The following is a 111,141-nucleotide window of genomic DNA, read 5'->3' as shown; positions in this document are numbered from 1 at the left end:
CATCGCGCGCACATTCCCGGGCCAGCTTCTCATACTCGCGCAGGACCGTGGGCAGCTTGAGCTGCTTGAGGTGATGCGCCAGCAGAACCTGCGGCGTGCCCGCCGTCGTACCGGGCGGCATCTTGTCGTCCGCCGCCCGGCTCATGCCGCCAGCTCCGGCAGGAGAGCGGCGTAGTCGGCGGCGCGCGTCGTCTTCACCTCCATCCTGGGCAGGTGCGGATAGGCGGTTAGATCGAGCCGGGCAGGCCGACGCTCGATGCGCGCAAGCGCGATCTGCTTGATCGCATCGAAGCCGATCGCACCGATATGGATCGCCTCGTTCACCGCGAAGGTGACCACCTCCATCGGGAGCGCTTCCAGAAGGCGCAGCACCTGGATGAACTCGCGCTTGCCCTTGTTGCCCATCCGCGCCTCCAGAAGATGGCGCAGATGCTGGAACACCTCGGGCAGATCCCAGCCCTGAAGTGCGGCGGCCTGGTCAAGGGCTCCAGGCTTGCTCTCGATCAGCGCCAGGTAATGCAGTGGGTTCGCCACGAACATGGCTTCGCCATAGCAGCGCGGATGGCGGGCGATCTCCTCGCCGCCGCACAAGATGACGACCTGATCGACGAAGCCCTTCACCACCACGTCCTGGAAGCCGTAGCGGGTCGGAACCGAGTAGTCGTTGGTCCGGTAGCGCACCAGCGCGGTCGAGGAGACGCGCGCAGCCCTGGTTTCACACGGCTCGAACGTCCCGACCGGCACAGGACACATTGCCGCGAGATCGGCCACGAGCCGTTCGCCGATCGTCTGGCTGTGCCGCCCAGCCCGCTCTTCCTGCCGGGCGCGGCAGCGGCGTTCCAGTTCGGCATTGAAGGCATCGTAGCTCGCCGCGTGCGGGATCGGCACCATGAAGTGCGTTCGGGCGTGCTTCACCAGCCCTTCGACTTTCCCCTTGTCGTTGCCCTTGCCGGGGCGACCGAAGCGATCCGTGAACAGGTAATGGCTGACCAGACCGGTAAACGCACGGGTGCGCTCGCGCTTACCGTCGCCGCAAATCTTCGCGACCGCGATCGTGGTATTATCGTACAGGATCGAGCGCGGCACAGCGCCGAAGAAAGCGAACGCCGACACGTGCCCGTCGAGAAACGCCTCGGTCGTCTCCGCCGGATAGGCCTTCACGAAGCAGGCGTCCGATTGTGGCAGGTCCATGCAGAAGAAATGCACCTTCTGCCGGACGCCGCCGATCACGCCCACCGCCTCGCCAAAATCCACCTGCGCGTGGCCCGGTGGATGCGCCAGCGGTACGAACGTCTCGCGGCCGCGCGCCCGGCATTGCCGGACATAATCCTTCACCACCGTGTAGCCGCCACCGTAGCCATGCTCGTCGCGCAGGCGCTCGAAAATCCGCTTGGCCGTGTGCCGCTGCTTCATCGGCGCCGTCCGGTCTTCCGCCAGGATCCGGTCGATCACCGGCAACAACGATCCCAGCTTCGGCTTCGCCACGGGCTTCGTGCGCGTGTAGCCCGGCGGCAGCGAAAACCGGCACATCTTCGAAATCGTTTCACGGCTCAGGCCGAACACTTTCGCCGCTTCCCGTTGGCTGTTCCCTTCCACGAACACAAAACGACGAACCGCTGCGTAGACCTCCACGGCAAACATCCCTGGCCGCTCCAAAAGGAGCAACCTTATCCAATGGCCGGCTTTTACACCGCCGCGCTCAGCAAATCACCGGCGCTCCAGTGGCCTGGTTTGTCACCGCCCTGCACACAGGATGAAACGGATCAGATCGGCGCTCGATTTCTTATCGCGGGTGTGGGCCGCGGCACTCCAGCGCCCAAGCGCGAGCCAACAGGCGCCTACTTTGGGATCGAGGACGCGCGTGTTGCGGGGACGCAGGCGAACTTTGTCATCCTTCAGGGCCGCGACCGGGTTGCGAGCGATCAAGGGTGAGCCATCGGTACGCCGGTGCTCGCGTCCCGAATAGTCGATCAGCGCAGTACGTACGGATGGAAGGTTTTGTTGGCCTGACCCGGAGCGCCCTTCTTCCCGCGAAGCCCTCTGATCAGAGGCCGCGATAGGGTGCTCTGCACATCTCTTCGGTGATCGAAACAATGGGCCTACTCCTGATTCATAAGCACAAAGCAGCCCGGAAAAACCCACTGAAACACCCACAAATCCTCTAGAGGCAAAGAACCCAAGAAATCTTCGATTCCATATGCTTACGTATACGTGCTTAAACTTGGATAACCTAATTAAGGCGGTCCTTGAAAACCGCCGTGGATGCAAGCTCACCGTGGGTTCGAATCCCACCCCTTCCGCCAGCCTGTCAGCGCCGCAGCAGGCGGACATAGTTCTCCACCGATCGCGCCAGGGCCGTGGCGACATCCTCCCTGCCCTCGACCACACAGAGCAGCCCGGTACCCTCGATCAACGAGAGACAGTGATCCGCGATGGTCTGGGACTCGAGCGATTCGACGAGGATTCCCTGCCCCAGGTCGAACGCCGCCGCGGCAGCGATGCGCCGACGCGCATCGGCAATCTGCCCGCGAAGCTGATCCTTCACCTTAGGCAGAATGGAGAAGACGAAACGATAATAGGCTGCGCGATCGGGCACGACGGCGGAGATGGCATCCAGGAGGCAGACATAGCCGGCGCACAGGTCAGCCAGGACTGCGTCCAGTCCCTCGCTCTCGCTTGTCGCCGCGACCTCGTCCGCGCCGAAGAAGCGCAGGAAGAAATGCTCGATCGCCGCGTCGTGCAGCGCGTCCTTGTCCTTGAAATGGTGGTAGACGGCGCCCTTGGACAGCCCGGTAACGGCGACCAGATCGGCCATGCTCGCGCCCTCATAGCCGCGCTCGATGAACAGCCGGAAAGCGCTTTCGACGATGGCTGCGCGCGTATCCTTCATTCCGGCTCTCCAAAGGGCAGGACCATGCAATGGGCACGGACGCCGCCAAGGTCCAGCGACGCCGTCTTACGGAAGCCCAAGTGTTCGTAGAGACGGACATTGGCTTCATTCTCGGTATCGAGCGCAATCCCGATCGCACGAGGGTCGCCGCGGGTCCGTGCGATCGCATCCTCGACCAGGCGGCGCCCCAATCCCTGCCCCTGCGCCTGTGGCCGTACGCCGACCATGACCAGATAGCCGTGGGGGCCCCTCGGTGCGGCGGCGCGGGTGCGCCTGGTGTAGCTGTTCAGGAAGGCGCTCCCATCGACCGGAAGAGCGAGCGCCACAGGCAGGAAGCGAAGCGCGGACGCGAATGCGCCGAACATCGAGACGAGCGGAGAAGCAGGCGGATCGAGGAGCGCGCCGGCTGTCAGCCGCCCGTCGACGAACACGCCGCGCGGGGTTCCCCGCATCAGGCGGTTCATGTCGAACATGAAGGACAGGAACGACGTGACCCGGCGTTCCCAGCTCCCCTCCCTGCGCAAACCAAACGCCTTGATAAACAGCGGATCCGCCTCGAACGCCTGCGCCATGACCGCGATGAAATCGTCGCGGTCGCCGGCGTGAAGGTCCCGGATCCGGATTGCGTCAGCCATGGCGGTAATGGTCGACCGCGAAGCTGAAGAGCACCTTGAGCATGAACAGCGCGCAAACGGCGCCCATGAAGGGCGACAGGCCAGGCCATAGCGCGATCCCGGTGAGACCGGCCGACAAGAGCAATCCTCCGGCGAAGGTCTGCGACGGTTTGCCGGCGAGCAGGTTGATCAGGATCGCTGAGGCGATGGTGTAGCCCCAGACCGCAATCGATGCGGCGACATCCAGGTTCAGCAGCGCTGCAACGGCGACGATATGGACGTGGATGGCGATGAAGATCCAGCGATTGCGAGGACGCTCAGCGTAGAAATCGTTCGTTCCGCGCGTGAAGTTTGCGACGCAGCCCGCGGCGATGTCGAGCACCAGCAAGAGCGCCAGCAGCCCGCGCCACAGCGCCACGGAACCGAAAGTCTCAGGCGATGTAGTGGCGAGCGCGGTGGGCACCGCAACCCCGAACCCGAGGATCGCGATCAACTGGCCGAGCTGCTGCGCCTTACCGAACAGATCTTGCAGATGCCGATGCATATGAACCGAGCTCAACCCCACCTCCCGAATCAAACCGAACGGTCGGTTTGTTCGTAGAAGCGGCCCGCCCCCTGTCAATCCGAGAAGTGCCTCACAAAGAAAAACGCCCCGGCCACATGATGTGGCCAGGGCGCTCTTGGCAGCGAACCCCGGTCGCGGTTCAGCCGCGGCCGATGAGACGCTTGGCGATCGTGTCCGCCACCTCGCTCGCCGGCGCGCCGGTGCGGGCGCTCTCGTCCCAAACCTCGTTGAGGCGATCGGGGATCTTCGCGATCCGCGCCTCGACCTCGGCGCGGTTGCCCTTCCCGAGATACTCCAGGCCGACATTGATGATGCCGCCGGCATTGATCACATAGTCAGGCGCATAGAGGATGCCACGCGCATGAATGCGATCGCCGTCGCCGCGGGTCGCGAGCTGGTTGTTGGCGCCGCCCGCCACGACCTTGCAGTCGAGCGCGGCGATCGACTCTTCGGTCAGGATCGCGCCAAGCGCGTTGGGGCTGACGATATCGGCCGAGACGCGCAGGATCGCGTCGGCCGCGACGGCGTCGGCGCCCAGTTCCTTCGCCAGCGCAGCCGCCTTGTCGGCATTGACGTCGGCGAGCGTCAGCTTGGCGCCATCAGCGGCGAGTCGGCGGGCAAGGCCGCCGCCGACGCTGCCCACGCCCTGCACCGCAACGTGCACGCCGGCCATCGAATCGACGCCGAGCGCACGCTTCGCCGCAGCCTTGACCCCGAGATAGATGCCAAGCGCGGTGAACGGGCCGGGATCGCCGCCCGCTTCCCCGCCCTCGACCGGCAAGCCCGAGACATGGCGCGTGCGGGTCGCGATGACCTTCATCCGCTCTTCGGACATGCCGACATCCTCGGCGGTGACGTAACGGCCGCCGAGCGACTCGACGGCGTCGCCGAATGCCAGCAGCTGCGCTTCGCTGATCGTCGCCCCACGCTCGGGCGCCAGAACGACCCCCTTGCCCCCGCCGAGCGGAAGACCGGCCATCGCATTCTTGAACGACATGCCGCGCGACAGACGGAGCGCGTCGGTGACGGCGGCACCGCTGTCGGCATAGTGCCAGAAGCGCACGCCGCCCGCTGCCGGGCCGAGCTTGGTCGAGTGGATCGCGATCACCGCCTTGAGCCCGCTCTGCGGATCGCAGATCAGATGCACGCCCTCGTGCTCGTCAAAATCGGGAAGGTCCCAAACCGCGCTCATACGCCTCTCCAATGACGCTAACAAAATTTCCGGAGCGCGTAATATTGTTCTACGCAAGGGAGCGCCAGCCCCAAATTGAGGGTGCGGTATAACCTGGAGAGAAATGGGGCGATCGACGGGACTTGAACCCGCAACCCCCGGCATCACAAGCCGGTGCTCTAACCAATTGAACTACGATCGCCGTGGAGCGGCGCGCTTAGCGGCACCTTGGGCCAACCGTCAAGCCAATCCCCGCTTATTGGCTGCGGAATCGAGAATATGCGGGTGGTTTCCGCCCGCGGCCGGGCCTCCGGCGCTTGCTCGGGTGATGCGAATCGCCTCGTCGGCGGTGATCGTGCCCTCCCGCGCGAGCGTACGCGCCGATGCCGCAAGCGTCGGGGCGGAGAGGAAAGCCTGCCGACTGAGCAAGGCGCTGTCGGCGCCTTTGGCGAGCAGGCCGTGGATCTGGCCATCGACCGTCACCGCTTCGTACACCAGCGCAGCGCCGGAATAGCCGGTCCCGTCGCAACTGCCGCACCCCGCCGCGCGATAGATCACGGTACCGGGATCGATGCCGAGCAGCGCCGATTCGGACGGCCGCGCCTGAACCGGCAGGCGGCAATCCGGGCAAAGCCGGGGTGCCGCATGCACGGCAACCGCGGCCCGGAGCGCAGCGCCGAGCAGATGGCGCTCGATCTTCAGCGCACGAATCCGATCGATCGCCGCCACCGCACCGATGCCGTCCATCGCGATGACGATTCGCTGTCCTGCACGCGCCAGGTCGAAGGCCAGTGCCGCGGCGGTCCGATCGAGCGGGCCATCGATCAGGATCGAGTCGCAGTCCATTCGCGCGGCGGCTTCGAGCGATTCCCGCCCGCCCGGGATCCATGGAGCGTAGCTCGCCGGTTCGGCCAGCGCCTCAGCAAGCGTCCGGCGGCTCGCGGACGGACCGACCACAACCACGACCCCGCCGGGCAGCGCGAGCGCCGCGTGGAGCCGCTTGCGCATTGCGCCGGGGATTCCAGCAGCACCAAGCGAGTCGGACACAACCGCGTGCGAATCGATCCGGATGACGATCCGGTCGTCCATATGCGTGGCGCCGGGGTGCGCCTGCGCGCGATCGAGCCAGGGAGGCGGCGCGGTAAACCGGCGAAGCGGCGCGAGCGCCCGCCCTTGCCGCACCATCGCCGCCACCGAGCCACCGTCCAGAAGCAGGTGCAATGCGGTCGCGCCACCACGGGCGGCCGCGCCAATCAGATCTTCGAGTGCGGGAACCGCTGTCATGTGTCGCAGCTATGGCGTTCAGATGACAAATCCACTGCGTTTTAATGACAGTTTGGAGACTATATCTGCCGCTGGCAGGGCGCCCGCCCTTCTGGCATCTAGCCGGCATGATCGCATCCTCAGGCTATCCCATCGAACCGGTTATCGAGCGGCTTTCGGCGCAGCCGGGCATCCAGAAAGTGCCGAGCCCCAAGCTGACGCTGTTCGTGCGCAAGAACTTCCTCGAGCCCGAATTGTGCGCACGGCTGATCGCACTGATCGACACGAACCGGCGCCCATCGACCGTCTCCGACTATAATGGCGACGCGGCGTTCCGGACGAGCGAGACCTGCGACCTGTCAGCCGATCTTGCCGAGACGGAGGAGGTGAATCGGCTGGTCACCGCATTCACCGGGCTCGATCCCGCGCATGGCGAGCCGCTGCAGGGGCAGCGCTACGAGGTTGGCCAGGAGTTCAAGGCGCATACCGACTATTTCGAACCGACCGGTGTCGACTTCGAGAAATTCTGCTCGGTCGCGGGGCAACGCACCTGGACCGTGATGATCTACCTCAACGACGTCGAGGCGGGCGGCGCGACGCGGTTCAAGGCAATCGACAAGATCATCCAGCCCGAGACCGGCAAGCTGCTCGCGTGGAGCAACCTGCGCCCCGACGGCACCCCCAACCCCACCACGCTGCACCATGCGATGAAGGTTCGCGCGGGTCTGAAGTACGTCATCACCAAATGGTTTCGCGAACGCCCCTGGGGATAGGATGGCCCCGGGGCATGAAAAAGCCCCGGCCGCATAGGGGAGCGGCCGGGGCTTTCCCCCTTTTGTCCTGACCGGCGGGGTAGCCGGTCAGAATCTCGCATCAGAACTTCGCGCTGGCACCGATGCTGAAGACGCGGCCCAGACGATAGCGGTTGATGTAAACCAGACCGTTGTCGCCGAAATCCTGATATTCGTTGTACTTGGTGCCGGTGAGGTTGCGGCCCTCGAACTTAACCTCGAACTCGCCGCCCATCACCTTGAAGCCCTGGCGCGCGACCACATCGAGGCGGAAGCCCGGCTTTTCGATGATGTCGGGCAGCAGGTTCGGGCCGCGATTGGTCACACGCTCGCTCGCATAGTTGAGCAGCAGGGTCAGCTGCGAGAGCGATTCGGTATCCTCGATCCCGAACTGGAAGTTGACGAGGTGGTCCGACTGGCCGGTCAATGGCGCGCCGTCGCGGAAGATCAGGTTGGCGGGCAGCATCCTCGCGACGCCGCTACCGCTTTGAATCGGGCTCGGCACCAGCGTGTCGTCCGCCTTAATCTCGGACTGGGTATAGGTGTAGTTGAGCGACAGCATCAGACGGCGGGTCGCAAAGAAACCCTCGCCCAATGTGTCGAGTGGAATGTACTTCACCGCCTCGAACTCGGCGCCATAGAGCTTCGCCGAAGGCGCATAGGAGAAGCCGGTCTGGAGCGGCGATTCGTTGGTCGGGAAGAATGCGACCTGTTCGGTCGGGTTCTTGATGTCCTTGTAGAAGCCCGCGACCGTGATCCGCTGCCCCTTGGGCATGAACCACTCGTAGCGCGCTTCGAAATTCTTGAGTTCGGAGTCACGCAGCTGCGGGTTGCCGAAGAACAGGCGGTCGGATTCGAAATCGCGATAGACCTGCGGCGCCAGCTCGCGGAACTGCGGGCGGGCGATCGTCTTCGACCCGTGCAGGCGGAGCTGCATGTCGGGCGCGAAGTTCCACGTTACCGTCGCCGCAGGCAGCCAATAGCTGTTCGCCAGCGTCGTACCCGCGAACTGCGCCGAACTTGTGGTCACCTTCTCCTCGGCGTCCTCGTAGCGGACGCCGACCGTGGCGCGCAGGCCATCGGCGATCTCGCCTTCGGCTTGTAGATAACCGGCATGGATACGCAGGTTGGCCTGATAGGCTGCAGCGCCTTCGGCGCCGGAGAGGTTCACCAACCGGATGCAGCCATCGCCTGCCGGATTGGCGCAGGCGCCCATGATCGAGTCGTAGGACAGGAGTAGATCGGGACGCAGATAGCTCCACGGCGTGTCGATGCCGCCGCCGAGATACGTGCGGTAACGGAAGTCGTAGCGGAACGATTCGCGCTGCGTGTCGCTGTAGAAATAGCCTGCCGAGACGGTGATCGGGCGCGCCGTGGGAAGCTTGTAGGCGATGTCGGCCTGGCCGCTCCACAGATCCTCGCTCAATTCGCTGAATGCGATCGTCGCGCCTTCGCCAAGACGGTTGAGGCTGTTGACCCAGGCGCCCTGCCCACCTGCTGCGGTCTTGTCGAAGCGGTAGCTGAAATAGCGCTCATATGGCGCGTTGCGCTCGGTGTTGGCGTAGCTGCCGCGCAGGTCGATCTTGAAATCGTCGAACTTGAACTCGCCCGCGATCTGCGTGTTGATCAGCTGGCGTTCGAACCAGTTGGTGTTTTGCTGAAGCACCAGATCGCCGCTGCTGTTCGGATAGACCGTAGCAGCGCTCATCCGCGCCTGCTTCAGCGTGTCGTGGATATAGACGTTGGTCCAGCGCAGCTTGTGCTCGCCGAACTCGGCGCCGAAGCCGAGCAGACCGTTCACCACCGCGCGGTTGTCGGTCAAGACGCTGCGGAAATCGCTGCGCAGTGCGCCATTGGTGTCGGTCGTGTCCTGCTGAATGGCGTCACGCGTGCGGAAGGTGTTGCTGACGCTTGCAGAAGCGATCACGCCGAGGCGGACCGAACCGACATCGACCGAATGGCCGAAATTCACATCGCCGTTCCAGTTCGGCGGGATGTGATAATTGGCCTCGACCAGGGTGGTCTGGGCGTTGGTGAGCGAAGCGGTCTGTGCCGATGTGAAGACCGGCGTGGTGAGCCCGCCGGAGCGGATGAAGTCGGGGACGTCGCGCTCGCCAGTGTCGTAGCCCAGCGTATCGAGGCGGCCGCCGTCATAGACATAACCCAGCTCGCTGGTGCTGACGGTGTCGAACGCAACCGATCCGCCGAACTGGATGAAGCTCTCCTCGGGCACGGCGCGAGTGGTGAGGTTGATCACGCCGCCGCCGAATTCGCCCGGATAGTTCACCGAATAGGTCTTCTGGACCAGCGCCGATCCGACGATCGTCGTCGGGAAGATGTCGAGCGGAACGGTGCGCTTGAGAGGCTCCGGCGAAGGCAGCGGCGAGCCGTTGAGCATCGACGAGGAATAGCGATCGCCCAGGCCGCGGACGAAGACGAAGCCGTTGCCGACGACGCTGAGGCCAGTGACTCGGGTCAGCGCGCCGGCGATGTCGCCTTCACCCGTGCGGGCGATGTCCTCGGCCGACAGGACCGACACCACCTGCGGCGTCGCGCGAATGACGTTGGGGATGTTGCGGCCTGTGACGACGATTTCCTGGCCGGCATCGGCATCGAAGCCCGGAGCCGAGACATCAACGGTCTCTTCCGCCTGGGGTTCGGCCTGAGCCTCCGGCTGGGTCTGCGCGGGAGCTGCGGGCGGGGTAGTGGCGTCCTGTGCCAGCGCCGCCGGCGACACCAGCTGGGTCGAGACGAGGAGCAGGGTTCCAAATGCGAGACGCTTGGTCATGGTCGCGGGATCCGAAGTCTTGAGGTCTGTCTTGTTGGACTTGTGCCGGGACAGCGGTTGAACCGCCGCCCCGGCACGTGTCCGTCGAGTGCTTGGGGCGCGGATCAGGCGCCGTTGCAGGCGAAGTAGACCGAGTTGAACTTCGGCGGGCCTTCCTCCTGCAGTGCGGGATCTGCCGGACGGATCGTCGTCTTGCCGCCCGCGGTGGTGGCACCAGCCATGATGTTGAGGCAGGGCCCAACCGCCTTCACGATGCCGTTGACGAAGGTGAAGTCGGCACCGCCGCGCAGGCGGATCGCCGCCGGCGTCGCGCTCGCCGTGTGGATGAAGGTGAAGTTGGCGATCCGGCCGAACTGGCGGGGCAGCGCGTCCTCGTTGTCGTTCGAGTCGATTTCCATTGAGAAGGCGTCGTTGGTCGCACCGCTTGCCTTCTGAACGACGATCGCGAACTGGATGAAGCCGCGCCAGCCCATGTCGGTGTCGAGACCATCGTCATCCGCGCCGGTGATCGCGAGATACTTCATGTTGGTGGTGCCGCCGAAGACCTCGATGCCGTCGTCCGAGCTGTTGTGAACCTGGACATGGTCGATCACGGTGCCCGAACCGGTGCCGCCGAGCGTCAAGCCCTGAAGCTCGTTGTTCGGTGTGATTTCCGTGCCCGAGTAACGGATCTGAACATATTGGACGGTGCCGCTGCTGTCGGCATGAACGTTGCCGCCATAGAGCGCGTTGCCTGTGCCTTCAACGGTCGCTTCGCAGGTTGCGCTGGTCCCGTCGGCATTGTTCGAACCGCTGGAGCAGTTGGAAATCGGCGCACGTCCGGCGAGGATGATGCCGCCCCATTGGCCCTGGCTGGCTTCCGACATGATTGCCGGATTCAGGTTCTGGCCCGAAGTGAAGATGATCGGCGAGCTGGCCGTGCCGATTGCATTGAGCTTCGACCCCCGATTGACAACCAGGAAGTCGTTGGCAGTATCGACATTATCCGAAACGAAGAGCGCACCGGCGCCAATGTTCAGGGTTGCCGCGGCACCGCCGGGCGCCGAGCCCGAAATGCCGACATCAACGCCAACGTCCACGCGGCTGCGGATCTGGTAGGCGACGCCGTCGATCCGGTTGAGCGTGACGGTGCCCGAGATGAGCGTCGGCAGACGGCACAGGCGATAGTTATTGGCGGTGCCGGCATCGGTCGTGCCTGCTGGGCACGCGCTCGCGGCGGGCGCGGCGGCCGAGCGCGACAGCGAGGACAGGCAGGTGCTGGCCGCAGGAGCTGGCGACGCGCCGAAATTGGCGGTTGTCGAGTTGCAGGTCCAGTTCTGGAACGCCGTGTCGCCCGCACCGCCGAGCGCGCCGATGAAGCTGGTGTTCACGAAGAACGAGTTGAGCGTCGAGGCATTGAACGGTGTCACGCTCGACGCCGCATTCTGCGCAACCAAACCGTTCAGCGGATTGGCGCCGTTGACGACGTTGTTGTTATTGTTGGTACCCGCGTTGAAGATCGCGAGCTGCTCGTCACGGGTGACGGTGACGCCGTTCCGTGCGGTTTCAACGAACGATGCGAGGGGCGACGGGGTCGGCGTCGGCGGGGTCGGCGTCGGCGGGGTCGGCGTCGGGGTGCCGCCGCCCGGCGGAACGACGATCGTGCCCGGGCCAGGCGAGGCAACGCTCGACGCGCCATCACAAGCGGCCAAGGTGGCGCCCGCGACGCTCGTCATCAGGATGAGGCTCAAACGCTTGAAGTCGGCCATGAAATTCTCCGTTCCGGGGATCCCGGTTCTTGTCAGATTCGGGCGTGCGCCCCGGATCGACTCGGAACATCCCCCTGCCGACCACGCCGGTCGCGCTAGGGGGCCCGCATGACGCGCGGATGGGATTTCAGAGAAACTTCGGAGACTCTGGTGTTACGCTTTGATGACGTTTGTTTCAGGTATGTGAAACTGCGCTCTGCAGGGATATCGATGACGGTCCGGAGCGGCGGACAAGAAAAAACCCGCCAGGCTGGGCCCGGCGGGTCTTTGGGGTGGTGGGCGCGGCAAGGATTGAACTTGCGACCCCTGCGGTGTGAACACAGTGCTCTACCACTGAGCTACGCGCCCGATACCCTGTTTGCTCCTGGCTTTATCAGGGCAGCCCCGGCGAACCGGAGCGCCCCGCCGAACTGGTGATCCGAGCGGGGAGCGGTGCCTCTAGGGTGACGAAGCAGGCTTGTCCAGCCCCGTCCGCCCCGAAATCAGCAACCGAAGATCAGTTGACCGCGTCCTTCAGGCCCTTGCCGGCCTTGAACTTGGGCTGCGACGAAGCCTTGATCGGCATCGGCTCGCCGGTGCGCGGGTTACGGCCGGTCGACGCCTTGCGCTTCGAAACCGAAAACGTGCCGAAGCCGACGAGACGAACTTCATCGCCCTTCTTGAGTGCGGTGGTGACCGCGTCGAAGACCGCTTCCACGGCCTTGCTCGCATCGCCCTTGCTGAGCCCCGCGGTGTCAGCGACCGTCGCGATCAGTTCCTGCTTGTTCATGCCCTTAGAACCCCTGCTCTTCTGTGGCTATGTGATGAGAAGACTCAACGGCGCCGGAACGCCGGTGGGGCAGAAAACAGGCTCCCGCCCCCGCTGTAAAGCGGAAAGCGCGCCAAAGCGCCGAAACGACGCGAGAATCTGCCCTTACGCGATCTCAACCTAGTGCCGAAGCGGCTCGCTACCCGAAGTGGAGACCGGCGGTTGCGCGGCCAGCTCATCCGCTTCGGTCCAGTCTATCGCGGCCAGCGGCTCGGTCAGCGCGAGCTTGAGCACCGCATCGACATGGCTCACCGGAACGATCGTCAGACCCTCGCGGATGTTTGCGGGGATCTCGGCGAGGTCCTTCTCATTCTCCTGCGGGATCAGCACGGTGGTGATGCCCCCGCGAAGCGCTGCCAGCAGCTTCTCCTTCAGGCCGCCGATCGGCAACACGCGGCCGCGCAGCGTAACCTCGCCGGTCATCGCGACATCCTTGCGCACCGGCACGCCAGTGAGGGTCGAGACGATCGCGGTGACGATGCCGATGCCGGCCGACGGGCCATCCTTCGGCACCGCGCCTTCGGGCAGATGGATATGGATATCCTTGCGCGCGAAGATGCTCGGCTTGATGCCATAGGCCGGGCTGCGCGCCTTGATGAAGCTGAACGCGGCCTCGACCGATTCCTTCATCACGTCGCCGAGCTTGCCGGTGGTCTTGATCGCGCCCTTGCCGGGCACCGTCACGCTTTCGATCGTCAGCAGCTCGCCGCCCACCTCGGTCCAGGCAAGGCCAGTGACGGCACCGATCTGGTTCTCGTCCTCGCCCAGGCCGTGGCGGTACTTCTGCACGCCGGCGAACTCGGAGAGATTGTCGGGCGTGATCGTCACGCTCTCCGCCTTGCCCTCCAGAATCTTGCGCAGCGCCTTGCGGGCGAGCTTGGCGATCTCACGCTCCAGGGTACGGACGCCCGCCTCGCGCGTGTATTTCTGGATCAGCGCGCGCAGCCCCTCGTCGGTGAGGGTGAACTCGCCTTCCTTGAGGCCATGCGCCTCGATCTGCTTTTCGATCAGGTGACGCCTGGCAATCTCGACCTTCTCGTCCTCGGTATAGCCTTCGAGCCGGATGATCTCCATTCGATCGAGCAAAGGCTGCGGCAAATTCAAGGAGTTGGCGGTCGTAACGAACATCACGTCCGAAAGATCGACGTCAATTTCCAGATAGTGGTCGTTGAATTTGCTGTTCTGTTCGGGGTCGAGCACCTCGAGCAGCGCCGAGGCGGGGTCGCCGCGGAAATCCTGGCCGAGCTTGTCGATCTCGTCGAGCAGGAACAACGGGTTGCTGGTGCCGGCCTTTTTCAGGTTCGACACGACCTTGCCCGGCAGCGAGCCGATATAGGTGCGGCGGTGGCCGCGGATCTCGGCCTCGTCTCGTACGCCGCCCAGCGACTGGCGGATGAACTCGCGCCCGGTCGCCTTGGCGATCGACTTGCCGAGCGAGGTCTTGCCGACGCCGGGAGGACCGACGAGGCACAGGATCGGGCCCTTCAATTTGTTGGTGCGCGCCTGCACCGCGAGATACTCGACGATGCGGTCCTTGACCTTTTCAAGGCCATAGTGGTCCGCGTCGAGCACCGCTTCGGCCTCGACCAGATCCTTCTTGAGCTTCGACTTCTTGCCCCAGGGCAGGCCGAGCAGCACGTCGAGATAGTTGCGCACGACGGTCGCCTCGGCGCTCATCGGCGCCATGGTCTTGAGCTTCTTGAGCTCGCCCTGCGCCTTGGCGCGCGCTTCCTTGCTGAGCTTGAGCGTGGCGATCTTCTGGGTCAGTTCGGCGATCTCGTCGCCTTCGCCTTCCTCGCCTTCGTTACCCAGCTCGCGCTGGATCGCCTTCAGCTGCTCGTTGAGGTAATATTCGCGCTGGGTCTTCTCCATCTGGCGCTTCACGCGCGAACGGATCTTCTTCTCGACCTGGAGCACGCCGAGCTCGCCCTCCATGAAGGCGAACACCATTTCGAGCCGCTTCTGCGGGTCGGTCTCGACCAGCAGCGACTGCTTGTCCGCGACCTTGACCGCAATATTCCCGGCGATCGCGTCGGCGAGGCGCGAAGCCTCTTCGATCTCGCCGAGCTGGACCGCGGTTTCGGCGGGCAGCTTGCGGTTGAGCTTGGCGTAATTCTCGAACTGATCGACCGCCGAGCGCATCAGCGCCTGGATCTCGTTCCCTTCGACGGTCTTCTCATCGACCGGCGAAACGGTCGCGGTGAGGAAACCGCCGGTCTCCTCCATCCCCTCGAGCTTGCCGCGCTCCTTGCCCGCCACCAGCACGCGTACCGTGCCATCGGGCAGCTTGAGCAGCTGCATGACCTCCGCCGAGACGCCGATCTCGTAGAGGTCGTCGCGGCCGGGATCGTCATTGGCAGGGTCGAGCTGGGCGACGAGGAAGATTTCCTTGTCGTCGTTCATCGCCGCTTCGAGCGCGGCGACCGACTTGTCGCGGCCGACGAACAACGGCACGATCATGTGCGGAAACACGACGATGTCGCGAAGCGGAAGGACGGGATAGGTGGACTTCATGTGTACTCCAGGGTCCGCCGCACGGAGCGGATTCGAAGGACTATATGGGGTGCGGGGGCGTGGCATCAATCAGCTGTTGACTGCCGGACTGATTCTCCTGTGTTCCCCGGCACTTGCCCAGAAGGGCGAACCGCCGATCACGCCGGTGACGATGCGTTCGGGCGGCGAGATCGAGCCGGAGCGTGCGGCACTCAAGATAGAACATGTCGAACTCGATGTTCGGATCGACCCCGAACGGCGATTCCTTTCCGGGCTCGCGCAACTGACACTCTCGACACGCATCGCACAGACCCGCCTGCTGATCGACCTCGACAAGAATTTCGAAGTTTCAGAGATCATTATAGACGGTGCAGCCCTGAAGACCGGAAGCTGGCGCAACCCCGACGGGCGGCTGGTGATCGATCTGCCAAGGCCGGTCGCGGCGGGCGGCAGGATCGTCGCCAGGATCCGCTATGCCGGGCGCCCGCACGAAGCGGTCAACGCACCCTGGGACGACGGCATCGTCTGGTCGAGCTGGCAGGGCAAGCCGTGGATCGCAACCACCGCGCAAGGCTATGGCTGCGACCTGTTCTGGCCGTGTCTCGACTTCCCGGCCGGCGAAGTACCGGAGATCCGCCTCAGGATCACCGCTCCCTCCGGCACAAAGGCGATCGCCAACGGCAAGCTGGAGTCCGTCTCACCTCCAGTCCGCGGCGTGGGAGAGTGGCGGTGGGTCGCGAAGAACATCAACCCCTATCTCGTCGCGATCAACATCGGCCCCTATGGCGAGATCAAGGGGGCGTACGACAGCAAGTTCGGCAACAAGGTGCCGCTGCATCTGTGGCACCTGACCGGCAAGGAGCGCCAGGCGCGGGGCCTGTTCGCCGAATTCGCGCCGACGCTCGATTTCTTCGAGAGCGTGATCGGCCCCTTCCCCTTCGCCGACGAGAAGCTGGGCGTGGTCGAGACGCCGCACATGGGCATGGAGCACCAGACGGCCAACGCCTATGGCAACGACTATAAGAAGGACGAGACCGGGTTCGACTGGCTGTTCCAGCACGAGCTGGCGCACGAATGGTTCGGCAACCAGATGACCGCGGCCAATTGGGACGATTTCTGGCTGCACGAAGGCTATGGCCAGTACATGCAGCCGCTCTACGGCCAGTGGCGCGAGGGCGAGGCCCGCTATGCCGCGATGATGGCGCACCAGCGCAAGTTCGTCCTCAACGGCAAGCCGCTGGTGTCGGGCAAGGTCCGTACATCGGACGACGTCTATCAGGCCGAACGGGGCGGCCCCGGCCAGGACATCTACTACAAGGGCGCGTGGGTGCTGCACACGCTGCGCTACCTGATCGGCGACAAGCCGTTCTTCGACGCAACCCGTCGGCTGGTTTATGGCCGGCCCGACCCGAAGCCGGGCAATTTCAAGCCGCGCTTCACCTCGACGCCCGAGTTCGAGCAGCTGATGAACGCAGCGGGCGGGCGCGACCTTACCTGGTTCTTCGACATCTATCTGCGCGAGGCAGCGCTGCCCGAGCTGATCGAGACGCGCACCGGCGACACGCTCAATTTGCAGTGGAAGACGCCGCGTACGGCCCCCTTCCCGCTCCCGGTCGAGATCGCGGTGAATGGCGAGACGCGCAAGCTGGCGATGGCGGGCGGCAGCGAGACGATCCGTGTGCCCGCGAGCGCGCATGTGGTGATCGACCCGATGGCCCGCATCCTGCGGCGGAGCGCGGCGATCGAGGCGATGCAGCGGAGATGATGATGCGCGCTGCATTCCTGACCGCCGCGTTGCTGGTAGCCGTGCCCGCCGCCGCCCGACCGGCGCGGATCGACCTTTCGGCGATGTCGGCGGAGATCGAGGCGGGCAAGTATCGCAAGATCGAAGCCATCCGGGTGATCCGGGATGGACGCACCGTCTTCGAGGGCGACTATCGCGGCAACACGCCCGAAAGCCGGATCGATGCACGATCGAGCGGCAAGTCGATCACTGCACTGGCGATCGGCATGGCGATCGACGACGGCAAGCTGGCGAGCGTCGATCTGCCGGTCTTCGAATTCTTCAAGGATCGCGAGCCCTTTGCCCATGACGGTCCGGCAAAGCGCGCGATCACGATCCGCGACCTGCTGACCATGTCCTCGGCGCTCGACTGCGACGACTGGACCGATGCGAGCCCGGGCAATGAGGAGCGGATGTACGCGACGCGCGACTGGACCCGCTTCGCGCTCGATATCCCGATCGCCGGGAACTACGCGCGGGGAGCCAATGGGCTCGGCCGCTATTCCTATTGCACCGCCGGGGCCTTTCTGCTCGGCCGCATCGTCGAGCGCGTCACGGGCGAGCGGTTCGACGCCCATGTCCAGCGGCGGCTGTTCGATCCGCTGGGCATCACCGGCGCGCAATGGAAAACCTCCCCAAATGGCGAAGTCCAGAGCGGCGGCCAGCTGAGCCTGCGCGCTCGGGACTTCGCGGCGATCGGGCAGCTGGTCCTGGATGGCGGCATGGCGAGCGGCAAGCAGGTCGTTTCCCGCGCCTGGCTGCGCGAGATGCTGACCGTACGCGCCAAGGCGACGCCGTTCGACGGCTATGGCTATCTATGGTGGGTTCGCGACTATCGCACGCCGGACAATTCCCGCCCCTGGCCGGGTTTCTACATGTCGGGGAATGGCGGCAACAAGGCGGTGCTGTTCCCCGATCTCAAGGCCGTCGTCGTGATCCTGAGCACCAACTACAACCAGCGCGACATGCACCAGCTCAGCACGGCGCTGATCGAGCGGCATATCCTGCCCGCGCTGGTGACGCCGTAGCCAAGGGAGCGGCGCGCGGCGCATCCGCCGGCGTGCCGTCGCGAACCTCAATGGGCGTCGGTCTTTCCATGGAATAGCTTCCCGATGACGAAGGCGATGACGGTGCCGACCGCCAGACCGACGATGCCCGACCCCGTCGCGGTGACGATCCAGGTGATGACGCCACTGTGCGAGATCGCCTCGGCGACGTGGTGGATCGCCTCTTCCGGCGCGTGCCAGCCGAGCTGTGCCGCGCCATGGACGAGGATGCCGCCGCCGACCCAGATCATCGCTGCGGTGCCGATGATCGACAGCGCACGCATCACCACGGGCATGCCCTTGACCAGCCCGCGCCCGATCGCCTGGGCGAGCTGAGCGGGGCGGCGAGCGAGATGGAGACCGAAATCGTCCATCTTCACGATCAGGCCGACCACGCCATAGACCAGCACGGTAATACCGATGCCGACAAGGGCGAGCACCACGCCGCGTTCCCACAAGGGCTTGGCCGCGACGTCGTTGAGCGCGATCGCCATGATCTCCGCAGAGAGGATGAGGTCGGTGCGGATCGCGCCGGAGACCTTGGCAGCCTCAAGATGTGCGGGATCGCCGATCGCTTCCTCATCGGCGCCGTGCCCGCCGCCGCCAAAGGCCTCGATCACCTTCTCGGCGCCCTCGAAGCACAGAAAGGCGCCGCCGATCATCAGCAGCGGCGTGATCGCCCAGGGTACGAGCCAGCTGAGCAGCAGCGCGCCGGGAAGCAGCAGCAACAGCTTGTTGCGCAGCGAGCCCATCGCGATCTTCCAGATGATCGGCAATTCGCGGTCGGGCGTCAGGCCGGTGACGTAGCGGGGGGTGACAGCGGCGTCATCGACCACCACCCCCATCGCCTTGCTGCCTGCCTTCCCCGCCGCGGCGCCGACATCGTCGAGCGAAGCGGCGGCGAGCTTGGTGATGGCGGCGACATCATCGAGAAGCGCGGCAAGACCTGACGGCATGAAATCCCCTGTGGCTGAACCCCTCCGCCGCGGCGGAACGCCTTCTCTATGCCGTCTCCGGGCGATTCCGCCAGCGTTTCCGCGGGGCGGGTTCGGCCGTCACGATGCGAAGCCCGCAGATATGCGGGAAATGAAGGTGCATGGATTGGTTCTATATTGATATTGCAATTGTTATATTGGATCATCGACCTCGATTGGGAGGGGTCGATATGCGTTATCTGATCGCGGCATCGCTGGCGGTGCTGGCGGCGTCCGGGGCCGCTGCGCAAGGACAGACCGCAGCGGCTCCGGTCGTTCTGAACGAACCCAGCGCCAATTGGAGCGTCTACGGCTCCGGGCAGACGCACAAGGGGCGCAAGGACGATCAGGTGCAGGGCGGCGGGGCGATGCGCGTGACGATCCCGGCCAAACCGGCCAATCCCTGGGACGTGGGAGCCTCCGCCCCGATCAAGGGCGCGATCGGGCGGGGCGACAGGCTGGTACTGGCATTCTGGGCGCGGCTGGCCGATGGCGGCAGCGACAGGCGCACCCGGATCGCAGGCACGATCCAGCAGGCCTCGGCACCCTATGCGCCGGTGCTTACCGGATCGGTCGAGCTGACCCGCGAGTGGAAGCTGGTGCATATCGAAGGCGTTGCGGCAGGCGACCACGCAGCCGGAAGCGCGAACATCGCGCTTACGCTGGGCGGCGCTGCCCACACGATCGATCTGGGACCGGTGTTCGTCCTCAAGAACAACTGATCAGGCGGCGCGCGACACCGACTTGCTCGGCGCCTCGGCGGGCGCGCCGAGCAGGAAGCCCTGAACCTCGTCGCATCCTTCGCTTTCGAGCATCTTCAGCTGCGCGGCGGATTCGACCCCTTCGGCGAGGACCGGGACGTTGAGGCTCTGCCCCAGCGCCAGCACCGCGCGGATGATCGCCCGCGCCTGCGGGCTTTCGCCCGATCCGAGCACGAACGACTTGTCGATCTTGATCTTGTCGAACGGGAAGGAATGGAGCGTGTCGAGCGAGGAATAGCCCGTGCCGAAGTCGTCCATCGCGATGCTGATGCCCAGCGCCTTGATCCGGCGGAGCACCTGAAGCGCGCGGACCTTGTCGCCGATGATCGCAGTTTCGGTGATCTCGAGCTCGAGGCGCGAGGGCGAGAGGCCGGTCTCAAGCAGGATCTCCGTGATCCGCTCGGCAAGGTCCGGCTGCATGAGCTGGACGGGCGAGAGGTTGACCGCGATCTTGGTGCTGCCGGGCCAGCGACCGGCTTCGGCGCAAGCCTCGCGCAGCACCCATTGGCCGATGCGGAAGATCTCGCCCGTCTCCTCGGCGACGGGGATGAACTCGGTTGGCGATATCCAGCCGCGCGTCGAATGATTCCAGCGCAGCAGCGCCTCATAGCCGCTGAGCTCGCCGTCGCGCAGCGAATGCTGGGGCTGATAGGCCAGCGAGAACTCGTCGCGGTCGATCGCCTGGCGCAGGTCGTTGGCAAGCTGGCGCCGGGCACGCGCGGTCTCGTCCATTCCCGGCTGATAGTAGCAGGTTGCCGAGCCGATCATCGCCTTCGCGCGGTACATGGCGAGATCGGCGTTGTTGAGGATGGTCTCGCGATCGCCGGCATCGGCGGGCCAGGCCGCGACGCCGATGCTGGCGCCGACGAGGAAGCTCGATTCGGCATTCGCGAACGGATCGGCGAAGCAGGCTTCGAGACGGTTCATGAACGCCTCCAGCTCGGCATCGTTCTGGAAGGTCTTGGCCGCGGCGAACTCGTCTCCGCCGAGGCGTGCGACCACCTCACCCTCGCCGAGCGCGGCGCTGAGCCGGGCGGCGAGTGCGGCGAGCAGCATGTCGCCCGCGGCGTGGCCGTGGGTGTCGTTGATCTCCTTGAACCCGTCGAGGTCGATGACGATCACCGCGAGCCGCTGGCCGATGCGCTCCGCGCGCTCCATCTCGAAATCGAGCCAGAGGTTGAAACGCGCGCGGTTGGGCAGGCCGGTGAGGCTGTCGTGCATCGCGAGAAAGGCGATCTTCTCTTCCGAACGGCGGCGTTCGGTGATGTCGTCGAAGGTGCTCACCCAACCGCCATCGGGCAGCGCCCTGCTGGCGATGGAGAGGACAAGGTTGGGGCTGATCTCAGCGATCACGGGTGCGGCCTCGGGACCGGCAAGGCTTGCCCAAAGCTCGTCGTGCATCCGCGCATACCAGTCCTCCTCCAGGGGAATCGCAGCACGGCCGCCAAGCGCGCTGAAGGCGACCTCGCGCAAGGTCATGCCAGGAATGCAATCGTCCGGAGACAGGCCCCAGAGGTCCAGAAAGCGCTGGTTGCGCAGGATCAGCCGCTCGTTGCGATCGAACAGGCACAGCCCCTGATGCATGTTCGACAGCGCCAGATCGAGTTGCTTGCGCAGCGCAGCCTGAGTCCGCCGCGTCACCAGCACCGCGGCGCAGGTGAGCAGCAGGATACCGATCGCGCCTGCGGCCAGCGACACCGACATCGACCCGGACGACAGCAGCACTCCGCGCAGTTCGTCGCTCGGGATCGGCACGATCTCGAGTGCGGTCATCCCCATGAAGTGGAGCAGCACGATCGCGAGCGTCATCAGCGCCGCAGCGGCCGCGCCGCGCGCCAGGCTGCCGCCGTCGAGCGCCAGCCGAAGCGCCGGATAGACCGGCAGGATCGCAAAGAGCAGCGACAACAGGAGATAGCCGGTGTGCCACGAGAAGGTGCCGGGGAACTCCACCGCCGACATGCCGGTATAGTGCATCGCGGCGATCCCGCCGCCGATCATTACCGCCGCGGCCGCGCGCGGAAAACGGTTACGATTGCGCACCGCGACGAAGAAGCCGGCGGTGGTTAGAGCCATCGCGATCACGAGCGAGAGCGCGGTCAGCGCAAGGTCATAGCCGACGACGATTCCGGGGTCATAGCCGAGCATCGCGACGAAATGGGTGGTCCAGATGCCGAGCCCCGTGGTGACGCCGGCGACGATGGTCCAGTGGGTTCGCCCCTGCCGCCCCGACAGCCTTGCCTGGCGCAGCAGGAGCACCGCCGACGCCGTCGAGACAAGGCACACGATCGCCGCCAGGATCACGAGTCGGATGTCATGCTCACCAGTGATGCAGTAATAAAGATCGAACATGGGCGCCCCGGCTGGAATCGAAACCGTCCAGACAGCGCGCGCGGTAAAGTCCGGGTTAATTCAACCGGAACGGATCGCAGAAAGATGGGGATTTCCAAGCTTCTACCCATTGCGGTGACCGGAATGGGGAGAAACCTGTCCGTTTCGGGTTAACCCGGCATGAAAAAGGCGCGCTCGCTGCCGGAGCGCGCCTTCTTCGATTTCGCGATTCGGTGGAGATCAGGCGGCGTCGCCCGTCGCCCCCGCCTTCTTCTTCTCGGCATAGACGCGGATCGGCTCCTTGCGGCCCTCGACCACGTCCTTGTCGATCATCACCTCGTCAACGCCGTCCATCGACGGCAGATCGAACATCGTATCGAGCAGGATGCCCTCGAGGATCGAACGGAGGCCGCGCGCACCGGTCTTGCGCTCGATCGCCTTCTTGGAGACCGATACCAGCGCGTCGTCAGTGAAGCTGAGCTTCACATTCTCCATCTCGAACAGCTTCTGGTACTGCTTGACCAGCGCGTTCTTCGGCTCGGTCAGGATCTTGACCAAGGCCGCGATGTCGAGATCCTCGAGCGTCGCGACGACCGGCAGACGGCCGACGAATTCGGGGATCAGACCGAACTTGAGCAGATCCTCCGGCTCGGTCTGGCGCAGCACCTCGCCGGTGCGGCGCTCTTCCGGCGCGGCGACATAGGCGCCGAAGCCGATCGACTTGCCCTGCAGGCGGTCGCCGATGATCTTTTCGAGGCCCGAGAAGGCGCCGCCGCAGATGAACAGGATGTTGGTCGTGTCGACCTGAAGGAATTCCTGCTGCGGATGCTTGCGGCCGCCCTGGGGCGGGACCGAAGCGGTGGTGCCTTCCATCAGCTTGAGCAGCGCCTGCTGAACGCCCTCGCCCGACACGTCGCGCGTGATCGAGGGATTCTCGGCCTTGCGGCTGATCTTGTCGATCTCGTCGATGTAAACGATGCCACGCTGCGCCCGCTCGACATTATAGTCGGAGGCCTGGAGCAGCTTGAGGATGATGTTCTCGACATCCTCGCCGACATAGCCGGCTTCGGTCAGCGTCGTCGCATCGGCCATGGTGAAGGGCACGTCGAGGATGCGCGCCAGCGTCTGCGCCAGCAGCGTCTTGCCGCAGCCAGTGGGGCCGACGAGCAGGATGTTCGACTTGGCCAGCTCGACCTCGGCACCCTTCGCGCCGTGGTTGAGACGCTTGTAATGGTTGTGCACCGCCACCGAGAGGACGCGCTTCGCCTGCTTCTGGCCGATCACATAATCGTCCAGGACGTCGCAGATCTCCTGCGGCGTGGGGACGCCGCCGTCCTTCTTGCTGACCAGCGCCGATTTGGTCTCTTCGCGAATGATATCGTTGCAGAGCTCCACGCACTCGTCGCAGATGAACACGGTCGGCCCGGCGATGAGCTTGCGCACCTCGTGCTGCGACTTGCCGCAGAACGAGCAGTAGAGCGTGCTCTTCGAATCGCCGCCACTCAATTTGGTCATTCAATCACCTTTCGCACCAGAAGGGGCGCGTTCCTTTTCCGGGCACATATCCTAACGTGCACGGGTAAACCCACAATAAAAATCCGGCAGCGCTACCGAAGCGTCGCGTCGTTCTGCCGCATCGCCTCGATATAGTCATGGGCGTCCTTGAGCCCAACCCCCGTCCGATCACGTACCAGCTTGATCGCCATGATCGGGTTTCCGGTGTGGATCAGCTTCCACAATTCGAGCCGGAGCTCTTCGGAAATCTCGACCGGTTCCGCAGCGGCGGACGCGGGCGCAGGAGGGGGAGAAGGCCGCGACCGGGAGCGTGGCGGGGCGACGAGATCACCCCGCTCCTCTGCCCTTCCGCGCAGTGCCCAGAAGAGCACCGCCAGCACGACGAGCGCGCCGAGGATCAGCAGGGGAAGCGGAATGTAGATCGCCCGGTCTCCGCTCAGGCGGCGCTGCCGCCCTCACCCTCGGCCGGCTGCGGGCGCTTCTCGTACACTTCGTCGACCAGACCGAAGGCCTTGGCCTCGTCCGCTTCGAGGAAGGTGTCGCGATCCATCGCGGCTTCGATCTTCTCGAGCGGCTGGCCGGTATATTTGACGTACAGGTCGTTCATCCGGCGCTTGATGCGCAGGATTTCCTTGGCCTGAATTTCGATGTCCGACGCCATGCCCTGTGCACCGCCCGAAGGCTGGTGGACCATGATGCGCGCGTTGGTGAGCGCGACGCGCAGGCCCGGCTCACCCGCGGCGAGCAGGAAGCTGCCCATCGACGCCGCCTGGCCGATGCAGACCGTGCCGACGCGCGGACGAATGTACTGCATGGTGTCGTGGATCGCCATGCCGGCGGTCACGACGCCACCCGGCGAGTTGATGTACATCCAGATGTCCTTCTTCGGGTTCTCGGACTCGAGGAAGAGCAGCTGGGCGGTGATGAGCGAGGCCATATGGTCCTCGATCGGCCCGGTGATGAAGATGATCCGCTCACGCAACAGGCGCGAGAAGATGTCGAAGCTGCGCTCGCCGCGGCTCGACTGTTCGATGACGATGGGAACCAGCGCGCCGGTGACTGGATCGACGGTCATATGACCCGAAAGGGGATGCATGTGCGGGAATCTCGTGTGTTTGTTTTTGCCCGTGGACTACATCGGCGCTCGGCAAGCCCCGCGCAAGGGGGGAAGACGGTGAACGGAACGCGGTTCAGGCTCCGTAGCGCGGCAAACGCACGCGCACGGTGAAGCGCCCCGCCCCGCCCTCGAATGCGATCTCTCCGCCATGGCTGCGGATCACGTCGCGGCTGATGGTGAGGCCAAGGCCGGTACCGCCGGTTTCGCGCCCGCGCGAGCTTTCGAGGCGGACGAACGGCGCAAAGGCGCGCTCGACATCCTCCGGCGCAATGCCCGGCCCGCGATCCCGGAATGCGACCGACACCCAGTCCTGTTCCGCTTCCAGCACGATATGCACCGCCTCGCCATATTTGCAGCCATTGGCGATCAGGTTGGCGAAGGCGCGGCGGATCGCGACCGGCCGGCAGCGGATGTCGAGGTGATCGGGGCCTTCGTACAGCACCTCCTCCCCCAGATCGTGATGCGTGTCGGCAAGGCTGATCAGCAGCGCTGCAAGATCGACCGTCTCGAGCGATTCCTGGCTGGCCTCCTCCCGCATGAAGGCGAGCGCATCGGACACCATCGACTCCATCTCGGCGACATTGGAACGGAGTTGCGTGCGCTGATCCTCGTCCTCCACATATTCGGCGAGCAGCCGCAGCCGGGTGAGCGGGGTGCGCAGATCGTGCGAGATCGCGGCGAGCATCTGGATACGCTCGTCCACGAACCGCTTGAGCCGCAGCTGCATCGTGTTGAACGTGCCCGCGATCGCGGCGAATTCGGGCAGGCGCATGTCGCCGATCAGCGTCGGCTCACGCTCCCGCCCCAACCGCTCGGCGGCGTTGGCCAGGCGGGTCAGCGGCACGACGATACTGCGCGCCATCCAGATCGAGAAGATCATCAGGATCAGGAAATTACCCGCGAAGGTCAGCACCATCCGCATCTGATGCCAGCGCGCGTCGGTCGTCTGCCGCGCGGTGACGACCAGCCATTGCCCGTCCGCGCGCCGCACGGCGATTTCCAGCCGTCCGAGCACGCTGCTGCGATTGCTCGCCAGTTCCTGGGCCGTGAGCAGCATCGGCACCCTGGGAATGATCGCGACAGCGGTATCGGAGGACCGCTCCCAGGCATTGTCGCTGAACGTATCCGCCCATACGCGGACATCCTGCTCGGGTTGTCCCAGCGCGGTGGCGACGGCGCTACGCAGCCCGCTCGCGAACTCGGCGCCGCGCCCGCCCTGCTCGAACGGGGGCGCCACCCTAGTCGTGAACACGAGATAGTCGGAAACGCCGGCGGGACGTTGCGCATCGGCGGGCGCCCGCGCTTCTTCAGCGACGGCCTTCACCAGCCAGTCGCGCTCGACCATCAGGAAAGGCGGCGGCGGGATCATCACGCGCAGCGCCTGGTCGAACAGGAAAGACGCCAGCACCGCCAGAACGATCGCGATTCCAAGCCGGACCGACAGCTTGAGCCGCGGCAGACCGAGACGAGGCCGGTGCGGGATCATGGGCGCGGCACCGGATCGACCGCGGCGGTGAAATAGTAACCGCCATTGCGGACGGTCTTGATCAGCTCGGGCGCGTGCGGATCGGCCTCGACCTTGCGGCGCAGCCGGCTGACCTGAACGTCGATGCTGCGGTCGATATTCAGGCTGGAGCGGCCATGGACATAGTCGAGCAGCTGGTCGCGGCTGAGTATCTGCTGCGGGTGCTGCACCAGCGCGACGAGCAGATCGAACTCGCCCGTCGTCAGCTCGACCAGCGACCCGGCGGGCGAAACCAGCGTCCGCTTGCCCGTGTCGAGCGTCCAGCCGGCAAAGCCGAACCGGTCCGCCACGGCCTCCTCCTCCGCCGCCGGGATCATCGCCGCACGCCGCAGCGCGGCGCGGATACGGGCAAGCAGTTCGCGCGGGTTGAACGGCTTGGGCACATAATCGTCGGCGCCGAGCTCGAGCCCGATCACCCGGTCGGTCTCGTCCCCGCGCGCGGTGAGCAGGATGATCGGGACCGTGCTGCGTGCGCGCAGCCTCTGGCAGAGCGTGAAGCCATCGTCGCCCGGCATCATCACATCCAGCACGATGACGTCGAAGCGGAACTTGCCGACCAATTCGGTCATCTGCCGCCCGTCCTCGGCCGCCGTCACGCGCAGGCCGTTGTCGCTCAGATACCGCGCGAGCATCGTGCGGATCTGCCGGTCGTCGTCGACGACGAGGATATGGGCGCCTTCCTGCCTTGCCATGGCCGTCAGATAGCGCCCGGCCCGGGCCGAGTCTGTAGCCGTAACAATCTGAAACAAACCGAAACCCGCCTGCAATCGGCGGCGGCCGGCCGCGGCCTATAGCGCCGCTACCCCATTCCCCATGGAGTATCCCCGATGCCCGTCATGCTTGCATTCCATTGCCGCGTCAGCCTGCGCAGCGCGCTGCCACTCCTGATCGTACCCGCCATTTGCCTGATCGCCTCCCAGGCGCGCGCCCAGTCGCGTGAGGACGAAGGCAATGACTGGCAGGTGATGCTGGGCGGGGGCGCCATCTACTCGCCCGACTTCGAAGGGTCGGACGAATATGAGGTCCAGCCCTTTCCCTTCATCTCGGTCGAATATCGCGACATCGCCTATATCCGGGGTCCCGAGATCGGGGTGAACCTGATCCGGCTGAAGGCGTCGGACGATTTCAGCATCAAGGCCGGCCCGTTGGCGCGCTATCGCCGCGACCGGAAGGTGAAGCGCAACGCGGATCTGAGCGGGCTGGGCGATGTCGGCACCGCGGTCGAGCTGGGCGGCGCGCTGGCGTTCGAATATCGCCAGGCCTGGGTGCGCCTCTCGCTGGCGAAGGACGTGGCTGGCGGCCATGACGGCCTGGTCGGCGAGGGCGAAGCGGGTATCCGCTTCAACCTCAGCGACACGCTGGTCGCTTCCGCCAGCGCCAAGGCGAGCTGGGCCGACAAGGACTATATGGGCACCTATTTCGGGGTGACCTCGGCGCAGGCGGCGCGGAGCGGCCTGCCGGTCTATCGCGCCGAAAGCGGCCTGAAGGACGTGGGTGCGGGTCTGAACCTCAGCTACATGCTCGGCCGCAACTGGATGGTCACCGCGGTCGGCGGCTACTCGCGCCTGATGGGCGATGCCGCCGATGCGCCGCTCGTGGTGCGCTACGGATCCCTCGATCAATGGCATGGCGGCCTGTTCGTCGCCTATCGCTTCTAGAAGATTCCGGGCTCCTCCCCCTTCCTCCTCCGCCATCCCCCCGGCGGGGGAGGACTTTCAATAGTGATCCGCTATTCGGGACGGAGCGGTCCCGGCACGGCCAGATAGGCGAGCCGGCGCATCTCGCGCCGCCCCCGCACCACCGTATCCAGGATCAGCCCCGCGAACAGGCCAAGTGCCGACAGGATGACGAGGCCGGTGGCGAGGATCGCCGTCGGGAAGCGCGGGACAAGACCGGTATCGACATAGGTGATCACCAGCGGCACCGCGAGGATCAGCGCCAATAGGCCGAGCAGGCCGGCGACCCAGCCGAAGAACAGCATCGGCTTCTCGATCCGGTAGAGCGTCAGGATCGTCCGTGCGATGCGGAAGCCGTCGCGATAGGTCGACAGCTTCGACGCCGAACCTTCGGGCCGCGCGAGATAGCGGGTTTCCACCTCCCCAACCGGCATCTTGAGCTCGAGCGCGTGAACGCTGATCTCGGTCTCGATCTCGAACCCCGCCGACAGCACCGGGAAGCTCTTGACGAAGCGGCGCGAGAAGACGCGATAGCCCGAGAAGATATCGGTGAAGCTTCGTCCGAACAGCCGGGCCAGCAGCCCGGTCATCGCTCGGTTGCCGAGAACATGGCCGCGGCGATAGGCGTCGGCGGCCTCATGGATGCGCGTGCCGACGACCATGTCGAGCCCCTCGGCCAGCATCTTCTCGATCATCGCGGGCGCGGCGGCGGCGTCATAGGTCGCGTCGCCGTCGGCCATCACGTAGAGGTCTGCATCGACATCGGCGAACATGCGCCTGACGACATTGCCCTTGCCCTGCATCCGCTCGCTGCGGACGATCGCGCCGGCATCGCGCGCTACCTCGACCGTGCGGTCGCGGCTGTTGTTGTCGTAGACATAGATGGCCGCGCCGGGGAGCGCCGCGCGGAAGGCCGCGACGGTCTGCCCGATAGCGGCTTCTTCATTGTAGCAGGGCAGGATGACGGCGACTTTGGATTCCATAGCGGTGCCATAAGGCCGAAATCGTAACGATTCGACCACTTTGTCATTCGACGGCTTAGACGGCTCCTGAAACGAAAAACCCCGCCGCGCCGGGTGGCGAGGCGGGGTTCTCAAATCGCTTGCGCGAAGGAGAGACTTAGTCGGCCTTCTTCTTGGCCGGGGCCTTCTTCTTCGGGGCTTCCTCAGCCGCGTCGTCGGCCTTGGCAGCGGCCTTCTTGGCCGAAGCCTTCTTGGCAGGCGCCTCGGCTTCCTCGGCCGCCGCTTCCTTCTTCGCCGCAGCCTTCTTGGCCGGCTTCACGTCCTCGGCGGCGGGAGCCTCGTCGGCCTTCTTCGCCTTGGCCTTCTTCGCCGGCTTCTCGTCGTGGTCGTGGTCGTGGTCGTGTCCGCAGCCCGGGCCGTGGACGTGGGGGACGGCGCCCTCCTCGCTCTCGATCGCTGCTTCAAGTTCCTCACGCGTCACTTCGCGCTCGGTGATCTCGGCCTTCTCGAACAGGAAGTCGACGACCTTGTCCTCGTACAGCGGCGCGCGCAGCTGGGCAGCGGCCATCGGCTCCTGCTGGATATACTGGACGAAGCGCTGCTGGTCCTCGGGACGATACTGCTGCGCGGCCTGGGCGATCAGGCGGTTCATCTCCGCCTGGGTCACCTCCACGCCGTTCGCCTGGCCGATCTCCGACAGGAGCAGGCCAAGGCGCACGCGGCGCTCGGCGATCGCCTGATAGTCGCCCTTCTCGGCTTCCAGTTCCTTCTTGGCAGCCTCGGGATCCTCCTCGTGGCTCGCCTCATGCTCGAGCTGGGCCCAGATCTGGTTGAACTCGGCCTCGACCATCGACGGCGGAACCGGGAAATCATGGCCCGCGGCGAGCTGATCGAGCAGCTTGCGCTTCATATAGGTACGGGTCAGGCCGCCAGTCTCGCTCTCGAGCTGGCCCTTGAGGATGCCGCGCAGCTGGTCGAGGCTCTCAAGGCCGAGATTCTTCGCGAAATCCTCGTCGATCTTGGTCTCGCCCGAGGTCTTCACCGCGGTGATCTTGAGGTCGAAGGTCGCAGGCTTGCCGGCAAGCGTATCGACGCCGTAATCCTCGGGGAAGGTCACTTCGATCTGCTTTTCGTCGCCGGCCTTCACGCCGACGAGCTGATCCTCGAAGCCCGGGATCAGACGGCCGGTGCCGATCTCCACCGACATCGCCTCACCCGTGCCGCCGTCGAAGGCGACGCCATCGACCTTGCCGACGAAGTCCATCGTGACCTGGTCGCCCTGCTTCGCCTTGTGCTTGGCGGGGGCATCTTCCCAGGCCTTCTGCTGGCCGGCGATCTGCGCGAGCTGCGCGTCGATCGCGCTCTCGTCGACCGGGACGATCAGACGCTCGAGCTTCAGGCCTTCGATCGAAGGGGTCGGGACGTCGGGGAGCACCTCGAGCTCGACCTTGACCTCGGCATCCTTGCCCGGCGCGAAATCACCTTCCAGGCTTACCGAAGGTTGCATTGCGGGACGCAGCTTGTGGTCGGCCAGAAGCTGCTGCACGCCCTGCTGGATCGTGGTGTTGAGCGCGTCCTGGGTCAGCGCCTCACCGTGCATCTTGCGGACGAGATTGGTGGGAACCTTGCCGGGGCGAAAGCCGGGCATGCGGATCTGAGGCGCCACGCGCTTCACCTCGGCATCGACGCGCGCGTCGATATCCTTCGCGGTGATCTTCAGGGTGTAGGCGCGCTTCAGGCCCTCGTTCAACGTCTCGACAGTCTGCATTTCTTTCAGGCTTCCTGCTCTGGAAGTGGAATCGGTTTAGCGGCGTCCACCCCGTGCGCCGGGCGGAAACTGGTGCGGGCGAAGGGACTCGAACCCCCACATCTTTCGATACTGGTACCTAAAACCAGCGCGTCTACCAGTTCCGCCACGCCCGCATTCAGGGACACCGCAAGTCGGCGGGCTCTATAGCAAGGGATGGGCCGGGGGCAAGCGGCGATGCGTTCGCGATGTGACGGATCCATTGCAAGGCGAGACGGACAAGGATGAACCGTCGCACGCCGCGGTGCGTTGACCGGGCAAAAGGAGTGATCCGATGCCCGTCGAACCGCCGATCCCGCCAGCCAAGCCCAGCGTGCCGCCGCCCGAGGCGCCGCCAATGCCCCAACCGGGCCAGCCGACGCCGGGCGGACCGGAGATCCACCCGCCCCAGCCCGACATCGACGTACCGGCCCCCGTACCCCAGGGCGATCCGCCCGCGACACCGGTGCAGCCGGTGGCGTGACGCTAAGGAATCACGTCAGCGCTCCCGTCGATCCTCGCAATACCCCTGCGGCCATCGCGAGCCGGCCTGTTGCGCGTTAGCACTAAGGGTCTCCAATAAAAGCGCGTCCACGCTCTCAATATGCTTACCGGCACGTAACTCGCTGTCTTGTGACATCTGCCAAATGACACGTCCCTCTGTTGCAGAGTAGACTTCCCACAGGATGGAGATTGCGGCCGTGCCACGAATCCTTCGTCCACCAAGAACCCCACTGGTCGCCTTCCACGGCGTGCAGGCATCGATACTGAATGACATCACGCGCCCTCGGAGACGGTAGTCCGCAAGGGAACGATGATCGTCAAAGTCGTCACCGGTATGAACGGCCACCGGGACCCCGGCATTCACTAGAGCGGTCGAGACCATTCTCTTTGAAGTCGCTGGATCGATCACAGCGTCACGCCAGTACCAACTCCCGCCAGGTGCGCAGATAAGGCCGCTAGACTTCCTTCCAATCTTTGTTTCTGGGCCGAACTCGACTCTAATGGGCAAGACTGAAACCTGCTGATCCGCCCGGATGCACGCGTCGGCCTCTTCGGGCGCACCGAAACAAAGAAAAGCAGATGCGATAAATGACACTATTGGTCGCCCCCACGAACGACACATGGGTTAGAACTGAGAAGGGGGCGAGGGCACTTCACCAGCGGGCTGCCCAGCAGGCGACGCGGAAGCCGGCTCCACAAATTTTGGTGGTAGCGGAGCAATTGTGGGCGCTTTCATGCCCCGCTTTCCGACTACGAAACCGAACCGGTACTCGTCACCATTCCATCGCACACTAACAATCAGGTTCTCAGGAAACTTCTTCAGCTTGATCTTCTTCAAGATCACCTGGCCCGCATAGCTTTCTGACGGATCAACTGTGGTCCGCTGCACAATGTTGTTACCCAGCGCTTCTCTCGTGGCGTCAAGGTTCTCCTGAATCTTCACTAAGCTATAGCCCGTTCCGGCGGCAATCGCTGTAGCTTGGATCTGACCGACTACACTTGGAGCGCTATATGAACCATAATAAGTTCCTCGAGGCGTGATGAACGTCGAGCGATAATGATCTCGCTGGCTTGCGGCGGCCGCTGCCGACAGCCCACCTGCCAATCCCACGGCAATGGCAGTCCACATTGCGCGGCTCTTTGCTTTTTTCTCGAGCTCCTCCTTTGAGAAGGCAGCCACTTCTGCGCCAACAATATGAGCCGAGACGTCAGAAACATCGAAGTCCGACGAAACTTGCCCTTTATTCAGCACAGCGACCGAAAATGAGAAGCTGCCGTGATCCATGGGGAGCGGACTGATTTGAACAGCACCTTTCTCCGTATCAATATCGATTGTCGGCACCCCCTTGTAGAACCGAATGGATTCGTCCGCCAATCGTACGGGGTGCACCACGTACTTATCCTGCGCAGCCGCTACCGATGGCACTAAGCACAGGCCAACCGCCAATAGGCAGGTCAAATTTTTCGACATCCCATCCCCCATCGCGCCGAATCAATCCCCCGATTGGCGCTGGTACGATGGTGATCCCGAGTCAGTTTACTTGCAAGGCGTATCAACTACGGCCGTTCAAGAGCCTAGCGCGTGCAGAAGTCCACGAAGCGCTTGATCGCCTGCTTGCCCGCCGCGGTTCCGGTCATCCCGGTCGTCTGGCCCAGCGCGGTCATGCGCAGCCAGCCATTGGCGGCGAAGGCACGGATGAACGGGGAATTTCCCGCAATCTCCCTTGAGGTGAAGTGCGGCGGCTCGTCCTCGTTCGCCTCGGTCGTGCCGGGAAGGCGCAGGCTTTGCGGGCCGGAGTTGAGGACGATCCCGCGCAGCGCCGGATCGCCGCCGGAAATGCTGGCGAAGATGCGGTTGCCGCCCTGCTCGCAACTGAAGTTGAGCGGCTGGTCATCGGTGCCGTCGACCTCATAGGCGAGGATGGCGCTCGACACGCGGCTCTCCTCGTCGATGCGGATCACCCAGTCATAGCCGTCGCTGACGGGCGGCGGACCGGCGCGCTGCGCCATGCCCGGCGCCGCGAGCAGCAGACCGAACGCGGCGACGGACAGGAACGGCATATGCTTCATCGATCGATCCTTTGTCCGCTCAGCCGTTGAGTGCTTTCTTCAGCAGCTCATTCACCACGCCCGGATTGGCCTTGCCGCCCATCGCCTTCATCGTCTGGCCGACGAAGAAGCCGAACAACGCCTCCTTGCCGCCGCGATACTGTTCGAGCTGGCCGGGGTTCTTGGCCAGCACCTCGGCGATCACCGCCTCGATCGCGCCGGTGTCCGAGGTCTGCTTCAGGCCGCGTTCCTCGACGATCGCCGACGGGCTGCCGCCGGTTTCAAGCATGATCTCGAACACCTGCTTGGCGAGGCTGCCCGAAATCGTGCCGTCGGCGACGAGGCCGAGCAGTTCCGCCGCCTGCGCGGGCGAGACCGGACTGTTCTCGATATCCTTGCCCAGCTTGTTGAGCGCGCCGAACAGCTCGGAAGTGACCCAGTTGGCCGCCGCCGGCCCCTTGGCGCCGGCATCGAGCAGCGCATCGAAATAGCGCGCCGATTCGACCTCGGCGGTCAGCACGCCGGCATTGTACGGGGTGATGCCGAGCGCGAGGTAGCGCGCGCGCTTGGCGTCGGGCAGCTCGGGCAGCGAGCCGCGGCATTCCTCAAGGAACGCGTCGTCCAGCTCGAGCGGGAGCAGGTCGGGGTCGGGGAAATAGCGATAGTCGTGCGCGTCTTCCTTGGAACGCATCGACCGCGTCTCGCCCTTGTCCGGATCGAACAGGCGGGTTTCCTGGACGATCTTGCCGCCGCTCTCGATCACGTCGATCTGGCGCAGCGCCTCGATCTCCACCGTCTGCATGACGAAGCGGACCGAGTTGACGTTCTTGGTCTCGGTACGGGTGCCGAACGCCTCGCCCGGACGGCGCACGCTGACATTGACGTCGGCGCGCATCGAGCCCTGGTCCATATTGCCGTCGCACGAGCCGACATAGCGCAGGATCGAGCGCAGCTTCGACAGATACGCCCCGGCCTCCGCCGGCGAGCGCATGTCGGGCTTCGACACGATCTCCATCAGCGCGACGCCCGAGCGGTTGAGGTCGACATAGGAGAGGCGCGGATGCTGGTCGTGCATCAGCTTGCCGGCATCCTGCTCGACATGGATGCGCTCGACGCCGATCGTCTTGGTTTCGCCGTCCACCTCGATCTCGATCTCGCCCTCGCCCACCAGCGGATGGTAGAGCTGGCTGATCTGGTAGCCCTGCGGCAGATCGGCGTAGAAATAGTTCTTGCGATCGAACCGCGACCATTTGTTGATCTGCGCGTCGATCGCCATCCCGGTGCGCACCGCCTGACGGATGCACTCGCGGTTCGGGACCGGGAGCATGCCGGGCATTGCTGCGTCGATCAGCGACACCTGCGTGTTCGGCTCGGCGCCGAACTCGGTCGCGGCGCCCGAGAAGAGCTTGGCGTTGGACGTGACCTGGGCGTGGACCTCAAGGCCGATCACGACCTCCCACTCACCCGTTGCGCCTTTGATGCGGTATGTTGATTCCGTCATTCGCTCTTCAATCCAAAGAATTTAATCGGGATTTGTACAAACAGAGTTGAACAAACCCAACCTCCGATCAAACCGCCAGCAAGCCAATAATTTTCGATCAACAGGCCGATAAAGAAAATCGCTGCGCCTGTCTGGATTGCAGAATTTCCGTATCTGTAAAATCCTGAGATCGGCAAACTCACCAGTGAAAAGTACAAAATAGCAATTTGAAACATCGCCACGAATACGAGCGGCGCAGTGTACCACTCGTCAGCGAGCAAGGCGCCTCGAACGCCCACAAACCCGCTGATCATCGTCAACGATATGAGAGTGAAGCTGGCGCGAAGATCAGAATTGATCTTATCAACCGCCTGCCTCACCTCATCAGCCATCTTACCACCACTGCTCCGGCTTCGCCGTGAAACCGGCGCGCTGTTCGATCGCGAGGCTCGCATTGAGCACGCCCTGCTCGTCAAACGGCTTGCCGATGATCTGGAGGCCGAGCGGCAGACCGTCCTTGTCCAGCCCGCCGGGCACCGACATCGCCGGAATGCCCGCGAGGCTCGACGGTACCGTGAAGACGTCGTTCAGATACATCGCCAGCGGATCGGCCGACTTCTCGCCCAGCGCGAACGCTGCCGAGGGCGCGGTCGGGGTGAGCAGCAGGTCGCACTGCGCCCAGGCCTTCTCGAAATCCTGCGCGATCAGCGTGCGGACCTTCTGCGCCTGGGTGTAGTACGCATCGTAGAAGCCCGCCGAGAGCACATAGGTGCCGATCAGGATGCGGCGCTGCACTTCGGGACCGAAGCCCGCGGCGCGGGTTGCGGCGTACATTTCCTGAAGGTTCGCGCCATCGGGCAGGTCGCGCTGGCCGTAGCGCACGCCGTCATAGCGGGCGAGGTTCGACGAGGCTTCCGCCGGAGCGATGATGTAATAGGCCGGAAGCGCGTATTTGGTGTGGGGCAGCGAGACCTCGACGATCTCGGCGCCCGCGTCCTTGAGCCAGTCGATGCCCTGCTGCCACAGCGCCTCGATCTCGGCCGGCATCCCGTCGACGCGATATTCCTTCGGAATGCCGACCTTCTTGCCGCGCAGATCGGCGGAGAGGCCCGCTTCCCAATTGGGCACGGCCATGTCGAGCGAGGTCGCGTCCTTGGGATCGAAGCCCGCCATCGCCTCGAGCATGATCGCACAGTCGCGCACGTCGCGCGCCATCGGCCCGGCCTGATCGAGCGACGACGCGAAGGCGACGACGCCCCAGCGCGAGCAACGGCCATAGGTCGGCTTGATGCCCGAGATGCCGGTGAACGCCGCGGGCTGGCGGATCGAGCCGCCGGTATCGGTGCCGGTCGCCGCGGGGACGAGCCGCGCCGCGATCGCCGAAGACGAGCCGCCCGAGGAGCCACCCGGCGCGAGCGCGGCGTTGCCGCCGTCCTTGCGCCGCCAGGGCGAGATCACATTGCCGAAATAGCTGGTCTCGTTCGACGAGCCCATCGCGAACTGATCGAGGTTGAGCTTGCCCAGCATGCCCGCGCCCGCATCCCACAATTTCTGCGAGACGGTCGATTCATAGACCGGGGTGAACCCCTCCAGCATGTGGCTGGCGGCGGTGGTCTGCACGCCCTTGGTGCAGAACAAGTCCTTCATGCCGATCGGCACGCCGGCCAGCGGCTTGAGCGTCTCGCCCGCCGCGCGCGCGGCGTCGGCGGTGCGGGCCGCGGCGATCGCGTGATCGGGGGTCTCGACGATGAAGGCATTGAGCTGTTTGGCGGCGCTCACCTTGGTGATGAAGGCGTCGGCGACCTCGATCGCGGTGAACTCGCCCGAGCGGACGCCGTCGCGGATCGCCGCGACGCCCAGAGTGGTGACGTCGGTCATTATTCGATCACTTTCGGCACGGTGAAGAAGCCATGCTCGGCAAGCGGCGCATTGGCCAGCACCTCGTCGCGGATGCCGCCATCGGTGACGACGTCGTCGCGCAGGCGCAGCGTGTTGGGGATGACGGCGGTCATCGGCTCGACGGATGAGGTATCGACCTCGCCCAGCTGCTCGATCCAGCCGAGGATGTTGTTGAGCTCAGGCACGAGGCGCTCGGCGGCGGCATCGTCGATCGCGATGCGCGCGAGGCTCGCGACCTTCTTCACGGTTGCGGTATCTACGGACATGAGGGCGCGCCTAGCAGCGACGCCCCCCTGTCAGCAAGCGCGCTTATTGGAACGGGTCGCTCACGGGTTCGCCGCCGACGAAGATCTGGCGGCGTTCGACCTTGCGGATCTCGATCGCGCCGGCCTTGAGGCCGGCCGCTTTGCGGTTCTGCGTGGCGGGATCGAAGGGGACCGCGGGCTGCTTGCTGCCGGCGATCCATTTGTTGCCGACCAGCAGGTAGCGATCCGGCGTCGCCGCCGGGCAATAGCCTTGCCTGGAAGCAGGCACCGCCACCACCGCCGAACCGGTCTTCGTGTCCGGTTCCCGCCCAGGCGCAGGCCGGAAGCATGAATCGACCAGCAACACCGCCTCACGCCCGCCCGGCATGAACGCCAGCGTGCAGGGCTCGCGGCTGCATTGCCATATGCCGGCAACGGCCTCACGAAGTTCACGCGGCAACGGCGTTCCGGCGGGAAGGATACGCAGCGTCTTGTCGAGCGCCTCTTCGCGCACCGCCTGCTGGCCGTCAGAGGCTTCTCCGGGATATTTGGCAGACAATGCCGCGGTCGCGCTGGTTCGGATCGCCGCGACCGGAGACTTTTTGAGCCGCTCGAGTTCACGGCGTCCCGGCTCGCCGAAGTCGAAGGCCAGCGCGCGCCAGTCGAACTTCTCCGGGGTGGTCCGCCCGGACTCGAGCCGCGCGACCTGATCGCGGGTCGAGATCGCGTTGAAGCTGACGACCGGCGTCGCGAGCAACAGCGCGACGCCGCAGGTGATGATGGCAAGATGGAGGTTTGCAGGCCGTACCTTGTCCGCCCAGAGCGCCCTGCCCCGAATCACGCTGACGAGATAGGCGACCGCCACGACCGAGGCGAGAATGACGAACGTGAGCGCCCAGAGCCGCTCGGGCGTGAAGCCATATTGGCCGATGCGCAGGCCCGTGGCGATCTGGGCAATGACGGCGAGCGGAAAGATCACGATCGCCAGCACCAGTGCCGCCCAGCGCAGCACGCGGTTGCGCGGGGCATCATCGGCGCCGTTGCCGATCACGGCATTGACCAGCAGCAGCGCCCCGACGACGCAGCCGAGCAGGATCGGCGTGGTCGACTTGGTCGCGTCCCACAGCGGCTGGAGTCCGGTAAAGGGCAATGCCAGCAGGAACAGGCCGAGGCCGATCGCCAGCACGGGCGCGAGCACGCCCAGCACCAGCATCGCGACATTCTGAAGCAGCGAGACGATCCGGCGATGCTCACGCAGCAATGCGAGGCCGACACCGAAGGCGAGCCCCACCAGCGGGCGCCAGAACCATTCCTTCTGGAGAAGGTCGCCGAGGAACTCGATCCCGATCAGCTGGAACAGTGCCGCGAGCAGGAACGACAACAGCATCGTCACGCCGACGAACGCCCAGCCGAGGCACCAGAGGATCGCGTTGGTCCAGGCATGGTCGTAAGCCGCCGGATAGGAGATCGGCCGGAAGCCCGATTCGCGTCCCGCCTGGTACAGCGGCGCGGCGATGCCGATGGCGAGCGCGAGGCTGAACACCCGCCACCCCTCGGTGCTGCTCCAGCCCGAGGTCGCGCCGTTGAAATAGAGGATCAACGCGGCAACCGCACCACAGCCGAGCGCGAAGACGATCGATCTGCGCAGATCGGCGCGCACCACGACGAACCCGAACACCAGCGCGGAGACACTGACGAAGCTCAGCAATGCAAGGCGAACCGCGCTGATCTGCGGCTGGTAGGTCGAACCGATGATCCAGTGGGCGACCAGTCCTGTGACAAGGCCGAGCCCCGCCAGCAGGAACGGCAGCAGCGGCCAGCGTTCGTCCTGATCCTCGATGCGAATCGTCATGCCCCTGCCCTCTCCCACGATGCTGCGTCATCAAGGTTGCATCCTTCGCAACCATCGCGCAACGGAACGCGATTGCCCGGCAGCGTGTTATGCTGCAATGCACAACAGGAGCCCCGAGTGGCGCGCAAGTTCCTCTATATCGTGGCGGTGTTGATCGTGCTCGCGCTTGCAGCAACCTTTGCATATCGAATCTGGGGCGCCGAGCTGCTGCGGCAGGCGATGGTGCCCGGCGGGCGATTCGAATCGCAGGCGACGCTTCCCGCCGACAGCTACAAGCGGGCCGAAATGTGGCTGGCGCGGCCCGACAAGCCGGGCAATCCGGCGCTGTGGGCACCCGAAGGCTATGCAGCGGCGAAGGAACCGACGGCGGCTGTATTCTTCATCCATCCGACCTCCTACCTCAACCGCGCGCACTGGAATGCGCCGCTGGAGGACAAGGAGGCGAATGATCGCGCCGCGCTGTTCCTGCGCGGACAGGCGAGCGCCTTCAACGGTGCGGGCGCGGTATGGGCGCCACGCTATCGTCAGGCCACCTTCGGCGCATTCCTGACCAGTAAGGAGGATGCCCAGCGGGCACTCGATCTCGCCTATCGCGACGTCACCGCCGCGTTCGACCAGTTCCTTGCCGAAGCGGGTGATCGCCCGATCATTCTGGCAGGGCACAGTCAGGGGGCGTTGCACCTGACGCGGCTGTTGCATGACCGGGTGGCGGGCAAGCCGATCGCGAAACGGATCGTTGCAGCCTATGTCGTGGGTTGGCCGGTATCGAAGAGCGCGGACCTGCCGAAACTCGGGCTGGCGGAGTGCACCGCGGCCGACCAGACCAGCTGCATCCTGTCGTGGCAGAGCTTCGCCGAGCCGGCCGATCCCTCCCTGCTGTTCGACACCTTCGACGCCTCGAACGGATTCACCGGGCAAAAGCGCGCCGGTACACCGATGATCTGCACCAATCCGATCACCGGTACGCCGGGTGTCAGCGCCGAAGCCGCCGCAAACCGGGGCAGCCTGATCCCCAATGTGGATTTCTCGAATGCGACCTTACTCAAGGGGGCGGTCGCCGCGCGGTGCAGCGAGCGCGGCATCCTCTTGATCGGTAATCCCCCGGAAAACCTGAGTGGGCAGTATGTGCTCTGGGGGAACAACTACCACGTGTTCGATTATTCGCTGTTCTGGGCCAACGTCCGCGCGGATATTGAACGGCGGCTCAAAGCGTTCAAACCGTGATCACCACCGACCGCGATACCTTCCGCGAGGCTCTCCCTTCAGGCGGGCGGCTGCTGGGGCTGGATGTCGGTACCAAGACGATCGGCACGGCGCTGTGCGATGCGGGCTGGTCGTTCGCCAGCCCCGCGCACCTCGTGAAGCGGACCAAGTTCACCGTGGACAAGGCGGCGCTGGCCGTGCTGATCGCGGAACAGCAGGTGAAGGGGATGGTGATCGGCCTGCCCCTCAATCTCGACGGCACCGATTCACCGCGCACCCAGTCGACCCGCGCCTTCGCCCGCAATGTCGAGGATCTGGGGCTTCCGGTGCTGCTTTGGGATGAGCGCTGGTCGACGGCCGCAGTCGAGCGCCAGATGATCGCCGAGGACCTGTCGCGCGCCAAGCGGGCGGAGCGCGTCGACAAGCTCGCCGCAAGCTACATCCTGCAGGGGGCGATCGACGCGCTGGCCACCGGCTGACCGGTTTCCCATGAGACAATGTTGCACAAGCGCGCGGGAACGGGCAGCGTCGCGCGACTTCAAGACTCGGGGGTCTTTCATGCGCCAGTTGCTTCTTGCCGCCACCTTTCTCGCCCTCCCTGCCCTTGCGCAGGACAAGCCTGCCCCGCCGAAGGACGCCAAGGCCGAAGCCGAAGCCGCCCAGATCCGCGCGCCAGTCGAGGAGCAGAGCGCGGTGAGCAGGGGCAGCGTCACGGTGAGCGGGCAGCGCATCGCCTATACCGCGACCGCGGGAACGCTGACGATCCGCGACGATGAGGCGAAGCCCTCCGCCAGCTATTTCTACACGGCCTACACCAAGGACGGCGGCGGTTCCGACCGCCCGGTCACCTTCTTCTACAATGGCGGGCCGGGGTCGCCCACGATCTGGCTGCACATGGGCAGCTTCGCGCCGGTGCGCGTTACCACCGCCAATCCCGAATATATCCGCCCCGCCCCCTATGGTTTCGGCCCCAATCCCTATTCGCTGATCCACAAGAGCGATCTGGTCTTCATCGACATGATCGGTGCGGGCTGGTCGCGGCCGCTGGGCGAGAAGAGCGGCAAGGATTTCTGGGGCGTCGATCAGGACGCCGAGGGCTTCGCGCGGGCGATCACCCGCTACATCGCGAAGAACAACCGCTGGCGCAGCCCCAAGATCCTGTTCGGCGAGAGCTACGGCACGCTGCGCAACCCGGTCGTCGCGGCCAAGCTGGAACAGGCCGGCGTGAGCCTCAACGGCATGGTCCAGTTCTCGACCATCATGAACTATGGCGTGCGCCAGTCGGGTTATGACCAGAATTACCTGACGCTGTTCCCGACCATGGCGGCGACCGCCTGGTATCATAACCGCCTCCCCAACCGCCCGGCCGACCTGCGCGCGTTCCTCGACGAGGTGCGCGGCTTCACAACCGGCACGCTCGCCGCCGCGCTCGCCAAGGGATCGAACATCCCGGCGGCGGAGAAGGCGGCGGTGGCAAAGCAGATGGCGGGCTATATCGGCCTCAGCGAGGCGTTCATCCTTCGCGCGGACCTGCGCATCGACCTGTCGCACTTCCAGACCGAGTTGCTGCGCGACCGCCGGCTCGCCGTGGGTCGGCTCGATTCGCGCTACACGCTCAACATGACCGATGCGAATGCCGATAGCCCGGGCGACGATCCGTCCTCGACCGCAATCTCGGGCGCGTTCGTCGCGACGTTCCAGGATTATGCAACGCGCGTGCTGGGCTACAAGACCGACCTGCCCTATCGCATGACCGCGCGCGGACCCGGCTTCAACTGGGACTGGAGCCACCGCCCGCCCAATTCGAACCAGCCGCAGACCACGCCGAATTCGGGGCTGGACCTCGCCTGGACGATGCGGACCAACCCGTATCTGAAGGTGATGTTCGTCAACGGCTATTACGACTTCGCCACCGCCTTTTTCGGCGCGGAGTTCGACGCATCGCACATGCTGCTGGACGAGGCGCTGCAGCGGAACATCGACTTCACTTACTATGAAGCCGGACACATGGTGTATCTGAACCCCGACGAGCTGGCGAAGATGCACACCGACCTTGGCCGCTGGTACGACAAGACGCTTGCCGCTCCGGCTCGTCCCGCCCCGCGCCCGGCGACACAGCCGGGACAATGAGCGCGCTTGCGCCCCTGCCCCCGCCTCGCTAACCGCAGGGTTTAATGCAACCGCCGATCGATCATCGCCCCGGCGCCCAGATTCAGGGGCGCGCCGTGTTTCCGCACGCGCACCTGACGGGTATTTCCGGGCTTCAGCCGCACGAGATATTGTTCCTCCTCGACGAGGCCGAACAATGGATCGAAGCCAATCGCAGCCGCGCCAAGAGCGACCACCGGCTGGACGGGCTCACCCAGATCAACGCCTTTTTCGAGAACTCGACCCGTACATTGCTGTCGTTCGAGATCGCGGGCAAGCGGCTGGGCGCGGACGTGGTCAACATGCACGCCGCGCAATCCAGCGTGAAGAAGGGCGAGACGCTGATCGACACGGCAATGACGCTCAACGCGATGCGCGCCGACGTGATCGTGATCCGGCACATGAGCTCGGGCGCGGTGCAGCTGATCGCCGACAAGGTCGATTGCCCGGTGCTCAACGCCGGCGACGGCAGCCACGAACACCCGACCCAGGCGCTGCTCGACGCGCTGACCATCCGCCGCCGCCGCGGCAGCATCGCGCATCAGCGCGTGGTGATCTGCGGCGACATCCTGCACAGCCGCGTCGCGCGCTCGAACATCCTTGCGCTCACCGCCCTGGCGGCCGAGGTGCGCGTGGTCGCACCCTCGACGCTGATGCCCGCAGCGATCGAGAAGATGGGCGTCACGCCCTATACCGATTTCGATGCGGCGCTGGAGGGCGCGGACGTGGTGATGATGCTCCGCCTGCAAAACGAGCGCATGTCGGGTGCCTACATTCCCTCGACCCGCGAGTATCACCTGAACTACGGACTGACCGAGGAGCGGCTGAAGCGCGCCAAACCAGACGCACTGGTGATGCACCCCGGCCCGATGAACCGCGGGGTCGAGATCGACTCCTCCGTCGCCGATATGCCCGGCCGCTCGGCGATCACCGAGCAGGTCGAGATGGGCGTGGCGGTGCGCATGGCCTGCCTCGACGTGCTCACGCGCCGTGCGCGCGGCGTGGAGGGCTGGGCATGAACCTGATCTTCAGGAACGCCCGCCTGGTCTGCCCCGAAGGCGGCGAGCGCGACGGCGAGCTGTACGTTGCTGACCATAAGATCGCGGCGCAAGCGCCTGAGGGCGCGCAGGTGATCGATTGCGGGGGCAAGCTGCTCGCCCCTGCCCTGATCGATCTCGGCGCCTTCGCCATGGACAAGGCGGCGTGTCGCGCCGGCGGTATCGCTCGCATCGGCCTGATGCCCGACCAGTCGCCGGTGCTTGACGGCCCCGGCATCGTCCAGCGCGCCGCCGACATGGGCAAGCCCGAATTGTGGGTCCATCCGATCGCCGCGGCCACCCGCGGGCTGGAGGGCACCGACCTCGCCGAATTCGCGATCAACGCCGATGCCGGCGCGCGCGCCGTTTCGACCGGGCGGCGCTGGATCGCCGATTCGGGGGTGATGCGTCGCGTACTCGCTTATGCGCGCGATTGCGGCCTCACCGTCATCGCGCATGCCGAGGACGGCGGTCTGGCGGGACAGGCAGTCGCGACCGAAGGCGAGACCGCGACGCGGTTGGGCCTTCCCTCCGCTCCGGCGGTCGCCGAAGCGCTGGCGATCGCGCGCGACCTGATGCTGGTCGAACAGACCGGCGCCGCGATCCACTTCCGCCAGGTGACCACGGCGGCCGGGTTCGACCTGATCCGCCGCGCCAAGGATCGCGGGTTGCGCATCACCTGCGGCATCACCCCGGCGCATCTGCTGTTGTCGGACATCAACGTCACCGACTTCCGCACCTTCGCCCGTCTCTCCCCGCCGCTCCGCGACGAGGGTGACCGGCAGGCGGCGCTGGCGGCGCTGGCAGACGGCACGATCGACATCCTCTGCTCGAGCCACGATCCCCGCGGACCGGAAGAGAAGCGCCTGCCCTTCGTGGATGCGACGCCGGGCATGGCAGGCGCTCAGACGCTGTTGACGCTGGGGCTCGGCCTGGTCCGTGACGAACGGATCGAGCTCGCCCGCTTGTTCGCACTGGTTGCCAGCAACCCGGCACAACTCCTTGGGATTGAGGCTGGAACACTGGAACCGGGCATGCCGGCGGACCTTGTCCTGATCGACCCTGGCGCGCCCTGGCAGATCAGTTCGGACCGGATGGCTGGCAAGGCGGGCAATACGCCGTTCGACGGCCTGCCCGTTCAGGGGAAGGCGATCCGTCTGTTCAAGGGCGGGGCCGAAATCGCCTGAAACGAAAAAAGGCCGGGCGAACACCCGGCCTTTCCCCTATTCCTTGAGACACCGGCTCAGCGCGAGGCGACCTGCGTCCGCGCCGGCCGCGCCCAGCTCGCCGTCTTGTCACCGGCGCCCGAACGGACGAAGCAGCTGCCCCCGCCTGCGCGCACCTTGCGGCACAGCGTATCGGCACCGGTGCGGTCGAACCCGCCGACGGCGAGTCGCTGGAAGCTGCCTGCGCTGGTCGAAACACTGGCGTTCGACGGCGTCATGCCCTTGAGCGCCGGTGTGCGCTTGACCGCGCGGCCCCACGCATCCTGCGCGACACCGACGCTGTCATACGCGCCGAGCTGGACGAACCAGCTGCCCTTGCCGGGCTTGAATTCATCGACCGGCGTCTTGACTGCGATCGTCAGCGGCTTGCGCGCACCAAGCTCGGCCCGGGCCGCGGCCGGAGCCGCCATCGCCTTGACCGCACGTGCGGGGAGCGCCTGGACGACTTCCCGGCGCGGACCGAACACGACCTGAGCGCTGCCGGGCGCGGGAATCGCGGGCGCGATCTCGGCACCGGTCATCGCGGTATCGACGGCGGTCGCAGGGGTTGCAGCCGCAGCCGTCGCAATGCCCATATCGGGCATGTAGTTCTCGATCGGATCGGCGACCTGCTGCGCGGCGACCGCGGTGGTCATCGAACGGGCGAGCGCGAGCTGCTCGGGCTGGCCACGGTCGGCAACGGGCGTCACGCCCAGCAGCGAGGCGACCTGATCATAGGCATTCTGCGGGCGCGAGAAGCTGGCCCATTGCATCAGCCGCGCGTCGAGCTTGTCGGGCGAAAGATCGACACCCGCGACCGCGCGCGCCTGCTGCCACTGGCCTGCCAGCGCGAAGCTGAGCGCCAGGTTCTGGCGCGTCTTGGCGTCGGCACCCGGCTGGCGCGCGGCGTCCGTCAGCAGCGTGACCGCCGTTGCGGGATCGCCGGCGAGCGCGATGGCAAGACCGCGATCGCTGGCAGGGATGGTGTTGGCATGGGTTTCGAGCGTCTGGCGCGCGGTGCTCCACTCGCCGACGGCGATCTGGGCGAGCGCGAGGTTGAGCGCGGTGCGGCCATTCGCCGGATCGAGCGAAAGCGCCTCGTTGAGCGCCTGAGCTGCGGAGACGAAGCGTCCGGCGCGAAGGTAGGTCTCGCCCAGAAGCTGGCGGTACTCGCCGTTCTTCGGGTCGAACGCGACCGCTGCCTCGGCATGAGTCACGGCCTTTTGCGGATTGTCACCCTTGAGCGCCTTGCGTGCGGCCTGGGCTTCCTTCGCGGCCCGCTTTGCGTCCTGCGCGACGGCATCGCTCGCGGCGGCCAGGCCGCCGATCAGCGAGGGGCCGCCGACGACCGGCGCACCAAGGACCAGGGCGGAGACCCCGATGGTGAGAAAACGACGTGCGTTCATGGCTCCAATCCCCCTGATCAGCGAGCCTTGCCCGCCGGGAGCTGGCCAGCCAGCGCCGCGACTTCGGGCAATGTATCGAGAAACGCGTCCAATGCTTCGGTCACTAGGATCTGGGCCGAACGGCCCGACAGTGCCGAAGCGAGACGCAGCTTGAGATGACGTTCGGTATCGAGACGCAAGGTGAAGGCGGCCTTGCCCTTCTTCGAGGCGACCTCGCGTCCGATACGGGCGGCAGTCGCGGTCGAAACGGGGCGTGCTGCCGGCGCTTCCGGCGCGGGCGCCGTGCTGACCGCCGCCGGAGCGGGCGCAGGCGTTTCGTGAGCGAGCGGCTTGGGCTGAGCGACCGGTTCGGGAAGCGGCTGCATCTGCGCGGGCGGCTGATGCGGCGCCTGTACCGGCGGCTGCGGCGCGAATTCTTCGGCCAGTGCGTTACGCTGCGCGAGCACCGGCGGCACCTCATGCGTCACGGGCTGGGCGGATTCGAAACCTTCGAACCCCATGTCGTTCCAGCCGAGATCGTCGAGCGAGGTACCGGGGTTGAGGCCGACGAACCCCTGCGGGCGCATCGCGGGACGGGCTTGCCCCTTGCGGGCCAGCAGGCCCGAGGAAAGCGAGGCGGCGGGTTTGGCGGAGCCGAACATCAGCTCACCACCCGGCGGCCGAAGCCACCCTGCGGGCGTCCGGCGAACGCGACATGAGTCGCGGCGGGCGCAGTGAACACGGTGCGTCGGAAATTCTTCTCGAGCCGGTCGTTGATGTACGACCAGAGCGCGGTGACCTCGAGCGAGGACTTGCCGTTGGGATCGATCTCCATGACCGTCCGGCCGTCGATCATCGACGAGGCAAAGTCGGTGCGCTGATGCAGCGTCACCGGTGCGACGGTGCCGTGCTGCGACAGCGCAACCGCGGCTTCGCTGGTGATCTTGGCCTTGGGCGTCGCGGCGTTGACCACGAACAGCAGCGGCTTGCCTGCGCGATCGCAGAGGTCGACCGTGGCGCCGACCGCACGCAGGTCGTGCGGCGAGGGGCGCGTCGGAATGACGATCAGCTCGGCGACCTGGATCACGCTCTGGATGGCCATGGTGATGGCGGGAGGGGTATCGATCACCGCGAGGCGGAAGCCCTGCTGGCGCAGCACCTCGAGATCCGCGGCAAGCCGGGCGACCGTGGTCTGGGCGAAGGCGGGGAAATCCGTCTCGCGCTCGTTCCACCAGTCCGACAGCGAGCCCTGGGGATCGATATCGATCAGCACGACCGGGCCGTGCCCGGCGCGCTGCGCCTGCACCGCAAGGTGCCCGCTGAGCGTGGTTTTACCCGATCCGCCCTTTTGTGATGCCATCGCGAGTACGCGCATCTGCCCCTCTGAAAATCCCGGTTGCCCGACGATGGGATGCCAGTGGGAAACTAAGAAGCGGTTAATGGCTCGACAGCGACACCTTCCTCATTCCGGCGAGCGACCGCGCCGGGATTTAACGCTTGTTCAAGCATTGCTTGGCCAGAAGTTGGTTAACTGGCATTATCCAAGCGGTGCCGATGTGACCGGGGACTGGCGGTATGCGTAAGATTTCATGGGCGATCCTGCTTGCGGCGGCGGCGCTGCCTGGCGCTCCGGCACTGGCTGACGTCAAGGCGGGCGTCGATGCCTGGCAGCGCGGCGACTACAAGAAGGCGCTCGCCGAATGGCGCGGCCCGGCCGCGAAGGGCGATGCCGATGCGCAGTTCAATCTCGGCCAGGCCTATAAGCTCGGCCGCGGCGTGCCCGTCGATCTCGCCACGGCGGAGGAATGGTATCGCAAGGCCGCGTTGCAGGGCCATCCGCAGGCCGAGGAAAGCTACGGCCTGACCCTGTTCGAGAACAACAAGCGGGCGCAGGCGGCCGAATGGCTCCAAAAGGCCGCGAGCCGCGGCGAACAGCGCGCGCAATATGTTCTCGGCACAATGTACTTCAACGGCGACGGTGTGGAGCGCGACTGGGTACGCGCCTATGCGCTCACCGTCCGCGCCGCGGCACAAGGGATGCAGCAGGCATCCAGTGCGCAGGCGCAGATGGACCGGCATATCTCGCTGGCGGACCGTCAGAAGGGTCTGGAGCTGGCGCGGCAATATGAGCGCGACGCCGGGCGTCCGCAGGTCGCGATGGCCACGCCGCCGCCCGTTTCACGCCCCGCGAACCCGGTTGCCCGTACCGATCCTCCCGCCAGACCGCAGGATCGCCCGCTGCAGACCACGGAGGTGCGCCCTGCCCCGCCCATCGTGCGTCCCGCGCCGCGGCAAGCAGCGCCCGCACCACAGCCTGCGCCGGCTCGACCGGCTGCCGTGCGCGACGGCGGCTGGAAGCTCCAGCTCGGCGCGTTCGGCGATCCCGGCAACGCCCGCCGGCTCGGCGCGCAGATGAGCGGTCGCTTCCCGGGACGGCAGATCTCGTACGTGAAGGCGGGCAAGCTCACCCGCGTGCTGGTCGGACCCTTCGCGTCCAACGCCGAAGCGAGCGGCGCTTGCCGGGGTGTCGGTTCGTGCGTGCCGGTACGGAACTAGGCCGTCAGTCGATCCACTCGCTCCGCGGAATGCCTTGCGCATAGAGCAGGGCCGTCAGGTCGTTGTGATCGATCCGCGCGCCCGCGGCGGCCGCGACGATCGGCTTGGCGTGATAGGCGACGCCAAGCCCTGCCTTCTTGATCATCGCGAGATCATTGGCGCCGTCACCCACGGCAAGCGTGGCGCTCTCATCGAGGCCGAGTTCGGCCATCGCGCCGAGCAGAGTCGTTTCCTTGGTCGTGGAATCGACGATCGGCTTGGTCACGGCGCCGGTCAGCGCTCCGCCCTCGATCAGCAGCTCGTTCGCGATCACCCGATCGAAGCCGATCTGTTCCCCAACCGGCTGCGCGAAGCGGGTGAAACCGCCCGAGACGAGGATCGCAGTCGCGCCGTTCGCCTTCATCGTCTGCACCAGCGTCCGCGCACCGGGCATCAGCTGCACGCGCTCGGCAAGGCAGCGGTCGATCGCGTCGGCGCCCAGCCCTTTCAGCAGCGCGACCCGCGCATCGAGCGCTTCGGCAAAGTCGAGCTCGCCCCGCATCGCTGCCTCGGTCACTTCGGCGATCTGCGCCTTGATGCCGGCATAGTCGGCCAGTTCGTCGATGCACTCGACCGTGATCATGGTCGAATCCATGTCGGCGACGATCAGGCGTTTGCGGCGGTTCGCGACGGGCTGCACGACAACGTCGAGCTTCAGCTCGCGGCCAAAGCCAGCCCGTGCGACCGCTTCGGCCCGGTCGCGGATCGATTCAGCGAGCGATGCGCAGTCGCTCGCGGCAAAGCCGTCAGACGGCGAGAAGAAGAAATCGCCGGCATAGCCCTCGTCGATCAACGCGATAGGTGCGCTTAGCTTGCCTGCCGTACAGTCTATGTCGAACTGATGCGCGATTTCCGATAGGAAACTGCCATCGACCCCGCCGTCAGCAATCAAAGTGGCGACAAACATGAACCCTCCTGCCCGGCCGAAGGTCGCGCTCATTGCAGGCCCGACCGCCAGCGGCAAGTCCGCTTTGGCGATCGCGCTTGCGCGGCGCAGCGGCGGCACGGTGATCAACGCGGATTCGGCGCAGGTCTATGCCGAGCTCCGCGTGCTGAGCGCACGGCCCTCGCCCGAAGAGGAAGCGCAGGCGCCGCACCGGCTGTTCGGCCATGTCGCGGGGACCGAAGACTATTCGGCGGCACGCTGGGCCGGGGAGGCGAAGGCCGAGATCGCCGCAGCGCATGACCGCGGCAGTCTGCCGATCCTCGCAGGCGGGACCGGCATGTATATCCGCACCCTGCTCGACGGGATCGCACCGGTGCCGGAGATCGATCCGGCGATCCGTGCCGAAGTTCGTGCGCTGCCGGTAGCGGAGAGCTATCGCCAGCTCGTACAGGCCGATCCCGAAGCCGCCAAGCGCCTCAACCCCGCCGACACGACGCGCGTCGGCCGTGCACTCGAAGTCGTACGCTCGACCGGCCGCACGCTTGCCGACTGGCAGGACGAGCGCGTCGGCGGGATCGCCGATGCCATCGACCTCGCGCCGCTGATCCTTCTGCCCGACCGCGCCTGGCTCGCGGAACGTTGCGATCGTCGCCTGAGCGCGATGTTCGACGACGGGGCGATCGAGGAGGTCGAAGACCTGCTGCAACGCAGCGACATCCCGGCGAACGCACCGGTGCGCCGCGCCATCGGAGTCGCGGAAATCGCAGCGTTTCTAGAGGGTTCGCTCGATCGGGACGAGGCGCTGGAGCGTGCGCAGGCAGCAACGCGGCAATATGCAAAACGGCAATATACCTGGCTGCGAAACCAGCCGCCGGCGGATTGGCCCCAAACTGACTCGACAGATATTTCCAAACAAGCCGATCATTTTGCACGATTCTTATAATCTTTCAGCTTGACACGTAGTTTTCATACGCATAGCAGCGCCATTCCCAAACCGCTATTGCGGTGCGGAAAAACTGGAAGGAGACGTACAGTGACCGAGAAAAGCGGAGCAGACATCCTGATCGAGGCGTTCAACGACCTCGGTGTGGAAGTCATCTTCGGCTATCCTGGGGGCGCTGTACTTCCGATTTACGACGCGATTTTCCAGCAGACGAAGATTAGGCACATCCTCGTCCGCCACGAGCAGGCGGCGACCCATGCGGCGGAGGGCTATGCCCGCGCCACGGGGAAGCCGGGCGTGGTGCTCGTCACCTCCGGCCCGGGCGCGACCAATGCCGTCACCGGCATCACCGACGCGCTGATGGATTCGATCCCGATGGTCGTCATCACCGGACAGGTGCCCTCGCACCTGATCGGATCGGATGCGTTCCAGGAAGCGGACACGGTCGGCATCACCCGTCACTGCACCAAGCACAACTATCTGGTGAAGGACCCGGCGCATCTGGGCAGCATCGTCCATGAGGCGTTCCACATCGCCACGTCGGGCCGCCCCGGCCCGGTGGTGATCGACATTCCCAAGGACGTCCAGATCGCGACGGCACGCTACAGCAAGCCCGGCCCGATCCAGCACAAGACCTATCGCCCGCAGGTCAAGGCCGACAAGGCGCTGATCGAATCGGCGGTCGAGATGCTGGCCGCAGCCGAGCGTCCGGTCTTCTACACCGGCGGCGGGGTCATCAACTCGGGCCCGCAGGCGTCGCAGCTGCTGCGCGAGCTGGCCCGGATCACCGGCGCGCCGGTTACCTCGACGCTGATGGGCCTGGGCGCCTTCCCGGCATCGTCCGACCAGTGGCTCGGCATGCTGGGGATGCACGGCACCTACGAAGCCAATTACGCGATGAACCAGGCCGATTTGATCGTCGCGATCGGCGCGCGGTTCGACGATCGCGTGACCGGCCGTCTCGATGCCTTTGCGCCGCATGCGCGGAAAATCCATATCGATATCGACCGCTCGTCGATGAACAAGACCGTGCGCGTCGACCTGCCGATCGTCGCCGATGTCGGCCACGCGCTCGAAGACATGATCCGCATCTGGAAAGCACGTCAGCATCCCAGGCCGGACCTCTCCGAATGGTGGAGCCGGATCGAGGGCTGGCGTGCGGTCAAGTGCCTCGACTTCCCCGAGGACAGCAACGAGATCATGCCGCAACGCGCGATCCGTGCGCTGTGGGAGGCGACCAGGGACCAGGCCCCGATCATCACCACCGAGGTCGGCCAGCACCAGATGTGGGCCGCGCAGCACTTCCATTTCGAAAGCCCCAACAAATGGCTGACGAGCGGCGGTCTCGGCACGATGGGCTATGGCCTGCCCGCCGCGATCGGCGCGCAGCTGGGTCATCCGGACGCGCTGGTGATCGACATCGCGGGCGAAGCCAGCATCCAGATGAACATCCAGGAGCTGGCGACCGCGACCCAGTACCGCCTGCCGGTCAAGATCTTCATCCTCAACAACGAATATATGGGGATGGTGCGGCAGTGGCAGGAGTTGACCTATTCCAGCCGTTATTCAGAGAGTTACAGCGACGCGCTGCCAGACTTTGTGAAGCTTGGCGAAGCCTATGGCTGGGAGGGCATTCGCATCGAGGGCAAGGATCAGCTCGATGACGGCATCGCCGCGATGCTGGCCCATGACGGGCCGGTGATCGTCGATTGCCGCGTGGCGAAGCTCGCCAACTGCTTCCCGATGATCCCGTCGGGCGCCGCCCATACCGACATGCTGCTCCAGTCCGCCGAGGTTTCCGGCGAGATGGACGACGAAGCCAAGGCGCTGGTGTGATGGCCACTTATTCGTCGCCCCAGCGAAAGCTAGGGCCTCGCGCGGCAAGCGCACGTTCTAATTCGGGGAGACCCCAGCTTTCGCTGGGGTGACGAGCAAGATGCACATCAAGGAAGAAAAAGCCGAACGGCATACGCTTGCCGTGATCGTCGACAACGAGCCGGGCATCCTTGCCCGGATCGCCGGCCTGTTCACCGCGCGCGGCTATAATATCGAGAGCCTGACCGTGTCCGAGATTACCGAGGACAAGGCGGTGAGCCGGATCACCATCGTCACCTCGGCCAGTCCAGCGACGCTCGAGCAGATCGTCGCCCAGCTCGACCGACTGGTGCCGGTGCACAAGGTGCACGACCTGACCGCCGAGGGCGAGCATGTCGAGCGCGAGCTGGCGCTGGTCAAGGTCGCCGGCACTGGCGATCACCGGATCGAAGCGCTGCGCCTGTCCGAAGTCTATCGCGCCCGCGTGGTCGACGCGACGATCTCGAGCTTCGTGTTCGAGGTGACGGGGACGACCGAGAAGATCGACAAGTTCATCGAGCTGATGGGCGAAGTCGGGCTGATCGAAGTCGCACGGACCGGCATCGTCGCCATTTCGAGAGGGAAAGAGGCGGCCTGAGAATTCACCGTCGCCCCAGCGAAAGCTGGGGCCTCATGCGGCAAGCGCACGCCTGTTGCGGGAGATCCCGGCTTTCGCCGGGATGACGAAATACTACGAAAGGGAACCAGAAAATGCGTGTCTATTACGATCGTGATGCCGACCTGAACCTGATCACCGGCAAGAAGATCGCCATCGTCGGCTATGGCTCGCAGGGCCACGCCCACGCGCAGAATCTGCGCGACAGCGGCGTCAAGGAAGTCGCGATCGCGCTTCGCGAAGGATCGGCGACCGCGAAGAAGGCCGAAGCCGCGGGCTTCAAGGTGCTTTCGAACAAGGAAGCGGCGCAGTGGGCCGACGTCCTCATGATCCTCGCGCCCGACGAACATCAGGCCGCGATCTGGGAGAACGACCTCAAGGGCAACATGAAGCCCGGCTCGGCGATCGCCTTCGCCCATGGCCTCAACATCCATTTCGGCCTGATCGAGGCACCGGCGGACATCGACGTGATCATGATCGCGCCCAAGGGGCCGGGCCATACCGTGCGCAGCGAGTATGTCCGCGGCGGCGGCGTCCCCTGCCTGATCGCCGTCCATCAGGACGCGTCGGGCAACGCACATGACGTGGCGCTGGCCTATGCGTCGGGCGTCGGCGGCGGGCGTTCGGGCATCATCGAGACCAATTTCCGCGAGGAATGCGAGACCGATCTGTTCGGCGAGCAGGCGGTGCTGTGCGGCGGCGCGACGGCGCTGGTCCAGGCCGGGTTCGAGACGCTGGTCGAGGCCGGCTACGCGCCCGAAATGGCCTATTTCGAGTGCCTTCACGAGCTCAAGCTGATCGTCGACCTGATGTATGAAGGCGGGATCGCCAACATGCGCTACTCGATCTCGAACACCGCCGAATATGGTGACATCAAGACCGGCCCGCGCATCATCACCGAAGAGACCAAGAAGGAAATGAAGCGCGTTCTGGCCGACATCCAGTCGGGCCGCTTCGTCAAGGACTTCGTGCTCGACAATCGCGCCGGCCAGCCCGAGCTCAAGGCTTCGCGCATCGCCGCCAAGCGCCACCAGATCGAACAGGTCGGCAGCGAACTGCGTGCAATGATGCCGTGGATCGGCGCCAACAAGCTGGTGGACAAGGAAAAGAACTAAGTCCCGCGAATAAGTCCTGAAAAAAGGACGGAGAGGATGCTGGGGCGGGGTTGGATTCCCCGCCCCAGCCACATAAACCGGGGCATGTTCCGCCCCGCCCTGCCCTTCGCCGTCGCGCTGGCATTGTTTGCAGGCGGGTGCGGCCAGCGGCCCGACGACATCGCTGTGGTCGCCAGCGCGATCGGCGGCGATGCGAAGCTCGCGGACCCGGCACGCGGCGACCTCGATTTCGCGGCCCGCGTCATGCTCGATTCGACTGCGCAGGGGCTGGTCCGCTTCGACGCCAATGGCGGGATCGAACCCGGCCTCGCCGAACGCTGGATCGTCATCGATAGCGGCCGCAGCTACATCTTCCGCCTGCGTGCGGCGGAGTGGCCCGACGGCACCAGCGTGACCGCGGCCGATGTCGTCGGCAGCCTCAAGCGCGCATTCGAACCGCGCAGCCGCATCGCCATCGCGCCGTTCGTCGCGGTGATCGACGAGGTGGTCGAAATGACCCCGCAGATCGTCGAGGTCCGGCTGAAGCGCCCGCGCCCCGATCTGCTCAAGCTGTTCGCCCAGCCCGAACTCGCGATCCTGCGCCGTCCCGCCCTTGCCGGCACCGGCCCGTTCCGGGTGGAGCCCGGCGCCGGGCCGGTGCTTCTGCGCCCCGGCTTCGATCCGTCGCGCGCCGCCGACGAGGTCGAGGAACCCGATCCCGCCGACAATGTCCGATTGCGTGGCGAACGAGCGGCAAAGGCCATTCTGCGCTTTGCGACGCGCCAATCCGATCTGGTGCTGGGCGGCACCTATCGGGACTGGCCGCTGCTTGCGCACGCCGATATCGCCCAGGCCAATGTCAAGGTGGATCCCGCGCTCGGCCTGTTCGGGCTCGCGATCGTCTCGCGCACCGGATTTCTCGCCAAAGCGGAGAACCGGGAAGCGATCGCGATGGGCATCGACCGTATCGCGCTGACCGCACTGTTCCGGCCCGAATGGCAACCGGTCGAGACACTGCTGCCGGCCAGGCTCGATTCGGCGGGTGATCCCGCCGTTCCGGAATGGACCGCACTGGCGCCCGAGGCCCGCAAGGCGACCGCGCGCAACCGCGTCGCAGCCTGGCGATCGCTCAATCCCGGCGCCTCGCTCGCCATCCGCGTCGCGCTTCCCCGCGATCCCGGCAGCACGCTGATCTGGGTGCGGATCGCGCGCGACCTGATCGACATGGGCCTGCGCCCCGAACTGGTGGCGGAGGATTCGGACGCCGACCTGCGGCTGATCGATGCGGTCGCGCCCTATGACAGCGGCCGCTGGTACCTCGTCACGGCCTGCCAGTCCTGCCCCGCGCCGCTCATGGAGGCGATCGAGGCGGCACGCGACGCCCCCACCCTCACCGATCGCGCACAGCGGATCGCCGACGCCGACATGGCGCTGACCGCCGACGCCGCCTATATTCCGATCGCACAGCCGCTGCGCTGGTCGCTGGTCGCGCTGCGCCTGCGCGCCTTCCAGCCCAACGCCCGCGCCTGGCACCCGCTCACGCACCTGCGCGAGCGCGGACAATGAAGGATGAGCTGATGGCCGAGGCGACCCGCATGGACCCGGAACCGGAGACGGTCTCGTACACCGGCAACGATCCCGCGTCGGTGCGTTACCGGATCGAGATGATCGAGAAGCTGCTCGAACGGGCGGTCACGATCCCCGGCACGCGCCAGACGGTGGGCTTCGACGCGGTGCTGGGGCTGATCCCCGTCGCCGGCGATATCGTCGCCGCCGCGATGGGCGCCTATATGATCTGGGAGGCGCGCAACCTGAACATGCCCAGAAGCGCGATGTTCCGCATGGCCGGCAATGTCGGGTTCGACTGGCTGATCGGTCTGGTTCCGGGCCTGGGCGACGCGGCGGACTTCTTCTTCCGCTCGAACACCCGCAACCTCAAGATCATCAAGAAGCACCTCGACAAGCACCATCCCGGCACCGCGACGATCAGGAACTAACGCCCGCGCCAGATCCTGAGCGGCACATGCGCAGGCACGCCCCGCTGGTGCGCCGGGCAAACGCGCGGGCGGAAGCGCGTGTCGAGGCAGACCCACAGTTCGTCGAGCCAGCGGTCCCCGCCCGCCTGCACGCGCAGCATCGCCGGCGTCATCCCAGGATTGGCGCGCGCCACCGCCGCGGCAAGCTGGCCCGCGGTCAGGCCGGGACGGCGCGACAGGCTATCCATCTCGGGATAGCTGATCGCGGCATAGGCCTCCCGCGCCCGGTCGAAATAGGCGGCGGGCGGCAGGCCCGAGCAGCTGCCGTGCTTGGCATATTGATGGCGCTGGAGCGCCAGCGACGGCATCGCGCAAAGAGTGCGCCGCACCACCGCTTCGGGGATGCGCGGCGCGGGTGCGCAATATTGCGGCCACGCCGCGCCCCGCCCGTCCGGCCACAGGCCGTGAAGCACGAACCCGAAACGGTTGCCGGGATCGCACTGGAACCGGTCGCGATTGGCCGACTGGCGGCAGAAGCCGGGGTTCCAGGTCAAGGCGAGCGTATAGCCGCCCACCGGCACGATCCGGCGCGGACCCGGACGCCCGACCTGCTCGGACGCTTCGGGCAATCGATCGGGCACGACGCACCGGTCCGCCTGGGCCGCGGCCACGCCCGGCACCAGCAACGCCAGGGCGAACGCCCCGCTGCGGATCATTCGAAGGGCGCGTTGTCCGCCTGCGCGTCCTCGCCGGCGAACCAGCGTTGCGCGTCGGGCCGGAACAGCAGCCACACCGACCATGCGGTGAGCGCGAACGTGACGAGGCTCAGCACCGTGCTGAGTGCGCCGGCAACCTGATAGCTGATCAGCGTGCCCAGCAACCCGATCACCGACAGGCCGAACAGCACGACCACCACCCATTTCGCGACCACGCTCGCCCGGCGGGCGGTGAAGTACCAGAGCAGCAGCCACAGCGCGAGCATGACGATCGTGGTGCCGATCATCATCGTCTGGGCCAGTTCCGCCATCTGCGGATTGCCCGCAAAGGCAGGGTTGCTGTTGACGCTCTCCAGCTTGGTCTTCCAGCCCAGCGCCAGATTGACCAGCCACAACAGGGTCGCCCCCAGATAGGCTTGCTCGAAACGGACAATCGATTGCGGACGCATGGAAATTCCCTCTCTGTTGCGTCCAGCTACGACTCAAGCCTGCGCAAAGTCCAGCCCGATATCCGCCGCAGGCGCGGACTGGGTGAGGCGCCCGACGCTGACGAAGTTCACCCCCGTCTCGGCGATCGCACGGATCGTATCGAGCCGCACCCCGCCCGAAGCCTCCGTCGGCACGCGCCCGCCCACCAGGGTCACCGCGCCGCGCAACGTCGGCGGGTCCATATTGTCGAGCAGCAAATGGGTCGCGCCCGCCGCCAGCGCCGGCTCGATCTGCTCGACGCGGTCCACCTCGACGATGATCCGTCCGATCCCGGCAGCCGCGGCGCGGCGCACCGCCTCTTCCACAGAGCCCGCCACAGCGACATGGTTGTCCTTGATCATCGCCGCATCCCACAGGCCCATGCGGTGGTTCTGCGCGCCGCCCATCCGCGTCGCATATTTCTCCAGCCGGCGCAGGCCGGGAATGGTCTTACGGGTATCGAGCAGGGTCGCGCCCGTCCCCGCGATCCGCTCGACATAGCCGCGCGTCATCGTCGCGATACCCGACAGGTGCTGCACCGTGTTCAGCGCCGCCCGCTCGGCGGTCAGCAGCGCGCGGGCATTGCCGCGCAGCCGCATCAGGTCGCTGCCGGCCGCGACCGAAGCGCCCTCATCCGCCAGCAATTCGATCTCGACCGCCGGATCGAGCGCATGGAAGAACGCCGCAGCGATCGGCAGCCCCGCAACGACGATCGCGTCGCGGCTGTCCATCACCCCGGTGAAGACCGCATCGGCCGGAATCACCGCAGCGGAGGTGACATCCCCCGCCCCGACATCCTCGGCAAGCGTCGCCGCGATGAACGCCGGAAGATCGAAGCCATCAAGCTGAAACGAAATCATGCGCAAACCCCTGGCGACAGTGGCGCTCGCTATAGCCGATGCGGGCGGCCCGCGAAGCCCCCGCGGACGGCGAATTCGTCTCCACCCGTTGCCATGCCGCACCACCGAACCTATCTGCCAAGCGAAACAATCAAGGGGTTTTTAGGGATGACGACCTTCGACGATCGCGAACGTGCGTTCGAGGCCAAGTTTGCGATGGACGAGGAAATGGCGTTCCGCATCATCGCGCGCCGCAATCGACTGCTCGGCCAATGGGCGGCTGCGAAGCTGAACCTGACGCCCGAAGAAACCGATGCCTATGCCAAGGCGGTGGTCCAGGCCGATTTCGAGGAAGCGGGCGACGAGGACGTGATCCGCAAGCTGCTGGGCGATCTCACCGCCGCGGGCGTAGAGATCGACGAAGCGACCGTGCGCCAGGCGGTCGAGGAACGGACCGTCGAAGCGCGCCGCCAGCTGATCGAGGCGAAGTAACCATGCCGATGGCGGCAGACGAGATCGAGACGCTGATCCGGCAGGGCATCCCCGATGCCCAGGTCGAGATCACCGATCTGGCCGGTGACGGCGATCACTATGCCGCCCGCGTGGTGAGCGAGACCTTCCGGGGCATTCCCCGGATCCGGCAGCATCAGGCTGTCTATGCAGCGCTCGGCGGGCGCATGGGGGGCGTGCTGCACGCCCTTCAGCTCACCACCGCCGTGCCTGCCAATAACGAATGACCCGGAGCGACTGACATGACCGACGAAACCCAGGCCCATATCCAGAGCCTCGTCGATGCGAACGACGTGCTGCTGTTCATGAAGGGAACCCCGCTGTTCCCGCAATGCGGCTTTTCCAACCGGGCAGTCTCGATCCTCAGCCATCTCGGCGTCGCGTTCGAGAGCGTGGACGTGCTCCAGGACCAGGCCGTGCGTCAGGGAATCAAGGAATTCTCCGACTGGCCGACCATTCCGCAGCTCTATGTGAAGGGCGAGTTCATCGGCGGTTCGGACATCATGATGGAGATGTACGAGTCGGGCGAGCTGGCGCAACTTCTCGATGAGAAGGGCGTTTCAGCGGCGTAACGACCGCGTGTTTGACGCGGTCTTGTAAAAGGTAGCGTATCATGTTCGTGCAGCCGTTGGCTGCGGCGCTCGGCGTCGCGGCGAGGGATCGTGCGTCCCTCACGATTTGTGACCTGACGCAGAGCTATTCGCCTGCGGGTGGCGGCGGGATCAGCACTTACCTCCGCGAGAAGCGCGACTATGTGCTCAACCACACGCCCCACCAGCTGCTCCAGATTGTCCCCGGCCCCGAAGATCGCGTGACGGTCAACGGGCGCCATATCTTTGCCGAGGTGGGCGCCGAGCCGGTACGCGGCAGCCCGAATTACCGCTTCATCCTGCGGACCGATGCGGTGCGCGACCTGCTCGAACATTATCGCCCCGACATCATCGAATCGCTCTGCCCCTGGGTGCTGCCCTGGACCGCGATCAACCACCGGCGCGATTTCCCGGAAACCACGCTGGTCGCGGGATACCGAACCGATTTCCCCAACGCCCACGTCCATCGCGTCGTCGAGGCAAAGGCCGGCAACCTTGCCGCACGGTTCATGCGGATGCTGGCCTATGGCTATGCCGAGATCACCTATCGCGAGTTCGACCGCGTCTATACGCTGAGCGAGGACGCCCGGCGCACGCTGGCCCGCAAGGCGATCACGCGGACCGATGTGATGCCGCTCGGCGTCGATACGACGATGTTCGCGCCGTCGAAGCGCGACCCGGGCTACCGCGCCGCGCTCGGTATTCCGGGCGATGGGCCGCTGCTCATCTATGCCGGCCGCATCGACAACGAGAAACGCGCCGACCGGCTGGTCGACATGTTCCGCAAACTGCCCCGCGATCTCGGCGCCGGACTTGTCCTGATGGGCGACGGCAAGCTGCGCGAGCGGCTGATGCACGAGGCGCAGGGCCTGCCGATCGCCTTTCCGGGCTTCGAGAAGGACCGGATCGGCCTGGCGCGCGCCCTTGCCTCCTCCGACATCTATGTCTCGGCGATGGCGGACGAGACGTTCGGCATCTCGGTGCTCGAAGCGCAGGCATGCGGCCTTCCGATCGTTGGGGTCGCCAGCGGGGCAATGCCCGATCGGGTCCCGGAGGGGCTCGGTCTGCTCGGCCCGGTGGACGATACCGCGGCAATGGCGGCCAACGTCGTGAAGCTCTGGAACGACGGCGCGCAACTGATCGGCGCCCGCGCCCGCGCGATGGTGGTCGAGACCTATGGCTGGCACCGCACGTTCGAGCGGCTGTTCACTCAAATCTACCCCGCCGCGCGGGCCCGCGCCGCCGAACGGCTCGAGGAAGACGGCGTCAGGATATTCCGCCGCCGCACGCGCCGCGACGGATCGCCGGTTATCTATGCGGCCGACGCGAGCGCCAGATCGCCATCCGCCGTCCCCGCGAAGGCCCGACTCTGCTCCGGCTGACCGTTCGGCAGGGACCGCACCGTCAAGGGTGATCGATCCCCGCCTTCGCGGGGATGACGCCCGGCCATGCGGGAGGCGAGTCGCGCCTCCAGAAACGGGCGAGGCGGGCAGCCCGGTATGTGCTGCCCGCCTCTGAAGCGTTACACGCGCTAGTGAACAGCGGTGTGGCCCCAACGTTGCAGTCCGCATGCCAAAATGGGTAACCCTCGGAAAACAGCCATTCCCATGGTTAACAGAATTCTCGCCCTACCCATTTTGTAAGAAGTTCCGACACCTCCCCTGTTTCCGATCACCTGAACGCCGTTCAGAAAGCGTTCAGGCTCTTGACTACAGATGTGGTCGAAACGATTACAGGCGTAATCGAAGGGGATTGAGATGACCGAACGGATCAGCGACGCAGAGCACGCCGTGATGGAAGTGCTGTGGGACGAATCCCCCCTGACCGCCAACGACGTCGCCGAGCGCGTGGCTCCGTCCCGCGGCTGGAGCGCCAACACGGTCAAGACGCTGCTCGGCCGCCTGCTCGCCAAGAACACCATCGCAGCCGAGGAAGACGGCCGCCGCTACCTCTACCGCCCGCTGGTCGAGCGCGGCGACTATGTCGAGGGTGAATCGCGGCGCCTGATCGACCGGCTTTTCGGCGGCAGGCTGACGCCGCTGGTTGCCCATCTCGCCGAGCGCGACGCGCTTACCGACGAGGACATCGCCGAAATCGAAGCGCTTCTGAAGGAGATCAAGCAATGATCGCCTGGACTGTAGAGACGTTCGTCGCGACGACGCTGCTGATGCTGCTGGTGCTTGCGATCCGCAAGCCGGTGAGCCGTCATTTCGGCCCCAACATCGCTTATGCGCTTTGGGCGCTTCCCGTGCTTCGCCTCGCCCTGCCCCCGCTTCCCGAGAGCTGGCGGGCAAGCGCCGAGACCCCGGTCGCCGCGGCGAGCGAGGTCATCACCTATTATATGGTCGATCCGGTCTCCGTCCCTGAGGCGGCGGCAGCGTCCACCACGGTTCCGATTGAGGCCGCGCCGTTCGATTGGCTGCCGGTGATTGCCGCGATCTGGGCCGTGGGGGCGCTTGCCTTCCTCGCCTATCACTTGATCGCCCATGGCCGCTTCTGCGCGCGGCTGCTGCGCCGGGCGAAGATCGAACGCACCGTTGCCGAGGGGCGCGTGCACGTGATCGAGACCGATGCCGCCACCGGTCCGCTCGCCTTCGGTATCTGGCGGAAATATGTCGCATTCCCGCGCGACTTTAGCGAGCGCTACGACCCGCTCGAGCGCAACCTCGCGCTCGCCCACGAACTCGGTCACCATCTGCGTGGTGACCTGATCGCCAACTGGATCGCGCTGGTCGTACTCGCGCTCCATTGGTTCAACCCGGTCGCATGGCGGGCGTTCCGCGCCTTCCGTGCGGATCAGGAGATGGCCTGCGACGCCCTGGTGCTCTCAGGCCGCGCCCCGGCGCTGCGCCACGCGTACGGCCGCGCCATCGTCAAGTCCGCGCATGGGGGTGCGGTCTCGGCTGCCTGTCATCTGCATACCGTCAACGAACTCAAGGGGAGGCTCAAGATGCTCGCGAAGCATGACCGCAAGTCGCGCACGCGGATCACTGCCGGCGTCACGGGCGCCGCGGTGCTGACGCTCGCCGGCCTGGCGCTCACCGCGTCCGGCACCCAGGCGGCGGCGAACCTGCGCGCCGATGTCGGCGACGCGATCGGCGTCGATCTGCAGGATCCGCCTGCCCCGCCCGAGGCTCCGGAAGCGCCCGCGGCACCGGCCGAAGCTGCCGCCCCGGCGGACGAAGCGAAGGCGGCCAAGAAGATCCGCATCGTCACGCGCGACAAGGACGGCAAAATCACCATCACCGACGACAACGACACCAGCATCGTCACACGGCACAAGCGGCTCGTCATCAAGGACGGCAAGGTCGTGAATGGCGACGAATTGCTCGCCGACATGACCGTCGTCAGCTCTGCCAACTGCGGCGCGCCGAAAGACGGCGAGGTCAAGATTGAGAGCAAGGACGGCAAGCATCGCAAGATCGTGATCTGCATGGACCGCATCGAAGCGCGTAGCGAGGCCGCGCGTGCGCGTGGTATGGCCGCACGCGACGCTGCGCTGGCCCGTGCCGACGCCTCTCGCGAGGCCGCCCTGGCTCGTGCCGAGGCATCGCGCGACGCCGCGATCGCACGCGGCATGGCATCGCGCGACGCTGCGCTGGCCCGCGCCGAGGCCTCCCGCGAGGCGGGCGAGGCTGCGCGAGCGATTGCCATGGAAAGCCGCACCATCGCATTGGCCAGCGCCGATCTGGGCAAGCGCCACGCGATGCTGGGCCTGAAGATGGCGCGCAAGTCGATCGAAGCGCAAACCCACCTGAGCCCGTCGCAGAGAGCCGCTGCGCTCAAGGGAATCGATGAGGCGATCCGCGAGGTTCAGAACGCCGAAAAGGATTGATCCGCCGGATCAACGAAAGGGAGGAGGAAAGTCCGCGGTCCGATGCCCATCGCCGCGGAAGGTGCTCCAACCGGGCCGGTCGCGTCCCCTATCGCGGCCGGCCCATTTCCCGTTGCGCTCTTGCCTGAGCGGTTCGCAGCCGCCATCTCGACCCTATGACCGACCCTGCAACCGGTGAAGCGATCCTGCTCGAACCGCTGGTGACACGCATCCTGGCGGCGAATCCGTCGCCCTTCACCTATACCGGCACCGAAACCTATCTGGTCGGCACCAGCGACGTGGCGGTGATCGATCCGGGTCCCGATCTGCCCGACCATGTCGATGCGCTGCTGCGCGCGATCGATGGCCGCCGCGTCGTCGGGATCCTGTGCACCCACACGCATCGCGACCACAGTCCGGCGAGCCGCGCGATCAAAGCCGCGACCGGTGCGCCGATCATCGGCTGCGCTGCACTCGCACTCGATGACGACGGCCCGCGCGCCGATGCGGCCTTCGACCGCGACTATCTGCCCGATCGCGTTCTGCAAGACGGCGATCAGTTGAGCGGCGACGGCTGGACGCTTACCGCGGTCGCGACCCCCGGCCATACCTCCAATCACCTCTGCTTCGCGCTCGAGGAAAGCGGTGCGCTGTTCACCGGCGATCACATCATGGGCTGGTCGACCAGCGTGATCGCGCCGCCGGACGGCGACATGGGCGACTATATGGCCAGCCTCGACAAACTGCTCGGGCGCAAGGATCGCATCTATTACCCCGCCCATGGCGAGGCTGTGGAAAAACCCCAGCGCCTGGTGCGGGGCATGATGGGGCATCGCAAGCAGCGCGAGGGGCAGATATTGCGGCTGCTCGGCAAGCAGGCGAGCGAAATCCCGGAGATGGTCGAAAAGATGTATGTCGGGCTCGACCCGCGCCTCACCGGTGCGGCAGGCCGTTCGGTTCTGGCGCACCTGATTGACCTGCGCCAGCGCGGTATCGTCACAGGCGCGGAGGGCAGTGCGTGGCGGATGTCGTGAGGCGTGAGGCGCTGGTCCGGGGCCTGCTGATCGCCGCCGCTGCCGCAGTGATCCTCGCAGCGGCGTGGATCTCGTGGGACCGCTATGCCGAAACCCGGATGGCCACCCTGCCTGAAGAGGGCGGCGCCCCGGTGACCCAGATCGTCACCGCCAAGCTCTCCGGTACCGGCAAGCTTCAGGTCGCCGAGCTTTCGGGGATTGTTCAGGCCACCGCGTCCGACATTCGCGGCTTTGGCTGGCTACGCAGCGATCAGGTGGTGAAGATGCCCTATTCGGTGGGCTATTTCGTCGATCTCTCGAAGCTGCGGGACAGCGACCTGCAATGGAACGCGCAGACCAGAACGCTGATCGTCGATGCACCTGACGTGACCGCTGCTCCCCCCAATACCGATGAGGGCCGCCGCACGCTGGTGGAAACCAGCGGGCTGTTCGTGACGCGTGACGCTGCCGAAGCGCTCAGCCAGCGCACCTCGGCCCGTGCGACCGATGTCGCCGGACGCGAAGCGCGCAGCCCTGAGCGTATGGCGCAGGCTCGCGAGCATGCCCGGCGCGCACTCGCCCGCCTGCTCGCCCAGCCGCTCAGCGCGGCAGGCCTAGGCGATGTCCGCGTCGTGGTCACCTTCCCGCCCGAGCGTGGCACGCAGACCCGCGAGCATTGGGACGTATCGCGCTCCCCCCGTCAGGTGATGAAGGACATCGAGGCGCGGGACGGCGCAAACTAGTCATTCGGACCGGCCGTCAGATGTGATACAATTCTCCATCGGGTGATCGTGGGGACCATCACCATGGCGACGGCTTACGACACGTCTGGCGTACCGCGGCGCAACGACGACGGCTTTTTTCTGTGGAGCGCGTTCGCGATGGCGGCGGTCCTCGTCGCGGGCTTCTCGCTACACCTCGCGGCCGGGCGGTCGAGCTTCGGCGCGCCGCTCTATGTCCATGCACACGCCTTCATCTTCTTCGGGTGGGTCGCGATCTATTGCACGCAATCCGTCTTCGCGACGCGCGGACCGCTGGAGCTGCATCGCCGGCTCGGCTGGGTCGCGGTCGGCTGGGTGGTGGCGATGGTGGTCGCCGGGATCGGGATCACCGTGCTGCGGATCCGTGCGGGCCTGACGCCCTTCTTCTTCCGGCCCCAGCATTTCCTGATCGCCAATCCGCTGATGGTGACGCTATTTGCGGGATTGACCGTCGCTGCGGTAAGGATGCGCCGGCGCACCGACTGGCACCGGCGGCTGCACATGTGCGCGATGATCGCATTACTCGGCCCCGGCTTCGGACGGCTGCTGCCGATGCCGCTGATGATCCCCTGGTCGTACCAGATCGCCAGTCTGCCCGGCCTTCTTTTCCTGGCTGCAGGGATGATCGGCGACTATCGCCGCGACGGTCGCGTGCATCCTGCCTGGTGGTGGGGCCTCGGCGCGTTTCTGGGCGTGATGATCCTCACCGAGCTGATCGTTTATTCGCCCCTTGGCTCTGCCATCTATCGGGCGGTTACCGCGGGTTCCCCCGGTGCCGTGGCTGCCCCGCTCGATTTCGCGCCCTTCCCCTCGCCAATGGGTTGAACCCGGACCCGGACAAGGCCATGTGGAGCCAAAGAATGAGGGTCCCAGAATGAACGCACCGAGCAACCTGTCCGGCGTCGATATCCGTGCCGAGATCGAACGTCTGCGCAAGGAGCGCAACGCGGTGATCCTGGCGCATTACTACCAGAAGCCGGAGATTCAGGATCTTGCCGATTTCGTCGGCGACTCGCTCGAACTCAGCCGCAAGGCGGCGGAGACCGATGCCGAGGTGATCGCCTTCTGCGGCGTGCGCTTCATGGCCGAGACCGCAAAGATCCTGAGCCCCGACAAGACTGTGATCCTGCCCGACATGGACGCCGGCTGCAGCCTCGAGGACAGCTGCCCGCCCGAGCAGTTCGCAGCCTTCCGCGCACAGCACCCCGACCATATCGCGCTGACCTACATCAACTGCTCGGTCGAGGTGAAGGCGCTCAGCGACATCATCGTCACCAGCTCGTCGGCCGAGAAGATCCTGAGCCAGATCCCGAAGGACCAGAAGATCATCTTCGGTCCCGACAAGCATCTCGGCGGCTATATCAACCGCAAGATGGGCCGCGACATGCTGCTGTGGCCGGGCGTGTGCATCGTGCACGAGGCGTTCAGCGAGACCGAGTTGCTCAAGCTCAAGGCGCTGCACCCCGGCGCGCCGGTCGCCGCGCACCCCGAATGCCCGCCGCACGTGCTCGACCATGCCGATTATGTCGGGTCGACCAGCGGTATCCTGCAATATGCCAAGGATTTCGACGGCGACACGATGATCGTCGCGACCGAGCCGCACATCATCCACCAGATGGAAAAGGCGGTCCCGGAGAAGACCTTCATCGGTGCGCCCGGTGCCGACGGCAACTGCAACTGCAACATCTGCCCGTACATGGCGATGAACACGCTGGAGAAGCTGTACATCGCGCTCCGCGACCTCGAACCGCGGATCGAGATCGAGGACGAAATCCGTCTCAAGGCAAAGAAGAGCCTCGACCGGATGCTGGCGATGGCGAGTGGCATGGTCGGCCTGGGCGATCTTGGCCCGCTCAGGGTCACCGGCGACTGAAACGATCGGTTTCCTCAGCCGGGATTGATCAGAACGGGGAAGCGTGAAAGGTTTCACTTGCGCAACGGCGCTCAGCCATTTGCCGCGCAAGGAGACTCTATCATGCCGATCCCTGCCAGCTGGTCCGACAAACTGCTCGCCGTCCTGCGCATCGTCGCGGGGCTTGCCTTTCTTCAGCACGGCACGTCGAAATTCTTCGGCCTGCCGCCCTTTCCCATGCCGCTCAACCCGCTGCTCTATGCGGCTGGCGCGATCGAGCTGGTCGCCGGCGCACTGATCGTGATCGGTCTGTTCACCCGCCCCGTTGCCTTCATCGCGTCGGGCATGTGCGCGGTGGGCTATTGGCTCGCACACGGATCGAAGGGGTTCTTCCCTGCGGCCAATGGCGGCGAAGCGATCCTGCTGTTCACCTTCATCTTCCTGTACCTCGCAGCAGCCGGCGGCGGCGCGTGGAGCGTGGATGCTGCCCGCGGCAGGGCATAAGCGGATTGAGCTGAGACATGACCGGCGGATTCGATCTGCGCCATGACGAAGTCGGCGCCTTCATCAATCTGAAGGCGTTCGCCGATCATATGCCGTTCTGGAAAGCGGGCGCGATCCTGCCGAAATACCAGGAAATCCGCCGGTCAGCGCCGCACCTCTTCCACAGCGGCGATCCGTCGGCAGCGCGGCCGATCTTCATCACCCACCGCTGGGACGATCGCGGCCACCCCGACCCGACAGGCTGGCAGCTCCGGGCGCTGCTCAATCTCGGCCGGCACTATAACTATCAGAATCCCGATATCTGCTTCTGGTACGATTATATGAGCCTGCCCCAGAAGCGTCGGACGGCCGCGGACAGGAAGCTGTTCCAGCGCGGGCTTTCCAACATTCGCCGCACGGTCGGGCGGTGCGCGAATATCTCGCTGATCAGCCGGACCGGATCGAGCCATGAGGACGACCTCGCGGCGATGCTGGAGCGCGGGTGGATCCTGTTCGAGCTCTACATCGCCCGCCGCAACATGAAGGCGTCATTGCCGGTTTTCGAGCGTTCCGGCGGAACGCTTGAGCACGGCCGGATGAACTATTACGGCTGGGACGATATCGTCCCCGAACTCTCGACGATGGTCGCGCCGGACAGCCGCGAGGCTATTCACCAATGGTTCCTCAGCAAGGGAATCACCTGCACCAACGGCAGCGACCTCGCCTATCTTGCCGCGCTCTTGCAGGAAGAGCTTTCGCGCTACGACAGCGACCTGCCCCCTCCCGGCATCGAGTTCGATCAGCCAGTCGATTTCAGCGCGGGCCAGATCGCCCGCTACGCGTTCGTCAACGGATCGAATCTCTCGCACCGCTTCCCCAACCTCTTCATCGAGGATCTGACCTGTTATCAGACGGGTAGCGGCGAAGCGCGCTGGCGCGGCGTCGCCCGGAAGCGGCCGGCGGTGCCGGCACTCGATCTGTGGCTTGCGGTTGCCCAGGATGAGGCGAAGGCCCGGATGGTGGCGGCGGCGACCGGCCGCTCACCCATGTACCCGGGCCTCCACTTCGCCTTCCGCAAGGCTGCGACGGGCGGTCTCGAAATGCTGGTGACGCTGACGCCCTAAGGGTCAGCGGGTCAGCTTCTTATAAGCAAGGCGGGTCGGACGATCCGCCGCATCGCCCAGACGACGCCGCTTGTCTTCCTCATAGGCTTCGAAATTGCCTTCGAACCATTCGACATGGCTGTCGCCTTCGAACGCGAGGATGTGGGTGGCGAGACGGTCGAGGAAGAAGCGATCGTGGCTGATGACCACGGCGCAGCCCGCGAAATTCTCGATCGCCTCTTCCAGCGCGCCAAGCGTTTCGACGTCGAGGTCGTTGGTCGGTTCGTCGAGCAGCAGCACGTTGCCGCCGCGCTTCAGCATCTTGGCGATGTTAACGCGGTTGCGCTCGCCGCCCGACAGCTTGCCGACGTTCTTCTGCTGGTCCTGGCCCTTGAAGTTGAACGCGCCGACATAGGCGCGCGTCGACTGGTCGTGGCCGTTGACCTTCATGTAATCGAGCCCGTCCGAGATTTCCTCCCAGACGTTCTTCGATGGGTCCAGGTGATCGCGGCTTTGGTCGACATAGCCGAGCCGGACAGTGGTCCCGATCTCGATCGTGCCGGAATCCGGCGTTTCCTGGCCGGTGATCAGCTTGAACAGCGTCGACTTGCCCGCGCCGTTCGGCCCGATCACACCGACGATGCCGCCGGCCGGAAGGGTGAAGGAGAGGTTCTCGAACAGCAGCTTGTCACCATAGGCCTTGGAGAGGTTCTCGACCTCGATCACCTTGCCGCCCAGGCGCTCGGGCACCTGGATGACGATCTGGGCCTTGCCCGGCGTGCGCTGCGACTGCTGCTCGACGAGCTGCTCGAAGCGCGTGATACGCGCCTTGGACTTGGTCTGGCGGCCCTTCACGCCGGCACGGATCCACTCCAGCTCGTCCTTGATCGCCTTCTGGCGGCCGGTGGCCTCGCGGTCCTCCTGCTCCAGACGCTTGGCCTTCTTCTCGAGATAGGTCGAGTAGTTGCCTTCGTACGGGAAGTATTTTCCGCGATCGAGCTCGAGGATCCAGTCCACGACGTTGTCGAGGAAGTAGCGGTCGTGGGTGATCATCAGCACCGCGCCGGCATATTCCTTGAGGTGGTTTTCCAGCCACTTGACGCTTTCGGCATCGAGGTGGTTGGTCGGTTCGTCGAGCAGCAGGATCGACGGCTTCTGGATCAGCAGGCGGGTCAGCGCGACGCGGCGCTTTTCACCGCCCGAGAGATTGTCGACGCTCCAGTCGCCCGGCGGGCAGCGCAACGCTTCCATCGCGATCTCGAGCTGGTTGTCGAGGCTCCAGCCATCGACCGCATCGATCTTGGCCTGGAGGTCGCCCATCTCTTCCATCAGGGCGTCGAAATCGGTGTCGTCCTTGGGATCGCCCATCTCGGCCGAGATCGCGTTGAAGCGCTCGACGAGATCGGCGGTCTCGCGCGCGCCATCCTTGACGTTCTCCAGCACCGACTTGCTCGGGTCGAGCTGCGGCTCCTGCTCCAGATAGCCGACGGTGATGTTCTCACCCGGCCATGCCTCGCCGCTGAAGTCCTTGTCGATGCCTGCCATGATCTTGATGAGGGTCGACTTGCCGGCGCCGTTGGGACCGACGATGCCGATCTTGGCACCCTGATAGAATTGCAGGTTGATGTTGCTCAGCACCGGCTTTGGGGCGCCGGGGAAGGTCTTGGTCATGTCCTTCATCACGAAGGCGTATTGGGCGGCCACTGCGGGTCTCCGTTCGTCTGTCTGGGTGTCCGGGAATTTGGCGCCGATGTAGCGATGCACCCGCCGATTGGCAAACCTGTCGCTCGTCGAAAACACGCCGCGCACAGCTTGCCGCCGCCCCGGCCATTCCGTTACCTCACGCCGCAACAATATTTCGGCGGAGGACGTGAATGCGTGTGAAGACCCTGACCCTGGCTGCCGTGCTGAGCCTCCCTCTCCCCGCGCTCGCCCAGATCGATCCGGCGGCGTTGCGCGACGCCGCGCTGAAGGACGAGATCGCCTGGGACATCACCGAAGGGCTCACGACCGAGATCGGCCCGCGCCTTGCCGGGACCGAGGCGGAGGCGCGAGCGCGTGCCTGGTCGGTGAAGAAACTCGCCGCGCTCGGCTTCAGCAATGTCCGCAACGAACCCTTCCGGATGAAGACCTGGGTCCGTGGCGAGGAGACGCTCGAGGTTCTTGCTCCCTTTCCCCAGCCGCTGCGCCTGACCGCCCTGGGCAATTCGGGAGCGACGCCAGCAACCGGGCTGCGCGGCGAGATCGTCTATTTCAAGGACATCGCCGCCCTCCACTCTGCGCCGGACGGAAGCCTGCGCGGGAAGATCGCCTTTGTCAGCCATGACATGACGCGCACGCAGGACGGATCGCAATATGGCGCATTCGGCGCGGTCCGCCGTTCCGGCCCGGCAGTCGCCGCGCGCAAGGGCGCTGCCGCAATCCTGATCCGGTCGGTCGGCACCGACTATCACCGCAACCCGCATGCCGGCGGCACGGGCTTTCCCGAGGGCGTGACGCCGATCCCCGCTGCCGCGCTCTCGATCCCCGATGCGGAGCAGCTTCAGCGCATCCTGAAGCGCCGTCAGCCGGTCAGCGTCAAGCTGACCCTGACCCCAAGACAAGTCGGCATGACCGAATCGGGTAATGTCATCGCCGAAGTGCCGGGCAGCGATCCTGCGGCAGGCTTGGTCGTGGTTGCCTGCCACCTCGACAGCTGGGACCTGGGCACCGGCGCGTTCGACGACGGTGCAGGCTGCGGCATCGTCACCGCGGCGGCCAAGCGGGTCATGGACGCCGGCAAGCCGCGCCGAACGATCCGCATCCTGTGGGCCGGCGCCGAGGAAGTCGGCGTGTTCGGCGGCAAGGCCTATTTCGAGGCGCACAAGGGTGAGAAGCACGCCCTTGCGGCGGAATCGGATTTCGGCGCCGACCGCATCTGGCGTGTCGATTTCAAGCTGCCGGAAAGTGCCAGGGCGGTGGGCGATCGGGTCGCTGCGGTGCTTTCGACCCTGGGAATCAGCCGTGGACGCGATCCCGCGAGCGGCGGGGCCGATGTTGCCGCGCTGGTCGCATCCGGCGTCGCTGGCATCGACCTGCAACAGGACGGCAGCCGCTATTTCGACCTGCACCACACCCCCGACGACACGCTCGACAAGATCGATCCGTCACAGTTGCGCCAAAATGTCGCGGCATGGACGGCAATGCTCGCGGTGGTCGCCAACGCACCCGAGGAAATCGGTGCCACGCAATGACGCACCGCGTCATTTCGGCTCGCCGCAAAGCTTGCTGTCCGATGAATTCCCATTGACGGCGGCGTAACGGGCGTTATTCCGACTAACTCGCACGGCAATCGGGCCGCCGCGAACCGAATAATTTTTGCTTGGGAGCAAAACGAATGAAGAAGGTCCTCATCGTCGCTGCCGCGACCGGCCTGATGTCGCTCGCCGCTTGCGGTGGCACGCCTGCTGCGAACAACACCGTCGAGAACGTCGCTGAGTCGCTCGAGAACGGCGCTGACATGCTGGCCGCTGACGGCGCGAACGCTGCGAACGAAGTCGGCGCGATGCTCGACAACGCCAGCGAGACGCTCGACAACGTTGCTGCCGGCAACGTCGCCGAGTAATCGGATCCGTTCTTCCTGGGCTCGCAAGGGCCCGGTCGAATCGAAAGGGCGCTCCTCACGGGGCGCCCTTTTTCGTTGTCCGCTACAGGAGCACGGGCAATGTTTGTCGCCGACGATCGGTCGTTCGTCGCATCGAACGGTTTCGGTGGACGCGGCTCTGCCTCTTATCGAGCATCGATAGCCCGCCAGACGGCCCGGACGTAGCAGGTCTTCAGCGTTCGATCAGAACGCGCCCTGCAACCCCGGAGTGACCCATGTTGTCCAATCTCGCCCGCGCGGCCGTTGTCGCCGCCGCGCTCGCCGCCGCAGCCCCGGCTATCGCCGAAGGCGCGAAGTCCGTGAAGGTCTCATACGCGGATCTCAATCTCTCCAGCGCACCGGGCAAGGCCGCGCTCGATCACCGCATCGCGCGCGCAGCCGATCGTGTGTGCCGCGTAGGCCATGAACGGGATTTGAGGCTTGAGGCCGCAGCCAAGCGCTGCGCCGCCGATACGCGTGACTCGGCTCAGCCAGCCATCGAACTCGCCTACCGCAAGGCCGCCAACCGGCAGCTCGCGGCGCGGGATATGAGTGTCACTGTAGCACCCTGACATTCATCCACCTGCCCTGCCCGCCGCGCCGGCGGGCAGGGCTATTTTGCCATGATCGCCTTGGCCGCGGCCTGATAGGTCCGCCCGATGCGCACCAGCTCGCCATCAGCGAGTTCGGCGTGCCACACGCCGAGGCCGTCATGCCTGAGCTTTGCGATCCGATCCTTGCGGACGATCGTCGACCGGTGAAGCCGAATGAAGTGATCGGGGTCCAGCCGTCGTTCGAGCTCGCTGATCGTCTGATGGATCAGATAACTGCGCCCACCGACACCCAGCCGCATATAGTCGCGCTCGGCGTCCACCCGCTCGATATCGCTTGCACTCACGCGCACCATTTCCGAGCGGTGCGGCACCCAGAATTCCTCGATCCATCGCGAACTGGCGGGTTGCGGGTCCGCACGCGCCCGTCCGGCGGCTTCGACCGCACGGCCGATCGCGCGTGCCAGACGCTCCGCGCTGACCGGCTTGAGCACATAGTCCACCGCCGCGACATCGAACGCCGCGACAGCGTGCTGCTCGAACGCCGTGCAGAAGATCACCGCCGGCCGGTGCGCAGCTTCGGATAGTGCCGAAGCGACCCCGATCCCGTCGCGGTGCGGCATGGCGATGTCCAGCAGCACGAGATCGGGCGCCAGCGCGTCGATCAGGCGCAACGCCGCATCGCCGTCCGCCGCCGTGCCGATCAAGTCGATTTCGGGAATTCCCGCGCACAGGATCTGCATCCGCTCGACGGCGAGCGGCTCGTCGTCGACGATCAGCGTACGCAGCCGCTCAGCAGCCATTATGAACCAGCGGCATCGTCAGCATCGCCGTGAAACCGCCCTCCGCGCGCTTGCCAGCGGTCAGCCACGCCGCTTCGCCGAACCGAGCGGTCAGCCGGTCGCGTACGTTGCGTAGCCCAACCCCGGTCCCGTTCGGTGCCCTGGCACCGTCGCCGTCATCGCTCACCGTTACCTCCAGAGCGCCATCGTTAACCCGTGCACGCACGCAAATCTGCACCGGCCGGCGGGCAGGCGCGACCCCGTATTTGATCGCATTCTCGATCAGGGGTTGCAGGATCAGCCCCGGCACACAGGCATTGGCCGCCGCCGGATCGATCTCGAAACGCGCCTGGAGCCGTTCGGGGAACCGCACCGCCTCGATTTCAAGGTAGAGTTTCTGCACCGCAATCTCGTCGGCCAGCGGCACATCGTCGGTCGGCTCGCTCGCCAGGCTGGCGCGAAAGAAATTGGACAGGTTCAGGATCATCGCTTCGGCGTCTTCGCGCTTGCCCGACATGACGAGCGCGGAGATCGAATTGAGCGTGTTGAACAGGAAGTGCGGATTGACCTGATAGCGCAACGCCCGCAGCTCCGCAGTCTGCGCCGCGGCGCGCAAGCGCGCGGTCTCGCGCTCCGACGCGCGTACCGCGCCGGCATAGGACAGAGCGAGGTAGAACACCGACCAGGAGAGGAAGAAGAAGTACCAGGCGAGCGCATTTTCCGCGATCAGATCCGCCGGTTTCTCCACTTTCTTCTTGTGGTGATCCTCCTGCTTCTGCAGCTCCGGCGGCTTGGGATCGACGACGTAGAAGGACAGATAGTTGACGGTGGAATAGGCCGTGGCGGCGACCGCGGAAAACAGGAACGCCGCGGCGACGCGGACACGCAGCGTGTGGTGACAGAACAGGCGCAGGACGCGATAGAGCAGATAGGTGAAACCGATCCCGAACAGGCTCACCCACGCCCTGTTGTCGAGCATCAGCCAGAAGCCGTCATAGCCCATGATCCACGACCGCAGCGTGATGCTGACATAATAGAATACCCAGAAAGCGATGATCGACAGCACCGCAATCCGCTGCGGCACGGTGAAGGGCGTCATGTCTCGGTGATTCTCTGCGGCCATTCGAGACCCTAACGCGATGGTTGCTGAAGAAACCATGTGCTGCGGCGCTGCTGGTCGAACGCCATGGCACGCTAGTCGAAATCAGGCGCAGTCGTCACGATAATGGTCGGGGAGACAGGATTCGAACCTGCGACATCCTGCTCCCAAAGCAGGCGCGCTACCAGACTGCGCCACTCCCCGACGCCGGGCGCGGTTAAGCGTTTCAGCTCCGCAGCACAAGGCCCGACGCGGTAAAACCCATCATAAGCCAATAACTGAGACACCGCCCACATGCCGCTGGTGGGCCCGGCAGGACTTGAACCCGCAACCTAGCCGTTATGAGCGGCCAGCTCTAACCAATTGAGCTACAGGCCCCCAGCGCCCCCCGCGCTTAAGGGCGAACGCTGCGTCCGGCAAGCGCTGCGCGATTCAGCGCATCGAGGATTTCATCATGCGAGGCGGAGGCGATGCCGAGCTTCGCGAGCAGACCGAACGCCGCATCCCACCAGGCGTGAAACGCACGCAGATCGGCAACGTCGCGCACATAGGGCGTATAGCCGGGCGCAGCAGAGGGCGAATGATAGGAGAAGAGCAGCATGCGCGCGCCCTCTCCCGCCGCAATCCGGATCGCCTCCAGCGCCAGTCCGACGGGCATTTCCTCGGGAGTCAGCGCGACCCGCGCCAGCAGCCCCAGCCGCGCCGCCACGCCGCGCCCGCGGGGGACATGTCCCAATGCACCATATAGGCCTGCACCGCCCGACCGTGCAGCTCCGGTATAGATCGTCGTCAGCGGCAGCTCCGCCAGCTCGCCTTCGCCGGTCCAGAATCCGTGATTGCCGATCGCGGTGAAATCGGGACCACCCTCCGCCGAATAATCGTAGCCCGATCGCATCGAGGTATCGACACGATAGCCCTCCGCCGCCAGCAGCGAGAGCGAGTTGGAACCGATCCCGTATCGCCCCGCGCGAAACATCACCGGCCGCCGGCCAAAGGCCGATGCGATCGCACCGGTCAGGACCGAGAGCTTGGCAGCTTCCAGTTCGCGCGGCAGATTGCCCACGAAACTGTTGAGCGGCACCACCGCTTCATCGAACGGCGGATTGACCCATGGGTGAAGCTGGGTGCCGATCGCCGAGCGCCCGTCATCGAGCAGGCCACGCAGGATCTCGACCGACATGGGACAGGTGACGATAGGATGATCGACCATATAGGTCGCAGGGACGCCGTGCGCTGCGAACAGCGCGTGCATCTCAGGCAGCGCGCGCATCGCCTGCGTCGCGCGATTCTCGCGACGCAGCGGTTGCGACCAGTCGAATTCCTCTTCGGTATCGACGAACACGGTAAAGCGCGTGCCGAACGACTCCGGCCACACGATCGCATCGTCCTGCGCCGGCGCAGGCACGCGATATCCCCGCCCCTCGGCACCCCCTTGTCCCGTTCCCATGCCGGGTCTCTAGCGCACTTGCTCCAAAGACTTAGTTACCGCCGCCGGAAGGCGGATCGTCAGGCTTTCAGGCGCGATCACGAGCGACCCGGAAAGCTCGCGCGTCAGGTTCCGGATCAACCGCAGCGCAAAGCCGGTACCCAGCAGCGCGGCCTCCTCGCATTCATCGTCGATCGCGAAGATCGCCTCGCCCGGATAGGCCGCCAGCGCCCGGGGCCGGTCGAAATCGATCGCGACCATATCATTCTCGGCCGTCAAGCGAACTGCGATCCGCTCGCCCTCGCCCGCCGCCGACAACAGGGTCGCCAGCGTGCGCGAAAGCAGCCGCTCGATCGCGCGCGCGTCTCCAGCCACTGCCAGCTCATCTGCCGGCAGTGCGACATCGGCACCGCGCGTCACCGCCAGCGGCCCCAGCTCGTCCGCCACCCGGTCGAACACGGGCTGCAACGCCACCTCCCCTGGATGAAGGCGCAGGGCCGAGGCGTCGATCCGGGCCGCAATGTCGAGATCGTCGATCGCTGCCAGAAGCGCGCGCGCGCGATCTCGAATCAGCGCTGCGCGTTCGCGATAGACGGGCGCGGCTTCACCCAGGATCTCGCGCTCGATCAGTTCGGAAAAGCCCGCGATGGCATTGGTAGGCGTACGCAGCTCGTGCATCAGCTGGCGCAGTGAATCCGCGCCACGCGTACCGCCAGCCTTCACCGCGGTCTCATCGGCGCGCGGACGGCGGGCCGTTCCGCGGTAGCCGATGAAACGGCCGCTTGCCGGGTCGAACGCGGCATTGGCAGAGATTCGCCAGTCACCGCCGGCATCGCTGTCGCCCGCGACGAACAGCCGCGCTCCGGAAAAGCGTGCACGCTGACGGAGCGCCCCGGCAGCAACGCCATCGACCCTCGATCCGTCCGGCATCGCGGTCATGTCGAGCGAAAGTCCGATCAGCGGGCTACGCGAAATGCCGTCGACCCAGCGGATAACACCCTGCGCGTCGGTCTCGAAGCGGAACCCGCTGGCACGTTTGGCACGTTCGGCCGGCCTCGCCGCCACGGGACGTTCGGGCTGGCGCGTGTAGAAGGCGTCGATCCGCGCGACGACATCGGCGATCTCGAACGGACCGTCCGGTCCCCCCTGGCCTTCCGATGGAAGCCCGGCCTCTCCCGCACCATCCTTGCGCTGGGTCTTGATCAGGTCGCCGCGCAATGCCGCCGGCTTCTGCGCCTCGCCATCCGCCGCCTGCTGGAGGGCAGCGGCGACCAGCGGGATCCCCATCGCGGCGACTCCAACGGGCACGAACGGCGAAGCCGGCGCCATCACAGCGGCTTCGGCCGGAACCTCATCGACCGATTCGGGCATGGCTGGACCAGGCGCCGGAGCCGCTTCGCTCACCGCCGCCACTTCCGTACCCAGCACGAAATCCGCGGCACGGAATCCCTCGAGCGCACTGCCGACACCCACGGGCAGATCGCGCCGCCCGCGAAGCACGCCGCGTGCTGGAGCCGAGAGGTACGGCAGCAGTTCGATCCATTCGCCAGAGCTCAGGCGGGCCGTGCGCAGAATCGGCGCGGCGACCGCAATCTCGTCCACCGCGCAGAGCTGCACCAGCGCCGCTGGCGGCTCAGCCATTTCGAGCGACCGGGCACTGGTAATCCGCACCGCGAGCGGCACGTCGCCGCGAATCGATTCGAGCAGTTCGATCGCACGCGGATCGTCCGGGATTCGCCGGCGGCCGATCAGGTCGACCAGCTGACGCCAGGCGGAAGCCTTGCCGAATGCGGTCGAGACATCCGCTGCCAGCACCGTTTCAAGGGTATCGTCGAACCGCACCGATTTGTCGTTCCCACCCGTTGAAAAGCCTGCCGTAATCAAACCTTAACGCGGCGCGGCGCCGGCGCAAACTGGTGATTTCGGGACGTCGCATAGTGGGACAATTGCGCTTGCGCGTAATTATCTTATGTGTACGGGACACATGACGACTGTTGCTGTCGCGTTATAGGGGAATGGTGCATGGCTTTTGACGAGATCGACCGGCAGATCATGGCGCATCTTCAGGCCGATGGCCGGATGACCAATGTCGATCTGGCCGACCGTGTCGGCCTCACCGCGCCGCCCTGCCTGCGCCGCGTCCGCACGCTGGAAGAAAAGGGCGCGATCCGCGGCTATCACGCCGATCTCGATCCGGTCTGGCTTGGCTATACGATCACTGTCTTCGCGATGGTCAGTCTCAAGAGCCAGGCCGAAACCGATCTGGAGGCGTTCGAATCGCACGTCGCGAGCATCCCGGAAATCCGCGAATGCTACATGCTCAACGGCGATATCGACTTCATCCTCAAGATCGTCGCCAAGGATCTCAGCAGCTTCCAGCAGTTCCTGACCACCAAGCTGACCACGGCGCCCAACGTCGCGCACGTCCGGACCTCGCTCACCATCCGCTCGTCCAAGTCACTTCCAGGCGTTCCGGTCGAACCCTGAACCGCCTGTCCAGGGCGACTGGAGACATGCGAAAAAGGGGCGGCCCGGCGGCCGCCCCTTTCCTTTTGCTTCGTGATGCAGCGGCCTTCAGGCCAGCGGCAGATCGAGCCAGGTGGTCCAGAACTTCGCGATCTCGCCGCGCGGCGTGCCCGTGACGGCAGCGAACGCCGTCTTCGCTTCGGCCTTCTGGCCCGACAGCGCGAGCGCGATGCCCAGGCGCGTGTTCACGACATTGGCGTCCACGCCACCCTTCTGAAGCGCGAGGCGGTACAGCTCGACTGCCTTGGGGTAGTTGCGCGTGCCGAGATAGGCGTCGCCGGTCTGCTGCGCGACGTTGCCCTTGGGGGCGGCAGCCGCACGCTTCTCCTCGGTCGCCAGCGGAACCTCCGCCTTCTCCTGCGCGCTCGCCGTGGTGTAGAGCTGGTTGATCGCAGCGTTGGTCTTGGTCACCTTGCCGCTCGCCCGGCCCTCGTCGATCACCGACTTGACCTCGCCCGGCAGACCGCGGCGCTGTGCGACATCGGCATATTGCAGATAGTCGCTCTCGCCGCCCATCGCCTTCGACGCACGCATCAGGCGCAGCACGTCGAGCCGCTGATCCGGGTCGAGCTGAACGCCCTTGTCCTGGAGCTGCTCGAGATAGATGAGCATCGACGAACGCCATGCCTCCGGGCTCGGATAAGCAGCGATCTGACGGCCCAGCCAGTCGGCGGCCGCAGCCTTGTTGCCCGAGGTGTAGAGCTTGGACACGACCAGCTTGTACCAGTTCTCCGGCGCCTTGCGGCCCGCGGCTTCCTCGGCCTTGATCGCAGTGTCGATGCTGGCGATGCCCGCGTCGCGCTGGCCCGCATCGAACTGCGTTTGCGCGATCAGCAGGGTCATGTTCATGCCATTGGGCACATAGCCCAGCTCACGCGCCTTGGTAAAATAGGCCAGCGCATCCGCCGGCTTCTTCGCCTTGCTGGCGAAGTCGCCGCGGAAGAAGTTGAACCGGCCGCGATCGGCCTGCGGAGTCTTGGGGTTGGCGATCAGCGCGTCGAGCGCGGTGATCGTGCTCGGCGTGTCGTTGGTGTTCGCTGCGGCCTGCAGGCGGAAGTTCGCTGCAAAGAACTTCTCGTCTTCGGTCTTCGCGACCGCGTCGAGCGCGTCGATCTGGGCCTTCACACCGGCCCAGTCCTTGGCCTCTGCAAGCTTCTGGATTTCAGCGGCCGGCTTGCGGAACTCGGCGCTGAGCTTGAGATCCTGGGCCTTCTCGTCCTTCTTCTGTGCCAGTGCCGGGGTGAACCCGGTGGCGGCCGGGACGCCGGCCAGGAGCACTGCAGCCAACGCGGCTTTGGAAACAGACTTCATTCGGGACTCTCCTTACGCGGATGCGCGTAACAAATTGGCTCGCAACCGCTCTAGTAATCCGCCTCGCCGGGTCAAGGCGCAGCGCGTCATTTCAACCCTCGGTTGCGCGCGCTGAACGCACATTGAACGCCTTCGATCCCGGCATGCCCCTCACGCGCGTGCGCACGCGCGCGGGCTTGGCAGGTGGCCGCCGCCTCGCTAGAGCGGTCACAACTCTGAAACAACCCTTCGAAAGCCCAAAGATTTGACCGACGAGACCGTCCTCGCGGACCCTTCCGATATCACGCCCATCTCGATCGTCGATGAGATGAAGACGAGCTACCTCGATTACGCGATGAGCGTGATCGTGGCGCGCGCGCTTCCGGACGTCCGCGACGGCCTCAAGCCGGTCCACCGTCGAATCCTCTACGCGGCGCAGGAGGGCGGCTATCTGCCCGGGCGCGCCTATCGCAAGTCCGCCCGCCTGGTCGGTGACGTGATGGGTAAATATCACCCGCACGGCGACAGCTCGATCTATGACGCGATGGCGCGTATGGCCCAGGACTGGGCGATGCGCGTGCCGCTGATCGATGGTCAGGGCAATTTCGGATCGATGGACCCTGATCCGCCCGCCGCGATGCGTTACACCGAAGCGCGCCTGGCCAAGGTCGCGATGTCGCTGCTCGACGATATCGACAAGGACACGGTCGATTTCCAGGACAACTATGACGGCTCCGAAAGCGAGCCTACGGTCCTGCCCGCGCGCTACCCCAATCTGCTGGTCAACGGCGCGGGCGGCATCGCGGTCGGCATGGCGACCAACATCCCGCCGCACAACCTTGGCGAAGTGATCGACGCCTGCCTTGCGTACATGGACAATGGCGCGGTGAGCATCGAGGAGCTGATGGAGATCGTCCCCGGTCCCGACTTCCCGACCGGCGCGATGATCCTTGGCCGATCAGGCTGCCGCAGCGCCTATCAGACCGGCCGTGGTTCGATCATCGTGCGTTCGCGCCACACCTTCGAGCAGCGCGGCGAGCGCCGATCGATCGTGCTCACCGAAATTCCCTACCAGCAGGGCAAGAACGCGCTGGTCGAGAAGATCGCCGAGGCCGCGAAGGAAAAGCGGGTCGAGGGCGTCAGCGACATTCGCGACGAATCGAGCCGCGAGGGCGTTCGCATCGTCATCGACCTGAAGCGCGACGCGACCCCCGAAGTCGTGCTCAACCAGATCTGGCGCAACACGCCGGCGCAGTCGAGCTTCCCGGCGAACATGCTCGCGATCCGCGGCGGCCGCCCCGAACTGCTCAACCTGCGCGACATCGTCGAGGCGTTCGTCAAGTTCCGCGAGCAGGTCATCACCCGCCGTTCGAAATTCGAACTCGCCAAGGCGCGCGACCGGGCGCACATCTTGCTCGGCCTGGTGATCGCGGTCACCAACCTCGATGAGGTCGTCCGGATCATCCGCAGCTCGTCCAGCCCGGTCGCGGCACGCGAAGCGCTGCTGATGCGCGAATGGCCGATCGCGGAGATCGCGCCCTATATCCGCCTGGTCGAAGCGGTCGAGACCGAGGTGACCGGCGAGGCCTATCGCCTGTCGGACATTCAGGTCCGCGCGATCCTCGACCTGCGTCTGCACCGTCTCACCGCGCTCGGCCGCGACGAGATCGGCGACGAACTCAAGGAACTCGCCGATTCGATCGCCGAGCTGCTCGAAATCCTCGCCAACCGCGCCAAGCTCTACGAGGTTCTGCGCGAGGAACTGGTCGCGGTCCGCGACCAATACGCCACCCCGCGCCGTACCGAGATCGCGCCCGCCGCCGACGGCATCGAGGACGAGGATCTGATCGAGCGCGAGGACATGGTCGTCACCGTGACCATGCAGGGCTATATCAAGCGCACCACGCTCGACACCTTCCGCGCCCAGGCGCGCGGCGGCAAGGGCCGCGCCGGCATGGCGACCAAGGACGAGGATGTCGTGACGGAGCTGTTCGTCACCTCCACCCACACGCCCGTCCTGTTCTTCTCGACCCTGGGCAAGGTCTACCGGATGAAGGTGTGGAAGCTGCCCGAGGGCGGCCCCGCCACCCGCGGCCGGCCGATGATCAACCTGCTCCCGCTCGCGGCGGGCGAGACCATCTCGACCGTGCTTCCGCTGCCCGAGGACGAGGCTGAGTGGGGCAAGCTCCACGTCATGTTCGCGACCGCCAAGGGATCGGTCCGCCGCAACTCGATGGACGCGTTCACCAACGTGCCGTCGAACGGCAAGATCGCGATGAAGTTCGAGGGCGAGGACGAGGACGATCGCCTGATCGGCGTCGCCCTGCTCGACGAGAGCGACGACGTCCTGCTCGCCACCCGCCAGGGCAAGGCGATCCGCTTCCCCGGCGATGACGTCCGCGAGTTTCAGAGCCGGAACTCCACCGGCGTCCGCGGCATGCGGCTGGCGCAGGGGGACGAGGTCATCTCGCTCTCGATCCTCCACAAGGCGGGCATCAAGGACCAGGAAGAGCGCGACGACTATTTGCGCCACGCCCCGTGGAAGGCCGACAAGGACAGCGAACCGCAGATGACGCCTGAGCGCTTCGAGGAGCTGAAGGCGAAGGAGCAGTTCATCCTCACCGTCTGCGCGAACGGCTATGGCAAGCTGTCGTCCGCCTATGAATATCGCCGCACCGGCCGTGGCGGTCAGGGCATCACCAATATCGACAACATCGCCCGCAACGGTCTTGTCGTCGCCAGCTTCCCCGCGACTCAGGCGCATCAGCTGATGCTCGTCACCGATCAGGCGAAGATGATCCGCCTGCCGCTGACCAGCCTGCGTGTCATCGGTCGCGGTTCGGCGGGCGTGCGCCTGTTCAACGTCGCCGACAACGAGCATGTCGTCTCCGCGGCCCGGATCGAAGAGCCCGAGGATGAGGAGACGGTTGCCGTCGAAGGCGAGGGCCCGGAATCGCCCGACGCGACGTCTGCCACCGACGTCGCGGATCCGGAAGGCAACGCGTAATCCCAAACCGTCACCCCGGCCTTGTGCCGGGGTCCACCGCTCGGCAAGCGGTGGGATCGAGCCTCCTGCCCATCGGTTGCGTCACCGTGGATCCCGGCACAAGGCCGGGATGACGCCGGAGTGAGAGCCATGCACGCTACCACCGCCTACAAGGTTCTGACCGCCGACCAGATGACCGCGGTCGAGACTGGAACGTTCGAAGGCGCGCCGGTCGATCTGGCCGACGGCTACATCCACCTGTCCACCCGCGACCAGCTCACCGAGACGGTCGACAAGCATTTCGCGGGGCAGAGCGACCTCTGGGTCGCCGCCGTCGATCTCGATGCGCTGGGCGATGCGGTAAAGTGGGAAGTCTCGCGCGGCGGCGCGGAATTCCCGCACCTCTACGGCCGGCTCACGCTCGAGACGGTGATCGCCTATTCCCCGCTCGAACGCGAAGACGACGGCACGGTCAGGCTGCCGGTCGCGGGCTGAGCCACGGTCGGGTAGAGCGACGCGACCAGCAGCACCGCCGCGGCGATGTTGAACATCCGCAGCCGCCGCCGGTCGCCCAGCCAGCGGCGCAGCTTCACGCCCATCACCGCCCAGACGCCCACGCACGGCAGGTTCACCGCGCCGAACAGCCCCGCCACCAGCGCCAGCCCGATCCATGGCTCGACCGGCGGCAGATAGACCGTCACCCCGGTCAGCGCCATCGTCCACGCCTTGGGATTGACCCACTGGAACAGCGCCGCCTGCACGAAGGTCAGCGGTCGTCCGGCGGCGTCACCCTCGCCCGGCGGCGCAGCCGTGGCGACCTTCCAGGCGAGATAGAGCAGATAGGCGACGCTCACCCATTTCAGCACCTCATGCGCCACCGGGTAGCGTGCGAACAGTTCCGCCAGCCCCAGCCCGACCAGCACGATCATTAGCACGAAGCCGATCGAGACGCCCAGCATGTGCGGCACCGTGCGGCGAAGCCCGAAATTGGTGCCCGACGTCATCAGCATCAGGTTGTTCGGCCCCGGCGTGATCGAGGAAACGAAGGCGAAGACGCTCAGCGCCGGTAGGGTCTGCATCCACAACATTGCGCAAGAATATGCGATATCCCACCGAATGAGCTTGCAAAGTCACCTGATCTAGCGTGACAATCTGCAATATATGACCGATTTCGACGCCATAGATCGTAATATATTGCACGAACTGACAGCAAATGCGCGGATCACCAATCTCGCGCTTGCCGAGCGAGTCGGCCTCTCGCCCTCGGCCTGCCTGCGCCGCGTTCAGGATCTCGAGCGGATCGGCGTCATCAAGGGCTATCGCGCGATCCTCGACCAGGCCGCGCTCGGGATCAGCTTCACTGCCTATATCGCGGTCGGCCTGTCGCGCCACACCAAGAGCGAGCAACAGGATTTCGAACGCGCGATCGACGCCGCGCCCGAAGTCCGCGAGTGCCACAATGTGACCGGCACGATCGAATATCTGCTGCGCGTCGAGGTCAAGGACCTCGCATCCTACAAGCGCTTCCACACCGACGTGCTCGGCGCCCTGCCCCAGGTCTCGACGCTGACCTCGTACATCGTGATGGGATCGCCCAAGGACGAACGGGCCTAAGGAATCAGGTCGACGACTTCCGCCCCCTCACCCTCCGCAGCGATCAACAGCGTGCGGTGGCACATGGCCGGGTCGCGCTCGAAGCAGAGCAGCGCACTCGGCGCCTCCGCGATCAGCGCACGCATCTGCGCGGCCTGAGCCTGAGCTTCGGGCAGGTCGAGCTGACCGGCATAGACCGCTTCCAGCGTCACCCGGTCCCCCTTTTTCGCCGCGTCGCGCCCCGGCTTGGGCGTACCCAGCGCCTTGAGGTGGACATAGCCGATGCCATGCTCCTTCAGCGTCGCAGCGAGCGTGGCCTTGGAGAAGCCCGGCCGGCGCGAGAGCGGCAGCTGGCGGACGTCGATCACCTGGCGCACCCCTGCCCCTTCGAGCGCAGCGAGGAAGCTCTCCATCGTCGCGCCCTCATAGCCGATGGTGAAGACCTTCATTCCGCTGCTCCCGTCACTCCGGTTTATGGCAAACCGCTTCGACATTGATCCCGTCGGGGTCGTAGACGAACGCACCATAATAGGCCGGGTGATAATGCGCGCGAATGCCCGGCCCGCCATTGTCGCGCCCGCCCGCCGCCATCGCCGCTGCGTGGAAGGCGTCCACCTCCGCCCGGTTCTCCGCGACGAACGCGATATGGATACCTGTCCCCTTCGGCCCGCCATTGCTCAGCCAGAAGTCCGGCTTGCCGTGCTTCCCATAGCCGATGCCGTGATACATGCCGCCGGTCATCGCCGGGGTAACCTCCATCACCACGCTTGCGCCGAGCGCTCCCAGCGCCGCGTCATAGAAGCGGCGCGAGACTTCGAAGTCGCTCGCCGAAACACCCAGATGATCGATCATCACATTCTCCCGAGAAATGAAGAGCCAGCCTAGCCGATCGATTCTTCTCCGCTGTCAGCAGCGTGCAGTGTTCAACAATTATGCCCCGCAATCCGTGATATAACCGTGGCAATTCCCCCGCCCATCGATACAGCCCACGGCATGATCCGGAAACTCGCGCCCGAACACTATCATCGCATCCTCCCGCTGCTCGGCCCGGACGACGCGGTCAACGCGCTCAGCCTCAACGCGATCCTCTCCGGCACCAATCTCGGCGCGGTCTATGCCGACGATCCCGAACAGCCGCGCACCGCGCTGATCGACCAGACGGGCATCGTCAGCTTCCTTGTCGGAGACCCTGAGAACCGCGCCTTTCTAGACGATTTCGATCGTTTCCTCGACCGGCAGCTCGGGCCGGACACGCTGGCCTCCTGCGGCGGCGATACCTTCATCGCAGTGCTCCACAGCACCGCCTGGCAGCGGGCGCTCGCCCCCGTTCTCGCCCGGCGCGAACCGGAAGAGGATGAGGAATGCTATTTCGCGTTCGCTGGTAACGCGCACCTGCCGGATCGGCGAGCGCTACCCGCCGGCTTCTCGACCAGGCGTATCGACGACGCCCTCGCAGCGAATGAGGATATCGCGGAGTGCCTGCTCGAAAGCTGGCCCGGCGCCGGCCACTTCCTCGCTCACGGCATCGGCCACGCGGTGATGGAGGGCGATCGCGCGGTGAGCCTCGCCTTTTCCTGCGCTGCGTGGAGCGGGCGGCAGGAAATCAACCTGCTGACCTTCGATGAGGAAGATCAGGGTCGCGGATTCGCCGCCCATGCGTGCGCCGCCTGGCTTGCCGACGCGCTGGACGCAGGGATCACGCCGCACTGGACCGCCATGGCCAGCAACGCCGCCTCGCTTCATCTCGCGCGCAAGCTCGGGTTTGTCGAAACGGCACGGCGGCCGACGATCGAATTCCGGTTCTAGTCCGGCACAAGGAGCGCGGTTCCGCTCACTCGGCCAGATGACACACCGCTTCGACGTTCATCCCATCGGGGTCGATCACGAAGGCAGCATAGTAGCGCGGATGATACTGCTCTCGTATTCCGGGCGGGCCGTTGTCCTTTCCACCCGCCGCCAGCGCCGCGGTGTGGAAACCGTCCACCGCCGCGCGGCTCTCCGCACGAAAGGCGTGATGCACGCCGCTACTCACCGGCTCGCCATCGGCGATCACGAAATCCACTTCGTCCACGCCAAACAGCACGATGTTGTTGCCGAGGCCATTGGTCGCTGCGCTCATCACCCGGTAGCCTAGCGGCGCCAGCGCGGCTTCGTAGAAGCGCCGCGAGGCCGCGATGTCGCGCACCGGAATGCCGAGATGGTCGATCATCATTGACTCCTTCAATTTCTGAAATTACAGAAATAACCAACATGACCCGCTTCGCAGACCATCCCGACGCCAAGGCGTTCATCCTCCACTGGGGCGAGATGGGAACGCAATGGGGCGTCAACCGCTCCGTGGCTCAGGTTCATGCGCTGCTCTACCTCGCCGATCGCCCGCTCCATGCCGAAGAGATCGTCGAGACCCTCGGACTCGCCCGCTCCAACGTCTCGACCGCATTGAAGGAGCTTCAAGGCTACGGCATCGTCCGCCGCGTCCATGTCGAGGGCGACCGCCGCGACCATTTCATCGCCGAGACCGATCTGTGGGAAATGCTGATGCGGATCGTGGCCGAGCGCAAGCGGCGTGAGGTCGATCCGACGATCCACCTACTCGGCGAACTCGCCGCACGTCTCGCCGCGGACGAAACCGCCCCGCCCCAGGTGCGCGAACGCGTCGGCCGGATGCACGAATTCATCGGCACGCTCGGCGGCTGGTACGACCAGGTCCGTGTGCTGCCCAAGCCTACGCTCGTCACCCTCATGAAGCTCGGCGGCAAGGTCGCCCGCTTCATCCCCGGTTCCCGCAACAAGGATTGATTTCGTACCGCGTCCGACGCCTCGATTTCCCGCATCAGCTAGTTTCTGAAATTTCCGAAATAACCGTAGAGATCAGAAGGGGCCGATCATGGCACAGAACCGCACCCGGAAAGCCGCCCTCCGCATCGCGGGCGCGATCGGCTTCGGCCTCGCCTTCGCGCTCGGCGTCTATCTGCTGATCGAGTTCGCAAACCCCTCCGGTCTGATCAGCTTCACCTTCCTGCTGGTGCTGCCCAGCGTGGTCACCGCGTTCGTCACCTATGTCGGCGATCCGCTCGCCCAGCGGTCGCGCGGTTTCTATGTCGGCACCATCCCACTCTGCTTGCTCGCCGCGGTGGTCGTGGCATCGCTGGTCTTCCTGCGCGAAGGCGTGATCTGCGTCATCATGCTCGCGCCATTCTGGCTCGCCCTCAGCGCGCTCGGCGGCTACCTCACCTGGCGGCTGCGCAAGCGCGAGGAACCCGTCGAGAATGTGTTCCGCGCCTCCGCGCTGCTCCTGCTCCCGCTGCTCTCGATGCAGGTCGAGCCGATGATCCCGCTCGCCCGCGACGGCGGCAGCGTGACCCGCTCGATCGTCATCGATGCGGATGCGGCCACGGTCTGGTACTATGCGCGCGGCGTTCGCCAGATCCGGCCCGGCGAGGGTCGGTGGAACCTCTCGCAGGATCTGATCGGCCTGCCCCGGCCCATCGGCGCGCGCCTCGATCGTGAGGGCGCCGGCGCGACCCGCCACGTGGTGTGGCAAGAGGGAATCCGCTTCAAGGAAGTGGTGACCGACTGGCAACCGGGCAAACGTCTCTGGTGGGACTTCCGCTTCGATGCGACCGACATGGATGCATGGGCGATGCAGGATCGTCACCTCCTGCCCGACAGCCCGCATTATCGCATCACCGATGGCGGCTATGTGCTCCAGCCCCTGGGCAATGGCCGCACCCGGCTGACGCTTACCACGCGCTACTGGGTCCGGACACCGGTCAACTGGTACGCGCAGCTGTGGGGCGAGCTGTTCATCGGCGACGTTTCGACCAACGTTCTCGCGGTCATCCGCCAGCGCTCGGAAGGCCGCAGATAGCCGGCACGCAATCGCTCAAGGGAGAAACGCCATGGTCCGCCCCCGCCCCGCCGCCGCCGATCCCGACCTCCGCCATGTCATCTGGCGCGACCTCGTCACGATGCGCCCAAGCGATGGTCTGATCGAATGCCTCCATCCCTTGCCCTGGCTGGCGCTGTCCTTCCTCCTCGCCGGTGCCGGACTGTGGCTTCTCGCCGCGCCGGCGACCTTCATGTTCTTCCTCACCGCGCTGCGGCTCAATCATGAGGCGATCCACCATAATCTCGGCTTTGGGCCACGCGGGCATCGCCGCGTGCTCCATGCGCTGAGCGCCCTGATGCTCGGCTCCAACAGCTCGGTCGCGTTCAACCACCTGCTCCACCACCAGAAGGTCGGCACGGAGGACGATATCGAGGGGAAGTGCGGCAATATGCGCCTGCTTGAGGTGCTGCGCTTCGGCCCGCGGTTCCCGGTCGAGACCCACCTCTATGGCTGGAAGCAGGGCGGCCCGCAGCTCCGGCGGCGTATGGCGATCGATCTCGCGCTCAACCTGATGGTCATCGGTGCTGCAATCGCCTGCCAATGGGTGCCGCTGCTCTACCACATCGCCGCGATGCTGGTGGCGCAGAGCCTCACCGCCTTCTTCGCGGTGTGGATCACCCATCATGGCTGTGAGGAGGGGCTGGTCGCCCGCACCCAGCGCGGCCGGCTGTTCAATCTGGTCAGCTACAACATGTTCTTCCACCTCGAGCACCACCTGTTCCCGGCGGTGCCCGTCAGCCGCTTGCCCACCCTCGCCGCCCGCATCGACGCGGCCGCGCCCCAGCTGGCGAAACGGCTGAAGATGGTGGTGCCCCTGCCCCGCGGATGAACTGGAGACAGAAGATGATGCACTTCAACTATCGATTTGGCGCCGCGCTCGCGATGGTCAGCGCAGGCCCGTCCTTCGCACTGCTGTTGTTTCTCGCGGATATGATCCTCGATCCGTTCGGAATCGAACCGAGCACGCTATGGACACTGTTCCCGGTCGTACTGATCGCGGTGATCCCGGGCATGGCGATCGCCTTTCTTCCTATACTGCTAGGCGGGTTCGGGATGGCCTATTTCGGTACGCGCAGCACCAGTGCCCGTCACCCGATTACTTGGGCAGTTGCCGGTGCAATCCTCGGAATGCTGATGGCATTCCTGTTCGATGACAGCGCGCAATCCGGACTGGTTCTGCCCTTCCTGCTCAACGGCGCGATCTGCGCGCTGATCGTTCGCTACGGCACCCGCTGGGACGACGACAGCGTCTGAACCACGCCCCAGGCGATCAGTGCCTGCGCCGCGAAATAGGTCGGCCAGATCAGCAAGCCCGGCACCGCCGACTCCTTCATCGCGCCAAAGCGCGAGAAGATCAGCAGGTCCGAAATCACGAACAGCACCGCGCCGATCCCGACGCGATAACGCGGAAAGCGGCTCGTCCACGCCGTTGCCGCCATGACACCCAGGAACGCGCCATAGGCACCCACAGGGAGCGCCTGTCCCGCGGGCGCCGCGAGCAACGCCGAGATCACCACCGTCGCCGGCGCAAGGATGTAGCCCAGCAGCTTCTGGCTCGACGACGGGTTCGCCCGGCGGTTGCGCAGGTACAGCACGATCGCCCCCGCATGCCCCGCGGCGAACGCCGCCCCGCCGACGGTGAAGCCGTGCGTTTCGAGCAACAGGTCACCCAGCGCACCCAGCGCCAGCGCACCCGCGATCAGCCAGCCGTCAGCGCTGCGTGCCTGAGTCGCCGCCCACAGCGCGAGCAGCGCGACCCCGCTGGTCTTCCACGCCGCCTTCAATGCGCCCGCGTCGGCCAGTCCCCACGACGTCAGCGAGTAGCTCGCCCCCGCCAGCACAGCGATCCAGAACAACCCCCGCATTCACTTTCCCTTTTCCTACAGGCCCCGCCTTGGCGTAAGGGCTTGGAAGAGGACGTCCGGCACGCGCGGACAGGTGTCAAGCACGCGTATGACACCCCCTCGATTGTCTGAACTTTATGAACTTCGAGCGAATGACCCACCATCAAGTCCATATCATCGGCGGCGGTCTCGCCGGTTCCGAAGCTGCATGGCAGCTCGCCAATGCCGGTATCCGCGTGAAGCTTTCCGAAATGCGCGGGAGCGGCGACATGACGCCCGCGCACCAGACCGACGGTCTCGCCGAGCTGGTCTGCTCGAACAGCTTCCGTTCCGACGATGCCGAGCGCAATGCGGTGGGCCTGCTGCACCAGGAGATGCGCGACCTCGGCTCGATCATCATGGCGCAGGGCGATCTGCACAAGGTGCCCGCCGGGTCCGCGCTCGCCGTCGATCGAGACCATTTCTCGGACGGCGTCACCGCGGCACTGGAAGCCCATCCCAACATCACTATCGTGCGCGAGCGGGTGGACCAGCTTCCGGCAGAGGGCCTCACCATCGTCGCCACCGGCCCGCTCACCGCGCCCGGCCTTGCCGACAGCATCGGATCGGCGACCGGCAAGGACAGCCTCGCCTTCTTCGACGCCATCGCCCCGATCGTGCATCGCGAGAGCATCGACATGGATGTGGCGTGGATGCAGTCGCGCTGGGACAAGGTCGGCCCCGGCGGCACGGGCAAGGACTACATCAACTGCCCGATGACCAAGGACCAGTATCTCGCTTTCCATCAGGCCCTGCTCGATGGCGAGAAGGCCGAGTTCAAGGAATGGGAGAACGTCCCCTACTTCGAAGGATGTATGCCGATCGAGGTGATGGCCGAACGCGGCGTGGATACGCTGCGCTACGGCCCGATGAAGGGCGTCGGCCTCGACGATCCCAAGACCGCGTGTGAGGAATTTCCCAACGGCCGCTGGCCCTATGCTGTCGTCCAGTTGCGGCAGGACAATGCCAGCGGCACGCTGTGGAACATGGTCGGCTTCCAGACCAAGCTCAAGCATGGCGCGCAGGTCGCGCTGTTCCGGACGATTCCCGGCCTCGAGAATGCAGAGTTCGCCCGGCTCGGCGGCCTTCACCGCAACACCTTCATCCGCTCGCCCGAGCTGCTCGATCCGACGCTGCGGCTGAAAACCCGCCCGCATATCCGCTTCGCCGGACAGGTGACGGGATGCGAAGGCTATGTCGAAAGCTCGGCCATCGGCCTGCTCGCGGGCCGTTTCGCCGCCGCAGAGATTCTCGGCCTCAGGCTCGCCCCGCCGCCGGTCGAGACCGCGCTGGGCGCGCTGCTCGGCCACATCACCGGCGGCGCAGAGATCGAGACCTATCAGCCGATGAACGTCAATTTCGGCCTGATGCCCCCGATCGAGGGCCGCACCAAGAAGGCGGACCGCAAGCTCATGTACACCGCTCGTGCCCGCGCGGCGTTTGCAGAGTGGATCAAGGCGGCCTGAGCTATTCCTCCGCCGCCTCGGCCAGCGCCTTGGCGATCTCGGCGCGGCAATCGCATTGCGGCCGCACCGCGGCCTTGCGCTTGGGGGCGGTGGTGGCGAATTCGGCGCGGGTCAGCCCGCCCGACTTGTCCTTGTCCGCCTCGGCGAACTTGGTCGAGGTCCGGACCGTCCACTCCTCGAACGACAGCTTGCCGTCGCCATTGGTATCGAGCTTGGCAAAGGCCTTGCGCCGCGGCTGCTGAAGCTCCGCCAGCGTGACGGTGCCGTTCCGGTCCTTGTCGCTGCGGTCGAAGCGCTTTTCCTCCCGGCTGCGATCGGCCCGCGGGACCTCGGCGGGCTGCGCCGCCTCACCCTTCGCCTCGGCCTGCTGCACTGCCTTGGGTGCCGCGGGCACCGGTTCAGGCGTCGCCCGGCTCTGGAACAGGAATATCCCCGCCCCCGCCATCAACAACGCCGCGATGCCGCCCACGAAATAGCGCCACATGCCGACTCTCCCCCAGCCAGGGGGTCAGCCTACCGTCTCTATCCGCGGCAGCAAGGCGTCACTTGCCCGTCAGCCGGTGCCACAGGACACGCCCGGTCCGCCGCGGCGATCCGAAGGGCACGCCTGCAAGGTCCATCCGCGCGAGGTGCGCCATCGCCCCCAACGCCCGTCCATTTCGGCTCCAGCGACGCGCAGCCGCCTCTGTCAGCGCCTGCTCCGCGATCATCCGCGCGCCCGCTGCCTCACGCGGATCGCTGAGCCCGCCCGCCAAATCGGCCAGCGCCCACCCCTCTCCCGCCAGCGCCAGCGGGTCCGCAGGCGACGCGCCGGCCAGCGTACCGGCAATCTCGAAGAGCCGCACGCCCCGCTGTGCAAACGCCTTCAGCGTCACTGCATCCAGCTCCTCCTGCAACAGCGCCTGCCAGGCCTGCGCGATCTCCCCCACCGCTGCGCCGGTCACGCCATCGCGCAGCACGTCGCGCGCTACCGCCTCCAGAACCGGTTCGGCGGGCGGCGGCGCGCTGTCGAGCTTCACCAGCGCGTCATGCCACCATTGCAGGCGAATCTGCCCCAGCATCGGCTCGCTCGTCGTGCGCACCGTTTCCGCGAGCTTGTCGTCCAGCGCCCATAGCGCCGACAGTGCCTGACCGGCGGCCGCGCCGGGAGCATAGGCCAGGACAAGCCTCCGTTCCGGCTCTGCGATCACCGGCCACCTCCGTCGCCGGGCGATGATACACCATTGGTTAACCATGCGCTTTCAGCGGGTGTTAGCCGCACCTGATGCATGTGGCTCAATGGAACCGGGGACGAGGCATCGATGATCCAGCGCGCAAGGGCCGCGAACAGCGCCCGCACATGGTTGACGTCACTCGCACGCGACACCCGCGGCAACACGATTGCGATCATCGCAGCATCGATCATTCCGCTGGCAGGCATGGTTGGCGGCGGCGTGGACATCAGCCGCATGTACATCGTCAAGACGCGGCTGCAACACGCCTGTGACGCGGGCGCGCTTGCGGGGCGCAAGCTGATGGGCGGCGGCAGCTGGTCGGCAAACAATTATGCGGCGCGGGACGAGGCCGGGCGCTTCTTCGACGCCAACTTCAATCCTGAAGCTTATGGCACCACGCTCGAGGCACCGGCCACGCGCCGCAGCTTCACCGAAAGCGCGGGCAAGGTCACAGGGACCGCTCGGGCGGTCGTGCCGATGACGCTGATGCGCGTGTTCGGCAAGACCAGCGAAACTCTCACCGTCAGCTGCGACGCCGAAATGCGGCTGCCGAACACCGACGTGATGTTCGTGCTCGATACCACCGGATCGATGAACTACTGCCCAAATGGCAGCTCGAGCTGCAACGGCAACGCGAACTCGCGGATCGCCGCGCTTCGGGTCGCGGTGAAGTGCTTCTACCAGATCGTCGCCCGGCTCGACGTGGCCGACGTCGATTGCGAAGGCGACGAACCCAATGGCGGCACGGGCAATCAGGTGCAGATCCGCTTCGGTTTCGTGCCCTATTCGACCAATGTGAACGTCGGCAGGCTGCTGCCCAACGACTATTTCGTCGATCAGTGGGACTATCAGACACGCAGAGCCAACATGGCCGTCCCGCCGCAGCGCACCAATACCTATTGGGAAACCTACGGTGGCGGTTCGATCAACCAGAGCGAATGCCTGTCGTTCATGAAGAACGAGACATTCCCCAATTTCACGCCGACGGCGACCGATTCCGGCGGCCCGGCACCGGAACCGACCGTCGTGTCGTCTTTCCCCCATGACGGAGAGGCAACCGAGAGCGGCAATAACGGCGAATGGGGCTGGAACAACGCGCCCGACACAAAAGGGACGACGCGCAGCTGCCGCCGCCGCCGCACCGATACGACGACCTTCTATGTCGAGAAGTTCTCCAGCTGGACCTACAACCAGATGTCGGTGAACGTCAGCGGACTTAAGGCCGGTGGTAGCAACTGGAACAGCAGCTTCACCATGCCGAGTTCGCTGACCGATTCCGAGACGCAGTCGGTGGCCGACCCGGTCACCGGTTCCAACGGGCGGGACATTCCGCAGGCGACGATCACCTGGTCGGGTTGCATCGAGGAACGGCAGACCGATGCGACGACCGACTATGATCCGATCCCGACCGACGCGCTCGATCTCAATATCGACATGGTGCCGAACAGCGACGAATCGCGCTGGAAGCCGGCGCTTCCGCAGTTGATCTTCACGCGCGCGCGAACCAGCGGCAACAACTATAACTTCACCGGTCCCAATTGGGTTGACGGGAACACAGGCAACTGGAACGTGAACTCGGTCACCAACAGCACCGACTACAACAATAGTTCGATGTTCTTCTGCCCCACCGAGGCACGCAAACTTCAGAGCTGGACCGATCCGTCAGTCTTCCAGAACTATGTCAACTCGCTCGACCCCGATGGCAACACCTATCACGATATCGGCATAATCTGGGGCGCACGCCTCATGTCGCCGACGGGCATTTTCAGGAGCGAGAACGAGGCGACGCCGAACGGCGGCGAGATCGAGCGCCACATGATCTTCATGACCGACGGCGACACGAATGCCAACAATTACGATTATTCCGCTTACGGTCTTCCCTTCTTCGACGCCCGCCAGACGCCTGGCAACCCCAGCAAGGCACAGCTGGAGGAGCAGGTGAACCTGCGCTTCCTGGCGATCTGCCGCTGGGTCCGAAACAAGCGCATCACGCTCTGGGTGATCAATTTCGGCGAAGGACAAAGTCAGGCTACGCAGGATCGTCTTGAGCAATGTGCGTCGGAGGGCCGCTACTTCTCGAATCCGACCGCCGCTGACCTCCAGAACACCTTCAAGTCGATTGCCGACCAGATCTCGCAGCTGAGGCTCACCCGGTGACCCTGCGCGTCCACCTTCCGCGCGTACTTGCCGGGGACCGGCGCGGCGCTACCATCGTGGAATTCGCGATCGTGGCGCCCGTACTCGGCATGCTGCTGCTCGGCGCGTTCGACATCGCGCACACGCTCTACATGCGCGCGGCGCTTCAGGGCGTGGTACAGAAGGCCGCACGCGACCTGTCGCTCGAATCCGGCCTGACCACGGCGAAGCAGGACGAGATCGATGGCAAGGTGAAGGCACAGGTCAAGGCGCTGGCCAACAACGGGACGGTCTCGATCACACGGCAATACTACCGGTCGTACGAACATGCCGCCGTATCGAGGTTCGAGCCCTGGACTGACACGAACAACAACGGAACGTGCGACGGCCCGCAAGGCGGCACCCCGGGCGAGCCCTATGAGGACACCAACAACAACGGCCGCTGGGACGGCACCGGGGGCAATCTGGGCCAGGGCGGCGCGAAGGACGCGGTACTCTATACCGCGTCGATCACCTATCCGCGCTTCTTCCCGATCTACAATCTGATCGGCGGATCGCGCACGACCAAGGTTACCGCATCGACCATCCTGCGCAACCAGCCCTATGGCGATCAGGCCGTCTCGGCCGTGAGGACTTGCCCATGATACCCCTCGCCCTGAGCGCAGGCACAGGCCGGCGGCTCGGCCGCGACACCAGCGGGGTGGCGATGCTCGAATTCGCCTTCGGTCTGCCGGTCCTGCTGCTGATGAGCCTGACCGGGGCGGAACTGACCAACTACATCATCACCAAGATGCGCATCAGCCAGATCGCATTGCAGCTGGCCGACAACTCGGCGCGCATGGGGTCCGGCAGCCAGCTCGAATCCAAGAAGATCTACGAAACCGACATCAATGATCTGCTCACCGGCGCGAACCTGCAATCGGGCGAACTGGCCCTGCTGGCCAACGGCTATGTCACGATCTCAAGCGTCGAGCCGCATGAGACCACGGCCGGCCGCTATCGTATCCGGTGGCAGCGCTGCAAAGGCAGCCAGACCAGCCTGACCTCCACCATCGGCACCCAGACGGACACCAGGACGACCATCGGCGCGGGTACCACCACGGGTTTCGGTCTGCCCGGCCGCCAGGTCACGGCGCCTTCAGGTGGCGTTACGATGATCGTCCAGGTTCGCTACCGCTACCAGCCCCTGATCAAGACGTCGCTCTCACCAACGAGCGAAATCAATGAAATCGCTTCGATGATGGTCCGCGACGCCCGCAACACCAGCGACGACAGTTCCCTCGGCGTGACCAATGCCAGGCATCCGCGTGGCATCAACTATACTCCAGGGATGACGCGATCGCTGTGCGCGGGTCAGGAGCTGGAAATTACCGAAAAGCGTCCTTAGGCGCGGTAAGTCACCTTCTTGACGCCCGCGACCACCTTGTCCGCGGTGATGAGCGCCAGCTTCTCGAGATTTGCCGCATAAGGCAGCGGCACGTCCTCGTTGGTCACGCGGATGACCGGCGCATCAAGGTCGTCAAAGCCTTCTTCCATCGCGATCGTCACGATTTCCGACGCGATCGAGCAGACCGGCCAGCCTTCCTCGACCACGACCATGCGATTGGTTTTCTTCAGGCTCTCAAGCACCGTCGCCTTGTCCAGCGGACGCAGGGTGCGCAGATCGATGACCTCCGCGTCGATCCCCTCGCCCGCCAGCGCCTCGGCTGCTTCGAGCGCGACGCCGACGCCGATCGAATAGGACACGATCGTCACGTCCCTGCCCTCACGGACGATGCGTGCCTTGCCGATCGGCAGCACCCAGTCGTCGAGCTTCGGCACGTCGAAGCTGCGGCCGTACATCAGCTCGTTCTCAAGGAACACGACCGGGTCTTCCGAACGGATCGCCGCCTTGAGCAGGCCCTTGGCATCGGCCGCGTCATAGGGCGCGATCACGATCAGGCCCGGCACGCTGGCATACCAGGGGCCGAAATTCTGCGAGTGCTGCGCCGCGACACGGCTCGCCGCACCGTTGGGGCCGCGGAACACGATCGGGCAGCGCATCTGGCCACCCGACATGTAGTTGGTCTTGGCCGCCGAGTTGATGATGTGATCGATCGCCTGCATGGCGAAGTTGAACGTCATGAACTCGATGACCGGCTTGAGGCCGCCCATCGCCGCGCCGGTGCCGACGCCGGCAAAGCCGTATTCGGTGATCGGCGTGTCGATCACGCGCTTGGCGCCGAACTCGTCGAGCAGGCCCTGCGTCACCTTGTACGCGCCCTGATATTCGGCGACTTCCTCGCCCATCACGAACACGCGGCCATCCGCGCGCATTTCCTCGGCCATCGCATCGCGCAGCGCTTCGCGGACGGTGGTCTTCACCATCTCGGTGCCCGCGGGCACTTCGGGATCGGCCACTGTCGCCGCCTTGTCGCTGGCGAGCTGCTTGGTGCCGCTGTCCGCCTTCTTGGGCGCACCATCTTCGCCCGGCTCGGGCTCAACAGCCTTGGGCGCCTCTGCCGCCGGAGCAGGCGCAGGTGCGGCGGGGGCCGAGGCATCCTCGCCCTCGCCCGCGATCGTCGCGATCACGGTGCCGACCTTCACGTTATCGGTGCCCTCGGCGACCAGGATCGACGCGATCGTTCCCTCATCAACGGCTTCGAATTCCATCGTCGCCTTGTCGGTTTCGATCTCGGCGAGGATATCGCCGGATTTCACGGTGTCGCCTTCCTTGACCAGCCACTTGGCGAGGGTGCCCTCTTCCATCGTGGGCGACAGCGCCGGCATCTTGAGCTCAATCGCCATCTCAGTACGTCCCCACCAGAACATCGGTATACAATTCGGCCGGATCGGGCTCCGGCGTCTGCTCGGCAAAGTCGGCGGATTCGTTGACCGCCTTGCGGATCTCGGCCTCGATCGCCTTCAGCTCGTCTTCCTTGACGCCCGCGGCTTCGAGTTCCTTCTTCACGCCCTCGATCGGATCGCTGTTGTCGCGCACCGACTGGACCTCGTCGCGCGAGCGGTACTTCGCCGGATCCGACATCGAGTGGCCGCGATAGCGATAGGTCTTCATCTCGAGGATGATCGGGCCCTTGCCCGCGCGCACCCATGCCAGAGCTTCCTCCGCCGCGCCGCGGCACGCCAGCACGTCCATGCCGTCGACCTGGATGCCCGGAATGCGGAAGCTCTCGCCCCGGCGATAGAGCTGGTCCTCGGAAGAGGAGCGGTTGACGCTCGTGCCCATGGCGTACTGGTTGTTCTCGATCACGTAGATGATCGGGAGCTTCCACAGCTCGGCCATGTTGAACGATTCGTAGACCTGGCCCTGGTTCGACGCGCCGTCGCCGAAATAGGCCATCGCGACGCCGCCGTCCTCGTTATACTTGTGCGTAAAGGCGAGGCCGGTGCCGAGCGAGACCTGCGCGCCGACGATACCGTGGCCGCCGTAGAACTTCTTCTCGGTCGAGAACATGTGCATCGACCCGCCCTTGCCGCGCGAAATGCCCGCGGCGCGGCCGGTCAACTCGGCCATGATCTCCTTGGGATCGATGCCGTAGGCGAGCATGTGACCATGATCGCGGTAGCCGGTGATTACCGAGTCCTTCTCGCCATCCAGCGCCGACTGAAGGCCGACCGCGACCGCTTCCTGCCCGATATAGAGGTGGCAGAAGCCGCCGATGAAGCCGAGACCGTAGAGCTGGCCCGCCTTCTCCTCGAAGCGGCGGATGAGCAGCATCTGGCGATAGAATTCCAGCAGCTCCTCTTTCGAGGCCTTGTACCGATCCGGTTCGTTTGGACGTTCACGGTTAGTTACAGCTGGTTCTATTTTACGGCTCTTGGCCGGCGCTTTTGCCACGTTGACCCTCATCCTGGGGAGAGATGGAAGCGGCCCTATAGGCCGGTTATCGACCGGTACGCAATGATGACGCGCGCGTAAGGCTGCGACGGGGCGCAGCCTTACGGTAACCGGTGTTCAATTGAGCGGAACGATCACTTCGTCGGGGTGGACGACGTTGAGCTTCTTGCGCGTCAGCTCGTCCACCATGTCGGGGTCGGCGCCCTTCTGGTTGAGCAAGGCGACGCGGTTGCGCAGCTCGCTGCGCTCCTTCTCGAGCTTGGCGAGCTCACCCTGCTTCACTGCAAGCTGGCGCTTGTAGTCGCCATAGGTGAGCACCCCGTTCGGCCCCAATACCGCCGAGTAGGCGAAGAAGCCCATGAAGATGATCGCAACGGCCGGAAGACCGGCTCGCGTCAGGATCGCCTTGAACGGGGTTGCACGTGCCATAGTTAATTGTCGCCCAACTCGAATCCCCAATCAAGCCCGAAGGTGTCAGGCCCGCAGAATCGATCGGCCAGCATAGACCGCCGCGTCGCCCAGCTCTTCCTCGATGCGGATGAGCTGGTTGTACTTGGCAAGCCGGTCGGAGCGCGCGAGCGAACCCGTCTTGATCTGGCCGCAGTTGGTCGCCACCGCGAGATCGGCGATGGTCGCATCCTCGGTCTCGCCCGAACGGTGCGACATCACAGCGGTGTAGGACGAACGCTGCGCCAGGCTCACCGCCTCGAGCGTCTCGGTCAGCGTCCCGATCTGGTTGACCTTGACCAGCAGCGAGTTGGCGTACCCGCCGTCGATGCCGCGCTTCAGGCGCTTCGGGTTGGTCACGAACAGGTCGTCGCCGACCAGCTGCACCTTGCCGCCGAGCTTGTCGGTCAGCAGCTTCCAGCCATCCCAGTCATCCTCGGCCATGCCGTCCTCGATCGAGAAGATCGGGTAGTTCGCGCACAGGCCCGCGAGGAAATCGGCATTCTCGGCCGAGGAGAAGGTCTTGCCCTCGCCCACCATCTTGTAGGCGCCGTCGCGATAATATTCGGTCGCGGCGCAATCGAGCGCCAGCATCACATCGTCGCCCGGCGTGTAGCCGGCCGCCTCGATGCTCGACATGATGAAGTCGAGCGCGTCGGTGGTCGATGCGATGTTCGGCGCGAAGCCGCCCTCGTCGCCCACGCCGGTCGCCAGACCCTTGTCGTGCAGCTTCTTCTTGAGCGTATGGAAGATCTCGGCGCCGCACCGAACTGCTTCGGCGATGCTGTCCGCGCCCACCGGCACGATCATGAATTCCTGGAAGTCGATCGGATTGTCGGCATGCTCGCCGCCGTTGATGATGTTCATCATCGGCACCGGCAGGACATGAGCCGAGACGCCGCCGACATAGCGGTAGAGCGGCAGGCCGCGCGCATCCGCCGCTGCCTTGGCGACCGCAAGGCTGACGCCCAGAATCGCGTTGGCGCCCAGCCGGCCCTTGTTCTCGGTGCCGTCCAGCTCGATCATCGCGTGATCGATATCGGCCTGATCCTCAGCGTCGAGGCCGACAATCTCCTCGGCGATCGCGCTGTTCACGCCCTCGATCGCCTCGAGCACGCCCTTGCCAAGGTAGACGCTCTTGTCGCCGTCGCGCTTTTCGACCGCCTCATGTGCGCCGGTCGAGGCCCCTGAAGGGACTGCCGCGCGGCCGAAGCTGCCGTCCTCGAGCAGCACATCGACCTCCACCGTGGGATTGCCGCGGCTGTCAAGAATCTGGCGCGCATGGATGTCGATGATTGCGGTCACGAAATGGTCTCCCTACCTTGGGGGCTGACAGTGTCGCGCGGGCCTCTATCCCGTTCGGCGCCGCCGGGCAAATCATGTAACGGATGGAACCGTCCGTCTGCGCCGTGGTTGATCCGGAGAAGCTAACGGAAGGGATTTTGAGCGATGGCGGACGAGACGAATTCGATCGACGAAGGCGGCACGCTGATCGCAGGTGAAGCCAAGCGCGGCGCTGCCGAAAAGGTGCGTGAAGAGGCCGGCAAGCTTGCTGGCCAGGCTGGCGACAAGGCGCGGGCCTTTGCCGATACGGGCAAGGAAAAGGCGAGCGGCGCGCTCGACGGCTTCTCGGACCTGATGCGCGACGCCGCCGGATCGGTCGACGAGAAGCTCGGCGAGCAATATGGCCAGTACGCCCGCTCTGCCGCCGACCAGATTTCGGGCTTCGCCGAATCGCTGCGCGGGAAGCAGGTCGATGACCTGATCGACGACGCGCGCGAGTTCGTGAAGAAAAGCCCTGCAGTTGCGGTCGGCATCGCCGCGGGCGTCGGCTTCGTGCTCGCACGGCTTCTCAAGTCCGGTCTCGATGCTGCGGGCGACCTTGCGGACAAGGGTGCTCCTGACGACGCCGGTTCCGGCAAACCCAAAGCCTGATCGCCGGTTCCGGGGGGTCAGGTGGACGAACGTCACGAGCCGGATGATGAGGAAGGCATCGGCACGCTGATCGCGCGCGCGGTCGGCGATGGGCGAGCTTATGCAGAAGCTGAACTCGCCTATTGGCGGGCGCTGGCACTCGACCGGCTAGCCGACGCGCGCGCCGCCGCGATCTTCGCGGTTGCCGTGCTGCTCCTGGCACAGGCCGCAGCGATCGCGTTGATCGTCGGTTTCGTGATGATCCTGACGCCCTATGTCGGCCCCGGCCTCGCCACGCTGATCGTGGTGCTGGTTGCGACTGGAACGGCAGGCTTGTTCGCTCGAGCCGCACTCCGCCGCTTCCGGCGGGCGACCCGGCCCAAGGACGCACCATGAGCGACGACCAGCTTCCCGTCTCGCTGCTTGAGGCCCGTGCACGCTCGCAGAACGCGCGGCAGCGGCTGCTGGGTACGCTCGACGAGATGCAGGGCAAGCTCAATCCTGTGACATTGGCGCAGGACGCGGTCGAGAATGTCGCGGGCCGACTGATGCGCGACAGCGTTCAGGCGGTCCGCGCCCGCCCCAGGGCGATCGCCGCTGCCGCCGGCCTTGCGGTCCTGTTCATGGCGCGAAAACCGTTGGCCAAGCTTCTGTGGTCCGGCACCAAGCGTGCAACCGCGGCGGGCGCGAAGAGTTTGAAACGTTCGAAGAAAGGATCCAGCAAATGACCGAAACGAACGGAGCTTCCGGCCGCCGTCAGCGCCCGGGTAACAAGATCGAGAACAATCCGCTGGCACTGGTCGCGGGCGGCGTGGCCCTGGGCGTGGTGATCGGCGCGCTGCTGCCGCGCCTGGCCAAGGAAAAGGAGCTGCTCGCCCCCGTCGGCAAGCGCATTGCCGAGGGCGCCAGTGCCGCGGCTGCGGCGGCGCGGGACGTGGGCAAGGCGGAGATCGACGCCCTGCTTCCTCAGCGCGACGCCGCGAAGGATCAGATCGGCAGGATCATCGGCAACGCCTTCACAGCGGCCAAGGATGCGGCAACCGCGAAGACCGACGCCTGACGACTTTGTCTGAACGACACTTGAGTGGGGTGCGGCCTGCGGGTTAAGGCGCCTGGGATAGCCAATCCCCAGGAGTTCCCATGAGCAAGCTGCACCTCGTCTTCGGCGGCCGCGTGACCGATCCGATGACGCTCGATTTCCAGGACCCGACCAAGCTCGACGTCGTCGGCATCTTTCCGGATTATGCCAGCGCGGAAAAGGCATGGCGCGGCGCAGCACAGCGCACGGTCGATGATGCCGAGATGAAATATGTGGTGGTGCACCTGCACCGCCTGATGGAACCGGACCAGCAGGCTTGATCTCGTAGTCCGCACCCCAGCGAAAGCTGGGGTCTTTCACGGCGAAGCGACGGACTTGCCTTGCGCCGCCCCAGCTCTCGCTGGGGCGGCGGCAAATCTCAAATAAACTCGATCTTGCTGACTTCGTACCAGCGGTCCCCCGCGGGCACGGTCACTTCGACCTCGTCGCCGACGCTCTTGCCGATCAGCGCGCGGCCGATCGGCGAATTGTAGCTGATCCGGCCGGTCTTCACGTCCGCTTCGGCGAGGCCGACGATCTGGTAGCGGATCGACTTCTCGTCCTCGTCCAGCAGCGTCACCGTGGCGCCGAACACGATCTTGTCGCCCGAAAGCTCCTTCGGATCGATGATCTGCGCGCGCGACAGCTTGTCCTCGATGTCGGCGATGGTCGCCTCATTCTGGCCCTGCTGCTCCTTGGCCGCGTGGTATTCGGCGTTTTCCGAAAGGTCGCCATGCGCTCGCGCCTCCTCGATCGCATCCACGATCAGGGGTCGTTCGGCTTTGAGGCGCTTCAGTTCCGCCGAGAGCTTCTCATAGCCCTCCTGGAGCATCGGCATCTTTTCGACCGTCGCCATCGCATTTCGTCCTTCGTCAAAACCCCTTTCCCCGGCGCGCCTGAATTGGCTCGCCCGCACCCTAACCTTCGTTGTGGGGGATCAATTGTGCGATTGCGAATAGTAGGACTGCAACGGGCGGACTTCAAGGGACTGGACCGCAAGTGCAGCAATTGCCCGCGCCGCCGCCACGCTCGCCGGGGCGGTGGTGAAGTACGGAATCTTGAGCGACAGCGCCGACGCACGGATCGATTCGCTATCCTTGAGCGACTGCCAGCCTTCGGTGGTGTTGAAGATCAGCGCGATGTCGCCATCGACGATGCGGTCGACGATGTGCGGACGGCCCTGGGCGACCTTGTTGACGCGCTCGACCGGTACGCCATTGGCCTCCAGATAGTCCGCGGTGCCGCCGGTCGCGACGATGGAAAAGCCCTGTTCGACCAGGATACGCACGCCCGGCAGCACCACCGGCTTGTCGCCGTCCTTGACGCTCACGAACACGCGGCCCTCGGTCGGCAAGGTCATGCCGGCACCGAGTTGCGACTTGGCGAAGGCGATCGGGAAATCGCTGTCGATTCCCATCACTTCGCCCGTGGACTTCATTTCCGGTGACAGCACCGGATCGACGCCCGGGAACTTGTTGAACGGGAACACCGCCTCCTTCACCGCGACATAGTCGATGTCGCGATCGATCTTCGGCAGGTCCTTGAGCTTCTCGCCCGCCATCACCCGGCTCGCGATCTTCGCGATGGGCGCGCCGATCGCCTTGGCGACGAACGGCACGGTGCGCGACGCACGCGGATTGACCTCGATCAGGTAGACTTCGCCGTCCTTGACCGCGAACTGGATGTTCATCAGCCCCTTGACGTTCAACCCGCGCGCCAGCGCCTCGGTCTGGCGCTCGATCTCGGCGATGATCTGCGCCGACAGCGAGTAAGGCGGGATCGAGCAGGCGCTGTCGCCCGAATGGACGCCCGCTTCCTCGATATGCTGGAGCACGCCCGCGACCACGACATCGTCGCCGTCCGCGATCGCGTCCACATCCACCTCGACCGCATCGCGCAGATACTGGTCGATCAGCACGGGGGCGTCGCCCGACACCTGAACCGCGGTCTGGATGTAATGATCGAGCTGCTCGACCGTATCGACGATCTCCATCGCCCGGCCACCCAGCACATAGGACGGCCGCGTCAGCACAGGGTAACCGATCCGCTCGGCCACCGCGATCGCCTCTTCCCGGCTGCGCGCGATGCCGTTGGCGGGCTGTTTGAGGCCGAGCTTCGACACCAGATCGGCAAAGCGCTCGCGATCCTCGGCCAGATCGATCGCGTCAGGCGAGGTGCCGAGGATCGGGATCCCCGCCGCCTCCAGCGCGCGCGCCAGGTTGAGCGGAGTCTGCCCGCCGAACTGCACGATCACGCCGAGCAATTCGCCCTTCGACTGCTCGACATGCAGGATCTCCAGCACGTCCTCGGCCGTCAGCGGCTCGAAATAGAGGCGGTCCGACGTGTCATAGTCGGTGCTGACCGTTTCCGGGTTGCAGTTGACCATGATCGTCTCGAACCCGGCGTCCGACAGCGCGAAGCATGCGTGGCAGCAGCAATAGTCGAACTCGATCCCCTGCCCGATCCTGTTCGGACCGCCACCCAGGATCACGATCTTCCTGCGATCCGAAACCTGGCTCTCGCACTCGGGCTCGCCGAAGCTCGGCGCTTCATAGGTCGAGTACATGTACGGCGTCTTGGCATCGAACTCGGCCGCGCAGGTGTCGATCCGCTTGAACACCGGGCGTACGCCGAGCTTGTGGCGGTGCGCACGCACATCGGCCTCGGTCACGCCGCCGGTCATCGCCTTGACGACTTCGCCGATCAGCCCCGAAGAGCGCGCCATCGCCCCCGCGCCCTCGCGCAGATTGGCCGATTGCAGCGCCAGCCAGGCCAGCCGCTTGTCGGAAAAGCCCATCGACTTGAGCTTGCGCATCCCCGCCGCGTCCTGCGGCAGGCCATTGGTAGCGACCTCGGTCTCGGCGCGGACGATCTCTGCCATCCGCTCAAGGAACCACGGGTCGTATTTGGTGAGCGCATGAACCTCGGCGACGGTGAAGCCTTCGCGCAGCGCCTGCGCCGCGATCAGCAGCCGGTCGGGCGAGCGGATCGCCAGCGCCGCCTCGATCTCGTCGCGCGGCGCGCCGGCGAGATGATCGACATTGTTGAAGCCGCTGAGGCCCGTTTCGAGGCCGCGCAGCGCTTTCTGCATCGATTCATGGATGTTGCGGCCGATCGCCATCACCTCGCCGACCGACTTCATCGCGGTGCCGAGCGTCGCCTCGGCGCCCTTGAACTTCTCGAACGCGAAGCGCGGGATCTTGGTGACGACATAGTCGATCGTCGGCTCGAAGCTCGCCGGGGTCGCGCCGGTGATGTCGTTCTCGATCTCGTCGAGCGTGTAGCCCACCGCCAGCTTGGCCGCGACCTTGGCGATCGGGAAGCCGGTCGCCTTCGACGCCAGCGCCGAGGAGCGCGACACGCGCGGGTTCATCTCGATCACGATCAGGCGGCCGTCCTTCGGATTCACCGCGAACTGCACGTTCGAACCGCCGGTTTCGACGCCAATTTCCCGGAGCACCGCGATCGATGCGTTGCGCATGATCTGGTATTCCTTGTCGGTCAGCGTCAGCGCCGGCGCGACGGTGATCGAATCCCCGGTATGGGTGCCCATCGCGTCGATATTCTCGATCGAACAGATGATGATGGCGTTGTCGTTGCGATCCCGCACGACCTCCATCTCATATTCCTTCCAGCCGAGCAGCGATTCCTCGATCAGCACCTCGGTCGTCGGCGACAGGTCGAGGCCGCTGCGGACGATGGTGAGGAATTCCTCGCGGTTGTAGGCGATGCCGCCGCCCGAGCCGCCCATGGTGAAGCTGGGACGGATGATCGCGGGCAGGCCGACCTTCTCCAGCGCCGCCAGCGCATCGGCCTCGCTGTGCGCGATCGCCGAGCGGGCCGATTCCAGCCCGATCTTGGTCATCGCGTCCTTGAACTTCAGCCGATCCTCGGCCTTGTCGATCGCCTCGGCATCCGCGCCGATCATGATGCAGCCGAACTTCTCCAGCGTGCCGTCGTTCGCCAGCGCCAGCGCGGTGTTGAGCGCGGTCTGACCACCCATCGTCGGCAGGACGGCGTCGGGCCGCTCCTTCTCGATGATCTTGGCGACCACCGCCGGCGTGATCGGCTCGACATAGGTCGCGTCGGCCAGCTCGGGATCGGTCATGATCGTCGCCGGGTTCGAATTGACCAGGACGATGCGATAGCCCTCTTCCTTGAGCGCCTTGATCGCCTGCGTGCCCGAATAGTCGAACTCGCACGCCTGACCGATCACGATGGGACCGGCGCCGATGACGAGGATGGAGGAGATGTCGGTGCGTTTGGGCATTATTGCTTCTTTTCAGGGCGATTAGGGTAAAGGCGCGCATGCCGGGTCGATCTCGCCTTGGCCATGCAGGCCACTTGGCTATCCGTCGCCATCGGCGGCAGAATCACGGTGAAACGCCAAGCATCTGCAATGATTTTGAGGCCATCGTCAGGCTCCGGGCCAAAGGTCACCGTCAGGCCACAAGTTTGCGCGTCGCTATTAATGATTTGGGTGACCTGCGGGCAGGCGCCGGCTCGCGTCGAACAGGTCACCACTTCGGGATCAGCCAGCAACGCTGCTGCCAGAAGAATCACGCCGGTTGCCCCAACATCCCCACAAACCGCTCGAACAGATAGAAACTATCCTGCGGCCCCGGGCTCGCCTCGGGGTGGTACTGCACGCTGAACGCGCGGCCGCCGTCGATCTCGATCCCGCAATTGCTGCCGTCGAACAGCGAGACATGGGTCTCGGTCACATTCGCGGGCAAAGTCGCGCGATCGATCGCGAAGCCATGGTTCATGCTGGTGATCTCGACCGCGCCGTCGCTGAGGCGCTTGACCGGGTGGTTGGCGCCGCGATGGCCCTGGAACATCTTGGTGGTCTGCGCACCGACTGCGAGGCCGAGCAGCTGGTGGCCAAGGCAGATGCCGAACAGCGGCTTCTTGGTCTCCAGCAGCTCGCGGATCACCGGTACCGCATATTCGCCGGTCGCCGCGGGATCGCCCGGGCCGTTCGACAGAAAGATGCCGTCAGGGTTGAAGCTCAGCACCTGCTCGGCGGTCGCGGTGGCGGGCAGCACCGTCACCTTGGCGCCGGCCTGAACCAGATTGCGGAAGATGTTGTGCTTCGACCCATAATCGATCGCCACGACATGCGGGCGGCCATCCTCGGCACCCTCTTCACCATAGCCGAAGCCGAGCCGCCACACACCGCCTTCCCAGCCGAAATGCGTCTCGGTGGTGACGGTGATGGCGAGGTCCATGCCCTCGAGCCCAGGCCAGGCGCGCGCTCGCTCGAGCAGCCAGGGAATGTCGAACTCGCCGCTCGCCGAATGGGCGATCACGCCGTTGGGCGCGCCCTGCCCGCGGATGCGGCGAGTCAGCGCGCGGGTGTCGATCCCGGCAAGACCGATGCGGTCATGCTGCTTCATCCAGTCGTCGAGCCGCTCGACGCTGCGGAAGTTGCTCGGCTCGGTCACGTCCTCGCGCACGATCATGCCGAGCGCATGGGGATTGTCCGCCTCGACATCGTCGGGGTTGGCGCCGACATTGCCGATATGGGGGAAGGTGAAGCAGATCATCTGGCCCGCGAAGGACGGGTCGGTCATGATCTCCTGATAGCCGGTCATCGCGGTGTGGAAGCAGACTTCGCCCGCGGCATGGCCCTCGGCCCCGAATCCACGCCCCCAGATCACTTCGCCCGACGCAAGAACAAGAACGCCTGTAGCTCCTTCAGGCACGGTAAAAGGCGTCGCGTCGGCCATTATGAGAGGGCGCTCCTACAGGGGTTTCCGGCAATGTGTGCTAAGGCCCGCCCGCTAGACCCCTCCCCCCAATTCGTCAACCCTCGCGTCGGACGGCTGCGGGGTCTAAGGCCGGATAATTCCGATTCACCTGTGGGTAGAGACAAAATGATCCGCGACGATATCCAGGCTGCCGTCATCACCGCCATGAAGAGCGGCGACAAGGAAGGCACGGCCGCCATCCGCCTGATCCAGAGCGCGATCAAGAATCGCGACATCGAGGTGCGGACCCAGGGCCCGGTCACCGATGACGACGCGCTGGTGGTCGAGGTCCTTCAGAAGATGGTCAAGCAACGTCGCGAGTCGATCGAGATGTTCGAAAAGGGCGGGCGCCAGGAGCTTGCCGACAAGGAGAAGGCCGAAGTCGCGGTGATCGAGCGGTTCCTCCCGGCGCAAATGAGCGAAGCGGAGACCAGCGCGGCGATCGAGGCGATCAAGGCCGAGCTGGGCGCATCGGGCATGAAAGACATGGGTAGGGTGATGGCGGAGCTGAAGGCGCGCCACGCCAGCCAGCTCGACATGAGCAAGGCGTCGGGGCTGGTGAAAGCGGCGCTCAGCTAAAAGAGGGGCAAATGGGGGTTTCGCACAAATCAATCGTCATAGCGCTGACGGTGCTTCCGCTCTTGTCGGGCTTTTCGGTCAGCCCGGCCTTTGCGCAATCGACACAGGCGTCTTTGATCAATCCGATGCGCCACTTCATGTTTCATGCGCCGGGAGTGTCGGAGGAGACCGCGCTTGCCGATTACCGTTTCTGTGCGGAGCAGGCGCTTCCAGTGCTCTCGCTCAACGACATGATCGGCAACAACAAGGGCATTCTCGGCAACTACATGGGCGGAAAGGATCGCCGCGACATGCGTGCAGCCGTCATGCGGCGTTGCATGCACGCGCACGGCTATGATCGCTATGCCATGCAACCGGACGCATGGGACGCGATCGTCGGAAAGGGCGACATGGCCGTCGTCGATGACGGGTTGAACGAACCGGCACTGCAGAAATTTGCGGCACTCGCGGCTTCCGCACGGCCTGGTGAAGAAAAGGCTGGCTCCATGAAACGCGCACTTCTCCTGCTCGCGGCTCTCGGAACGGCTCTGGTTATTCCGGCCGCGAATGCGACCAAGCCCGTCAAGCCGAACGAGCTCAAGGTCGACCATCAGCTGGGCTACATCGTGATTGCCGTTCATCCGCAATCCGACATCCCTTTCATCTATCTCAACCGCCTGGATCCGACGACCGGGAAGCTGGTCTGGAAATATGGCCTGGGCTCTCCGGGTTCGAGCAAGAATCTCGATGTGGCCCAGATCACCAAGGGTCGCGCATGGGCGACCAACGCGCATGGCTCCTTCTTCGTCATCCCGGTTACCCCGGGGCGATGGGTGATCGGCGGAACCGGAGATCATGGCGGGGAAACCGCGCTCTCGCTGGGGTCTTACGGGTTCGATATCGAACCGGCAAGTTCACCTATGTCGGCCGGGTCAGCGGAAGCTGGGAAACGGCAAGGCAAAGGATACGCGGTTGCAGGCCGCCAAACTGTCCGACGACCTTGTCCGTTTCGGAACGTTGATGAACATCGTCATGTCGTTCACGATCGTGCACGACGAACCAAACGCTTCGGATGCCATCCCAGCCGACCTGCAGGCACGCGGCGTGACAATCGCCCCGATCATAGCCGATGTCCGGTTCGACAATGCCTTCCGGGGTCTGGTCAGCCGGGCCGCCGATCTGCCTCCCATTCGCTCCCGTGCCGCGGAGGCACCCTGAACATGCTGTACTGAGGGAATGAGTCTCACCCCCGCCTTTCTCGACGAACTGCGCACGCGCACCACGCTGTCCGCCCTGATCGGGCGCAGCGTGAAGATCACGCGCGCGGGGCGGGAGTGGAAGGCGTGCTGCCCGTTCCATAACGAGAAGACGCCGTCGTTCACGATCAACGACGACAAGGGCTTCTACCATTTGCTTCGGCTGCGGCGCGCATGGCGACGCGATCCGGTGGATGACCGATCAGCAGGGCCTGCCTTTCATGGATGCGGTGAAGGAACTCGCCGCCGCAGCGGAATGGACGTGCCTCAGGCCGATCCGCGCGCCGCGGAGAAGGCGGAAAAGGCCAAGGGCCTGCACGAAGCGATGGCCGATGCGGCCAGATTCTACGTCGATCAACTCCACGGGCTCGCCGGGGCGGAGGCGCGCGCGCTGCTCGAGCGGCGGCGGATCACCGCAGATACGGCGCGCGACTTCGGCATGGGGTTCGCGCCGGATTCGCGCAGCAAATTGCGCGAGACGCTCAAAGCCTATGGCGACCCGATGCTGGTCGAGGCCGGGATGCTGATCCAGGTCGAGGGCAAGGAGCCGTACGATCGGTTCCGCGGCCGGCTGATGATCCCGATCAAGGATGCGCGCGGCCGGGTGATCGCGTTCGGCGGCCGCATCATCGGCGAGGGCGAGCCCAAATATCTGAATTCGCCCGAGACCCCGCTCTTCGACAAGGGGCGCACGCTCTACAATCTCGATCGCGCCCAGGCCGCGTCGCGCAAGACCGGGCGGGTGATCGCGGTCGAAGGCTATATGGACGTGATCGCGCTGGCGCAGGCGGGGTTCGGGAGGCGGTGGCGCCGCTCGGTACGGCGCTGACCGAGCATCAGCTGGAGCGGCTGTGGCGGATGGCGGACATTCCACTGCTCGCGTTCGATGGCGACGCGGCGGGACAGAAGGCGGCGATGCGGGCGGCGCATCGCGCCCTGCCCCATCTGGCGCCCGGCCGCAGCCTTGCCTTTGTCACCCTGCCCAACGGCCAGGACCCCGACGATCTCGTCCGTTCCGCGGGCCCGCAGGCGTTCGAGGCACTGCTTCAGGCCGCCCAGCCGCTCGCCGACCGTATCTGGCAGCACGAGCTTGCCGCCGAACCGCTGGAGACGCCCGAGGCGCGTGCGGGCCTCAAACGCCGCCTGTCCGATCTTGCGGCGACGATCCAGGACGGCAATGTCCGCCACGAATACATTACCGAGTTCCGCAATCGTTGCGACGCCATTTCGCCCCTGCACCGCGCCTTTCACGCCGCGCGCGCAGGGAGGCCGCGCGCCTGGCCGCTCCGGCCAGCGCTGGCAGCCGCCCGAACCGCCCCCCGGCCCGGCCACACAGGCGGTGGGTGCGACCGGGATCGACCGCGTTCTCGCCAAGGCGGTGCTCGCCGGTCTGATCCGCCATCCGGCAGAGATCGCCCGTCACATGGAGACACTCTCCAGCCTTCGTGTCGCCGACGGCGCACTGGGCCGGCTGTTCGAGGCCGTGATCGATGTCGCCCTTGAAGATCAGGCGCTTGATACCGCTCGCCTGCGCACCATATTGGCGGCGTCCGGTTTTGATCAGATAGCTGCGGAACTGCTCCGCGCCGACGCGCTTCGCTTCACCTTCACGCAGAAAGAGTGGGACGCGGAACGGGCGGCGCTCGATCTTGGCGAAGCGATCGCGGTGCTTGTCGCAAGGCCGCAGGTCGATGCTGCGTTGGCAGAGGCAACCGCTGCGGTTCAGGCGCGTTTCAGCGACGAAGCGTTCGATCGTCAGGTAGCGCTGGTACGGCGCAAGGCGGAGCTTGAGACGCGACTCGCGAATCTGATGCTTGCGGACGAGGCATAATTCAGGAATAGGCGGCGTATAATAGCCGCCATCCGGTTTTCGAAGGTAATCGATGGCAAAGGCAATCATGGCAGACGACGGGGATACGACCGAGACCGGCGATGCGCCGCTGATCGATCTCAACGAAGGCTCATCAAGAAGCTGGTCGCCCGCGCCAAGAAGCGCGGTTACATCACCGTCGATCAGCTCAACGAAATGCTCCGCAGGATCAGTTCACGACCGACCAGATCGAAGACGTGATGTCGGCGCTGTCCGACATGGGCGTCAATGTCGTCG

Annotated in this window: 109 protein-coding genes, 5 tRNA genes and 2 pseudogenes (1 of these 116 only partly in view); 56 read left to right on the top strand and 60 right to left on the bottom strand. The window is 65.4% G+C overall.

Annotated elements, in window-relative coordinates; genetic code table 11:
* Both istB and istA read right to left on the bottom strand, forming a co-directional pair.
* Positions 1-145: the 5' end (the start) of an IS21-like element helper ATPase IstB gene (gene istB, locus BDW16_RS00570; protein WP_174532086.1), read on the bottom strand. Its footprint begins 686 nt before the window's first position; only the first 145 of its 831 coding nucleotides appear in the window; its start codon is at positions 143-145; its stop codon lies off the left edge, out of view.
* The gene (gene istA / locus BDW16_RS00565; RefSeq protein WP_066582067.1) at positions 142-1,641 is read right to left on the bottom strand and encodes an IS21 family transposase; all 1,500 of its coding nucleotides are present in this window, start codon (positions 1,639-1,641) and stop codon (positions 142-144) included. Before istA ends, istB begins: the two co-directional genes overlap by 4 nt.
* Before the next feature lie 33 nt (positions 1,642-1,674).
* Between istA and BDW16_RS00560 the strand changes: the two genes are divergently transcribed.
* A complete protein-coding gene (locus BDW16_RS00560) occupies positions 1,675-1,932 on the top strand; it encodes a hypothetical protein (RefSeq protein WP_100362672.1) in 258 nt (85 codons plus the stop codon).
* Positions 1,933-2,308: 376 nt separating this feature from the next.
* On the opposite strand, the gene BDW16_RS00555 is transcribed toward BDW16_RS00560, so the two are convergent.
* From BDW16_RS00555 to BDW16_RS00530, 6 genes are all read right to left on the bottom strand, one after another.
* On the bottom strand, positions 2,309-2,890 hold the full coding sequence (locus tag BDW16_RS00555; RefSeq protein WP_066580019.1) for a TetR/AcrR family transcriptional regulator: 582 nt from the start codon (positions 2,888-2,890) through the stop codon (positions 2,309-2,311).
* Positions 2,887-3,525, bottom strand: a complete 639-nt coding sequence (locus BDW16_RS00550) for a GNAT family N-acetyltransferase (RefSeq protein WP_066580018.1) — start codon at positions 3,523-3,525, stop codon at positions 2,887-2,889. Before BDW16_RS00550 ends, BDW16_RS00555 begins: the two co-directional genes overlap by 4 nt.
* Positions 3,518-4,048: a hypothetical protein gene (locus BDW16_RS00545; protein WP_066580017.1), complete on the bottom strand. Its 531-nt coding sequence runs from the start codon at positions 4,046-4,048 to the stop codon at positions 3,518-3,520. Before BDW16_RS00545 ends, BDW16_RS00550 begins: the two co-directional genes overlap by 8 nt.
* Before the next feature lie 160 nt (positions 4,049-4,208).
* Positions 4,209-5,261 (bottom strand): Leu/Phe/Val dehydrogenase, encoded by a 1,053-nt coding sequence (locus BDW16_RS00540; protein ID WP_066580015.1) that lies wholly within the window; start codon positions 5,259-5,261, stop codon positions 4,209-4,211.
* A 104-nt stretch (positions 5,262-5,365) separates the two neighbouring features.
* Positions 5,366-5,442, bottom strand: a tRNA-His gene (locus tag BDW16_RS00535).
* Positions 5,443-5,480: 38 nt separating this feature from the next.
* Positions 5,481-6,524 (bottom strand): ATPase, T2SS/T4P/T4SS family, encoded by a 1,044-nt coding sequence (locus BDW16_RS00530; protein ID WP_066580013.1) that lies wholly within the window; start codon positions 6,522-6,524, stop codon positions 5,481-5,483.
* 107 nt (positions 6,525-6,631) lie between these two features.
* Here BDW16_RS00530 and BDW16_RS00525 point away from each other — a divergent pair, with 107 nt between their 5' ends.
* A complete protein-coding gene (locus tag BDW16_RS00525; protein WP_066580009.1) occupies positions 6,632-7,276 on the top strand; it encodes a prolyl hydroxylase family protein in 645 nt (214 codons plus the stop codon).
* 100 nt (positions 7,277-7,376) lie between these two features.
* Here BDW16_RS00525 and BDW16_RS00520 read toward each other — a convergent pair whose 3' ends face one another.
* From BDW16_RS00520 to lon, 5 genes are all read right to left on the bottom strand, one after another.
* Positions 7,377-10,082 carry a TonB-dependent receptor domain-containing protein gene (locus BDW16_RS00520; protein ID WP_066580007.1) on the bottom strand — a complete coding sequence of 902 codons (2,706 nt, stop codon included), beginning with the start codon at positions 10,080-10,082 and terminating at the stop codon, positions 7,377-7,379.
* A 104-nt stretch (positions 10,083-10,186) separates the two neighbouring features.
* The gene (locus BDW16_RS00515; RefSeq protein WP_066580005.1) at positions 10,187-11,830 is read right to left on the bottom strand and encodes a hypothetical protein; all 1,644 of its coding nucleotides are present in this window, start codon (positions 11,828-11,830) and stop codon (positions 10,187-10,189) included.
* Positions 11,831-12,103: 273 nt separating this feature from the next.
* Positions 12,104-12,178: transfer RNA gene (locus BDW16_RS00510), tRNA-Val, on the bottom strand.
* A gap of 148 nt (positions 12,179-12,326) precedes the next feature.
* Positions 12,327-12,599 (bottom strand): HU family DNA-binding protein, encoded by a 273-nt coding sequence (locus BDW16_RS00505; protein ID WP_066580003.1) that lies wholly within the window; start codon positions 12,597-12,599, stop codon positions 12,327-12,329.
* Between the two features lie 159 nt (positions 12,600-12,758).
* Entirely contained in the window at positions 12,759-15,152 is a 2,394-nt protein-coding gene (lon, locus tag BDW16_RS00500) for an endopeptidase La (protein WP_066580001.1), read from the bottom strand.
* 49 nt (positions 15,153-15,201) lie between these two features.
* Here lon and BDW16_RS00495 point away from each other — a divergent pair, with 49 nt between their 5' ends.
* Both BDW16_RS00495 and BDW16_RS00490 read left to right on the top strand, forming a co-directional pair.
* A complete protein-coding gene (locus tag BDW16_RS00495; protein ID WP_338325261.1) occupies positions 15,202-16,896 on the top strand; it encodes a M1 family metallopeptidase in 1,695 nt (564 codons plus the stop codon).
* A 2-nt stretch (positions 16,897-16,898) separates the two neighbouring features.
* Positions 16,899-17,942: a serine hydrolase domain-containing protein gene (locus tag BDW16_RS00490; protein WP_157926311.1), complete on the top strand. Its 1,044-nt coding sequence runs from the start codon at positions 16,899-16,901 to the stop codon at positions 17,940-17,942.
* A gap of 47 nt (positions 17,943-17,989) precedes the next feature.
* Here BDW16_RS00490 and BDW16_RS00485 read toward each other — a convergent pair whose 3' ends face one another.
* Positions 17,990-18,916: a DUF808 domain-containing protein gene (locus BDW16_RS00485; protein ID WP_066579997.1), complete on the bottom strand. Its 927-nt coding sequence runs from the start codon at positions 18,914-18,916 to the stop codon at positions 17,990-17,992.
* A gap of 209 nt (positions 18,917-19,125) precedes the next feature.
* On the opposite strand from BDW16_RS00485, the gene BDW16_RS00480 reads away from it, so the two are divergent.
* Positions 19,126-19,656 (top strand): carbohydrate binding domain-containing protein, encoded by a 531-nt coding sequence (locus BDW16_RS00480; protein ID WP_066579995.1) that lies wholly within the window; start codon positions 19,126-19,128, stop codon positions 19,654-19,656.
* Here BDW16_RS00480 and BDW16_RS00475 read toward each other — a convergent pair whose 3' ends face one another.
* The 6 genes from BDW16_RS00475 to BDW16_RS00455 form a co-directional block, all read right to left on the bottom strand.
* Positions 19,657-22,044 (bottom strand): EAL domain-containing protein, encoded by a 2,388-nt coding sequence (locus BDW16_RS00475; RefSeq protein WP_066579992.1) that lies wholly within the window; start codon positions 22,042-22,044, stop codon positions 19,657-19,659.
* Between the two features lie 219 nt (positions 22,045-22,263).
* Entirely contained in the window at positions 22,264-23,538 is a 1,275-nt protein-coding gene (gene clpX / locus BDW16_RS00470) for an ATP-dependent Clp protease ATP-binding subunit ClpX (protein WP_066579989.1), read from the bottom strand.
* 92 nt (positions 23,539-23,630) lie between these two features.
* On the bottom strand, positions 23,631-23,918 hold the full coding sequence (locus BDW16_RS21005) for an RNA-binding protein (RefSeq protein WP_125958823.1): 288 nt from the start codon (positions 23,916-23,918) through the stop codon (positions 23,631-23,633).
* A 56-nt stretch (positions 23,919-23,974) separates the two neighbouring features.
* Positions 23,975-24,613, bottom strand: a complete 639-nt coding sequence (locus tag BDW16_RS00465) for an ATP-dependent Clp protease proteolytic subunit (RefSeq protein ID WP_100362670.1) — start codon at positions 24,611-24,613, stop codon at positions 23,975-23,977.
* 115 nt (positions 24,614-24,728) lie between these two features.
* Complete coding sequence (locus BDW16_RS00460) at positions 24,729-26,141, bottom strand: sensor histidine kinase (RefSeq protein ID WP_066579983.1); 1,413 nt, start codon at positions 26,139-26,141, stop codon at positions 24,729-24,731.
* Positions 26,138-26,872 (bottom strand): response regulator, encoded by a 735-nt coding sequence (locus BDW16_RS00455; protein WP_066579982.1) that lies wholly within the window; start codon positions 26,870-26,872, stop codon positions 26,138-26,140. Before BDW16_RS00455 ends, BDW16_RS00460 begins: the two co-directional genes overlap by 4 nt.
* 135 nt (positions 26,873-27,007) lie before the next feature.
* Here BDW16_RS00455 and BDW16_RS00450 point away from each other — a divergent pair, with 135 nt between their 5' ends.
* Positions 27,008-27,838, top strand: a complete 831-nt coding sequence (locus BDW16_RS00450; RefSeq protein WP_066579980.1) for a MipA/OmpV family protein — start codon at positions 27,008-27,010, stop codon at positions 27,836-27,838.
* A gap of 71 nt (positions 27,839-27,909) precedes the next feature.
* On the opposite strand, the gene BDW16_RS00445 is transcribed toward BDW16_RS00450, so the two are convergent.
* From BDW16_RS00445 to BDW16_RS00435, 3 genes are all read right to left on the bottom strand, one after another.
* On the bottom strand, positions 27,910-28,839 hold the full coding sequence (locus BDW16_RS00445) for a glycosyltransferase family 2 protein (protein WP_066579978.1): 930 nt from the start codon (positions 28,837-28,839) through the stop codon (positions 27,910-27,912).
* 136 nt (positions 28,840-28,975) lie between these two features.
* The gene (gene tig / locus BDW16_RS00440; protein WP_066579975.1) at positions 28,976-30,586 is read right to left on the bottom strand and encodes a trigger factor; all 1,611 of its coding nucleotides are present in this window, start codon (positions 30,584-30,586) and stop codon (positions 28,976-28,978) included.
* Between the two features lie 70 nt (positions 30,587-30,656).
* Positions 30,657-30,741 (bottom strand) — tRNA-Leu (locus tag BDW16_RS00435).
* Between the two features lie 158 nt (positions 30,742-30,899).
* Here BDW16_RS00435 and BDW16_RS21000 point away from each other — a divergent pair.
* Entirely contained in the window at positions 30,900-31,088 is a 189-nt protein-coding gene (locus tag BDW16_RS21000; RefSeq protein ID WP_125458897.1) for a hypothetical protein, read from the top strand.
* Positions 31,089-31,733: 645 nt separating this feature from the next.
* Here BDW16_RS21000 and BDW16_RS00430 read toward each other — a convergent pair.
* From BDW16_RS00430 to BDW16_RS00400, 7 genes are all read right to left on the bottom strand, one after another.
* Positions 31,734-32,579, bottom strand: coding sequence for a hypothetical protein (locus tag BDW16_RS00430; protein WP_125958824.1), 846 nt, complete (start codon positions 32,577-32,579; stop codon positions 31,734-31,736).
* Between the two features lie 104 nt (positions 32,580-32,683).
* The gene (locus BDW16_RS00425; RefSeq protein ID WP_066579972.1) at positions 32,684-33,178 is read right to left on the bottom strand and encodes a hypothetical protein; all 495 of its coding nucleotides are present in this window, start codon (positions 33,176-33,178) and stop codon (positions 32,684-32,686) included.
* 19 nt (positions 33,179-33,197) lie between these two features.
* The gene (gene gatB / locus BDW16_RS00420; RefSeq protein WP_066579970.1) at positions 33,198-34,658 is read right to left on the bottom strand and encodes an Asp-tRNA(Asn)/Glu-tRNA(Gln) amidotransferase subunit GatB; all 1,461 of its coding nucleotides are present in this window, start codon (positions 34,656-34,658) and stop codon (positions 33,198-33,200) included.
* Entirely contained in the window at positions 34,655-35,029 is a 375-nt protein-coding gene (locus tag BDW16_RS00415; RefSeq protein ID WP_066579968.1) for a hypothetical protein, read from the bottom strand. Before BDW16_RS00415 ends, gatB begins: the two co-directional genes overlap by 4 nt.
* A 1-nt stretch (position 35,030) precedes the next feature.
* A complete protein-coding gene (gene gatA / locus BDW16_RS00410; RefSeq protein ID WP_066579966.1) occupies positions 35,031-36,515 on the bottom strand; it encodes an Asp-tRNA(Asn)/Glu-tRNA(Gln) amidotransferase subunit GatA in 1,485 nt (494 codons plus the stop codon).
* On the bottom strand, positions 36,515-36,802 hold the full coding sequence (gene gatC, locus BDW16_RS00405) for an Asp-tRNA(Asn)/Glu-tRNA(Gln) amidotransferase subunit GatC (RefSeq protein WP_066579963.1): 288 nt from the start codon (positions 36,800-36,802) through the stop codon (positions 36,515-36,517). The genes gatA and gatC overlap by 1 nt, the downstream gene beginning before the upstream one ends.
* Before the next feature lie 43 nt (positions 36,803-36,845).
* Positions 36,846-38,633 carry a DUF4153 domain-containing protein gene (locus BDW16_RS00400; protein WP_066579961.1) on the bottom strand — a complete coding sequence of 596 codons (1,788 nt, stop codon included), beginning with the start codon at positions 38,631-38,633 and terminating at the stop codon, positions 36,846-36,848.
* A 117-nt stretch (positions 38,634-38,750) separates the two neighbouring features.
* On the opposite strand from BDW16_RS00400, the gene BDW16_RS00395 reads away from it, so the two are divergent.
* The 5 genes from BDW16_RS00395 to BDW16_RS00375 all read left to right on the top strand — a co-directional run bounded on the left by BDW16_RS00395 (position 38,751) and on the right by BDW16_RS00375 (position 44,208).
* Complete coding sequence (locus tag BDW16_RS00395; RefSeq protein ID WP_066579959.1) at positions 38,751-39,857, top strand: DUF3089 domain-containing protein; 1,107 nt, start codon at positions 38,751-38,753, stop codon at positions 39,855-39,857.
* A complete protein-coding gene (ruvX, locus tag BDW16_RS00390) occupies positions 39,854-40,315 on the top strand; it encodes a Holliday junction resolvase RuvX (protein ID WP_066579958.1) in 462 nt (153 codons plus the stop codon). Before BDW16_RS00395 ends, ruvX begins: the two co-directional genes overlap by 4 nt.
* A 79-nt stretch (positions 40,316-40,394) precedes the next feature.
* A complete protein-coding gene (locus tag BDW16_RS00385; protein ID WP_066579957.1) occupies positions 40,395-41,966 on the top strand; it encodes a S10 family peptidase in 1,572 nt (523 codons plus the stop codon).
* Positions 41,967-42,010: 44 nt separating this feature from the next.
* Positions 42,011-43,003: an aspartate carbamoyltransferase catalytic subunit gene (locus BDW16_RS00380; RefSeq protein ID WP_066579955.1), complete on the top strand. Its 993-nt coding sequence runs from the start codon at positions 42,011-42,013 to the stop codon at positions 43,001-43,003.
* Positions 43,000-44,208 carry a dihydroorotase gene (locus tag BDW16_RS00375; protein ID WP_066579953.1) on the top strand — a complete coding sequence of 403 codons (1,209 nt, stop codon included), beginning with the start codon at positions 43,000-43,002 and terminating at the stop codon, positions 44,206-44,208. The genes BDW16_RS00380 and BDW16_RS00375 overlap by 4 nt, the downstream gene beginning before the upstream one ends.
* A 56-nt stretch (positions 44,209-44,264) precedes the next feature.
* On the opposite strand, the gene BDW16_RS00370 is transcribed toward BDW16_RS00375, so the two are convergent.
* The 3 genes from BDW16_RS00370 to BDW16_RS00360 are packed head-to-tail and all read right to left on the bottom strand — an operon-like array spanning position 44,265 to position 46,986.
* Positions 44,265-45,632 (bottom strand): SPOR domain-containing protein, encoded by a 1,368-nt coding sequence (locus tag BDW16_RS00370; protein ID WP_066579952.1) that lies wholly within the window; start codon positions 45,630-45,632, stop codon positions 44,265-44,267.
* 17 nt (positions 45,633-45,649) lie between these two features.
* On the bottom strand, positions 45,650-46,273 hold the full coding sequence (locus BDW16_RS00365; protein ID WP_066579950.1) for a hypothetical protein: 624 nt from the start codon (positions 46,271-46,273) through the stop codon (positions 45,650-45,652).
* On the bottom strand, positions 46,273-46,986 hold the full coding sequence (locus BDW16_RS00360) for a ParA family protein (protein ID WP_066579949.1): 714 nt from the start codon (positions 46,984-46,986) through the stop codon (positions 46,273-46,275). Before BDW16_RS00360 ends, BDW16_RS00365 begins: the two co-directional genes overlap by 1 nt.
* A gap of 200 nt (positions 46,987-47,186) precedes the next feature.
* On the opposite strand from BDW16_RS00360, the gene BDW16_RS00355 reads away from it, so the two are divergent.
* Positions 47,187-48,167, top strand: coding sequence for an SPOR domain-containing protein (locus BDW16_RS00355; RefSeq protein WP_066579946.1), 981 nt, complete (start codon positions 47,187-47,189; stop codon positions 48,165-48,167).
* Positions 48,168-48,171: 4 nt separating this feature from the next.
* Here BDW16_RS00355 and serB read toward each other — a convergent pair whose 3' ends face one another.
* Complete coding sequence (gene serB / locus BDW16_RS00350) at positions 48,172-49,113, bottom strand: phosphoserine phosphatase SerB (RefSeq protein ID WP_066579945.1); 942 nt, start codon at positions 49,111-49,113, stop codon at positions 48,172-48,174.
* Between serB and miaA the strand changes: the two genes are divergently transcribed.
* The 6 genes from miaA to BDW16_RS00320 all read left to right on the top strand — a co-directional run bounded on the left by miaA (position 49,112) and on the right by BDW16_RS00320 (position 55,596).
* The gene (gene miaA / locus BDW16_RS00345) at positions 49,112-50,035 is read left to right on the top strand and encodes a tRNA (adenosine(37)-N6)-dimethylallyltransferase MiaA (RefSeq protein ID WP_066579944.1); all 924 of its coding nucleotides are present in this window, start codon (positions 49,112-49,114) and stop codon (positions 50,033-50,035) included. The genes serB and miaA overlap by 2 nt on opposite strands.
* 90 nt (positions 50,036-50,125) lie before the next feature.
* Positions 50,126-51,871, top strand: a complete 1,746-nt coding sequence (locus BDW16_RS00340) for an acetolactate synthase 3 large subunit (RefSeq protein ID WP_066579943.1) — start codon at positions 50,126-50,128, stop codon at positions 51,869-51,871.
* Positions 51,872-51,971: 100 nt separating this feature from the next.
* The gene (gene ilvN / locus BDW16_RS00335; protein WP_066580033.1) at positions 51,972-52,487 is read left to right on the top strand and encodes an acetolactate synthase small subunit; all 516 of its coding nucleotides are present in this window, start codon (positions 51,972-51,974) and stop codon (positions 52,485-52,487) included.
* Between the two features lie 113 nt (positions 52,488-52,600).
* On the top strand, positions 52,601-53,620 hold the full coding sequence (ilvC, locus tag BDW16_RS00330) for a ketol-acid reductoisomerase (protein WP_066579941.1): 1,020 nt from the start codon (positions 52,601-52,603) through the stop codon (positions 53,618-53,620).
* Between the two features lie 84 nt (positions 53,621-53,704).
* A complete protein-coding gene (locus tag BDW16_RS00325; RefSeq protein WP_066579938.1) occupies positions 53,705-55,165 on the top strand; it encodes an ABC transporter substrate-binding protein in 1,461 nt (486 codons plus the stop codon).
* A gap of 11 nt (positions 55,166-55,176) precedes the next feature.
* Positions 55,177-55,596 carry a DUF4112 domain-containing protein gene (locus tag BDW16_RS00320; RefSeq protein WP_066580030.1) on the top strand — a complete coding sequence of 140 codons (420 nt, stop codon included), beginning with the start codon at positions 55,177-55,179 and terminating at the stop codon, positions 55,594-55,596.
* Here the strand turns inward: BDW16_RS00320 and BDW16_RS00315 are convergent.
* From BDW16_RS00315 to nadC, 3 genes are read right to left on the bottom strand one after another with little or no spacing between them, the layout of a single operon-like run.
* The gene (locus BDW16_RS00315; RefSeq protein WP_066579936.1) at positions 55,593-56,291 is read right to left on the bottom strand and encodes a ribonuclease T2 family protein; all 699 of its coding nucleotides are present in this window, start codon (positions 56,289-56,291) and stop codon (positions 55,593-55,595) included. The two genes, BDW16_RS00320 and BDW16_RS00315, sit on opposite strands and share 4 nt — an antisense overlap.
* Positions 56,288-56,740, bottom strand: coding sequence for a hypothetical protein (locus BDW16_RS00310; protein WP_066579934.1), 453 nt, complete (start codon positions 56,738-56,740; stop codon positions 56,288-56,290). The genes BDW16_RS00315 and BDW16_RS00310 overlap by 4 nt, the downstream gene beginning before the upstream one ends.
* Positions 56,741-56,773: 33 nt before the next feature.
* Positions 56,774-57,619: a carboxylating nicotinate-nucleotide diphosphorylase gene (nadC, locus tag BDW16_RS00305; protein ID WP_066579933.1), complete on the bottom strand. Its 846-nt coding sequence runs from the start codon at positions 57,617-57,619 to the stop codon at positions 56,774-56,776.
* Between the two features lie 147 nt (positions 57,620-57,766).
* Here nadC and BDW16_RS00300 point away from each other — a divergent pair, with 147 nt between their 5' ends.
* From BDW16_RS00300 to BDW16_RS00245, 12 genes are all read left to right on the top strand, one after another.
* Positions 57,767-58,090 carry a DUF1476 domain-containing protein gene (locus BDW16_RS00300; protein ID WP_066579931.1) on the top strand — a complete coding sequence of 108 codons (324 nt, stop codon included), beginning with the start codon at positions 57,767-57,769 and terminating at the stop codon, positions 58,088-58,090.
* Between the two features lie 2 nt (positions 58,091-58,092).
* Positions 58,093-58,335, top strand: a complete 243-nt coding sequence (locus BDW16_RS00295) for a BolA family protein (protein WP_066579930.1) — start codon at positions 58,093-58,095, stop codon at positions 58,333-58,335.
* Positions 58,336-58,350: 15 nt separating this feature from the next.
* Positions 58,351-58,680 carry a Grx4 family monothiol glutaredoxin gene (gene grxD / locus BDW16_RS00290; RefSeq protein ID WP_066579929.1) on the top strand — a complete coding sequence of 110 codons (330 nt, stop codon included), beginning with the start codon at positions 58,351-58,353 and terminating at the stop codon, positions 58,678-58,680.
* Positions 58,681-58,727: 47 nt separating this feature from the next.
* On the top strand, positions 58,728-60,080 hold the full coding sequence (locus BDW16_RS00285; protein WP_241230510.1) for a glycosyltransferase: 1,353 nt from the start codon (positions 58,728-58,730) through the stop codon (positions 60,078-60,080).
* A gap of 375 nt (positions 60,081-60,455) precedes the next feature.
* Positions 60,456-60,824 carry a BlaI/MecI/CopY family transcriptional regulator gene (locus tag BDW16_RS00280; RefSeq protein WP_066579925.1) on the top strand — a complete coding sequence of 123 codons (369 nt, stop codon included), beginning with the start codon at positions 60,456-60,458 and terminating at the stop codon, positions 60,822-60,824.
* Positions 60,821-62,533, top strand: a complete 1,713-nt coding sequence (locus tag BDW16_RS00275; protein ID WP_066579923.1) for a M56 family metallopeptidase — start codon at positions 60,821-60,823, stop codon at positions 62,531-62,533. The genes BDW16_RS00280 and BDW16_RS00275 overlap by 4 nt, the downstream gene beginning before the upstream one ends.
* Positions 62,534-62,688: 155 nt before the next feature.
* Positions 62,689-63,546, top strand: a complete 858-nt coding sequence (locus tag BDW16_RS00270; protein ID WP_066579921.1) for an MBL fold metallo-hydrolase — start codon at positions 62,689-62,691, stop codon at positions 63,544-63,546.
* On the top strand, positions 63,531-64,268 hold the full coding sequence (locus BDW16_RS00265) for a DUF4230 domain-containing protein (RefSeq protein WP_066579919.1): 738 nt from the start codon (positions 63,531-63,533) through the stop codon (positions 64,266-64,268). Before BDW16_RS00270 ends, BDW16_RS00265 begins: the two co-directional genes overlap by 16 nt.
* Positions 64,269-64,331: 63 nt before the next feature.
* On the top strand, positions 64,332-65,111 hold the full coding sequence (locus tag BDW16_RS00260; protein ID WP_083954363.1) for a hypothetical protein: 780 nt from the start codon (positions 64,332-64,334) through the stop codon (positions 65,109-65,111).
* A 49-nt stretch (positions 65,112-65,160) separates the two neighbouring features.
* On the top strand, positions 65,161-66,159 hold the full coding sequence (gene nadA, locus BDW16_RS00255; RefSeq protein WP_066579917.1) for a quinolinate synthase NadA: 999 nt from the start codon (positions 65,161-65,163) through the stop codon (positions 66,157-66,159).
* A 102-nt stretch (positions 66,160-66,261) separates the two neighbouring features.
* Positions 66,262-66,642 (top strand): DoxX family protein, encoded by a 381-nt coding sequence (locus BDW16_RS00250; protein WP_066579916.1) that lies wholly within the window; start codon positions 66,262-66,264, stop codon positions 66,640-66,642.
* Between the two features lie 17 nt (positions 66,643-66,659).
* Complete coding sequence (locus BDW16_RS00245; RefSeq protein ID WP_066579913.1) at positions 66,660-67,745, top strand: hypothetical protein; 1,086 nt, start codon at positions 66,660-66,662, stop codon at positions 67,743-67,745.
* A 3-nt stretch (positions 67,746-67,748) separates the two neighbouring features.
* Here BDW16_RS00245 and ettA read toward each other — a convergent pair whose 3' ends face one another.
* Positions 67,749-69,428: an energy-dependent translational throttle protein EttA gene (gene ettA / locus BDW16_RS00240; protein ID WP_066580026.1), complete on the bottom strand. Its 1,680-nt coding sequence runs from the start codon at positions 69,426-69,428 to the stop codon at positions 67,749-67,751.
* 170 nt (positions 69,429-69,598) lie between these two features.
* On the opposite strand from ettA, the gene BDW16_RS00235 reads away from it, so the two are divergent.
* The 3 genes from BDW16_RS00235 to BDW16_RS00225 all read left to right on the top strand — a co-directional run bounded on the left by BDW16_RS00235 (position 69,599) and on the right by BDW16_RS00225 (position 71,918).
* Positions 69,599-70,957 (top strand): M28 family peptidase, encoded by a 1,359-nt coding sequence (locus BDW16_RS00235; protein ID WP_066579911.1) that lies wholly within the window; start codon positions 69,599-69,601, stop codon positions 70,955-70,957.
* Between the two features lie 143 nt (positions 70,958-71,100).
* A complete protein-coding gene (locus BDW16_RS00230; protein ID WP_066579909.1) occupies positions 71,101-71,328 on the top strand; it encodes a hypothetical protein in 228 nt (75 codons plus the stop codon).
* 254 nt (positions 71,329-71,582) lie between these two features.
* Positions 71,583-71,918 carry a UrcA family protein gene (locus BDW16_RS00225; RefSeq protein ID WP_066579907.1) on the top strand — a complete coding sequence of 112 codons (336 nt, stop codon included), beginning with the start codon at positions 71,583-71,585 and terminating at the stop codon, positions 71,916-71,918.
* A 41-nt stretch (positions 71,919-71,959) separates the two neighbouring features.
* Here the strand turns inward: BDW16_RS00225 and BDW16_RS00220 are convergent, their stop codons facing one another.
* The 6 genes from BDW16_RS00220 to BDW16_RS00195 form a co-directional block, all read right to left on the bottom strand.
* The gene (locus tag BDW16_RS00220) at positions 71,960-72,700 is read right to left on the bottom strand and encodes a LytR/AlgR family response regulator transcription factor (protein WP_066579905.1); all 741 of its coding nucleotides are present in this window, start codon (positions 72,698-72,700) and stop codon (positions 71,960-71,962) included.
* On the bottom strand, positions 72,690-73,778 hold the full coding sequence (locus BDW16_RS00215) for a sensor histidine kinase (RefSeq protein ID WP_066579903.1): 1,089 nt from the start codon (positions 73,776-73,778) through the stop codon (positions 72,690-72,692). The genes BDW16_RS00220 and BDW16_RS00215 overlap by 11 nt, the downstream gene beginning before the upstream one ends.
* Positions 73,779-73,905: 127 nt before the next feature.
* Positions 73,906-73,982 (bottom strand) — tRNA-Pro (locus BDW16_RS00210).
* 97 nt (positions 73,983-74,079) lie between these two features.
* Positions 74,080-74,156 (bottom strand) — tRNA-Ile (locus tag BDW16_RS00205).
* A 16-nt stretch (positions 74,157-74,172) separates the two neighbouring features.
* Positions 74,173-75,225, bottom strand: a complete 1,053-nt coding sequence (locus tag BDW16_RS00200) for a polysaccharide deacetylase family protein (RefSeq protein WP_066579901.1) — start codon at positions 75,223-75,225, stop codon at positions 74,173-74,175.
* Between the two features lie 9 nt (positions 75,226-75,234).
* Positions 75,235-77,046, bottom strand: coding sequence for a sensor histidine kinase (locus BDW16_RS00195; RefSeq protein ID WP_066579900.1), 1,812 nt, complete (start codon positions 77,044-77,046; stop codon positions 75,235-75,237).
* 180 nt (positions 77,047-77,226) lie between these two features.
* Here BDW16_RS00195 and BDW16_RS00190 point away from each other — a divergent pair, with 180 nt between their 5' ends.
* Positions 77,227-77,691 (top strand): Lrp/AsnC family transcriptional regulator, encoded by a 465-nt coding sequence (locus BDW16_RS00190; RefSeq protein WP_066579899.1) that lies wholly within the window; start codon positions 77,227-77,229, stop codon positions 77,689-77,691.
* Positions 77,692-77,778: 87 nt separating this feature from the next.
* Here the strand turns inward: BDW16_RS00190 and BDW16_RS00185 are convergent, their stop codons facing one another.
* Positions 77,779-79,041 carry a hypothetical protein gene (locus tag BDW16_RS00185; RefSeq protein ID WP_066579897.1) on the bottom strand — a complete coding sequence of 421 codons (1,263 nt, stop codon included), beginning with the start codon at positions 79,039-79,041 and terminating at the stop codon, positions 77,779-77,781.
* A 244-nt stretch (positions 79,042-79,285) separates the two neighbouring features.
* On the opposite strand from BDW16_RS00185, the gene gyrA reads away from it, so the two are divergent.
* Together gyrA and BDW16_RS00175 are read left to right on the top strand one after the other, a co-directional pair.
* Positions 79,286-82,027 (top strand): DNA gyrase subunit A, encoded by a 2,742-nt coding sequence (gene gyrA / locus BDW16_RS00180; RefSeq protein WP_066579895.1) that lies wholly within the window; start codon positions 79,286-79,288, stop codon positions 82,025-82,027.
* Positions 82,028-82,156: 129 nt separating this feature from the next.
* Entirely contained in the window at positions 82,157-82,501 is a 345-nt protein-coding gene (locus BDW16_RS00175; protein WP_066579894.1) for a DUF952 domain-containing protein, read from the top strand.
* Here the strand turns inward: BDW16_RS00175 and BDW16_RS00170 are convergent.
* Positions 82,444-83,085, bottom strand: a complete 642-nt coding sequence (locus BDW16_RS00170; RefSeq protein ID WP_198585752.1) for a LysE family translocator — start codon at positions 83,083-83,085, stop codon at positions 82,444-82,446. The genes BDW16_RS00175 and BDW16_RS00170 overlap by 58 nt on opposite strands.
* A gap of 82 nt (positions 83,086-83,167) precedes the next feature.
* Between BDW16_RS00170 and BDW16_RS00165 the strand changes: the two genes are divergently transcribed.
* Positions 83,168-83,620 carry an Lrp/AsnC family transcriptional regulator gene (locus BDW16_RS00165; protein WP_066579890.1) on the top strand — a complete coding sequence of 151 codons (453 nt, stop codon included), beginning with the start codon at positions 83,168-83,170 and terminating at the stop codon, positions 83,618-83,620.
* Here BDW16_RS00165 and BDW16_RS00160 read toward each other — a convergent pair.
* A complete protein-coding gene (locus tag BDW16_RS00160) occupies positions 83,617-84,048 on the bottom strand; it encodes a DUF488 domain-containing protein (protein ID WP_066579888.1) in 432 nt (143 codons plus the stop codon). The two genes, BDW16_RS00165 and BDW16_RS00160, sit on opposite strands and share 4 nt — an antisense overlap.
* Before the next feature lie 13 nt (positions 84,049-84,061).
* Positions 84,062-84,451, bottom strand: coding sequence for a VOC family protein (locus tag BDW16_RS00155; RefSeq protein ID WP_066579886.1), 390 nt, complete (start codon positions 84,449-84,451; stop codon positions 84,062-84,064).
* Between the two features lie 141 nt (positions 84,452-84,592).
* Here BDW16_RS00155 and BDW16_RS00150 point away from each other — a divergent pair, with 141 nt between their 5' ends.
* A complete protein-coding gene (locus tag BDW16_RS00150) occupies positions 84,593-85,405 on the top strand; it encodes a GNAT family N-acetyltransferase (protein ID WP_066579882.1) in 813 nt (270 codons plus the stop codon).
* 25 nt (positions 85,406-85,430) lie between these two features.
* Here BDW16_RS00150 and BDW16_RS00145 read toward each other — a convergent pair whose 3' ends face one another.
* The gene (locus tag BDW16_RS00145) at positions 85,431-85,808 is read right to left on the bottom strand and encodes a VOC family protein (RefSeq protein WP_066580024.1); all 378 of its coding nucleotides are present in this window, start codon (positions 85,806-85,808) and stop codon (positions 85,431-85,433) included.
* A gap of 41 nt (positions 85,809-85,849) precedes the next feature.
* Here BDW16_RS00145 and BDW16_RS00140 point away from each other — a divergent pair, with 41 nt between their 5' ends.
* The 4 genes from BDW16_RS00140 (at position 85,850) to BDW16_RS00125 (ending at position 88,745) form a co-directional block, all read left to right on the top strand.
* Positions 85,850-86,398 carry a GbsR/MarR family transcriptional regulator gene (locus BDW16_RS00140; RefSeq protein WP_066579880.1) on the top strand — a complete coding sequence of 183 codons (549 nt, stop codon included), beginning with the start codon at positions 85,850-85,852 and terminating at the stop codon, positions 86,396-86,398.
* Positions 86,399-86,486: 88 nt separating this feature from the next.
* Complete coding sequence (locus tag BDW16_RS00135) at positions 86,487-87,470, top strand: SRPBCC family protein (protein WP_066579878.1); 984 nt, start codon at positions 86,487-86,489, stop codon at positions 87,468-87,470.
* 31 nt (positions 87,471-87,501) lie between these two features.
* Positions 87,502-88,320 carry a fatty acid desaturase gene (locus BDW16_RS00130; protein WP_066579877.1) on the top strand — a complete coding sequence of 273 codons (819 nt, stop codon included), beginning with the start codon at positions 87,502-87,504 and terminating at the stop codon, positions 88,318-88,320.
* 14 nt (positions 88,321-88,334) lie between these two features.
* Positions 88,335-88,745, top strand: a complete 411-nt coding sequence (locus BDW16_RS00125; protein WP_100362668.1) for a hypothetical protein — start codon at positions 88,335-88,337, stop codon at positions 88,743-88,745.
* Here the strand turns inward: BDW16_RS00125 and BDW16_RS00120 are convergent.
* Complete coding sequence (locus tag BDW16_RS00120; RefSeq protein ID WP_066579874.1) at positions 88,712-89,356, bottom strand: lysoplasmalogenase family protein; 645 nt, start codon at positions 89,354-89,356, stop codon at positions 88,712-88,714. The genes BDW16_RS00125 and BDW16_RS00120 overlap by 34 nt on opposite strands.
* Positions 89,357-89,487: 131 nt before the next feature.
* Here BDW16_RS00120 and trmFO point away from each other — a divergent pair, with 131 nt between their 5' ends.
* Positions 89,488-90,840: a methylenetetrahydrofolate--tRNA-(uracil(54)-C(5))-methyltransferase (FADH(2)-oxidizing) TrmFO gene (gene trmFO / locus BDW16_RS00115; protein ID WP_066580022.1), complete on the top strand. Its 1,353-nt coding sequence runs from the start codon at positions 89,488-89,490 to the stop codon at positions 90,838-90,840.
* 1 nt (position 90,841) lies between these two features.
* On the opposite strand, the gene BDW16_RS00110 is transcribed toward trmFO, so the two are convergent.
* Both BDW16_RS00110 and BDW16_RS00105 read right to left on the bottom strand, forming a co-directional pair.
* Complete coding sequence (locus BDW16_RS00110; protein WP_066579872.1) at positions 90,842-91,324, bottom strand: EF-hand domain-containing protein; 483 nt, start codon at positions 91,322-91,324, stop codon at positions 90,842-90,844.
* Between the two features lie 58 nt (positions 91,325-91,382).
* Complete coding sequence (locus BDW16_RS00105) at positions 91,383-92,030, bottom strand: hypothetical protein (RefSeq protein WP_241230511.1); 648 nt, start codon at positions 92,028-92,030, stop codon at positions 91,383-91,385.
* A gap of 78 nt (positions 92,031-92,108) precedes the next feature.
* Here BDW16_RS00105 and BDW16_RS00100 point away from each other — a divergent pair, with 78 nt between their 5' ends.
* Genes BDW16_RS00100 through BDW16_RS00090 form a run of 3 tightly spaced genes read left to right on the top strand, consistent with a single transcriptional unit; the run spans position 92,109 to position 95,577 of the window.
* Entirely contained in the window at positions 92,109-94,211 is a 2,103-nt protein-coding gene (locus BDW16_RS00100) for a TadE/TadG family type IV pilus assembly protein (protein ID WP_066579866.1), read from the top strand.
* A complete protein-coding gene (locus BDW16_RS00095) occupies positions 94,208-94,834 on the top strand; it encodes a TadE/TadG family type IV pilus assembly protein (RefSeq protein ID WP_066579864.1) in 627 nt (208 codons plus the stop codon). The genes BDW16_RS00100 and BDW16_RS00095 overlap by 4 nt, the downstream gene beginning before the upstream one ends.
* On the top strand, positions 94,831-95,577 hold the full coding sequence (locus BDW16_RS00090) for a TadE/TadG family type IV pilus assembly protein (RefSeq protein ID WP_066579862.1): 747 nt from the start codon (positions 94,831-94,833) through the stop codon (positions 95,575-95,577). The genes BDW16_RS00095 and BDW16_RS00090 overlap by 4 nt, the downstream gene beginning before the upstream one ends.
* Here the strand turns inward: BDW16_RS00090 and BDW16_RS00085 are convergent.
* The 4 genes from BDW16_RS00085 to eno all read right to left on the bottom strand — a co-directional run bounded on the left by BDW16_RS00085 (position 95,574) and on the right by eno (position 99,780).
* The gene (locus BDW16_RS00085; protein WP_066579860.1) at positions 95,574-96,977 is read right to left on the bottom strand and encodes a pyruvate dehydrogenase complex E1 component subunit beta; all 1,404 of its coding nucleotides are present in this window, start codon (positions 96,975-96,977) and stop codon (positions 95,574-95,576) included. The two genes, BDW16_RS00090 and BDW16_RS00085, sit on opposite strands and share 4 nt — an antisense overlap.
* A gap of 1 nt (position 96,978) precedes the next feature.
* Positions 96,979-98,040, bottom strand: coding sequence for a pyruvate dehydrogenase (acetyl-transferring) E1 component subunit alpha (gene pdhA, locus BDW16_RS00080; RefSeq protein WP_083954359.1), 1,062 nt, complete (start codon positions 98,038-98,040; stop codon positions 96,979-96,981).
* Between the two features lie 105 nt (positions 98,041-98,145).
* On the bottom strand, positions 98,146-98,457 hold the full coding sequence (locus tag BDW16_RS00075) for an FtsB family cell division protein (protein WP_066579857.1): 312 nt from the start codon (positions 98,455-98,457) through the stop codon (positions 98,146-98,148).
* Between the two features lie 45 nt (positions 98,458-98,502).
* Complete coding sequence (gene eno / locus BDW16_RS00070; RefSeq protein WP_066579856.1) at positions 98,503-99,780, bottom strand: phosphopyruvate hydratase; 1,278 nt, start codon at positions 99,778-99,780, stop codon at positions 98,503-98,505.
* Positions 99,781-99,924: 144 nt separating this feature from the next.
* Here eno and BDW16_RS00065 point away from each other — a divergent pair, with 144 nt between their 5' ends.
* The 5 genes from BDW16_RS00065 to BDW16_RS00045 all read left to right on the top strand — a co-directional run bounded on the left by BDW16_RS00065 (position 99,925) and on the right by BDW16_RS00045 (position 101,748).
* Positions 99,925-100,410, top strand: a complete 486-nt coding sequence (locus BDW16_RS00065; RefSeq protein WP_174532068.1) for a hypothetical protein — start codon at positions 99,925-99,927, stop codon at positions 100,408-100,410.
* Between the two features lie 21 nt (positions 100,411-100,431).
* A complete protein-coding gene (locus BDW16_RS00060; RefSeq protein ID WP_100362667.1) occupies positions 100,432-100,785 on the top strand; it encodes a phage holin family protein in 354 nt (117 codons plus the stop codon).
* Positions 100,782-101,117, top strand: a complete 336-nt coding sequence (locus BDW16_RS00055; RefSeq protein WP_066579429.1) for a DUF3618 domain-containing protein — start codon at positions 100,782-100,784, stop codon at positions 101,115-101,117. The genes BDW16_RS00060 and BDW16_RS00055 overlap by 4 nt, the downstream gene beginning before the upstream one ends.
* Complete coding sequence (locus BDW16_RS00050) at positions 101,114-101,449, top strand: hypothetical protein (RefSeq protein ID WP_066579426.1); 336 nt, start codon at positions 101,114-101,116, stop codon at positions 101,447-101,449. The genes BDW16_RS00055 and BDW16_RS00050 overlap by 4 nt, the downstream gene beginning before the upstream one ends.
* Before the next feature lie 80 nt (positions 101,450-101,529).
* Positions 101,530-101,748: a DUF4170 domain-containing protein gene (locus BDW16_RS00045; protein WP_066579424.1), complete on the top strand. Its 219-nt coding sequence runs from the start codon at positions 101,530-101,532 to the stop codon at positions 101,746-101,748.
* A 98-nt stretch (positions 101,749-101,846) separates the two neighbouring features.
* Here BDW16_RS00045 and greA read toward each other — a convergent pair whose 3' ends face one another.
* The 4 genes from greA to carA form a co-directional block, all read right to left on the bottom strand.
* Positions 101,847-102,323 carry a transcription elongation factor GreA gene (gene greA, locus BDW16_RS00040; protein ID WP_066579422.1) on the bottom strand — a complete coding sequence of 159 codons (477 nt, stop codon included), beginning with the start codon at positions 102,321-102,323 and terminating at the stop codon, positions 101,847-101,849.
* A gap of 81 nt (positions 102,324-102,404) precedes the next feature.
* Positions 102,405-105,737: a carbamoyl-phosphate synthase large subunit gene (gene carB, locus BDW16_RS00035; RefSeq protein WP_066579420.1), complete on the bottom strand. Its 3,333-nt coding sequence runs from the start codon at positions 105,735-105,737 to the stop codon at positions 102,405-102,407.
* Positions 105,737-106,030 carry a hypothetical protein gene (locus tag BDW16_RS00030; protein WP_066579418.1) on the bottom strand — a complete coding sequence of 98 codons (294 nt, stop codon included), beginning with the start codon at positions 106,028-106,030 and terminating at the stop codon, positions 105,737-105,739. The genes carB and BDW16_RS00030 overlap by 1 nt, the downstream gene beginning before the upstream one ends.
* Positions 106,027-107,199, bottom strand: a complete 1,173-nt coding sequence (gene carA / locus BDW16_RS00025; protein WP_066579414.1) for a glutamine-hydrolyzing carbamoyl-phosphate synthase small subunit — start codon at positions 107,197-107,199, stop codon at positions 106,027-106,029. The genes BDW16_RS00030 and carA overlap by 4 nt, the downstream gene beginning before the upstream one ends.
* A gap of 147 nt (positions 107,200-107,346) precedes the next feature.
* Here carA and BDW16_RS00020 point away from each other — a divergent pair, with 147 nt between their 5' ends.
* From BDW16_RS00020 to BDW16_RS00005, 4 genes and pseudogenes are all read left to right on the top strand, one after another.
* Positions 107,347-107,799 carry a GatB/YqeY domain-containing protein gene (locus BDW16_RS00020; RefSeq protein WP_066579413.1) on the top strand — a complete coding sequence of 151 codons (453 nt, stop codon included), beginning with the start codon at positions 107,347-107,349 and terminating at the stop codon, positions 107,797-107,799.
* A gap of 11 nt (positions 107,800-107,810) precedes the next feature.
* The gene (locus tag BDW16_RS00015; RefSeq protein ID WP_100362666.1) at positions 107,811-109,010 is read left to right on the top strand and encodes a hypothetical protein; all 1,200 of its coding nucleotides are present in this window, start codon (positions 107,811-107,813) and stop codon (positions 109,008-109,010) included.
* Between the two features lie 4 nt (positions 109,011-109,014).
* Positions 109,015-110,865 (top strand): annotated as a pseudogene (dnaG, locus tag BDW16_RS21875) (DNA primase).
* Positions 110,866-110,917: 52 nt separating this feature from the next.
* A pseudogene (locus tag BDW16_RS00005) lies at positions 110,918-111,141 on the top strand (RNA polymerase sigma factor region1.1 domain-containing protein); the annotation flags it as partial.

It is taken from the genome of Sphingomonas koreensis (assembly GCF_002797435.1).
GTDB lineage: Bacteria > Pseudomonadota > Alphaproteobacteria > Sphingomonadales > Sphingomonadaceae > Sphingomonas > Sphingomonas koreensis.
Note: the sequence above shows the minus strand (reverse complement) of the source record. Positions and strands in the feature narration are given on the sequence as shown.

What these genes read in the sequence shown, in the direction of transcription:
- BDW16_RS00505 (WP_066580003.1), bottom strand. Translation starts at nt 12,599, where the DNA reads ATGAACAAGCAGGAACTGATCGCGACGGTCGCTGACACCGCGGGGCTC.
- greA (WP_066579422.1), bottom strand. Translation starts at nt 102,323, where the DNA reads ATGGCGACGGTCGAAAAGATGCCGATGCTCCAGGAGGGCTATGAGAAG.
- BDW16_RS21000 (WP_125458897.1), top strand. Translation starts at nt 30,900, where the DNA reads ATGCCCGTCGAACCGCCGATCCCGCCAGCCAAGCCCAGCGTGCCGCCG.
- BDW16_RS00455 (WP_066579982.1), bottom strand. Translation starts at nt 26,872, where the DNA reads ATGGCAAGGCAGGAAGGCGCCCATATCCTCGTCGTCGACGACGACCGG.
- serB (WP_066579945.1), bottom strand. Translation starts at nt 49,113, where the DNA reads ATGTTTGTCGCCACTTTGATTGCTGACGGCGGGGTCGATGGCAGTTTC.
- grxD (WP_066579929.1), top strand. Translation starts at nt 58,351, where the DNA reads ATGACCGACGAAACCCAGGCCCATATCCAGAGCCTCGTCGATGCGAAC.
- BDW16_RS00075 (WP_066579857.1), bottom strand. Translation starts at nt 98,457, where the DNA reads ATGGCACGTGCAACCCCGTTCAAGGCGATCCTGACGCGAGCCGGTCTT.
- BDW16_RS00230 (WP_066579909.1), top strand. Translation starts at nt 71,101, where the DNA reads ATGAAGAAGGTCCTCATCGTCGCTGCCGCGACCGGCCTGATGTCGCTC.
- BDW16_RS00370 (WP_066579952.1), bottom strand. Translation starts at nt 45,632, where the DNA reads ATGAACGCACGTCGTTTTCTCACCATCGGGGTCTCCGCCCTGGTCCTT.
- BDW16_RS00250 (WP_066579916.1), top strand. Translation starts at nt 66,262, where the DNA reads ATGCCGATCCCTGCCAGCTGGTCCGACAAACTGCTCGCCGTCCTGCGC.
- BDW16_RS00125 (WP_100362668.1), top strand. Translation starts at nt 88,335, where the DNA reads ATGATGCACTTCAACTATCGATTTGGCGCCGCGCTCGCGATGGTCAGC.
- BDW16_RS00380 (WP_066579955.1), top strand. Translation starts at nt 42,011, where the DNA reads ATGCAACCGCCGATCGATCATCGCCCCGGCGCCCAGATTCAGGGGCGC.
- BDW16_RS00175 (WP_066579894.1), top strand. Translation starts at nt 82,157, where the DNA reads ATGCACGCTACCACCGCCTACAAGGTTCTGACCGCCGACCAGATGACC.
- BDW16_RS00145 (WP_066580024.1), bottom strand. Translation starts at nt 85,808, where the DNA reads ATGATCGACCATCTCGGCATTCCGGTGCGCGACATCGCGGCCTCGCGG.
- clpX (WP_066579989.1), bottom strand. Translation starts at nt 23,538, where the DNA reads ATGACCAAATTGAGTGGCGGCGATTCGAAGAGCACGCTCTACTGCTCG.
- istA (WP_066582067.1), bottom strand. Translation starts at nt 1,641, where the DNA reads ATGTTTGCCGTGGAGGTCTACGCAGCGGTTCGTCGTTTTGTGTTCGTG.
- BDW16_RS00055 (WP_066579429.1), top strand. Translation starts at nt 100,782, where the DNA reads ATGAGCGACGACCAGCTTCCCGTCTCGCTGCTTGAGGCCCGTGCACGC.
- BDW16_RS00100 (WP_066579866.1), top strand. Translation starts at nt 92,109, where the DNA reads ATGTGGCTCAATGGAACCGGGGACGAGGCATCGATGATCCAGCGCGCA.
- BDW16_RS00540 (WP_066580015.1), bottom strand. Translation starts at nt 5,261, where the DNA reads ATGAGCGCGGTTTGGGACCTTCCCGATTTTGACGAGCACGAGGGCGTG.
- carB (WP_066579420.1), bottom strand. Translation starts at nt 105,737, where the DNA reads ATGCCCAAACGCACCGACATCTCCTCCATCCTCGTCATCGGCGCCGGT.
- BDW16_RS00450 (WP_066579980.1), top strand. Translation starts at nt 27,008, where the DNA reads ATGCCCGTCATGCTTGCATTCCATTGCCGCGTCAGCCTGCGCAGCGCG.
- BDW16_RS00355 (WP_066579946.1), top strand. Translation starts at nt 47,187, where the DNA reads ATGCGTAAGATTTCATGGGCGATCCTGCTTGCGGCGGCGGCGCTGCCT.
- BDW16_RS00170 (WP_198585752.1), bottom strand. Translation starts at nt 83,085, where the DNA reads ATGCAGACCCTACCGGCGCTGAGCGTCTTCGCCTTCGTTTCCTCGATC.
- pdhA (WP_083954359.1), bottom strand. Translation starts at nt 98,040, where the DNA reads ATGAGGGTCAACGTGGCAAAAGCGCCGGCCAAGAGCCGTAAAATAGAA.
- gatC (WP_066579963.1), bottom strand. Translation starts at nt 36,802, where the DNA reads ATGTCCGTAGATACCGCAACCGTGAAGAAGGTCGCGAGCCTCGCGCGC.
- BDW16_RS00545 (WP_066580017.1), bottom strand. Translation starts at nt 4,048, where the DNA reads ATGCATCGGCATCTGCAAGATCTGTTCGGTAAGGCGCAGCAGCTCGGC.
- BDW16_RS00275 (WP_066579923.1), top strand. Translation starts at nt 60,821, where the DNA reads ATGATCGCCTGGACTGTAGAGACGTTCGTCGCGACGACGCTGCTGATG.
- BDW16_RS00200 (WP_066579901.1), bottom strand. Translation starts at nt 75,225, where the DNA reads ATGGGAACGGGACAAGGGGGTGCCGAGGGGCGGGGATATCGCGTGCCT.
- miaA (WP_066579944.1), top strand. Translation starts at nt 49,112, where the DNA reads ATGAACCCTCCTGCCCGGCCGAAGGTCGCGCTCATTGCAGGCCCGACC.
- BDW16_RS00190 (WP_066579899.1), top strand. Translation starts at nt 77,227, where the DNA reads ATGGCTTTTGACGAGATCGACCGGCAGATCATGGCGCATCTTCAGGCC.
- BDW16_RS00425 (WP_066579972.1), bottom strand. Translation starts at nt 33,178, where the DNA reads ATGAAGCATATGCCGTTCCTGTCCGTCGCCGCGTTCGGTCTGCTGCTC.
- BDW16_RS00135 (WP_066579878.1), top strand. Translation starts at nt 86,487, where the DNA reads ATGGCACAGAACCGCACCCGGAAAGCCGCCCTCCGCATCGCGGGCGCG.
- BDW16_RS00480 (WP_066579995.1), top strand. Translation starts at nt 19,126, where the DNA reads ATGCGTTATCTGATCGCGGCATCGCTGGCGGTGCTGGCGGCGTCCGGG.
- BDW16_RS00085 (WP_066579860.1), bottom strand. Translation starts at nt 96,977, where the DNA reads ATGGCGATTGAGCTCAAGATGCCGGCGCTGTCGCCCACGATGGAAGAG.
- BDW16_RS00270 (WP_066579921.1), top strand. Translation starts at nt 62,689, where the DNA reads ATGACCGACCCTGCAACCGGTGAAGCGATCCTGCTCGAACCGCTGGTG.
- BDW16_RS00490 (WP_157926311.1), top strand. Translation starts at nt 16,899, where the DNA reads ATGCGCGCTGCATTCCTGACCGCCGCGTTGCTGGTAGCCGTGCCCGCC.
- carA (WP_066579414.1), bottom strand. Translation starts at nt 107,199, where the DNA reads ATGGCCGACGCGACGCCTTTTACCGTGCCTGAAGGAGCTACAGGCGTT.
- BDW16_RS00140 (WP_066579880.1), top strand. Translation starts at nt 85,850, where the DNA reads ATGACCCGCTTCGCAGACCATCCCGACGCCAAGGCGTTCATCCTCCAC.
- BDW16_RS00150 (WP_066579882.1), top strand. Translation starts at nt 84,593, where the DNA reads ATGATCCGGAAACTCGCGCCCGAACACTATCATCGCATCCTCCCGCTG.
- BDW16_RS00160 (WP_066579888.1), bottom strand. Translation starts at nt 84,048, where the DNA reads ATGAAGGTCTTCACCATCGGCTATGAGGGCGCGACGATGGAGAGCTTC.
- BDW16_RS00045 (WP_066579424.1), top strand. Translation starts at nt 101,530, where the DNA reads ATGAGCAAGCTGCACCTCGTCTTCGGCGGCCGCGTGACCGATCCGATG.
- gatB (WP_066579970.1), bottom strand. Translation starts at nt 34,658, where the DNA reads ATGACGGAATCAACATACCGCATCAAAGGCGCAACGGGTGAGTGGGAG.
- BDW16_RS00555 (WP_066580019.1), bottom strand. Translation starts at nt 2,890, where the DNA reads ATGAAGGATACGCGCGCAGCCATCGTCGAAAGCGCTTTCCGGCTGTTC.
- BDW16_RS00235 (WP_066579911.1), top strand. Translation starts at nt 69,599, where the DNA reads ATGCGTGTGAAGACCCTGACCCTGGCTGCCGTGCTGAGCCTCCCTCTC.
- BDW16_RS00460 (WP_066579983.1), bottom strand. Translation starts at nt 26,141, where the DNA reads ATGATCCCGCACCGGCCTCGTCTCGGTCTGCCGCGGCTCAAGCTGTCG.
- lon (WP_066580001.1), bottom strand. Translation starts at nt 15,152, where the DNA reads ATGAAGTCCACCTATCCCGTCCTTCCGCTTCGCGACATCGTCGTGTTT.
- BDW16_RS00365 (WP_066579950.1), bottom strand. Translation starts at nt 46,273, where the DNA reads ATGTTCGGCTCCGCCAAACCCGCCGCCTCGCTTTCCTCGGGCCTGCTG.
- BDW16_RS00445 (WP_066579978.1), bottom strand. Translation starts at nt 28,839, where the DNA reads ATGGAATCCAAAGTCGCCGTCATCCTGCCCTGCTACAATGAAGAAGCC.
- BDW16_RS00225 (WP_066579907.1), top strand. Translation starts at nt 71,583, where the DNA reads ATGTTGTCCAATCTCGCCCGCGCGGCCGTTGTCGCCGCCGCGCTCGCC.
- BDW16_RS00415 (WP_066579968.1), bottom strand. Translation starts at nt 35,029, where the DNA reads ATGGCTGATGAGGTGAGGCAGGCGGTTGATAAGATCAATTCTGATCTT.
- BDW16_RS00130 (WP_066579877.1), top strand. Translation starts at nt 87,502, where the DNA reads ATGGTCCGCCCCCGCCCCGCCGCCGCCGATCCCGACCTCCGCCATGTC.
- nadA (WP_066579917.1), top strand. Translation starts at nt 65,161, where the DNA reads ATGAACGCACCGAGCAACCTGTCCGGCGTCGATATCCGTGCCGAGATC.
- BDW16_RS00215 (WP_066579903.1), bottom strand. Translation starts at nt 73,778, where the DNA reads ATGACGCCCTTCACCGTGCCGCAGCGGATTGCGGTGCTGTCGATCATC.
- BDW16_RS00475 (WP_066579992.1), bottom strand. Translation starts at nt 22,044, where the DNA reads ATGTTCGATCTTTATTACTGCATCACTGGTGAGCATGACATCCGACTC.
- BDW16_RS00015 (WP_100362666.1), top strand. Translation starts at nt 107,811, where the DNA reads ATGGGGGTTTCGCACAAATCAATCGTCATAGCGCTGACGGTGCTTCCG.
- BDW16_RS00090 (WP_066579862.1), top strand. Translation starts at nt 94,831, where the DNA reads ATGATACCCCTCGCCCTGAGCGCAGGCACAGGCCGGCGGCTCGGCCGC.
- BDW16_RS00560 (WP_100362672.1), top strand. Translation starts at nt 1,675, where the DNA reads ATGGCCGGCTTTTACACCGCCGCGCTCAGCAAATCACCGGCGCTCCAG.
- BDW16_RS00295 (WP_066579930.1), top strand. Translation starts at nt 58,093, where the DNA reads ATGCCGATGGCGGCAGACGAGATCGAGACGCTGATCCGGCAGGGCATC.
- BDW16_RS00400 (WP_066579961.1), bottom strand. Translation starts at nt 38,633, where the DNA reads ATGACGATTCGCATCGAGGATCAGGACGAACGCTGGCCGCTGCTGCCG.
- BDW16_RS00220 (WP_066579905.1), bottom strand. Translation starts at nt 72,700, where the DNA reads ATGGCTGCTGAGCGGCTGCGTACGCTGATCGTCGACGACGAGCCGCTC.
- BDW16_RS00020 (WP_066579413.1), top strand. Translation starts at nt 107,347, where the DNA reads ATGATCCGCGACGATATCCAGGCTGCCGTCATCACCGCCATGAAGAGC.
- ilvN (WP_066580033.1), top strand. Translation starts at nt 51,972, where the DNA reads ATGCACATCAAGGAAGAAAAAGCCGAACGGCATACGCTTGCCGTGATC.
- BDW16_RS00300 (WP_066579931.1), top strand. Translation starts at nt 57,767, where the DNA reads ATGACGACCTTCGACGATCGCGAACGTGCGTTCGAGGCCAAGTTTGCG.
- BDW16_RS00385 (WP_066579957.1), top strand. Translation starts at nt 40,395, where the DNA reads ATGCGCCAGTTGCTTCTTGCCGCCACCTTTCTCGCCCTCCCTGCCCTT.
- BDW16_RS00310 (WP_066579934.1), bottom strand. Translation starts at nt 56,740, where the DNA reads ATGCGTCCGCAATCGATTGTCCGTTTCGAGCAAGCCTATCTGGGGGCG.
- BDW16_RS00325 (WP_066579938.1), top strand. Translation starts at nt 53,705, where the DNA reads ATGTTCCGCCCCGCCCTGCCCTTCGCCGTCGCGCTGGCATTGTTTGCA.
- tig (WP_066579975.1), bottom strand. Translation starts at nt 30,586, where the DNA reads ATGCAGACTGTCGAGACGTTGAACGAGGGCCTGAAGCGCGCCTACACC.
- BDW16_RS00065 (WP_174532068.1), top strand. Translation starts at nt 99,925, where the DNA reads ATGGCGGACGAGACGAATTCGATCGACGAAGGCGGCACGCTGATCGCA.
- BDW16_RS00280 (WP_066579925.1), top strand. Translation starts at nt 60,456, where the DNA reads ATGACCGAACGGATCAGCGACGCAGAGCACGCCGTGATGGAAGTGCTG.
- BDW16_RS00465 (WP_100362670.1), bottom strand. Translation starts at nt 24,613, where the DNA reads ATGACCGTCGATCCAGTCACCGGCGCGCTGGTTCCCATCGTCATCGAA.
- BDW16_RS00050 (WP_066579426.1), top strand. Translation starts at nt 101,114, where the DNA reads ATGACCGAAACGAACGGAGCTTCCGGCCGCCGTCAGCGCCCGGGTAAC.
- nadC (WP_066579933.1), bottom strand. Translation starts at nt 57,619, where the DNA reads ATGATTTCGTTTCAGCTTGATGGCTTCGATCTTCCGGCGTTCATCGCG.
- gatA (WP_066579966.1), bottom strand. Translation starts at nt 36,515, where the DNA reads ATGACCGACGTCACCACTCTGGGCGTCGCGGCGATCCGCGACGGCGTC.
- BDW16_RS00155 (WP_066579886.1), bottom strand. Translation starts at nt 84,451, where the DNA reads ATGATCGATCATCTGGGTGTTTCGGCGAGCGACTTCGAAGTCTCGCGC.
- BDW16_RS00430 (WP_125958824.1), bottom strand. Translation starts at nt 32,579, where the DNA reads ATGTCGAAAAATTTGACCTGCCTATTGGCGGTTGGCCTGTGCTTAGTG.
- BDW16_RS00485 (WP_066579997.1), bottom strand. Translation starts at nt 18,916, where the DNA reads ATGCCGTCAGGTCTTGCCGCGCTTCTCGATGATGTCGCCGCCATCACC.
- BDW16_RS00375 (WP_066579953.1), top strand. Translation starts at nt 43,000, where the DNA reads ATGAACCTGATCTTCAGGAACGCCCGCCTGGTCTGCCCCGAAGGCGGC.
- BDW16_RS00245 (WP_066579913.1), top strand. Translation starts at nt 66,660, where the DNA reads ATGACCGGCGGATTCGATCTGCGCCATGACGAAGTCGGCGCCTTCATC.
- BDW16_RS00320 (WP_066580030.1), top strand. Translation starts at nt 55,177, where the DNA reads ATGGCCGAGGCGACCCGCATGGACCCGGAACCGGAGACGGTCTCGTAC.
- BDW16_RS00185 (WP_066579897.1), bottom strand. Translation starts at nt 79,041, where the DNA reads ATGAAGTCTGTTTCCAAAGCCGCGTTGGCTGCAGTGCTCCTGGCCGGC.
- BDW16_RS00110 (WP_066579872.1), bottom strand. Translation starts at nt 91,324, where the DNA reads ATGTGGCGCTATTTCGTGGGCGGCATCGCGGCGTTGTTGATGGCGGGG.
- BDW16_RS00520 (WP_066580007.1), bottom strand. Translation starts at nt 10,082, where the DNA reads ATGACCAAGCGTCTCGCATTTGGAACCCTGCTCCTCGTCTCGACCCAG.
- trmFO (WP_066580022.1), top strand. Translation starts at nt 89,488, where the DNA reads ATGACCCACCATCAAGTCCATATCATCGGCGGCGGTCTCGCCGGTTCC.
- BDW16_RS00120 (WP_066579874.1), bottom strand. Translation starts at nt 89,356, where the DNA reads ATGCGGGGGTTGTTCTGGATCGCTGTGCTGGCGGGGGCGAGCTACTCG.
- ilvC (WP_066579941.1), top strand. Translation starts at nt 52,601, where the DNA reads ATGCGTGTCTATTACGATCGTGATGCCGACCTGAACCTGATCACCGGC.
- BDW16_RS00515 (WP_066580005.1), bottom strand. Translation starts at nt 11,830, where the DNA reads ATGGCCGACTTCAAGCGTTTGAGCCTCATCCTGATGACGAGCGTCGCG.
- BDW16_RS00525 (WP_066580009.1), top strand. Translation starts at nt 6,632, where the DNA reads ATGATCGCATCCTCAGGCTATCCCATCGAACCGGTTATCGAGCGGCTT.
- BDW16_RS00550 (WP_066580018.1), bottom strand. Translation starts at nt 3,525, where the DNA reads ATGGCTGACGCAATCCGGATCCGGGACCTTCACGCCGGCGACCGCGAC.
- BDW16_RS00260 (WP_083954363.1), top strand. Translation starts at nt 64,332, where the DNA reads ATGGCGACGGCTTACGACACGTCTGGCGTACCGCGGCGCAACGACGAC.
- BDW16_RS00530 (WP_066580013.1), bottom strand. Translation starts at nt 6,524, where the DNA reads ATGACAGCGGTTCCCGCACTCGAAGATCTGATTGGCGCGGCCGCCCGT.
- BDW16_RS00360 (WP_066579949.1), bottom strand. Translation starts at nt 46,986, where the DNA reads ATGCGCGTACTCGCGATGGCATCACAAAAGGGCGGATCGGGTAAAACC.
- BDW16_RS00315 (WP_066579936.1), bottom strand. Translation starts at nt 56,291, where the DNA reads ATGATCCGCAGCGGGGCGTTCGCCCTGGCGTTGCTGGTGCCGGGCGTG.
- BDW16_RS00165 (WP_066579890.1), top strand. Translation starts at nt 83,168, where the DNA reads ATGACCGATTTCGACGCCATAGATCGTAATATATTGCACGAACTGACA.